Annotated in this window: 110 protein-coding genes and 1 tRNA gene (1 of these 111 only partly in view); 55 read left to right on the top strand and 56 right to left on the bottom strand. The window is 64.6% G+C overall.

Annotated elements, in window-relative coordinates; genetic code table 11:
• Positions 1–108 precede the first annotated feature (108 nt).
• On the bottom strand, positions 109–294 hold the full coding sequence (locus EJ072_RS35970) for a hypothetical protein (protein WP_189343309.1): 186 nt from the start codon (positions 292–294) through the stop codon (positions 109–111).
• 183 nt (positions 295–477) lie between these two features.
• Between EJ072_RS35970 and EJ072_RS15255 the strand changes: the two genes are divergently transcribed.
• A complete protein-coding gene (locus EJ072_RS15255; RefSeq protein ID WP_126080418.1) occupies positions 478–1,701 on the top strand; it encodes an argininosuccinate synthase in 1,224 nt (407 codons plus the stop codon).
• 162 nt (positions 1,702–1,863) lie between these two features.
• Positions 1,864–2,451 carry a hypothetical protein gene (locus tag EJ072_RS15250; protein WP_245467315.1) on the top strand — a complete coding sequence of 196 codons (588 nt, stop codon included), beginning with the start codon at positions 1,864–1,866 and terminating at the stop codon, positions 2,449–2,451.
• 113 nt (positions 2,452–2,564) lie between these two features.
• Here EJ072_RS15250 and EJ072_RS15245 read toward each other — a convergent pair whose 3' ends face one another.
• Positions 2,565–3,362, bottom strand: a complete 798-nt coding sequence (locus EJ072_RS15245; protein WP_126080417.1) for a lytic transglycosylase domain-containing protein — start codon at positions 3,360–3,362, stop codon at positions 2,565–2,567.
• Positions 3,363–3,517: 155 nt separating this feature from the next.
• Between EJ072_RS15245 and EJ072_RS15240 the strand changes: the two genes are divergently transcribed.
• The 7 genes from EJ072_RS15240 to rpsP all read left to right on the top strand — a co-directional run bounded on the left by EJ072_RS15240 (position 3,518) and on the right by rpsP (position 11,173).
• Complete coding sequence (locus EJ072_RS15240) at positions 3,518–4,765, top strand: NAD(P)/FAD-dependent oxidoreductase (protein WP_126080416.1); 1,248 nt, start codon at positions 3,518–3,520, stop codon at positions 4,763–4,765.
• Between the two features lie 73 nt (positions 4,766–4,838).
• Positions 4,839–5,975, top strand: a complete 1,137-nt coding sequence (locus tag EJ072_RS15235; RefSeq protein ID WP_126080415.1) for a putative zinc-binding metallopeptidase — start codon at positions 4,839–4,841, stop codon at positions 5,973–5,975.
• Positions 5,976–6,103: 128 nt separating this feature from the next.
• Positions 6,104–6,709: a DUF1236 domain-containing protein gene (locus tag EJ072_RS15230; RefSeq protein ID WP_126080414.1), complete on the top strand. Its 606-nt coding sequence runs from the start codon at positions 6,104–6,106 to the stop codon at positions 6,707–6,709.
• 404 nt (positions 6,710–7,113) lie between these two features.
• Positions 7,114–8,064, top strand: a complete 951-nt coding sequence (locus tag EJ072_RS15225) for a type II CAAX endopeptidase family protein (RefSeq protein ID WP_126080413.1) — start codon at positions 7,114–7,116, stop codon at positions 8,062–8,064.
• 670 nt (positions 8,065–8,734) lie between these two features.
• On the top strand, positions 8,735–10,324 hold the full coding sequence (gene ffh, locus EJ072_RS15220) for a signal recognition particle protein (RefSeq protein ID WP_126080412.1): 1,590 nt from the start codon (positions 8,735–8,737) through the stop codon (positions 10,322–10,324).
• A gap of 7 nt (positions 10,325–10,331) precedes the next feature.
• Positions 10,332–10,658, top strand: a complete 327-nt coding sequence (locus EJ072_RS15215; RefSeq protein ID WP_073989908.1) for a chorismate mutase — start codon at positions 10,332–10,334, stop codon at positions 10,656–10,658.
• Positions 10,659–10,771: 113 nt separating this feature from the next.
• Positions 10,772–11,173, top strand: a complete 402-nt coding sequence (gene rpsP, locus EJ072_RS15210) for a 30S ribosomal protein S16 (RefSeq protein WP_126063613.1) — start codon at positions 10,772–10,774, stop codon at positions 11,171–11,173.
• An 80-nt stretch (positions 11,174–11,253) separates the two neighbouring features.
• Here the strand turns inward: rpsP and EJ072_RS15205 are convergent, their stop codons facing one another.
• From EJ072_RS15205 to EJ072_RS15195, 3 genes are all read right to left on the bottom strand, one after another.
• Entirely contained in the window at positions 11,254–11,517 is a 264-nt protein-coding gene (locus tag EJ072_RS15205; protein WP_126080411.1) for a YMGG-like glycine zipper-containing protein, read from the bottom strand.
• A 238-nt stretch (positions 11,518–11,755) separates the two neighbouring features.
• A complete protein-coding gene (locus EJ072_RS15200) occupies positions 11,756–12,166 on the bottom strand; it encodes a DoxX family protein (protein ID WP_126080410.1) in 411 nt (136 codons plus the stop codon).
• Positions 12,167–12,490: 324 nt separating this feature from the next.
• Positions 12,491–13,396: a bestrophin family ion channel gene (locus EJ072_RS15195; protein ID WP_126080409.1), complete on the bottom strand. Its 906-nt coding sequence runs from the start codon at positions 13,394–13,396 to the stop codon at positions 12,491–12,493.
• Between the two features lie 156 nt (positions 13,397–13,552).
• Between EJ072_RS15195 and EJ072_RS15190 the strand changes: the two genes are divergently transcribed.
• From EJ072_RS15190 to EJ072_RS15180, 3 genes are all read left to right on the top strand, one after another.
• Entirely contained in the window at positions 13,553–13,960 is a 408-nt protein-coding gene (locus tag EJ072_RS15190; protein ID WP_126080408.1) for an ACT domain-containing protein, read from the top strand.
• A 208-nt stretch (positions 13,961–14,168) separates the two neighbouring features.
• Positions 14,169–14,438 carry a type II toxin-antitoxin system prevent-host-death family antitoxin gene (locus tag EJ072_RS15185; protein ID WP_112128743.1) on the top strand — a complete coding sequence of 90 codons (270 nt, stop codon included), beginning with the start codon at positions 14,169–14,171 and terminating at the stop codon, positions 14,436–14,438.
• A complete protein-coding gene (locus EJ072_RS15180) occupies positions 14,435–14,848 on the top strand; it encodes a hypothetical protein (RefSeq protein ID WP_126080407.1) in 414 nt (137 codons plus the stop codon). Before EJ072_RS15185 ends, EJ072_RS15180 begins: the two co-directional genes overlap by 4 nt.
• Positions 14,849–15,183: 335 nt before the next feature.
• On the opposite strand, the gene EJ072_RS15175 is transcribed toward EJ072_RS15180, so the two are convergent.
• On the bottom strand, positions 15,184–16,218 hold the full coding sequence (locus tag EJ072_RS15175; protein ID WP_126080406.1) for an aspartate-semialdehyde dehydrogenase: 1,035 nt from the start codon (positions 16,216–16,218) through the stop codon (positions 15,184–15,186).
• A gap of 598 nt (positions 16,219–16,816) precedes the next feature.
• Here EJ072_RS15175 and EJ072_RS15165 point away from each other — a divergent pair.
• A complete protein-coding gene (locus tag EJ072_RS15165) occupies positions 16,817–18,694 on the top strand; it encodes a DEAD/DEAH box helicase (protein ID WP_126080404.1) in 1,878 nt (625 codons plus the stop codon).
• A gap of 337 nt (positions 18,695–19,031) precedes the next feature.
• On the opposite strand, the gene EJ072_RS15160 is transcribed toward EJ072_RS15165, so the two are convergent.
• The 6 genes from EJ072_RS15160 to leuD form a co-directional block, all read right to left on the bottom strand.
• Entirely contained in the window at positions 19,032–19,550 is a 519-nt protein-coding gene (locus EJ072_RS15160; RefSeq protein ID WP_126080403.1) for a GNAT family N-acetyltransferase, read from the bottom strand.
• Complete coding sequence (gene leuB / locus EJ072_RS15155; RefSeq protein WP_126080402.1) at positions 19,522–20,625, bottom strand: 3-isopropylmalate dehydrogenase; 1,104 nt, start codon at positions 20,623–20,625, stop codon at positions 19,522–19,524. The genes EJ072_RS15160 and leuB overlap by 29 nt, the downstream gene beginning before the upstream one ends.
• Positions 20,626–20,857: 232 nt before the next feature.
• Positions 20,858–21,208 carry a VOC family protein gene (locus EJ072_RS15150; protein ID WP_126083640.1) on the bottom strand — a complete coding sequence of 117 codons (351 nt, stop codon included), beginning with the start codon at positions 21,206–21,208 and terminating at the stop codon, positions 20,858–20,860.
• A gap of 58 nt (positions 21,209–21,266) precedes the next feature.
• Positions 21,267–21,650 (bottom strand): RidA family protein, encoded by a 384-nt coding sequence (locus EJ072_RS15145; protein ID WP_126080401.1) that lies wholly within the window; start codon positions 21,648–21,650, stop codon positions 21,267–21,269.
• Between the two features lie 122 nt (positions 21,651–21,772).
• Entirely contained in the window at positions 21,773–22,687 is a 915-nt protein-coding gene (locus EJ072_RS15140; RefSeq protein WP_126080400.1) for a hypothetical protein, read from the bottom strand.
• 66 nt (positions 22,688–22,753) lie between these two features.
• Positions 22,754–23,359 carry a 3-isopropylmalate dehydratase small subunit gene (leuD, locus tag EJ072_RS15135; RefSeq protein ID WP_040987979.1) on the bottom strand — a complete coding sequence of 202 codons (606 nt, stop codon included), beginning with the start codon at positions 23,357–23,359 and terminating at the stop codon, positions 22,754–22,756.
• A 131-nt stretch (positions 23,360–23,490) separates the two neighbouring features.
• Here leuD and EJ072_RS15130 point away from each other — a divergent pair, with 131 nt between their 5' ends.
• From EJ072_RS15130 to EJ072_RS15115, 4 genes are all read left to right on the top strand, one after another.
• A complete protein-coding gene (locus tag EJ072_RS15130; protein ID WP_348526833.1) occupies positions 23,491–23,970 on the top strand; it encodes a GNAT family N-acetyltransferase in 480 nt (159 codons plus the stop codon).
• 98 nt (positions 23,971–24,068) lie between these two features.
• Positions 24,069–24,389: a metalloregulator ArsR/SmtB family transcription factor gene (locus EJ072_RS15125; RefSeq protein WP_126080399.1), complete on the top strand. Its 321-nt coding sequence runs from the start codon at positions 24,069–24,071 to the stop codon at positions 24,387–24,389.
• Positions 24,386–24,835 (top strand): SRPBCC family protein, encoded by a 450-nt coding sequence (locus tag EJ072_RS15120; RefSeq protein WP_126080398.1) that lies wholly within the window; start codon positions 24,386–24,388, stop codon positions 24,833–24,835. Before EJ072_RS15125 ends, EJ072_RS15120 begins: the two co-directional genes overlap by 4 nt.
• 43 nt (positions 24,836–24,878) lie before the next feature.
• A complete protein-coding gene (locus EJ072_RS15115; protein WP_126080397.1) occupies positions 24,879–25,358 on the top strand; it encodes an SRPBCC domain-containing protein in 480 nt (159 codons plus the stop codon).
• A gap of 212 nt (positions 25,359–25,570) precedes the next feature.
• On the opposite strand, the gene EJ072_RS15105 is transcribed toward EJ072_RS15115, so the two are convergent.
• The 3 genes from EJ072_RS15105 to EJ072_RS15095 all read right to left on the bottom strand — a co-directional run bounded on the left by EJ072_RS15105 (position 25,571) and on the right by EJ072_RS15095 (position 29,076).
• Entirely contained in the window at positions 25,571–26,737 is a 1,167-nt protein-coding gene (locus EJ072_RS15105) for an FAD-binding oxidoreductase (protein WP_126080396.1), read from the bottom strand.
• Between the two features lie 81 nt (positions 26,738–26,818).
• The gene (locus EJ072_RS15100; protein WP_126080395.1) at positions 26,819–28,390 is read right to left on the bottom strand and encodes a HAMP domain-containing sensor histidine kinase; all 1,572 of its coding nucleotides are present in this window, start codon (positions 28,388–28,390) and stop codon (positions 26,819–26,821) included.
• The gene (locus EJ072_RS15095; RefSeq protein WP_126080394.1) at positions 28,378–29,076 is read right to left on the bottom strand and encodes a response regulator transcription factor; all 699 of its coding nucleotides are present in this window, start codon (positions 29,074–29,076) and stop codon (positions 28,378–28,380) included. Before EJ072_RS15095 ends, EJ072_RS15100 begins: the two co-directional genes overlap by 13 nt.
• A gap of 631 nt (positions 29,077–29,707) precedes the next feature.
• On the opposite strand from EJ072_RS15095, the gene EJ072_RS15090 reads away from it, so the two are divergent.
• Together EJ072_RS15090 and EJ072_RS15085 are read left to right on the top strand one after the other, a co-directional pair.
• Positions 29,708–30,586 carry a CoA ester lyase gene (locus EJ072_RS15090; RefSeq protein ID WP_126080393.1) on the top strand — a complete coding sequence of 293 codons (879 nt, stop codon included), beginning with the start codon at positions 29,708–29,710 and terminating at the stop codon, positions 30,584–30,586.
• Positions 30,587–30,615: 29 nt separating this feature from the next.
• Positions 30,616–30,822 (top strand): DUF1737 domain-containing protein, encoded by a 207-nt coding sequence (locus tag EJ072_RS15085; protein ID WP_095820644.1) that lies wholly within the window; start codon positions 30,616–30,618, stop codon positions 30,820–30,822.
• Positions 30,823–30,975: 153 nt separating this feature from the next.
• Here the strand turns inward: EJ072_RS15085 and EJ072_RS15080 are convergent, their stop codons facing one another.
• Positions 30,976–31,413 (bottom strand): metallopeptidase family protein, encoded by a 438-nt coding sequence (locus tag EJ072_RS15080; RefSeq protein ID WP_126080392.1) that lies wholly within the window; start codon positions 31,411–31,413, stop codon positions 30,976–30,978.
• A gap of 183 nt (positions 31,414–31,596) precedes the next feature.
• Here EJ072_RS15080 and EJ072_RS36770 point away from each other — a divergent pair, with 183 nt between their 5' ends.
• The 3 genes from EJ072_RS36770 to EJ072_RS15065 are packed head-to-tail and all read left to right on the top strand — an operon-like array spanning position 31,597 to position 37,350.
• Positions 31,597–32,589, top strand: a complete 993-nt coding sequence (locus tag EJ072_RS36770) for a hypothetical protein (protein WP_126080391.1) — start codon at positions 31,597–31,599, stop codon at positions 32,587–32,589.
• On the top strand, positions 32,531–34,021 hold the full coding sequence (locus EJ072_RS15070) for a DUF6504 family protein (protein ID WP_126080390.1): 1,491 nt from the start codon (positions 32,531–32,533) through the stop codon (positions 34,019–34,021). Before EJ072_RS36770 ends, EJ072_RS15070 begins: the two co-directional genes overlap by 59 nt.
• Positions 34,018–37,350 carry an error-prone DNA polymerase gene (locus EJ072_RS15065; RefSeq protein ID WP_126080389.1) on the top strand — a complete coding sequence of 1,111 codons (3,333 nt, stop codon included), beginning with the start codon at positions 34,018–34,020 and terminating at the stop codon, positions 37,348–37,350. Before EJ072_RS15070 ends, EJ072_RS15065 begins: the two co-directional genes overlap by 4 nt.
• 299 nt (positions 37,351–37,649) lie before the next feature.
• On the opposite strand, the gene EJ072_RS15060 is transcribed toward EJ072_RS15065, so the two are convergent.
• The 4 genes from EJ072_RS15060 to EJ072_RS15045 form a co-directional block, all read right to left on the bottom strand.
• Positions 37,650–37,898, bottom strand: coding sequence for a Trm112 family protein (locus EJ072_RS15060; RefSeq protein WP_126080388.1), 249 nt, complete (start codon positions 37,896–37,898; stop codon positions 37,650–37,652).
• A gap of 173 nt (positions 37,899–38,071) precedes the next feature.
• Positions 38,072–38,743, bottom strand: a complete 672-nt coding sequence (locus EJ072_RS15055) for an LON peptidase substrate-binding domain-containing protein (RefSeq protein ID WP_126063591.1) — start codon at positions 38,741–38,743, stop codon at positions 38,072–38,074.
• Between the two features lie 334 nt (positions 38,744–39,077).
• Positions 39,078–40,070, bottom strand: a complete 993-nt coding sequence (gene trxA, locus EJ072_RS15050; RefSeq protein WP_126083639.1) for a thioredoxin — start codon at positions 40,068–40,070, stop codon at positions 39,078–39,080.
• 84 nt (positions 40,071–40,154) lie between these two features.
• Positions 40,155–40,655 carry a prolyl-tRNA synthetase associated domain-containing protein gene (locus tag EJ072_RS15045; RefSeq protein WP_126080387.1) on the bottom strand — a complete coding sequence of 167 codons (501 nt, stop codon included), beginning with the start codon at positions 40,653–40,655 and terminating at the stop codon, positions 40,155–40,157.
• A 261-nt stretch (positions 40,656–40,916) separates the two neighbouring features.
• Here EJ072_RS15045 and EJ072_RS15040 point away from each other — a divergent pair.
• The 3 genes from EJ072_RS15040 (at position 40,917) to EJ072_RS15030 (ending at position 42,379) form a co-directional block, all read left to right on the top strand.
• Positions 40,917–40,991 (top strand) — tRNA-Gly (locus EJ072_RS15040).
• 594 nt (positions 40,992–41,585) lie between these two features.
• Entirely contained in the window at positions 41,586–41,783 is a 198-nt protein-coding gene (locus EJ072_RS15035; protein WP_126080386.1) for a hypothetical protein, read from the top strand.
• A 212-nt stretch (positions 41,784–41,995) separates the two neighbouring features.
• The gene (locus EJ072_RS15030) at positions 41,996–42,379 is read left to right on the top strand and encodes a hypothetical protein (protein ID WP_126080385.1); all 384 of its coding nucleotides are present in this window, start codon (positions 41,996–41,998) and stop codon (positions 42,377–42,379) included.
• Between the two features lie 142 nt (positions 42,380–42,521).
• Here the strand turns inward: EJ072_RS15030 and EJ072_RS15025 are convergent, their stop codons facing one another.
• Positions 42,522–42,962: an Lrp/AsnC family transcriptional regulator gene (locus tag EJ072_RS15025; protein WP_042645357.1), complete on the bottom strand. Its 441-nt coding sequence runs from the start codon at positions 42,960–42,962 to the stop codon at positions 42,522–42,524.
• A 131-nt stretch (positions 42,963–43,093) separates the two neighbouring features.
• Between EJ072_RS15025 and rocF the strand changes: the two genes are divergently transcribed.
• Both rocF and EJ072_RS15015 read left to right on the top strand, forming a co-directional pair.
• A complete protein-coding gene (gene rocF / locus EJ072_RS15020) occupies positions 43,094–44,026 on the top strand; it encodes an arginase (RefSeq protein ID WP_126080384.1) in 933 nt (310 codons plus the stop codon).
• A gap of 2 nt (positions 44,027–44,028) precedes the next feature.
• On the top strand, positions 44,029–45,087 hold the full coding sequence (locus EJ072_RS15015; RefSeq protein WP_126080383.1) for an ornithine cyclodeaminase: 1,059 nt from the start codon (positions 44,029–44,031) through the stop codon (positions 45,085–45,087).
• Between the two features lie 189 nt (positions 45,088–45,276).
• Here EJ072_RS15015 and EJ072_RS15010 read toward each other — a convergent pair whose 3' ends face one another.
• The 3 genes from EJ072_RS15010 to EJ072_RS15000 all read right to left on the bottom strand — a co-directional run bounded on the left by EJ072_RS15010 (position 45,277) and on the right by EJ072_RS15000 (position 48,555).
• Positions 45,277–46,278, bottom strand: coding sequence for a substrate-binding domain-containing protein (locus EJ072_RS15010; protein ID WP_126080382.1), 1,002 nt, complete (start codon positions 46,276–46,278; stop codon positions 45,277–45,279).
• A 435-nt stretch (positions 46,279–46,713) separates the two neighbouring features.
• Positions 46,714–47,226 carry a transposase gene (locus EJ072_RS15005; protein ID WP_245467314.1) on the bottom strand — a complete coding sequence of 171 codons (513 nt, stop codon included), beginning with the start codon at positions 47,224–47,226 and terminating at the stop codon, positions 46,714–46,716.
• Positions 47,227–47,535: 309 nt separating this feature from the next.
• Entirely contained in the window at positions 47,536–48,555 is a 1,020-nt protein-coding gene (locus tag EJ072_RS15000) for an LLM class flavin-dependent oxidoreductase (RefSeq protein ID WP_126080380.1), read from the bottom strand.
• Between the two features lie 296 nt (positions 48,556–48,851).
• Between EJ072_RS15000 and EJ072_RS14995 the strand changes: the two genes are divergently transcribed.
• Positions 48,852–49,607, top strand: a complete 756-nt coding sequence (locus tag EJ072_RS14995; RefSeq protein ID WP_126080379.1) for a COG4280 domain-containing protein — start codon at positions 48,852–48,854, stop codon at positions 49,605–49,607.
• Entirely contained in the window at positions 49,604–49,813 is a 210-nt protein-coding gene (locus EJ072_RS14990; RefSeq protein WP_126080378.1) for a hypothetical protein, read from the top strand. The genes EJ072_RS14995 and EJ072_RS14990 overlap by 4 nt, the downstream gene beginning before the upstream one ends.
• Positions 49,814–50,124: 311 nt before the next feature.
• On the opposite strand, the gene EJ072_RS14985 is transcribed toward EJ072_RS14990, so the two are convergent.
• The gene (locus EJ072_RS14985) at positions 50,125–50,751 is read right to left on the bottom strand and encodes an isoprenylcysteine carboxylmethyltransferase family protein (protein WP_126080377.1); all 627 of its coding nucleotides are present in this window, start codon (positions 50,749–50,751) and stop codon (positions 50,125–50,127) included.
• A gap of 222 nt (positions 50,752–50,973) precedes the next feature.
• Here EJ072_RS14985 and EJ072_RS14980 point away from each other — a divergent pair, with 222 nt between their 5' ends.
• The 3 genes from EJ072_RS14980 to EJ072_RS14970 all read left to right on the top strand — a co-directional run bounded on the left by EJ072_RS14980 (position 50,974) and on the right by EJ072_RS14970 (position 54,086).
• Positions 50,974–51,753 carry a hypothetical protein gene (locus tag EJ072_RS14980; protein WP_189343357.1) on the top strand — a complete coding sequence of 260 codons (780 nt, stop codon included), beginning with the start codon at positions 50,974–50,976 and terminating at the stop codon, positions 51,751–51,753.
• Between the two features lie 236 nt (positions 51,754–51,989).
• A complete protein-coding gene (locus EJ072_RS14975; protein ID WP_126063578.1) occupies positions 51,990–52,667 on the top strand; it encodes a winged helix-turn-helix domain-containing protein in 678 nt (225 codons plus the stop codon).
• 45 nt (positions 52,668–52,712) lie between these two features.
• Positions 52,713–54,086 (top strand): HAMP domain-containing sensor histidine kinase, encoded by a 1,374-nt coding sequence (locus EJ072_RS14970; RefSeq protein ID WP_126080375.1) that lies wholly within the window; start codon positions 52,713–52,715, stop codon positions 54,084–54,086.
• A 19-nt stretch (positions 54,087–54,105) separates the two neighbouring features.
• Here the strand turns inward: EJ072_RS14970 and EJ072_RS14965 are convergent, their stop codons facing one another.
• Complete coding sequence (locus EJ072_RS14965) at positions 54,106–54,975, bottom strand: helix-turn-helix domain-containing protein (protein ID WP_126080374.1); 870 nt, start codon at positions 54,973–54,975, stop codon at positions 54,106–54,108.
• A gap of 106 nt (positions 54,976–55,081) precedes the next feature.
• Between EJ072_RS14965 and EJ072_RS14960 the strand changes: the two genes are divergently transcribed.
• Genes EJ072_RS14960 through EJ072_RS14940 form a run of 5 tightly spaced genes read left to right on the top strand, consistent with a single transcriptional unit; the run spans position 55,082 to position 61,277 of the window.
• Positions 55,082–56,350 carry an ABC transporter substrate-binding protein gene (locus EJ072_RS14960; protein WP_126080373.1) on the top strand — a complete coding sequence of 423 codons (1,269 nt, stop codon included), beginning with the start codon at positions 55,082–55,084 and terminating at the stop codon, positions 56,348–56,350.
• 56 nt (positions 56,351–56,406) lie between these two features.
• Complete coding sequence (locus EJ072_RS14955) at positions 56,407–57,267, top strand: sugar ABC transporter permease (protein WP_126080372.1); 861 nt, start codon at positions 56,407–56,409, stop codon at positions 57,265–57,267.
• Positions 57,264–58,100, top strand: a complete 837-nt coding sequence (locus EJ072_RS14950) for a carbohydrate ABC transporter permease (RefSeq protein WP_126080371.1) — start codon at positions 57,264–57,266, stop codon at positions 58,098–58,100. The genes EJ072_RS14955 and EJ072_RS14950 overlap by 4 nt, the downstream gene beginning before the upstream one ends.
• A 12-nt stretch (positions 58,101–58,112) precedes the next feature.
• Complete coding sequence (gene ugpC, locus EJ072_RS14945; RefSeq protein WP_126080370.1) at positions 58,113–59,198, top strand: sn-glycerol-3-phosphate ABC transporter ATP-binding protein UgpC; 1,086 nt, start codon at positions 58,113–58,115, stop codon at positions 59,196–59,198.
• 51 nt (positions 59,199–59,249) lie between these two features.
• Positions 59,250–61,277 carry an aldo/keto reductase gene (locus EJ072_RS14940; protein WP_126080369.1) on the top strand — a complete coding sequence of 676 codons (2,028 nt, stop codon included), beginning with the start codon at positions 59,250–59,252 and terminating at the stop codon, positions 61,275–61,277.
• Between the two features lie 267 nt (positions 61,278–61,544).
• Here the strand turns inward: EJ072_RS14940 and EJ072_RS14935 are convergent, their stop codons facing one another.
• Positions 61,545–61,973, bottom strand: coding sequence for an Lrp/AsnC family transcriptional regulator (locus EJ072_RS14935; RefSeq protein ID WP_126083638.1), 429 nt, complete (start codon positions 61,971–61,973; stop codon positions 61,545–61,547).
• Between the two features lie 83 nt (positions 61,974–62,056).
• Here EJ072_RS14935 and EJ072_RS14930 point away from each other — a divergent pair, with 83 nt between their 5' ends.
• Positions 62,057–63,199, top strand: a complete 1,143-nt coding sequence (locus EJ072_RS14930; RefSeq protein WP_281059388.1) for a saccharopine dehydrogenase family protein — start codon at positions 62,057–62,059, stop codon at positions 63,197–63,199.
• Between the two features lie 128 nt (positions 63,200–63,327).
• On the opposite strand, the gene lpdA is transcribed toward EJ072_RS14930, so the two are convergent.
• The 4 genes from lpdA to EJ072_RS14910 all read right to left on the bottom strand — a co-directional run bounded on the left by lpdA (position 63,328) and on the right by EJ072_RS14910 (position 68,604).
• Complete coding sequence (lpdA, locus tag EJ072_RS14925; protein WP_126080367.1) at positions 63,328–64,725, bottom strand: dihydrolipoyl dehydrogenase; 1,398 nt, start codon at positions 64,723–64,725, stop codon at positions 63,328–63,330.
• A gap of 306 nt (positions 64,726–65,031) precedes the next feature.
• Positions 65,032–66,342, bottom strand: a complete 1,311-nt coding sequence (locus EJ072_RS14920) for a dihydrolipoamide acetyltransferase family protein (protein ID WP_126080366.1) — start codon at positions 66,340–66,342, stop codon at positions 65,032–65,034.
• A gap of 13 nt (positions 66,343–66,355) precedes the next feature.
• On the bottom strand, positions 66,356–67,369 hold the full coding sequence (locus tag EJ072_RS14915) for an alpha-ketoacid dehydrogenase subunit beta (RefSeq protein WP_126080365.1): 1,014 nt from the start codon (positions 67,367–67,369) through the stop codon (positions 66,356–66,358).
• 2 nt (positions 67,370–67,371) lie between these two features.
• On the bottom strand, positions 67,372–68,604 hold the full coding sequence (locus EJ072_RS14910) for a 3-methyl-2-oxobutanoate dehydrogenase (2-methylpropanoyl-transferring) subunit alpha (RefSeq protein ID WP_126080364.1): 1,233 nt from the start codon (positions 68,602–68,604) through the stop codon (positions 67,372–67,374).
• A 546-nt stretch (positions 68,605–69,150) separates the two neighbouring features.
• Here EJ072_RS14910 and holA point away from each other — a divergent pair.
• Positions 69,151–70,194 (top strand): DNA polymerase III subunit delta, encoded by a 1,044-nt coding sequence (gene holA / locus EJ072_RS14905; protein WP_126080363.1) that lies wholly within the window; start codon positions 69,151–69,153, stop codon positions 70,192–70,194.
• Positions 70,195–70,338: 144 nt separating this feature from the next.
• On the opposite strand, the gene EJ072_RS14900 is transcribed toward holA, so the two are convergent.
• From EJ072_RS14900 to mnmE, 7 genes are all read right to left on the bottom strand, one after another.
• Positions 70,339–71,124 (bottom strand): DUF2182 domain-containing protein, encoded by a 786-nt coding sequence (locus tag EJ072_RS14900; protein ID WP_126080362.1) that lies wholly within the window; start codon positions 71,122–71,124, stop codon positions 70,339–70,341.
• A gap of 123 nt (positions 71,125–71,247) precedes the next feature.
• The gene (locus EJ072_RS14895; RefSeq protein WP_126080361.1) at positions 71,248–71,874 is read right to left on the bottom strand and encodes a DUF1326 domain-containing protein; all 627 of its coding nucleotides are present in this window, start codon (positions 71,872–71,874) and stop codon (positions 71,248–71,250) included.
• A gap of 632 nt (positions 71,875–72,506) precedes the next feature.
• Positions 72,507–73,400, bottom strand: coding sequence for a ParB/RepB/Spo0J family partition protein (locus EJ072_RS14890; RefSeq protein ID WP_126080360.1), 894 nt, complete (start codon positions 73,398–73,400; stop codon positions 72,507–72,509).
• A 65-nt stretch (positions 73,401–73,465) separates the two neighbouring features.
• Entirely contained in the window at positions 73,466–74,263 is a 798-nt protein-coding gene (locus EJ072_RS14885) for a ParA family protein (RefSeq protein ID WP_126080359.1), read from the bottom strand.
• Between the two features lie 17 nt (positions 74,264–74,280).
• Positions 74,281–74,922 (bottom strand): 16S rRNA (guanine(527)-N(7))-methyltransferase RsmG, encoded by a 642-nt coding sequence (gene rsmG / locus EJ072_RS14880; RefSeq protein ID WP_126080358.1) that lies wholly within the window; start codon positions 74,920–74,922, stop codon positions 74,281–74,283.
• Positions 74,919–76,793 carry a tRNA uridine-5-carboxymethylaminomethyl(34) synthesis enzyme MnmG gene (mnmG, locus tag EJ072_RS14875; RefSeq protein ID WP_126080357.1) on the bottom strand — a complete coding sequence of 625 codons (1,875 nt, stop codon included), beginning with the start codon at positions 76,791–76,793 and terminating at the stop codon, positions 74,919–74,921. The genes rsmG and mnmG overlap by 4 nt, the downstream gene beginning before the upstream one ends.
• Before the next feature lie 167 nt (positions 76,794–76,960).
• Positions 76,961–78,268 (bottom strand): tRNA uridine-5-carboxymethylaminomethyl(34) synthesis GTPase MnmE, encoded by a 1,308-nt coding sequence (gene mnmE / locus EJ072_RS14870; RefSeq protein WP_126080356.1) that lies wholly within the window; start codon positions 78,266–78,268, stop codon positions 76,961–76,963.
• 120 nt (positions 78,269–78,388) lie between these two features.
• On the opposite strand from mnmE, the gene EJ072_RS14865 reads away from it, so the two are divergent.
• Positions 78,389–80,404, top strand: a complete 2,016-nt coding sequence (locus tag EJ072_RS14865) for a thioredoxin domain-containing protein (RefSeq protein WP_126080355.1) — start codon at positions 78,389–78,391, stop codon at positions 80,402–80,404.
• A gap of 276 nt (positions 80,405–80,680) precedes the next feature.
• Here EJ072_RS14865 and rho read toward each other — a convergent pair whose 3' ends face one another.
• The 3 genes from rho to hemE all read right to left on the bottom strand — a co-directional run bounded on the left by rho (position 80,681) and on the right by hemE (position 83,687).
• Positions 80,681–81,946, bottom strand: a complete 1,266-nt coding sequence (gene rho / locus EJ072_RS14860) for a transcription termination factor Rho (protein ID WP_126080354.1) — start codon at positions 81,944–81,946, stop codon at positions 80,681–80,683.
• 179 nt (positions 81,947–82,125) lie between these two features.
• Positions 82,126–82,662, bottom strand: a complete 537-nt coding sequence (gene hemJ / locus EJ072_RS14855; RefSeq protein WP_126080353.1) for a protoporphyrinogen oxidase HemJ — start codon at positions 82,660–82,662, stop codon at positions 82,126–82,128.
• Positions 82,659–83,687 (bottom strand): uroporphyrinogen decarboxylase, encoded by a 1,029-nt coding sequence (gene hemE, locus EJ072_RS14850; RefSeq protein ID WP_126080352.1) that lies wholly within the window; start codon positions 83,685–83,687, stop codon positions 82,659–82,661. The genes hemJ and hemE overlap by 4 nt, the downstream gene beginning before the upstream one ends.
• 495 nt (positions 83,688–84,182) lie before the next feature.
• Between hemE and EJ072_RS14845 the strand changes: the two genes are divergently transcribed.
• The 5 genes from EJ072_RS14845 to dnaQ all read left to right on the top strand — a co-directional run bounded on the left by EJ072_RS14845 (position 84,183) and on the right by dnaQ (position 88,104).
• Entirely contained in the window at positions 84,183–85,004 is an 822-nt protein-coding gene (locus EJ072_RS14845; RefSeq protein ID WP_126080351.1) for a pyruvate, water dikinase regulatory protein, read from the top strand.
• Between the two features lie 295 nt (positions 85,005–85,299).
• Entirely contained in the window at positions 85,300–85,899 is a 600-nt protein-coding gene (locus EJ072_RS14840) for a Maf-like protein (protein ID WP_126080350.1), read from the top strand.
• Positions 85,892–86,719 carry a shikimate dehydrogenase gene (locus tag EJ072_RS14835; protein WP_126080349.1) on the top strand — a complete coding sequence of 276 codons (828 nt, stop codon included), beginning with the start codon at positions 85,892–85,894 and terminating at the stop codon, positions 86,717–86,719. Before EJ072_RS14840 ends, EJ072_RS14835 begins: the two co-directional genes overlap by 8 nt.
• On the top strand, positions 86,719–87,324 hold the full coding sequence (gene coaE / locus EJ072_RS14830; protein ID WP_126080348.1) for a dephospho-CoA kinase: 606 nt from the start codon (positions 86,719–86,721) through the stop codon (positions 87,322–87,324). Before EJ072_RS14835 ends, coaE begins: the two co-directional genes overlap by 1 nt.
• Before the next feature lie 75 nt (positions 87,325–87,399).
• Positions 87,400–88,104: a DNA polymerase III subunit epsilon gene (gene dnaQ, locus EJ072_RS14825; RefSeq protein WP_126080347.1), complete on the top strand. Its 705-nt coding sequence runs from the start codon at positions 87,400–87,402 to the stop codon at positions 88,102–88,104.
• A gap of 298 nt (positions 88,105–88,402) precedes the next feature.
• On the opposite strand, the gene secB is transcribed toward dnaQ, so the two are convergent.
• Positions 88,403–88,903 (bottom strand): protein-export chaperone SecB, encoded by a 501-nt coding sequence (gene secB / locus EJ072_RS14820; protein ID WP_042645309.1) that lies wholly within the window; start codon positions 88,901–88,903, stop codon positions 88,403–88,405.
• Positions 88,904–89,021: 118 nt separating this feature from the next.
• Positions 89,022–89,516 (bottom strand): FxsA family protein, encoded by a 495-nt coding sequence (locus EJ072_RS14815; RefSeq protein ID WP_126080346.1) that lies wholly within the window; start codon positions 89,514–89,516, stop codon positions 89,022–89,024.
• A gap of 204 nt (positions 89,517–89,720) precedes the next feature.
• Between EJ072_RS14815 and EJ072_RS14810 the strand changes: the two genes are divergently transcribed.
• Genes EJ072_RS14810 through EJ072_RS14795 form a run of 4 tightly spaced genes read left to right on the top strand, consistent with a single transcriptional unit; the run spans position 89,721 to position 92,492 of the window.
• Positions 89,721–90,428: a Tim44/TimA family putative adaptor protein gene (locus tag EJ072_RS14810; RefSeq protein WP_126080345.1), complete on the top strand. Its 708-nt coding sequence runs from the start codon at positions 89,721–89,723 to the stop codon at positions 90,426–90,428.
• A gap of 22 nt (positions 90,429–90,450) precedes the next feature.
• Positions 90,451–91,554 carry a murein transglycosylase A gene (locus EJ072_RS14805; protein ID WP_126080344.1) on the top strand — a complete coding sequence of 368 codons (1,104 nt, stop codon included), beginning with the start codon at positions 90,451–90,453 and terminating at the stop codon, positions 91,552–91,554.
• Positions 91,551–92,075, top strand: coding sequence for a Smr/MutS family protein (locus EJ072_RS14800; protein ID WP_126080343.1), 525 nt, complete (start codon positions 91,551–91,553; stop codon positions 92,073–92,075). Before EJ072_RS14805 ends, EJ072_RS14800 begins: the two co-directional genes overlap by 4 nt.
• Positions 92,076–92,129: 54 nt before the next feature.
• Positions 92,130–92,492: a helix-turn-helix transcriptional regulator gene (locus EJ072_RS14795; protein WP_126080342.1), complete on the top strand. Its 363-nt coding sequence runs from the start codon at positions 92,130–92,132 to the stop codon at positions 92,490–92,492.
• Positions 92,493–92,780: 288 nt separating this feature from the next.
• Here the strand turns inward: EJ072_RS14795 and EJ072_RS14790 are convergent, their stop codons facing one another.
• The 4 genes from EJ072_RS14790 to EJ072_RS14775 form a co-directional block, all read right to left on the bottom strand.
• Positions 92,781–93,029 (bottom strand): hypothetical protein, encoded by a 249-nt coding sequence (locus tag EJ072_RS14790; RefSeq protein ID WP_126080341.1) that lies wholly within the window; start codon positions 93,027–93,029, stop codon positions 92,781–92,783.
• Positions 93,030–93,194: 165 nt separating this feature from the next.
• Positions 93,195–93,812: a transglutaminase-like cysteine peptidase gene (locus tag EJ072_RS14785; protein ID WP_126080340.1), complete on the bottom strand. Its 618-nt coding sequence runs from the start codon at positions 93,810–93,812 to the stop codon at positions 93,195–93,197.
• Between the two features lie 201 nt (positions 93,813–94,013).
• Positions 94,014–95,291, bottom strand: a complete 1,278-nt coding sequence (locus EJ072_RS14780) for a polyhydroxyalkanoate depolymerase (RefSeq protein ID WP_126080339.1) — start codon at positions 95,289–95,291, stop codon at positions 94,014–94,016.
• 282 nt (positions 95,292–95,573) lie between these two features.
• Positions 95,574–95,936 (bottom strand): septal ring lytic transglycosylase RlpA family protein, encoded by a 363-nt coding sequence (locus tag EJ072_RS14775; protein ID WP_126080338.1) that lies wholly within the window; start codon positions 95,934–95,936, stop codon positions 95,574–95,576.
• Positions 95,937–96,245: 309 nt separating this feature from the next.
• Here EJ072_RS14775 and EJ072_RS14770 point away from each other — a divergent pair, with 309 nt between their 5' ends.
• Positions 96,246–96,431 carry a hypothetical protein gene (locus tag EJ072_RS14770; protein ID WP_126080337.1) on the top strand — a complete coding sequence of 62 codons (186 nt, stop codon included), beginning with the start codon at positions 96,246–96,248 and terminating at the stop codon, positions 96,429–96,431.
• Between the two features lie 44 nt (positions 96,432–96,475).
• Here the strand turns inward: EJ072_RS14770 and EJ072_RS14765 are convergent, their stop codons facing one another.
• The 8 genes from EJ072_RS14765 to tauA all read right to left on the bottom strand — a co-directional run bounded on the left by EJ072_RS14765 (position 96,476) and on the right by tauA (position 103,737).
• On the bottom strand, positions 96,476–97,279 hold the full coding sequence (locus EJ072_RS14765) for an ATP-binding cassette domain-containing protein (protein WP_126080336.1): 804 nt from the start codon (positions 97,277–97,279) through the stop codon (positions 96,476–96,478).
• A 7-nt stretch (positions 97,280–97,286) separates the two neighbouring features.
• Positions 97,287–98,066: an ABC transporter permease subunit gene (locus EJ072_RS14760; RefSeq protein ID WP_126080335.1), complete on the bottom strand. Its 780-nt coding sequence runs from the start codon at positions 98,064–98,066 to the stop codon at positions 97,287–97,289.
• Positions 98,063–99,220 carry an FMNH2-dependent alkanesulfonate monooxygenase gene (gene ssuD, locus EJ072_RS14755; RefSeq protein ID WP_126080334.1) on the bottom strand — a complete coding sequence of 386 codons (1,158 nt, stop codon included), beginning with the start codon at positions 99,218–99,220 and terminating at the stop codon, positions 98,063–98,065. Before ssuD ends, EJ072_RS14760 begins: the two co-directional genes overlap by 4 nt.
• 74 nt (positions 99,221–99,294) lie before the next feature.
• Positions 99,295–100,263, bottom strand: a complete 969-nt coding sequence (locus tag EJ072_RS14750) for a sulfonate ABC transporter substrate-binding protein (protein WP_126080333.1) — start codon at positions 100,261–100,263, stop codon at positions 99,295–99,297.
• Between the two features lie 456 nt (positions 100,264–100,719).
• A complete protein-coding gene (locus EJ072_RS14745; RefSeq protein WP_126080332.1) occupies positions 100,720–100,905 on the bottom strand; it encodes a hypothetical protein in 186 nt (61 codons plus the stop codon).
• Positions 100,906–100,927: 22 nt separating this feature from the next.
• On the bottom strand, positions 100,928–101,788 hold the full coding sequence (locus EJ072_RS14740) for an ABC transporter permease subunit (RefSeq protein ID WP_126080331.1): 861 nt from the start codon (positions 101,786–101,788) through the stop codon (positions 100,928–100,930).
• The gene (locus EJ072_RS14735) at positions 101,785–102,558 is read right to left on the bottom strand and encodes a taurine ABC transporter ATP-binding protein (RefSeq protein WP_126080330.1); all 774 of its coding nucleotides are present in this window, start codon (positions 102,556–102,558) and stop codon (positions 101,785–101,787) included. Before EJ072_RS14735 ends, EJ072_RS14740 begins: the two co-directional genes overlap by 4 nt.
• A 162-nt stretch (positions 102,559–102,720) precedes the next feature.
• Entirely contained in the window at positions 102,721–103,737 is a 1,017-nt protein-coding gene (gene tauA / locus EJ072_RS14730; RefSeq protein WP_126080329.1) for a taurine ABC transporter substrate-binding protein, read from the bottom strand.
• A gap of 761 nt (positions 103,738–104,498) precedes the next feature.
• Between tauA and EJ072_RS14725 the strand changes: the two genes are divergently transcribed.
• Complete coding sequence (locus tag EJ072_RS14725) at positions 104,499–105,839, top strand: FAD/NAD(P)-binding protein (protein ID WP_126080328.1); 1,341 nt, start codon at positions 104,499–104,501, stop codon at positions 105,837–105,839.
• Between the two features lie 111 nt (positions 105,840–105,950).
• On the opposite strand, the gene EJ072_RS14720 is transcribed toward EJ072_RS14725, so the two are convergent.
• Positions 105,951–106,238 carry a GIY-YIG nuclease family protein gene (locus tag EJ072_RS14720; protein ID WP_126080327.1) on the bottom strand — a complete coding sequence of 96 codons (288 nt, stop codon included), beginning with the start codon at positions 106,236–106,238 and terminating at the stop codon, positions 105,951–105,953.
• Between the two features lie 465 nt (positions 106,239–106,703).
• On the opposite strand from EJ072_RS14720, the gene EJ072_RS14715 reads away from it, so the two are divergent.
• The 4 genes from EJ072_RS14715 to EJ072_RS14700 form a co-directional block, all read left to right on the top strand.
• A complete protein-coding gene (locus EJ072_RS14715; RefSeq protein WP_126080326.1) occupies positions 106,704–108,137 on the top strand; it encodes a pyridoxal-phosphate dependent enzyme in 1,434 nt (477 codons plus the stop codon).
• Complete coding sequence (locus EJ072_RS14710; RefSeq protein ID WP_126080325.1) at positions 108,134–109,303, top strand: cystathionine gamma-synthase; 1,170 nt, start codon at positions 108,134–108,136, stop codon at positions 109,301–109,303. Before EJ072_RS14715 ends, EJ072_RS14710 begins: the two co-directional genes overlap by 4 nt.
• Before the next feature lie 563 nt (positions 109,304–109,866).
• Positions 109,867–110,586 (top strand): GntR family transcriptional regulator, encoded by a 720-nt coding sequence (locus tag EJ072_RS14705; protein ID WP_126080324.1) that lies wholly within the window; start codon positions 109,867–109,869, stop codon positions 110,584–110,586.
• Positions 110,587–110,714: 128 nt separating this feature from the next.
• On the top strand, positions 110,715–111,195 hold the beginning of the coding sequence (locus EJ072_RS14700) for a D-amino acid dehydrogenase (protein ID WP_126080323.1). 761 nt of this gene lie beyond the right edge of the window; only the first 481 of its 1,242 coding nucleotides appear in the window; the start codon lies at positions 110,715–110,717; its stop codon lies beyond the right edge, outside the window.

Genomic DNA, 111,195 nt, shown 5'->3' with positions numbered 1-111,195 from the left:
GCTTGCCGTCATCCAGCGTGTCGTCGGCTTCCCCGCCAGTCGCAATACGCATGACGTGGACGGCGTCGCCGATCACGTCGCCGGGGCGCTTCTGGCCTCCGGTCGGCTTTAGCTCGGATACTCCAACACGATGACGTAGCCGGATGGCTGGGTTATCGGACCGATGTCGGTGGGTACATCCCGCTCCGGTTGCCAGATCACGTTGATGATCCGGCTTCCCTCTTCGCCTAGGCTGTGGAGAAGCGTCTTCAGACGGTCCACATCGTCCGGGCATGTTTCGACTGCGTATGACATGAAAGCTCCCGCGCTTTGCGGTAAGCATATAGGAGTTCGGCGCATGGCGCGACAGTCGGACGGCTGCGATCCGTAGCCGCTCATATTTCAAACTGAGACACTACCGCATCCTTCGTCTCTTGCGCCGCCTGGAAACCCCATGATACCTCGCCCCCGAAGCTTTTTCCTGCGGAACCGCCAAAAATGTCCAAGTTCAAAAACGTCAAGAAAGTCGTGCTCGCCTATTCCGGTGGCCTCGACACCTCCATCATCCTGAAGTGGCTGCAGACCGAGCTCGGCGCCGAAGTCGTCACCTTCACCGCCGATCTCGGCCAGGGCGGCGAGCTGAAGCCGGCGCGCCGCAAGGCCGAGATGATGGGCATCAAGGACATCCGCATCGTCGACGTGCGCGAGGAGTTCGTCGCCGACTTCGTCTTCCCGATGTTCCGCGCCAACGCCGTCTATGAGGGCACCTATCTGCTCGGCACCTCGATCGCCCGGCCGCTGATCACCAAGCATCTGGTCGAGATCGCCCAGGAGACCGGCGCCGACGCGATTGCCCATGGCGCCACCGGCAAGGGCAACGATCAGGTCCGCTTCGAATTGTCGGCTTTTGCGCTGAACCCGGAGATCAAGGTCATCGCGCCCTGGCGCGAATGGTCGTTCAAGTCGCGCACCGACCTTCTGAACTTCGCCGAACAGCATCAGATCCCGGTGCCGAAGGACAAGCGCGGCGAAGCCCCTTTCTCGGTCGACGCCAACCTTTTGCACTCCTCCTCCGAGGGCAAGGTGCTGGAGGACCCGTGGAGCGAGCCGCCGGAATTTGTCCACCAGCGCACCGTCTCGCCGATGGACGCGCCCGATGCCGTCACCGAGATCGAGATCGAATTCCTCAAGGGCGATCCGGTCGCGCTCAACGGCAAGAAGCTGTCGCCGGCAACCATGCTGGCGGCGCTGAACGACCTCGGCCGCGACAACGGCATCGGCCGGCTCGACCTCGTCGAGAACCGTTTCGTTGGCATGAAGTCGCGCGGCGTCTACGAGACCCCCGGCGGCACCATCCTGATCGCTGCTCACCGGGCGATCGAATCGATCACGCTCGACCGGGGCGCTGCCCACCTCAAGGACGAGTTCATGCCGCGCTATGCCGAGCTCATCTACAACGGCTTCTGGTTCTCGCCCGAGCGCGACATGCTGCAGGCGATGATCGACAAGAGCCAGGAGGATGTCGAAGGCACGGTGCGGCTGAAGCTCTACAAGGGCAATGTCATCGTCACCGGCCGCAAGTCGAAAAAGACACTCTATTCCGATGCGCTGGTCACCTTCGAAGACGACCGTGGCGCCTACGACCAGAAGGACGCGGAAGGCTTTATCCGGCTGAACGGGCTTCGGCTGAGGACGCTGGCCGCGAGAAACCGCAAGCACTGATATTTTGCCGATACGGCAGCGATCAGACGACCCGGCGGAAACGCCGGGTTTTTATTTCAAATATCTAATATAGAAAAGTTCAGACCACTTCAGAGAAATTATCATTTGAACCTTTCCGCCGCTCTAACTAAGTTCGCCAGTGGGATGCGGGGAGTTTTCACAGTGAAAAATAGTATTTATCTTCTGGCTGCGGCAGCGTTGACGTTGATGACGTGCGGGCCCTCGCAAGCAGGCACGAAGCAGGCGCCTGAGGCTAATTTGGACGGGTGCATCTCCGCTGTCCATTTATGGAGCATCACGTTCAAGCACGAAATCGCCTCGTTCATGGGCGTCTCGCAAGAGCGCATGCCGACCCTGTTCTGCCAGCGCCTTGCCGAAGGGATACGCAGCGGCCGGATCGGCTACTCCGACATAAACAGGGTGCAGCTTGATCAACCGACCGAAATCTGGTTGGTCATCAAGGGCAAGTCAAAGGCGGCGGCTGCGGCCACGCCGGCGCCGCGGAACTCTAGATTCCGTACCTGCTCAAATGTTATCACCGGCTCCTTCGAGGTTTCCGCTTCCGAGAAATGCCCCTTAGGCGGCAGCTACTCGCAAGCTGCCGGAGTCCCGACAGTGATCGAGGGTAAGTCAAAGGTGGCTGCTCCAGCGCCGCGGAACTCCAAGTTCCGTACCTGCAGCGGCACTACCGGTACCTTCCAGATTCCCGTTTCCCGGAAATGTCCATTGAGCGGCTACGCGAATGATTGAGAGTTAGGTGATGAGATCGGACCCGGTCGTTCCGGTGGTTGGGTTTTGACCCTTGCTTCGTAACAAAAAAGCCCGGCGCAGGCCGGGCTTTTCGTCGGAATGGAGATATTCCGTCAGTCGGCGTCAATCGCCTCAGCGATGCGGGCGATCGCCTGCTGATAGACGCTTGCCGAATTCCAGCCGGCGATCGCGCCCATATTGGCCTGATAGCTCGCGCCGGCGCGCCAGCCATGGCCCTTGAGGAAGTTGGCGGTGGATGCCAGCGCCGTGTTGCGGTCGCGCAAATTGCCGCTGCCGACGCCATATTTCAGCACGTTTCCGGGCAGGAACTGGGTATGGCCGATCTCGCCATGCATGGCGCCGACCGAGGAGGCGCTGAGCGCGCCGCGATCGACAAGCTTCAGCGCGGCGATGGCATGCGGCTTGAAATAATCCGGGCGACGGCAGTCATAGGCGAGCGTCACGATCGCCGAAACCGTGTTTTGGTTCCCCATCGAGGCGCCGAAACCGGTTTCCATGCCCCAGATGGCGAGCAGCACGCCCGGCGGCACGCCATAGGTGCTCTCGATATTGGCAAACATCGCCGCGTTTGCTTTCTTCAGCGCGCGGCCTCGGGAGATGATCGCGGATGCGCCACGGCGCTGCATGAAGCTTTCCACCGAGCCGCTGAACGCCTTGTGGATCGCCCGGTCGGCGGCGATCGTCCTGGTGGCGTAAGTGGCACCCGCCAGCGCGGACAGGCCCCTCTGGCCGACACCCTCGGCTCTGGCCTCGCCGGCAAAATCCTGTTTCCAGGCGTCAAAGCCGGCGCCGTTCTTGCCACAGCTCGGAGCCGCCTCGGCGCCCGCCGTCAGCGCCAGCGTCGCCACTACCGCCGCCGCAAAAATCCTTCCTTTGGCAAAAAATGCCATCTCGTTCTCCTGAATTGCCTGAATCACGTCCCGGTTGTGAATTTGCCAGCGAAACGCCGGGTTGTCACCGCCTCCGCGGAGCACGTGACACTCGACACTGGCGAAAGAAGGGCAATTTGCCTACGATCGGGCATCAGGTGTGGCGGGCTTGCCTCATGAAGGACGTTGATGTCGTGATCGTTGGCGCCGGTTCCGCGGGACTTGCCGCGGCAACGGTGCTTCGAGCCGCCGGACATTCCTTCCTTCTTCTCGAGGCCATGGACCGCATCGGCGGCCGCGCCTGGACCAGCGACCGCCATTTCGGCGTGCCTTTCGACATCGGCTGCGCCTGGCTGCACGCGGCAGACCGCAATCCGTATTTTCCGGAAGCCAAGGCCGCCGGCTGGACGCTGCATCACCATGACATGAATGTCGACCATCTCTATTATCGCAAGCGCAAGGCGAGCGAGGAGGAGGAGGCCGAGATGAAGGCGGCCGATGCCAAGCTCTTCGAACTGCTCGCCAATCATCAAGTCAAGGACGGCGACGACGACCGGCTGTCGGGGCTGCTTGCCAGGGGCCACGCGCCGCGCGCCGCGGCCACCTTCGCCGGCCCGATGGATTTCGGCGCCGACGAGGACGAGATCTCGATCCGCGACTTCCAGGCAGCCGCCGACCTCGACCCCAACTATTTCAGCAAGGAAGGGTTCGGCGCGCTGGTCGCGCGTTTCGGCTTCGACGTGCCGGTCGAACTGTCGACGCCGGTGCGCAAGATCCTTTGGGATGTGCCGGGAATCGCCTGCGTCACCGACCGCGGCACGGTGCGCGCCAAGGCGGTCATCGTCACCGCTTCGCCCGCCGTGCTCGCCTTCGAGGAGATCGAGTTCTCGCCCGCGCTGCCCGACGCGCATTTCGGTGCCTTCTTCGACCTGCCCATGGGCATGCTGACCAAGCTGCCGGTTGAGATCAAGGGCACGAGGCTCGGCCTTGCGCCTTTCGACGACCTTTTGATCGAGCGCATGGCCAGGCACGACATCTATTTCCTCTGCTTCCCCTTCGATCTCGATCTGATGGTCGGCTTCGTCGGCGGCGACTTTGCCTGGGAAATGTCGGCCGCCGGCGAGGCAGCCGGGGTCGATTTCGTCGTCGACCGCCTGTGCGGCATCTTTGGTGGCGACGTGAGGAAGCATGCCGGCCGCGCCATGATGACGAACTGGGGCGCGGAGCGCTTTGTGCGCGGCGCCTATGCGGCGGCGCGCCCGGGCCGCTCCGAAGCGCGCGCGACGCTGATGCAGCCTATTGCCGAGAAAATCTTCTTCGCTGGCGAGCATGTCGCCGGTCCGCTGATCCAGTCCTGCGGCGGCGCGAGGCTCTCGGGCGAAAGCGTGGCCAGGCAGGTCATTGCCCAGATTGCGGCGAAGTAGCACTGGAACGCCGGACGCCGGCGGGCGTTAGGGGCGAACCCACATCCACGCATGGGTCCCACGGGGTTGATGCATGAAGCTTTTCGACTGTCCAAACTGCGGGCACCGCCTTTATTTCGAGAATGCCCAGTGTCTGAACTGTTCCAGCCTGGTGCTCTACGACCCGGAGCAGGCGAAATTCGTGCTCAGCGGCGAGGGCGGCGTCCTTCCATGTGGCAACGCCGATGAATGCGCGTGCAACTGGCGGGCCGAGAACGGCCGGACCTTCTGCCGCGCCTGCGCTCTCAATCAGGTCATTCCCGACCTTTCCATCGACGGCAACCGCAGGCGCTGGATCCGGGTCGAAGCGGCGAAGAAGCGTGCCGTCTACTCCCTGCTCGCCCTCGGCCTTCCGGTTACGCCCAAGGCCGATGCGGGCGACGAGACCGGTCTGGCCTTCGACTTTCTCGCCGACCCGATCGGCGCCGGTCCAGGCGGGGAACGCATCCTGACCGGCCATGACAACGGATTGATCACGCTCAACGTCGCCGAGGCCGATTCCGCCGAGCGCGAGCGCCGGCGCATCGAGATGGGCGAGAATTACCGCACCTTGCTCGGCCATTTCCGCCATGAACTCGGCCACTATTATTGGGACCGGCTGGTCCGTGACGATCCCGCATATCTTTCGGCTTTCCGCGCGCTCTTCGGCGACGAGCGGACCGATTACGAGCAGGCCTTGCAGGCCTACTACGCCAACGGCGCGCCGCCGGACTGGCAGCAGCGCCACATCTCCGCCTACGCCACGTCCCATCCCTGGGAGGATTGGGCCGAGACCTTCGCGCACCATCTGCACATCACCGACACGCTCGAGATGGTGCATGCGCTGAATCTTCCGCTCGGCCGGCTGGAAACCGTCGGCGACGGCGACCTGCCGCGCGCCGATACCGGCGGACATTTGCAGCCGGCGCCTGGCGATCCAGATCCGGTGCAGGAGCCGTTCGAGAGGATCCTCGCCCGCTGGCTGGTGCTTTCGGAGGCCTCCAATTCGATCAACCGCTGCATGGGACTGCCGGACCTCTACCCCTTCGTGATTTCCGAGGTGTCGGCGCGAAAACTGGCCTTCGTGAACGACCTTCTGACCGGCGCGCGGAAAAAGCCTGGAACAATTCGTGAGCCGGCAGCGGCACTTCAGCCGGAACGCATAGATCCCTGTTTCGTTTCCGAGCCCTAGGGCATGATCCCCAAAAGCGGGAACCGGTTTTCGGAAAGATCATGCTCCGACAAAGGAGCTGGATCAGGATGACGTATCTTTGAAACGTCATCCTGATCCAGGGAGCGTTGAAAACGGAGTTAAAAACGATGAAACGCATGTTGTTTCCGGCGCTTGCCGGTGCGCTGCTCGCCATGTCGGGCGCCGCTTTCGCCGATACCCCCGTCGCGGCCGTGACGGACTTGAATGTCCGCGCCGGGCCGGGTCCGCAATACCCAGTCGTCGGCGTGCTGGCGGCCGGCCAGTCGGCCACGCTTACCGGCTGCATCGAAGGCAGCAAATGGTGCACCATCGCCGAAGCCGGCGGCAAGGGTTGGGTCTATTCCGACTATGTGACGGCCGACTTCGGCGGCAGCCGCGTTGTCGTCACCCGTCGCCCGGCCAATGCCGATATCGCCGTCGTGGCGCCGCCGACCGATGACGTCTACACCAGGGACACCTACACCGGCGCCATCGTCTCCAATGATGACGCCATCGAGTCGATCGGCAGACCGCCGGCCGAGGTTGGAACCTATGTCACCGAGCACCGGGTCGATCCGGTCTATCTCGACGGCGAGGTGGTGACCGGCGCGACGCTGCCCGACACGGTCGAGCTGCGCGAGATCCCCGATTACCGGTATCGCTACGTTTATGTGAACAACCAGCCGGCGCTGGTCGATCCGGGCACGAGGCGTATCGTCTATGTGATGCGCTGATCGCCGGACAGTGATGGGCAACAGCGGCCGCCAGCGATGGCGGCCGCTGTTTGTGCCGGCAGCGGTTGTCGCATCGCGACATAGGTTCGGTATTGGCCGAAGCGCCCAAACTTCGTCATCCACGGGCTGAGCGACGCGAAGCGGCGCGCAGACCCGAGGATCCATTCCGTGACCTCGCGCGAAGAATGAAGACGGTGCAGAAGAGAGGCTGTTCTGCACCGCAACATCGCTCAGATGTAACGGCATGGATCGCGACAGGCAGGCGTCCAGCTCGTCTTCGACCGTGACATCCCCGCCGTGGTGCTTGAAGCGACCCATTCAACCCGGAAAACTGATGGCGTAATCGCACGGTAACCACTGATCGCCATACATCATGCGACCGAAGCCTTCGGCAGGGGAGCCGCGTGACCATCGAGAATGCCGCCTTCGAGGGCTATCGCCGCTCGCCGAACGAAAAGACCACTTTGCTGCGCCTGTTCTTCGGGTCGCCGATCATCATCGCCTTCTGGATGGCGATGACGGCTCTGGTGCTCTTTGCCGGCACCTATATCTACATCGTCTGGCGCCTGCCCGGACCCTCGACCGGGCGGTACATGCAGGATTTCTTGGCCTCGCCCGTCGGCATCTTGAGCGCCCTGACCTCTTTTGCCGGCATCTGGATCGGCTTGTGGGTGGCGATGCGCTTCGTTCACGGCGAGCCGCTGTCCGCGCTGTTCGGCGCCAGCCGCCGCATCGCCGGCGGCGATTTCCTCAAGGGGCTGGTCGCAGTGCTGATCACCTCGCTCTTCTCCGAAGTGCTGCTCTATTGGCTGCAGCCGGAAATCACGCGCGGACCGATCGCCTTTTCGTCCTGGCTGCTCTTCCTGATCCCGATCGTGCTGCTGGCCTTCCTGCAGACCTCGTCGGAGGAAATGCTGTTTCGCGGCTACCTGGTGCGCGGCCTCGCCTATCGCTTCCGGAGCCCGTGGATCTGGGCGCTGCTGCCGGGCCTGCTGTTCACCTCGCTGCACTGGAACTCGGCCTCGACTTTTGCCATCAATGCCTGCGTCCTGGTCTCGATCGGCGCCTTCGCCCTGCTGCTCACGCTGCTTGTCTATGTCACCGGCAATCTCGGCGCTGGTTTCGGTGCCCATCTCGGCAACAACCTCACCGGCTTCCTGCTGATCTCGCACCAGGAGGGCTATAATGGCTTCGCCCTGCTCAACGCCAAGCCGCTCGAAGGCCCCGGCTGGACGAACTGGGACGCCGTGCTGATCGCCGCGATCGGTATCGTCAGCACGCTTTTGACGATGCTTTTGCTTGTGCACCGGCGCTCGCCGCTGCGGGTCGGGGCGAACAGGGAAAGCCTCGGTTGAGCGATCCCAAATCGCGGCGTTTTGGCCTAGTGGCACTGCACAGGGATTTTGACCGATCGGCTCTGTTTCTGTCGGCAGGTGGCATGCTTGGACATTGGCCGAAACGCCCATCGCGATCGTCATTCCAGGGCGGAGCAGGAGCGAAGCTCCGTCGCGAAGACCCTGGAATCCATGCCGTTACCTTCGCCAAGGCGTGCAACGGAGCAGAATTCTGCACCGCGGCTGCGCTTCCAAGTCACGGAATGGATTCTATGGTCTGCGCCGCGTCGCTTCGCTCCTTGCTCCGCCATAGAATGACGAGGTTGGGGCGGCTTCAGCCAATCTCCGGCGTTTGCGCTGATTTCACTGAAATGAACGGAAGATCTTGCACCAAGACAAACGGCAACCTTTCAAAATCCCTGTGCAGTGCCACTAGGTTTAGGCCCAACACTTGACTCCGCGGCCGATTTCCTGTCTAGAGCCGCTGAATTTCCGCGACGAGTTTCTTTCGCGAAAGCCGACCAGGACGCCGAAGCCTCTTTGAGGCAAGAGCTGTAAAGAGATCCTGGAGGCCAACACCCGGCAGCGCGATGCGCCCCCGGGTGCTTTTTGGCTTTGCGCTTTTGCTTGGCGACCCGGCGCGAACGCACTACCTCTCGGGCATCCACAGTGCCAGGGAAAAGGGAAAAGAATGTTTGAATCACTCCAGGAACGCCTTGGTTCGATCCTGAACGGCCTGACCGGTCGCGGCGCGCTGTCCGAGGCGGATGTCTCGGCGGCGCTGCGCGAGGTGCGCCGTGCGCTGCTCGAGGCCGACGTCGCGCTGGAAGTGGTTCGCTCCTTCACCGACAAGGTGCGCGAGAAGGCGGTCGGCGCCGCGGTGCTGAAGTCGATCAAGCCCGGACAGATGGTCGTCAAGATCGTCCATGACGAGCTGGTCGAGATGCTGGGCGCCGAAGGCGTCGCCATCGACCTCAACGCGCCGGCGCCCGTCGTCGTCATGATGGTCGGCCTGCAGGGCTCCGGCAAGACGACGACCTCGGCCAAGATCGCCAAGCGGCTGACCGAGCGCCAGAACAAGAAAGTCCTGATGGCCTCGCTCGACACGCGGCGGCCCGCAGCGCAAGAGCAGCTGCGCCAGCTCGGCGAGCAGACCAAGGTCGCGACGCTGCCGATCATCGCCGGCCAGAGCCCGGTCGACATCGCCAAGCGCGCCGTGCAGGCGGCCAAGCTCGGCGGCCATGACGTGGTCATCCTCGACACCGCCGGCCGCACCCATATCGACGAGCCGCTGATGGTCGAGATGGCCGACATCAAGAAGGTGTCGAGCCCGCACGAGATCCTGCTGGTCGCCGATTCGCTGACCGGCCAGGACGCCGTCAACCTGGCGAAGAGCTTCGACGAGCGCGTCGGCATCACCGGCCTGGTGTTGACCCGCATGGACGGCGACGGCCGCGGCGGCGCCGCGCTCTCGATGCGCGCCGTCACCGGCAAGCCGATCAAGCTCATCGGCACCGGCGAAAAGATGGACGGGCTGGAGGAATTCCATCCCAAGCGCATCGCCGACCGCATCCTCGGCATGGGCGACATCGTCTCGCTCGTCGAGAAGGCTGCCGAGACCATCGACGCCGAGCAGGCGGCGGCGATGGCCAAGAAGATGCAGTCGGGCAAGTTCGACCTGAACGACCTCGCCCAGCAGCTTCAGCAGATGTCGAAGATGGGCGGGATGGGCGGCATCATGGGCATGATGCCAGGCATGGGCAAGATGAAGGACCAGCTCGCCGCCGCCGGCCTCGACGACAAGATGTTCGGCCGCCAGCTCGCCATCATCTCCTCGATGACCAAGGCCGAGCGCGCCAACCCCGATATCCTCAAGCACTCGCGCAAGAAGCGCATCGCCGCCGGCTCCGGCACCGACGCGGCCGAGATCAACAAGCTCTTGAAAATGCATCGCGGCATGGCCGACATGATGAAGGCGATGGGCGGCAAGGGCAAAGGCGGCGGCCTGATGCGCGGCATGATGGGTGGCCTTGCCTCGAAGATGGGGCTTGGCGGCATGATGCCTGGCGGCGGCATGCCCGACCTCTCCAAGATGGACCCGAAGCAGCTGGAGGCTTTGCAGAAGCAGGCGCAGGCCGCCGGCCTCGGCAAGGGCCTGCCGGGCGGCTTGCCCGGTGGACTTCCCGGTGGCGGACTGCCGGGCCTGCCAGGCGGCATGAAGCTTCCGGGTCTCCCCGGCCTGGGCGGTGGCGGGCTCCCTGGCCTCGGTAAGAAGAAGTGAGGAGGCGATGAACGAGGAGAAAGACATGGCCGACGCACGCGCCATCCTGGCCGGCTACCGAGCCTCGATCGACAACATCGACGCCGCCCTCATCCATATGCTGGCCGAACGCTTCCGCTGCACCAAGGCGGTCGGCGTTCTGAAGGCCGAGCATGGCCTGCCGCCGGCCGACCCGGCGCGCGAGCAGCAGCAGATCGCCCGCCTTCGTCAGCTGGCGAAGGATGCTAATCTCGACCCGGATTTCGCGGAGAAGTTCCTGAACTTCGTCGTCCGTGAAGTGATCCGCCACCACGAACAGATCGCCGCTTCCAACGGCGCTGCCAAAGCCGGCTAACCAGTGAATGCCGCCCAAAAGTGCTTAGCGGTTTTGGGATAACGGCATGCACAAACAAAAAGACACTGCCGCAAACCACATCAAACGAAATCAGAGCTTTTAGGAGATAAAGAATGGCACTGAAGATCAGACTGGCCCGTGCGGGCTCGAAGAAGCGTCCTTACTACCACGTCGTCGTTGCCGACGCCCGCTCGCCGCGCGACGGCCGTTTCATCGAGTCGCTGGGTTCCTGGAACCCGCTGCTGCCGAAGGACGGCGAGCGCGTCAAGGTCGACGCCGACCGCGTCAAGCACTGGCTGTCGCACGGCGCCCAGCCGACCGACCGCGTGCTGCGCTTCCTTGACGAAGCCGGCCTTGCCAAGCGCGAAGCCCGCTCGAACCCGAACAAGGCGCTGCCCGGCAAAAAGGCGCAGGAGCGTTCCGCCCTGCTGAAGAAGGCTCAGGAAGATGCGGCCGCTGCCGCCGCCGCGGCGACCGCCGCGCCCGCCGAGGCTGAAGCCGCCACCGCCGAGTAATCACGGCGCCGTTGAAAGGCAAACGCTCCAAGAAAACGGCGGACTCATGCCCGCCGTTTTCCTTTGGTCCGCCTGACGCCTCAATAGCCGGACGGGCAGCGCGCCACATAGACGCGCCCGTAGCGGTCGCGGTAGCGGCACTGGCCGGCCTCGCTGGCGTGGCCGATCAATGCGCCGGCGACGGCGCCGACGGCACCGCCCACAACCGCGCCTTCGACCGGATCGCCGGCCACCGCGGCACCGACCGCCGCGCCGCCCAGGCCGCCGATCGCCGCGCCCTTTTCCGTCTGCGAGCAGGCGCCCAAGGCCATCGTCAGAACCAGAATGGTAATTGCTTTCTTCATTGCTGTTCCTCTCTCAAGCGCCGTCCTCGCCGCCATGCCCTAAACTCACGAACAGCTAAATTGATCCCGGCGATGGTGAAGATTGGCCGGCTACGTGCCGGCCGCGTCAACAGGACCAAGTGCTAACCTGTTGAAATCTCGTGGCCTTAACCGCTCGGCAGGGCGTCTCGGATTGTCGAGCCCGGCCTCGAAATCCTTACCGATGAGGTTATGAGAATGAGCATCGCTTTTGCCCCGGTTATCGCCTGGACGGGATCAGCGCCCGCACTCTTGCGTCGCGCAGATAGAGCCCGCCCCACAGGATAACGCCGAGATAGACCCCGAACAGCGTGTGCGAGAAGAGCGGGTTGCCGATTCGCACATGCGTCGAAATCGCGCCGCCCATATAGGCGGTGAGCAGGATCGCACCGAGCACCGAGGTGCGCGGCAAGGCATAGAGCGCGGTCGAGATCAGCCCGATGACCCCGATCAGCCGTGCGATGTTCGGATCGGCCGGCCAGCCGAGCCCGTTCATCGTCTGCGTGACGATATCGAGCGGCGGCAGCTTGATGACGCCGTCGAAGATCATGAACAGGACGACCACGGCGCTGAGCGCGCGCCCGGCCCACACAGCGCCTTGCGAGGCAGGCGCGGCTTCGGAGATGCTCATGGATGTTCCCTCCTGGGTGCGAATACCGGCTGCTTGCCGGGTTCGATTCAAGGACGGACCATGATGTGGCGATCCTACAAGGGCCGGTTCTTTTGGACGTCGGAGCAACCACACCTTCGTCATCCTAGGGCGAAGCAGGAGCGTAGCTCCGTCGCGGAGCGCGCGGCAGAACAAAATTCTGGACCGCCGGCAACGCCTTGAAGCCACGGCATGGATTCTAGGGTCTGCGCCGCGTCGCTTCGCTCCTTGCTCCGCCCTAGAATGACGAAGAAAGCACAGCGCTTTCGACCATTTCCGAGGGCAGAGTCCTCGTGGGTCGACCTCCTACGAGAAATAGAACTTGTCGGCCGCGATCATCTTCGGCGGTGTCTCGTCCAGCGCCTCGAACACGGAAATCTCACAAACGCGGCAGAGGCCGTCCAGCGCCAAGTCGTTCGCCTCGATGCCGAACGGATCCTCGAGCTCTTCCGACAGCGCATCGAGGCCGAAGAAGGTGTAGGCGATCAGCGCCGTGAACAGCGGCGTCGCCCAGCCCGTGGCCGAGACCAGCCCGAACGGCAGAAGCAGGCAGACGACATAGGCCGTGCGATGCAGCAGAAGCGTGTATGCAAAGGGCAGGGGCGTGCCGGCGATGCGCTCGCAGCCGGCCTGGATGGCGGCGATCGCGGCCAGCCTTTCATCGAGGATGCGGAAGCCGATCGGGTCGAGCGCGCCGGCCTCGCGTCGCGCATTGGCGCGCCGGCCCATGCGGCGGACCATGTCTTCGGCAGGGTTGGCGCGGGCGGCGGCCTTGTCGACCTCGTCGCCGATGAAGGCGCGCGCGTCCTCTATGCTGTCGATCCGGCGCAATTGCCCGCGCAGCAGATGGCAGAAGGCAAGCGCCTCCATCAGCAGCGCGCGCTGCTCGGCGCGGTCGCCGATCAGGCTGGTGGTGGCGCGCGCCAAGTTGCGGATCTCGAAGACCAGCCCGCCCCAGAGCTTACGCGCCTCCCACCAGCGGTCATAGGCGGCGTTGTTGCGGAACGACAGATAGATCGACAGCGTCACTCCGACGAGCCCGAAAGGCGCGATGCTGAAGGCGCTGAGATCGAGCTGGAAGTGCCGTGCCACGAGCAGGATGACCGCCGAGTAGATGGCGAAGCCGAAAATCTGCGGCAGGATGCGCGGCACCACCGAGCCGCGCATGATGAAGAACAATTGCAGGAATGTCGGGCGCGGGCGGACGATCATCGGATGAACCTTTGCAAGCCGTTATGTCTCTACGGCGATAACGAACCCGCGGCTCAGCCGCCAGCGACATCGCCATGTCGTCCAGGCTCAGGACCGTTGACGTTTCGAGCGGGACTGTCGAGAACGTCGCAGAGCGCCAGACGAAGGAATGGAAAGATGAACGGCGAGACGGACCTGCAGAAGCTGCTGGCATCGATGACGCCGCGGCTTTACTCGGATATCTATGTATTCGCCACGTTGGCACCTGGCATGCCGGTTGCGGCGGGGCTCGAGCCCGTCATGCAATTTCGCGAGCGCGAGGGCACGACGATGATCCTGGCCGAAAGCCAGGCAAAGGCGGCCGGCCTTGCCGGAACGTTCCGTTGCCGGATGATCACGCTCGACATCCACTCCTCGCTCCAAGCCGTCGGCTTCCTCGCCGCGATCACCGCGAAGCTGGCGGCCGCCGACATGGGCGTCAATCCGGTCTCGGCCTTCTATCACGATCATCTGTTCGTGCCGGCGGATCGGGCGGAGGAAGCGCTGGCGATATTGGGGCAGCTTGCGGCGGAGAGCGGTGCCTGAGCCACGAGAAGATCGAAGAGCCGGCGCTATCTCATCCACCCTCCCACTCCCCAGGGAAAGGAGCCTAGGTGCGGAAAGCTCACCCCGGCGACTGGCTTGCTCTATCTGGACGTCGATCCTGAAGCCGGCGATGGGGCATTTTTCATCGCTTTGCACAAATGCTGCCAATGCTGTATATGGCGACAATCAGCAATGATAGGAGGTCGCTATGCCCCGTTCAGGTGGTTCCTATTCCACGAGCGAGCTTTCCCGGAAGTCCGGCGACATTATCGCCGAGGCCCTGCGCCGTCCGGTGACGATTACCCAGCGCAACAAACCCCGTCTCGTGCTTCTCAACATCGAGGATTACGCGCGGCTGGTGCGCCAGTCAGATAGCCGCTCTGCCGGTACAATCGAGACCATGTCTGACAGCCTCTTCGCCGATTTCGAGAGCGCGGTCGAAGCCTATGCGCAGGAGGATGAAACGGGGCGGACATGAGCTACGACGACATCCGCACGGCAACGGTCATCCGTTACCCTTACCTCTGGGCGCGCGAAGCCCGCGCCGGCGAGACGGAGGGCCGCAAGGAACGGCCCGTCGCCGTCGGCGTGCGGGTTGTACGAGCGGATGGCGATCTTGTCCTGTTCTTCCCGATCACCACCAAGGAGCCGGAGAAAGCTCGGTTCGCGGTTGAGATCCCCGCCATCGAGAGGCGCCGCGCGGGACTCGACGCCGATCGGCGGTTGTGGATCATCCTCGACGAGTTCAACTCCGATCTCGTCGGCAAGTCCTTCTATCTCGAACCCGAGCCGCCGATCGGACGCTTCAGCAAAGCCTTCTTCCTGCCGCTGCTGCGGGAGTTCATCGTCAGACGCAAGGCCTTCATCGAAGTCATCCGCTTCCGCTAGCCTCGACACAGCCGCGTCCTCCGTGAGCGAGAACAAACGGCCGAAGGCCGAGCCCGCGACTGCGGGCCGCCGGTCGTCCGGCGCCCCCCGCGGAGGCCCAGCCGCGATAGCGGCGGTGCGGGCCGTGAGCGAAAACGACGGCCGAAGGCCGAGCCCGCGACTGCGGGCCGCCGATCATTCGGCGCCCCCGCGGAGGGCCCGCCGCGGCAGCGGCGATACGGCCCGTGAGCGAAACAAACTACCGAAGGCCGAGCCCGCGACTGCGGGCCGCCGGTCGTCCGGCGCCCCCGCGGAGGGCCCGCCGCGGCAGCGGCGATACGGCCCGTGAGCGAGAACTACGCCGCCTTCTTCTTCGGCTGGATCAGGCCGCGCTCGACCAGCAGCTCGGCGATCTGCACGGCGTTGAGCGCCGCGCCCTTGCGCAGATTGTCGGAGACGACCCACATCGACAGGCCGTTGTCGATGGTCGAATCCTCGCGGATGCGCGAGATGAAGGTGGCGTCCTCGCCGGCCGATTCCAGCGGCGTGATGTAGCCGCCGTTCTCGCGCTTATCGAGCACCTGGCATCCCGGCGCTTCGCGCAGGATCTCGCGCGCCTCGTCCGCCGTGATCGGCTTCTCGAACTCGATGTTGACCGCTTCCGAATGGCCGATGAAGACCGGCACGCGCACGCAGGTCGCCGTCAGCTTAATCTTGGGGTCGAGCATCTTCTTGGTCTCGGCCACCATCTTCCACTCTTCCTTGGTGGAGCCGTCATCGAGGAAAACGTCGATTTGCGGGATGACGTTGAAGGCAATGCGCTTGGTGAACTTCTTGACGTCGACCAGGTCGGCGACGAACACCGCGCGGGTCTGCGTGAACAGCTCGTCCATGCCTTCCTTGCCGGCGCCCGACACCGACTGGTAGGTGGCGACGACGACGCGCTTGATGGTGGCGACGTCATGCAGCGGCTTCAGCGCGACGACCAGCTGCGCCGTCGAGCAGTTCGGATTGGCGATGATGTTCTTGCGCGAGAACAGCGAGACCGCGTCCGGGTTCACCTCCGGCACGATCAGCGGCACGTCCGGGTCATAGCGGAAGGCCGACGAATTATCGATGACGACGCAGCCCTGCTTGCCGATCTTGGGAGACCATTCCTTGGAGACGTTGCCGCCGGCCGACATGACGCAGAGGTCGGTGTCGGAAAAATCGTAGGTGTCGAGCGCCTTGACCTTCAGCGTGCGGTCGCCGAAGGACACTTCGGTGCCCTGGCTGCGCCGCGACGCCAGCGCCACCACTTCGCTCACCGGGAAGCCGCGCTCGTCCAGAATGTTGAGCATTTCGCGGCCCACATTGCCCGTGGCGCCGACTACCGCAACCTTGAAACTCATCTGATATCTCCTGTCCCTCTCCGCTTGGTTGTTTGGAGAAAACCCGCCGGCCTGATGCGGGTTTCGTCCCCCGGGCCGGACCCGGGAGAGGGTGGTTAGGCCAAGGGAATCACACCGTTTTGGTGGTGGTTTTCTTGGCCGTAGTTTTGCTGGAACGGACGGACGCGCCGAAGCGCCCGGCCCAATGCGTTACATTGTGGCTGGGGGCATCGAATGCAAGAAGAGCCATCGGAAGGCCGCGCATCGAGGATGATCCCGTTCGACGCGGGCTTTTACGCGGTTTGGTGGAAGAGTCAATCGCCGCAGCGCCTCTCCTTCTCCCCATGTGGGAGAAGGTGGATCGGCGCGTAGCGCCGAGACGGATGAGGGGTGTTCCAGCGGAGTGAGACGCTGGCTTTCCCTGGAGCACCCCTCATCCGTCGCCTTCGGCGACACCTTCTCCCACAAGGGGAGAAGGGAAAGGCGGTGCCGCCTGCTCTGTACAATGCCGTCGCCAAGAAGTAGGAACCCACCAACCGTCCGGCCTTGCGGCGCCTCAACGCCTGCCGGCATCAGTCCATCGATGGGCTAAAGAAGCTTCGAATTCCGAAAGAAGAAAATGTCCAGTTTCGAGATGATCGTTCCTGCGCTGGCAGAAGCGCTGGAAAAGCGCGGTTATTCGGCGCTGACGCCGGTGCAGAAGGCGGTGCTGGAGCCTGAGCTTGGCGAGGCCGACGCGCTGGTATCGGCGCAGACCGGGTCCGGCAAGACTGTCGCCTTCGGCCTTGCCGTGGCGCCGACCCTGCTTGGCGACGCTCAGCGTTTCACCGCTGCCGGCGCGCCGCTGGGCCTGGTGGTGGCGCCGACGCGCGAGCTGGCGCTGCAGGTGCGGCGCGAGCTCGAATGGCTCTATGAGCTGACCGGCGCGCAGATCGCCTCCTGCGTCGGCGGCATGGACATGCGCACCGAGCGGCGCGCGCTGGAGCGCGGCGCTCATATCGTCGTCGGCACGCCCGGCCGACTGCGCGACCACATCACGCGCGGCGCGCTCGACATGTCGGCGCTGAAGGCCGTGGTGCTGGACGAGGCCGACGAGATGCTCGACCTCGGTTTCCGCGAGGACCTCGAATTCATCCTCGACTCAGCACCCGCCGAGCGCCGCACGCTGATGTTTTCGGCCACCGTGCCGCGCTCCATCGCGACGCTTGCGCAGGGCTATCAGCGCGAGGCCGTGCGCATCTCGGCCGGCGGCGAGGAAAAGCAGCATCTCGACATCGAATACCGGGCGCTTTCCGTCGCGCCCGCCGATCGCGAGAACGCCATCATCAATGTGCTGCGCTATTACGAGGCCGCCAATGCGATGGTGTTCTGCAACACTCGCGCGGCGGTGAACCACCTCACCGCGCGCTTCAACAACCGCAATTTCGCCGTCGTGGCGCTGTCCGGCGAGCTCAGCCAGAACGAGCGCAGCCATGCCCTGCAGGCGATGCGCGACGGTCGCGCCAAGGTCTGCATCGCAACGGACGTCGCTGCGCGCGGCATCGACCTGCCCAATCTCGATCTCGTCATCCATGCCGACCTGCCGAGCAATACGGAGACGCTGCTGCATCGCAGCGGCCGTACCGGACGCGCCGGCCGCAAGGGGGTGAGCGCACTGATCGTGCCGGGCAATGCGCGCCGGCGCACCGAGCGGCTGCTCGCCAATGCCGGCCTGACCGCGACCTGGGCAAGCCCGCCCTCGGCCGACGAGGTGCTGCGGCGTGACGACGAGCGCATCCTGGCCGACCCGTCCTTCAGCGAGCCGGTGAAGGACGAGGAGCGCGACTTTGCCGCGGCACTTCTCGAGCGGCACGGCGCTGAGCTGGTGGCTGCTGCCTTCGTGCGGCTTTGCCGCGGCAGCCGGTCGGCGCCGGAAGACCTGATCGACGTCGCGCCGTTTGCGCCGTCAAAGGAGAAGTTCGCGCGCCGGGAAGACGCACCAGCCCGCCGCGACGATTTCGGTGACAGCGTCTGGTTCTCGCTCTCGGTCGGCCGCCGGCAGAATGCCGAGCCGCGCTGGCTGATCCCGATGCTGTGCCGCACCGCCGGCATGTCCAAGCGCGAGATCGGCGCCATCAAGATGCAGCCGGAGGAGACCTTCGTGCAGATCGCCGCCGACTGGGCCGACCGCTTCGTCGCCGCGATCGGCCCCGACCGCAAGCTGCAGGGCAGCATCGCGGTGAGGCGCATCGACGGCACGCCCGACCTGTCGCGCGCCGGCTACCAGCCGCCGAAGCCGGACAAGAAGCCGCATCGCGGCAAGCGGCCTTTCGACCAGGGTGCACCCGGGTTCGAGAAGCGAGCGCCGGACGAGCGGCCCGGTGGCGACGCGAAACCCTGGGCGAAGAAGCCCGGCAAGGCGAAGTTCGAGAAGCCAAAGTTCGATCGGCCAAAGTTCGATGGGCCGAGATCCGGCCAGCCGGAAAAGCGCAAGAAGCAGAAGAAGCGGCCAGCGTAGAATCGCGACGGGAGTTGGGCCAGGGTTTAGCAAAGCAAGTCGGCCGGTCAGCCCGACGCGCGCGGGCCGGCAGCCACTACGCCTCCGTCATTCCAGGGCGAAGCAAGGAGCGAAGCGACGCGCGCAGACCCTGGAATCCATGCCGTGACCTCCAAGCGTCGCGGCGGTGCAGAAAAGCCTTTGTTCTGCACCCCCTTTACCATTCGCGCGACGTCACGGCATGGATCCTCGGGTCTACGCGTCCGCTTCGCTCCCGCTCCGCCCGTGGATGACGAAGTTCGGTCGCTTCGGCTAACCTCCGAGGTTTACCCAGCCTTGGCGCCGATACCCGCCAACGTCAGGTTCCAGCGACCTTGTTCAGCGCGTCGCCCGACAGCCTAAGGAAAACCTTCTGGCCGTGGCGCTCGGCGCCTAGCCGGTCGTAGAAACGCAGCGCGCCCTCGTTCCAGTCTTCCGTGGTGAGATCGATGCGGCCTATGCCTTTGCCGAGGCAATAGCCGGCGAGAAAGCCGACCAGCGCGCGGCCGACGCCCTTGTCGCGGGCGCTGTCGCGCACGAACAGATCCTTCAGGAACATCAGCCTTTCGAGATCGATGCCTGGGTGGGCGATGGCCACCGAGGCGAGGCCGGCGACTTCGCCGCCCGCGAAGGCCAGGGCGAAATGCGGATAGGCCGGGCTCTCGTCGCTGAGCCATTGCCGCGCCGTGGCCGCCGCCCGGCTGTGATCGAGCGGCGTCTGCCGGTAGTGAGCCGCCATCGCGCAGAGCAGGGTGGCGAGCGCTTCGGCATCGTCGACCCTCGCCCAGCGAATGTCGACGGTGCCGGGATCAGCCAAGGAACTTGGCGATGATGGCATCGCCCATCTCGGTGGTGCCGACTTCCTTCATGCCTTCAGACATGATGTCTTTCGTGCGCAGGCCGTCGTCGAGCACGGCGGCGATGGCCGCTTCGAGCTTGTCGGCTTCCGCCACCATGCCGAAGGAATAGCGCAGGCACATGGCGAAGGAGGCGATCATGGCGATCGGGTTGGCGATGCCCTTGCCGGCGATGTCGGGCGCCGAGCCGTGCACCGGCTCGTAGAGCGCCTTGCGCTTCTTGGTCTTGGCATCCGGCGCGCCGAGCGAGGCCGAAGGCAGCATGCCGATCGAGCCGGTCAGCATGGCGGCGATGTCGGACAGCATGTCGCCGAACAGATTGTCGGTGACAATGACATCGAACTGTTTCGGCCAGCGCACCAGCTGCATGCCGCCGGCGTCGGCCAGCATATGGTCAAGCTTGACGTCGGAATAGCGCGCCTTGTGCGTCTGGCTGACCACCTCGTTCCACAGCACGCCCGACTTCATGACGTTGCGCTTTTCCATCGAGGTGACGTGATTGCGGCGGGTGCGCGCGAGCTCGAAGGCGACGCCCGAGATGCGCTCGATCTCGAACGTGTCGTAGACCTGGGTGTCGATGCCGCGCTTCTGGCCGTTGCCGAGATCGATGATCTGCTTGGGCTCGCCGAAATAGACGCCGCCGGTGAGCTCGCGCACGATCAAGATGTCGAGGCCCTCGACCACCTCCTGCTTGAGCGAGGAGGACGCGGCGAGTGCCGGATAGCAGATCGCGGGCCTGAGATTGGCGAACAGCTCCATGTCCTTGCGCAGCCGCAAGAGCCCGGCCTCGGGCCGCACCTCGTAAGGCACTGCATCCCATTTCGGTCCCCCAACGGCGCCGAACAGCACCGCGTCCGCCGCCATCGCCTTGGCCATGTCGGCGTCCGAGATCGCCGCGCCATGCGCGTCGTAGGCGCAGCCGCCGACCAGGCCCTCGTCGGTGGCGAAGCCGCTGCCGAGCTTGTCGTTCATGGCCGCGATCAGCTTCTTCACCTCGGCCATCGCCTCGGGGCCGATGCCGTCGCCGGCGAGCAGGAAGAGATTTTTCGAAGCCATGGAGAACCGTCCCGGGAGAGAAATTGAACCGGCGCCTTGCTAAACGCCAAGCGGGCTGGGCGCAAGGGGACCTCTCGAAGCTTGGTTTCCTCGCCCCCGCAAAGCGGGGGAGAGGTGTCCGCGAAGCGGACGGAGAGGAGCCTTCGTAGGGCGCTCCCCCTCTCCGTCTCGGCTTCGCCGGGCCACCTCTCCCCCATTTCGTGGGGGAGAGGAACCCAAGCTGGAGCAGCGCCTACCGATGCGAAAGAACATTCACCAAACGCCCGAACGGATCGCGCACATAGAAGCGCCGCACGCCCCAGGGCTCGTCGGCCGGGCCGTATTCGACGGCGAACCCGGCCTTCTTCATGCCCGCAAGCGCCGCGTCGACATCATCGACCTCGATCGACAGGTCCGGCACCGGCGTGCCCGACCCGCCCTCGGCCATGAAGCTCACCTGCACCGTCATGGTCTCGGCCGAACCGCAAGTGAGGATCCAGCCCTGGTCCATCAGGACATCAAGGCCGAGCACGTCCTGGTAAAAGCGCTTGGCCGCCGCAATGTCGGGGGTTTCGATATTGGCGACGATGCGCCTGACCTTCACCATGAGCCGCTCCTTTGCTTTGTCTGTCCGGGAGCCCTCCGCATTGCGGCGCAGGCCTCTATGCCGTGCGCCTGAGCGCCGTCACCTCGATCTCGATTTTCATTTCCGGCTTGTTGAGTTGGCACACGATCATCGTCGCCGCCGGACGGATGTCGCCGAACGCCTCGCCGAGGATCGGGAAGACCACGTCAACATAGGCCTGGTCGGTGATGTAGTAATGCGCACGCACCACATCGGCCATGCCGAAGCCGCCATCGGCCAGCGCCGTGGCGATGGTGGCAAGGCAGTTGCGCGTTTGCGCCTCGACCGTCTCGGGCATGGTCATGGTGGCATAGTCATAGCCGGTCGTGCCGGAAACGAAGCACCAGTCGCCCTGCACCACCGCCCGCGAATAGCCGGCGGTTTTCTCGAAGGGGGAACCGGTGGAGATGAGCTTGCGCATGGAAGCCTCGCGTTGGTTGTCTCCACCATTCTGAGATGCGTGGACGACACAGTCGTGAGCCAGACAACGCGATGCTGGCGGGACAGCGCGGCGCGAAGGATCGCTACCCGGCACAAATCGGCCTAATTCCCCGAACCCTGAGCATCCTCATAGGCCTTCTTGATATCCGCCGGCCAGTCCTTGACCGGCGGCCAGGCCTGCGGCTCGCCATTGTCGCCGCGGCGGGCGAAATAGACCTTCTGCTTGGCCGGGTCGACCGCCATGAAGCCGTCATTGCCGCCGCAGTCATGCGGCACGCAGCCGGTGGCGTAGAAGGCGCCTGATGCCGTCTTTTCGGTGCCGCCGCCAACCAGCAGGCTGGTCGCCATGTCGGGCATGTCGTTGCCCAGCAGCGCCTGGCCGGCCTTGTAGACCGCCTCATTGTGGAAGGCGTCGATGATGTTGTCGTATTTTGACGGGTCGACATCCTTCCAGTCGGTGCCGGGCTCCGGCGTGTAGGTCAGGTTGCCGGAGGTCGTCAGCCCTTCCGTGGGCGACCATTGCAGCACCGGCTTGGAATCGCCTGGCAAAAGGTAGGGCACGAAATAGATGGCGCTGTCGGAGACGGCGGCCGGCGGCGCGCCGCATTCGTCCTGCTCGACCGTGGTGGTCTCAATCTCGCCGTCCTTCTTCCAGACGATGACCTTGGCCGGGCCGCATTGATTGCCGCCGTCGCCGACATCGACGAGCGCGACGTTCACGTCGCCGATCTTGACGATCTTGTCGAAGAAGACGTCGTAATTGCTGGCCAGCTGCTTGCCGTCATAGGACAGCACCTTCTCGCCGTCCTGCTCCGGCTGCGTGATGGTGAGCTGCCCGCCCTCGAACGGAATCGGCGCCTGCTTGTCGTCCTCCGACGCAGCCTGGTCGCTGCCCTGGTCGGCCGTGCCTTGATCGGCAGCCGGCTGGTCGGACGCGGCCGGCGCGGTGGTCTGCGCGTGGGTGCCGATCGTGGCGAGAAGGATTGCCACCGAAGCGGCCAGAAGCGAGCGTGTCATGACTGTCCCCTCCACTCAGTCGCCACGAACCCGGCCGCGAACGGCCGGGCCACTACGTTCAGAATGTCAGGCCCAGGGGCGCTGCTCGGCGTTCCGCTTCTCGAAGGATGCGATGGCGCCGGCCTTCTCCATGGTGAGGCCGATGTCGTCCAGGCCGTTCAGCAGACAGTGGCGCTTGAAATCGTCGAGGTCGAATTTGACCACGCCGCCGTCCGGCCCGCGGATTTCCTTGGCTTCCAGGTCGATCGACAGCGTCGCGTTGGAGCCGCGCGAGGCGTCGTCCATCAGTTTGTCAAGGTCTTCCGGGCTGACCGTGATCGGCAGGATGCCATTCTTGAAGCAGTTGTTGTAGAAAATGTCGGCGAAAGAGGTCGAGATCACGCAGCGGATGCCGAAATCGAGCAGCGCCCAGGGCGCATGCTCGCGGCTCGAGCCGCAGCCGAAATTGTCGCCGGCGACCAGGATCTGCGCCTTGCGGTAGGCCGGCTTGTTGAGCACGAAATCCGGGTTCTCCGAACCGTCCTCATTGTAGCGCATCTCGGCGAACAGGCCGGTGCCGAGCCCGGTGCGCTTGATCGTCTTGAGATAATCCTTCGGGATGATCATGTCGGTGTCGACATTGACGATCGGCATTGGCGCGGCGACGCCGGTGAGCTTGGTGAATTTATCCATGGGTACCTGGCCCGTCTTCTTCGTGGCTGCGGGGAATTTGCGGGACGGTTTACACAAAGCCGGCGGCAAATGAAAGGCAACTGTTCGTGCACGGCGCTTGGGCCAATGGCGGGGCATGGCTTGCGGACGGAATGACACCTCAAAATGGCTTCGAAATCCTGGCCGGCTGGTGCAGTCTGCCGCCATGGCCGATCCTTCCAAAGTCCTCTACGCCAGCGAGCCCAGGCTCGATTGTCGCCGAATTCCGCCGCGTGTTGGTCGAATCCGGCCTCGGCGAGACGCGGCCCATCGATGACGAGGCCCGCCTGAAGAGGATGCTCGACAATGCCAACCTAGTGTTGACCGCGCGCCTCGACAAAGAAGGCAAGCCGCTTGTCGGCGTCGCGCGGGGCGTCACCGACTTCTCCTGGGTCTGCTATATTTCCGAGCTCGCTGTGTCCGCCTCGGCGCAAGGGCTCGGCATCGGCAAAGGCCTGATGGACGAGGCGCGCCGCCAGCTCGGCCCTTCGGTCGCCATCAGCCTGATCTCGATGCCCGACGCCGTCGGCTTCTACGAGCGCATCGGCATGACGCGCATGGCCGACGCCTTCTGGTTCTCCCGCAAGCGCTGACGCTCCCGCAGCTGAAGGCGCCAGTCCGCGCAGCCCGGCACCCGATCTTTTTGCGCCTCACCGCTTGACATGCAACCAAATGGTTGCATATTAGAGCCATGAGCATGAATGCCGTCTTTCGCGCTTTGGCCGACCCGACCCGCCGGCAATTGCTGGACAGCCTCCATGCTAGGAACGGGCAGACCCTCAACGCGCTCTGCGAGCACATGGATATGACGCGCCAGGCGGTGACCAAGCATCTGGCGGTTCTCGAGGAGGCGAACCTCGTCACCACCATGCGCCGCGGCCGCGAAAAGGAGCACTACCTCAACCCCGTTCCGATCAACGAGATCGCCGAGCGCTGGATCGGCAAGTTCGAGCGCCATCGGCTCAACGCATTGAGCGACTTGAAGCAACGCCTTGAAAGGGAAGAGCCGTGAGCGAGAACAGCTTTGTCTATGTCACCTATATCCGCACCACGCCTGAAAAGCTTTGGCAGGCGCTGACCGATCCGGAATTCAACCGGCAGTTCTTCCTCTGCTCCCATCAGGAGAGCGACTGGAAGGTCGGCTCGAGCTGGAAGCTGATCTTCCCCGAAGGGCGCGTCGCCGATTCCGGCGAGATCCTGGAGGTCGACCCGCCGAAACGCCTGGTGATCAAATGGCGCAACGAATGGCTGCCGGAGATGAAGGAGGACGGCTACACGCGCTGCACCTTCACCATCGAGCCGGACGGCGAATTGATAAAACTCGCCGTCATCCATGAGGCCGACGGCCCGCACAGGCTGATCGCCAACGTCTCCAAGGGCTGGCCGCTGGTGCTGGCGAGCCTCAAGAGCCTGCTCGAAACCGGCAAGGGTTTCGAGCGCCCGCCGTCGAAGGGCTGAACTTCGTTTCGGACACGAGACAATTTCGCTGGGGGTGCGCGCGATGCTTCAACTATTCTTGCCGCAAGCCATGGCGAACGCCGATACGGTCATGGCCTCGGCCGAGCTTCCCGCCTCGCCGGACGAGGTCATTGCCGCGCTGGTCACCACTGAGGTCGAACGCTGGTGGGGTTCGCCCGAAACCTATCGTATGATCGGATGGAACGCCGATCTTCGCGTCGGCGGAAGCTGGAGCGTCGTCGTGGAAACGGCCGACGGTCGACGGCTCCCTGCGAGCGGCGAGTTTCTGGAAATCGAGATGCCGCGCCGCATCGTGCAGACACGGCGCTACGACTGGGCCCATCCGGCGCTTGGCCGCAAGGAAACGACAGTGGCCTATCTGCTTGAGCCAATCGGCGGCGACACGCGGCTCACCATCTGCCACGGCGGATTCGCGGGTTTTCCGGACGCCGCGGCCGAACATGCCGAAGGCTGGGCGCGCGTGCTTGGGTGGCTGCAGGGGTATTTTCACGCGGCGACATGAAAACAGACGCCGCGATCCTTCGCCCCCTCTCTGCCCTGCCGGGCATCTCCCCCTCAAGGGGGAGATCGGATGTCACGCCGGCTTTCGCCAATCTCCGGCGTTGCAGGAAAAGCGCCGTCGCCGAAACTGCCGATCTCCCCCCATGAGGGGGAGATGTCCGGCAGGACAGAGAGGGGGCCTCGTACCAGCGTCCAAGGAAAGCCGCGAGCGACTCAAATCACATTCAGCTCCCTGAACGCCCTTCCTTCCGCCACCCGCTCATAGCCGAACGCCGTGCAATCCACCGTGCGATACCCGCCATGCATGACAAGCTCCGCGATCGACTTGCCGACCGCCGGCGCCTGCTGCAGGCCGTGGCCGGAAAAACCGTTGGCGAACAGGAAGTTTGCGACCTCCGGATGCGGCCCGATCACCCCGTTCTGGTCGAGCGTATTGTAGTCGTAGTGCCCGACCCAGGCGCGCGTCGGCTTGATCGCCTCGAAAGCCGGGATGCGGGTGGCCAGAACCGGCCAGATCACCTCTTCGAACAGCGGCCAGTTGACCTCAAAGTCCTTGGGGTCGGGCGCGACATCGCCTTCCTCCGGCTCGGCGCCGCCGGTGAGGTAGACCGAGCCTTCCGGCCGCACATAGATGCCGGACGGATCGACCAAGAGCGGCATGTCTGCATATTTCTCGCGCGCCTCGAACACGAAGACGTTGCGCTTGCGCGGCTCGACCGGCAGTTCGAGCCCGGCAAAAGCCGCAACCTTGCCGGCATTCGGCCCGGCGGCGTTGACGACGGTGCCGGCTTCCAGCGTCTCGCCATTGTCCAGCGACACAGCGGTGACGCGGTTGCCCTCGCGCTTGATGCCGGTGGCGGAAGCCGTGATGAAATCGATCTTCCTGTCGCGCAGCGCCTTGCGGAACAGCGTCAACAGCGCATGCGCGTCGAACCAGCCCTCGCCGCTGCGGCCATAGGCGCCGGCGGAAATGCCTTCGACCGACAGCCATGGGAAGCGGCGCGCCAGCTGCCCGGCGTCTTCGAACGCGATATCGGCGCCCTCGGCGACCTGCGTCTCGTGATTGGCCTTGAGGATCGGCAGCCCGGCCTCGCCGGCGAGGATGAGATAGCCGCCTTCGCGAAAGCCGATATCGGCATCGGCGCCGAACGTTTCCTTCAGCCGCCGGAACAGTTTCAGGGTGAACTGCGACAGGCGGATGTTTTCAGGGATGGAGAATTGCTGGCGGATCGAGGCGCAGGACAAGGTCGTCGCCGCATGCGAGAATTGCGGATCGCGCTCGATCAGCGCGATGGAGCCGGTAAAGCCTTCCTCCCGCAAATGATAGGCGACCGAGGACCCGACGATGGCTCCGCCGATGATGACGATGTCGTAGCGCACTTTTTTCTCCGATCAGAGCAATTCCAGGAAAAGTGTGTAGCGGTTTTCCGTACGGAATTGCGTAGCAAGCCACCCCGGTTCTCAGACGACCGGCAGATTGATCTCGAAGCGCGTGCCGCGCTCGGAGTCAACCAGCCTGATCGTGCCATCATGCGCTTTTAGGAGGGCCAGCACGATGCCGAGCCCCACGCCGGTGCCGCCGGTCTCGCGCCGCGTGGTGAAGAACGGCTCGAAGATCTTGGCCCGGTTGGCGGCCGAGATGCCGTCGCCGTCGTCGCCTATCTGGATCGACGCGCGCTCGCCATCGGCCGAGGCATGGATCGCCACCTGCCGGGCGCCGTGCCTCGCCGAATTGTCGATGAGGTTGGCGAGCACGATGCCGAGATTCTCGGCCGAGATGCCGAGCCTGATATCGCCGCCGCCTTCGAGCCGCGTCTCCAGCCTGGCGTCGACAGGCAAGGATGCCAGCGCCGCACGAAGCGTCGTGCTTTCGCCACTCGGCTCCAGGTTTTCGGCGCGCGCCAGGTCGAGCAGCCGGCGCACCAGGAGATTGAGCCGCCCGGCATCGGTGACGATGTTGTTGGAAAAGCGCTTGCGCTCGGCCTCGTCCATCGCGCCGCCGGAATCGCGCAGCAGCTCCGCCGCGCCCTGGATCGCCGTCAGCGGCGATTTCAGCTCATGCGAGACATGGGTGGCGAAGGTCTGGATGGAGTCGGAGCGCGCCTGCAGCTTGGTCGCCATGTCGAGGAAGGCCGTCGACAGCGCCGCCATCTCGCGCGTGCCGTGATGGGCGAGCGGCCTGATCGCGTCGCGATCGCCGGCGGCGATGCGTTTCGTCCGCTCGATCAGCGCATAGATCGGCCGGCTGACGGTGCGGATGAACACCAGCGCGATCAAGAGCGTGCCGCCGAGAATGGCGATGGCCGCCAACGTCACCTTGCCGCGCTCGCCATAGAGATGCTTGACGATGTTGTTCGGCGTCCGCGACAGATAGACCACGCCGGCGACCCTGCCGTCGAGTTCGACCGGCATGGCGACGAAGACTCGCACCCTGGTGCCGCGGCTCACCGAATAAAGCGGTGGCGGCGGCTGGTCGGGGATGCGCAGCCTGAGCTCGCTGGCATAAGCGCCGGAAAGCGCGGTCCGCACCTCCTCGACCCCGCTGAGCGACTGACCGATCTCGTCGCCGCCGGCAATCACCACGCCGCGCGGGTCGAGCAGGCGAAAGCCGGCGAGCGTCGTCTTCTGCGTTTCGTCGAGAATACTGGAGAGCTTTGCGCCGATCGCCGCGAAAGCGGCATCGGCGGCGGCCGGAGCCGCCGCCGGCCGCATCGGCATCACGTCGTCCGAGGCGAGATCGAGGCGTGGCTCGATCGGTTCATAGGGATAGTTGTTGTCCCGCGCCGGATCGGCCGAGATCGGCGAACCCAACCTGTCCTGGGAAATGCCGGCGGCGCGCACCTCCTTTGCATAGACGGCGGCGACGACCGCCCCTTGCGCGATCAGCTCGCCCTCGGTCTGGCGGATCAGCTGGTTCTCATAGAGCCGGAAGAAGAACAGCCCGACCAGCGGCAGGGCCATGACCACGATCAGGATGGCGATGACGACGGTGGCGAGCCGCGGCCGCCACCTTTCCTTGCTCAACCACCGCATCGGCCGAGCCGGAAGCCGACGCCATGCACCGTCGCGATCGCATCGGCGCAGCCGACTGCCGCCAGCTTGGCCCGCACGTTGCGGATGTGGCTGTCGACCGTGCGTTCCGAGACATGGATGTTCGAGGCATAGGCATTGGCCATCACCGCGTCGCGGCCAAGCACGTGAAGCGGGCGGGCGAGGAAGCCTTTCAGGATGGCGAATTCGATCGCCGTCAGGGTGAGCGGCTTGCCGTCGAAGCTCGCCGCATGGCTTGCCGGGACAAGCATGAGCTTGCCATGCGCGAATTCCCGCTCGTCCGCTTCTTCCTCGACCGGCGCCGGACGCGCGCGCCGGAGGATGGCGTTGACGCGGGCGACCAGCTCGCGCGGGCTGAACGGCTTGGTCACATAGTCGTCGCCGCCCATTTCCAGCCCCAGGATGCGGTCGATTTCCTCATCCCGCGCGGACAAAAACAGCACCGGCACGTCGGATCTTTGCCTCAGCCGCCGGCAGACCTCCAGCCCGTCCATCTCCGGCATGCCGATGTCGAGCACGATGAGATCGGGCGCGCGCCGCTCGACCGCCTGGAGCGCTGCCGCGCCGTCGGCGACGGCGGCCGTCTTCATGCCGGCCTTTTCCAGCGCGAAGCAGATGATCTCGCGGATATGCGGGTCGTCGTCGGCGACGAGTATGTTGTGCGGCATCGGTCAATAGTCCGGCGGGTAAGCTTGGGTGACGGCAGGATTAGAGCAATTCCAAGGAAAAGTGCGAAATTGTTTTCGGTCCGGAGCTGTGTCGGGACAAGCCCATGAGACCGCAACGCGCTCGGGCATCCGTGCATGCCTGGACAGAGCCCATGGCATGGTTGGCAAAGAGCCTCATCGCCGGACCCTCCTCGGCGTATCCGCCACATGGCGCGACCTCGGCGGGAAAAGCAGGACGTCCGCCGCGACGCGCAGTCTTTGCGGCGCGACGAGCCACCAGCCTTCGTCGCGGAGCCGGCGCGGCAGGGTCCAGCGGGATGTGTGTGGCTTTTGCATGACGGCCTTGTCGCAGACGGACGCGGTAAGCGCGCGGCGGAATGGAGGAGGTTTTCCGTAAGGATTTGCAGATTTCGTGCAGGCAGGTCGCCCTCTCCCCCTCGAGGGGGAGAGGGCCGCGAAGCGGTCAGAGGGGGTCCTAGCGCGTAAAGGGCCGACCTCATTCTTGCCGCGCAGAACGCCGGCGCTTCACGCGCGGCGACCCCCTCTGTCGCCTGCGGCGACATCTCCTCCTCAAAGGGGGGAGATTAACCTCCGCCTTGCCTCCCACGCCATCACCCGGCATAGATCGGCCATGACCGTCGACACCTACCGCCCGCGCCGCTCCGTGCTTTACATCCCCGCCTCGAACGACAAGGCGCTCGCCAAGATCGGCTCGCTGGCCTGCGATGCCGTCATCTTCGATCTCGAGGACGCCGTCCTGCCTGCTGACAAGGTTCCCGCGCGCGACAAGGTCGCCGGCATTCTCGCCCGGCCCGAAAAACGCTGCGAGATGGTGGTGCGCATCAACGCCTTGGCCAGCGAATGGGGCGCCGACGATCTTCTGGCTGTCGCCAAGGCCGAGCCCGACGGCATTCTCCTGCCCAAGATCGGCACGCCGCGCGACATCCTCGAGGCCGGCGACCTGCTCGACGACAATTCCGTGCCGGACGGCGTGAAACTATGGGCGATGGTCGAGACGCCGAAAGCGCTGCTCAACATCGGCGCCATCGCCGAGCTCGGGCGCGATCCGGCTTCGAGGTTGGCTTGTTTCGTGGCCGGAACGAACGACCTGGTAAAGGCGACCGGCATCCTGGCGACGCCCGACCGGCGCTATCTGATGCCCTGGCTGATGCAGCTGGTGCTGGCGGCGCGGGCCGGCGGCCTCGACGTCATCGATGGCGTCGCCAATGATTTCCGCGACCTCGACGCTTTTGCCCGCGAATGCGCCGAGGGAGCCGCCATGGGCTTTGACGGCAAGTCGCTGATCCACCCGGCCCAGATCGAGCCGGCGAACCGCGCCTTCTCGCCGGCGCCCGAAGTACTTGCCGAGGCCCGTGCGATCCGGGATGCGTTCGCGCGGCCTGAAAATGCCGGCAAGGGGGTCATCGCGCTGGACGGCCGCATGGTCGAGCGGCTGCATCTGACGCAAGCCGAGAAACTTCTGGCGAAGGCCGCGGTCATCGGCGCATGATGCGCCGATACACATGATAGGTTCGAAAAATGAAACTCTACCGCTTCCTGTCCGGTCCGGACGACTCCACCTTCTGCCACAAGGTCACCGCCGCGCTGAACAAGGGCTGGCACCTGTTCGGCTCGCCGACCTATGCCTATGACAAGAAGACCAAGTCGATGCGCTGCGGCCAGGCCGTGGTGAAGGATGTCGAAGGCCAGGAATACACAGCCGACACCAAGCTCAGCGACTGGTAGGGAAGGCGTTTAGAGACTGTTTCGAAATTCGCTCTGGCGAGTCATATGGTGGTGATTTCGAGAACCGGAGCGGAGCGGACATTTGTCCGTGAGCACCGGAAGCGCAGAAAGCGCCGCCAGATGGCCGCCGGAGTAGAATTTCCAAACAGTTTCTCAGCCCGCCGCCGCCTGCTCGGCTGCCTCCTCGATCCGCTCCATGTCGTCATCCGACAGGCCGAAATGGTGGCCGATCTCGTGGATCAGCACATGGGTGACGATGTCGCCCAGCGTCTCCTCGTTCTCGGCCCAATAGTCGAGGATGGCGCGGCGGTAGAGCGTGACGCGGTTCGGTCCTTCGCCGGTCTGCGGGTTCCAGCGCTCGGCGATGCCGCGCCCCTCGAACAGGCCAAGCAGGTCGAAGGGCGTCTCCAGCGACAGGTCGTCCATGATCTCGTCGGTCGGGAATTCGGCGATCTGGATGACGATCTCGCCGGTGAGCTTGCGGAACTCGTCCGGCAGATGGGCATAGGCCTCCAGCGCCATAAGCTCCAGCTCGTCCATCGACGGCGAGAGCTGATCGTGCCAAGTGCGGGTCTTGTAGATGCGGGCCATGAAACGTCCTTTGATCCCGGCATATAGGCTTTCGCGCCGATAGAGGCAAATGAGCCGGCTGGCCATGGGCTTTCAGGGTAAAAGGCGAAGGAATAAATTCCTTCGGACTCTGCTTGACTCTTCCGGGCGCCTCTGGAATCTATAAGAACATAACAGGAACAATTGCTGCCGGAAGTGAACGTCATGGCGATGAGCGCCGTGGCGCGGGACACTGTTTTTGCCCTGCGCCGCCAGATCGCGAAGATCGAGGGAACGCTGCCCGAGCGCCTGCAGGCGCCCTCCGGGAGCGCGCCTGCCCATGCCGGCAGGTCGGACAGGACGATCGTCCGGCGCGGCCTCGCGGTGGCCTCGCCGGGTGCCTTCCTGCATACCGGCATCGAGCGCTTCGACACCGCCCTTGGCGGCGGCCTGCCCAGGGCGGCGCTCAGCGAGATCCATGGGCTGGAGACCCGCGATGCCGGCGCGGTCGCCGGCTTCGCGCTGTCGCTCGTAAGCCTGAGCCTCAAGGAGAAGCAGGGTCTGCCGATCCTCTGGGTCGGCACGTCGGAAATCTTCCACGAGGCCGGCCTGCCCTACGCCAGGGGCCTTCATGCCCTGTTCGGCATCGAGCCGGAACAGTTGCTGTTTTCCGAGGCGCCGAAACTGCTCGACGCGCTGTGGATCGCCGAGGAGGCCGCCCGCATGACGGCCTTCGCCGCGGTCATCCTCGAAATCCGCGGCAGCCCGCGGCTTCTCGACCTCACCGCCACGCGCCGGCTGCACGCCCGCGCCCAGAATGCCGGCCGTCCACTGCTTTTGCTGCGCCAGGCGGGCGAGGCCGATCCAACCGCCGCACCGGTGCGCCTCATCGTCTCGGCGGCGCCTTCGGCAAGCCGCGAGACGGTCGCCGGACCGCTCGCCGGCTCGATCGGCCGCCCTGCTTTCAAGGTCGATATCGGCAAGAGCCGCACGGCCCTGCCCGGACAATTCACACTGGAGTGGAACCCAAATGAGCACGCTTTTGCGGAAAAAACAGAGAATCCTGTCGCTGTGGTTCCCGCATCTCAGCGCGGAGCGGATCCTGCGCCAGCGTCTGGGGCGATCCTGGCGTTCCCGGCCGTCGGATCACCTGCCTCTGGTGATCAGCCATCGCGACAACAACACCCAGCGCATCGCAGCCCTCGACGAGCGGGCTGAGGCGCTGAAGCTGAAACGCGGCATGGGCATTGCCGATGCCCGCGCCATGCACCCTTCGATCGACGTGGTCGAGGCCGACCCGGAAGCCGACCGCCGCCTGCTCGAAGGCCTTGCCGACTGGTGCGACCGCTACACGCCGCTGGTGGCGATCGACGGCGAGGACGGGCTGTTCCTCGACGTCACCGGCTGCACGCATCTGTTCGGCGGCGAGCGCGCCATGCAGGACGAGATCCTCACCCGCTTCTTCCAGCAGGGTTTTGACGTCCGCGCCGGCCTGGCCTCGACGCCGGGCGCCGCCTGGGCGGCGGCGCGCTTCCACGGCAACCGCATCGTGGCCGGCGGCGAGGAAGAGGCGCTGCTTTCGCCCCTGCCCTTGTCGGCGCTGCGCATCGCGCCGGAGACCCGCGCCCTCCTGGAAAGTGTAGGCCTGCGCACCGCCGGCGCGGTGATGGCGGCACCGCGCGCGCCGCTCGCCCGCCGCTTCGGCGCCACTCTGCTTTTGCGCCTCGACCAGGCGCTCGGCCGCCTCGACGAAGCCGTGTCGCCGCGCCTTCCCGTCGCGCCGCTCTCGGTCGAGCGCCATCTTGCCGAGCCGGTCATGCTCACCGACGACATCGAGCGGCTCATAAGCCGGCTTGCCGTCGCCCTGAAGACCGACCTCGAACGGCGCGGCGAAGGCGCAAGGACGCTGGCGCTGCTTCTCTTTCGCGTCGATGGCGCCGTCAGCCGCATCGCCGTCGGCACCTCGCGCCCGATGCGCGAGCCGCGGCTGATCCAAAGACTGTTCCATGAGCGGCTCACCGCGTTGGAGCAGAATATCGACGCCGGCTTCGGCTTCGACCTCGTGCGGCTTTCCGTGCTGTCGGTCGCCGCCTTCGACTTGGTTCAGGGCAACCTCACCGGCGAGGCGGAGGATGATGACGCCGACATCGCGCTGTTCGCCGACCGCGTCCGCGCCCGCCTCGGCGAGGCTGCCGTGCTGAAGCCGGTTGTTGTCGAGAGCCATCTGCCGGAGCGCGCCGTCAAGAGCGTGCCTTTCGCCGAAGCGCCGCAAAGGCGCGCGCCGGCGGCCGGGCGGGCGGCGCCACCCCGAACAGCCCCGCCGATGACCATCTATCCGCCGGAGCGGCCGGTGCGCCTGTTCCGCTCGCCCGAGCCGGTCGAGGTGCCGGCGACCGAGATCCCGGAAGGACCGCCGATGAATTTCCGCTGGCGGCGCGCGCTCTACCGCGTCGCCCGCGCCGAGGGGCCGGAACGCATCGCCGCCGAATGGTGGCGGCAACTGCCCGGCGAGGAAGAGGCGCCGACCCGCGACTATTATCGCATAGAGGACAGCGAGGGACGCCGCTACTGGCTCTACCGCCAGGGTCTCTACGGCAACGCGCCCCAGGCCGCCTCGCCGCGCTGGTATATGCATGGGGTGTTCGCATGAACGCGCTGACCGCCATCCCCTATGCCGAGTTCGGCATAAGCTCGAATTTCTCCTTCCTGCGCGGCGCCTCCAAGCCCGAGGAGCTGGTGGTCACGGCGAAATTCTACGGTTTTTCGTCGATCGGGCTTGCCGACAGGAATACGGTCGCCGGCGTCGTGCGCGCCTGGCAGCAGGCCAAGGTGGAGAAGATGCCTTATCATCCCGGCTGCCGCCTAGTGTTCGGCGATGGCACGCCGGACATCCTCGCCTATCCCCGCGACCGCCAGGGCTGGGGGCATCTGTGCCGCATGCTGACCCAAGCCAATCTGCGCGACGAGACCGAGAAGGGCGCGACATTGCTCGAGCTCGACGACCTGCTCGAATGGGGCGATCGGATGTCGCTGGCGATCCTGCCCAATCTGTCCGGCGGCGCGGGAGGCAATCTGGAATTTATTAGCCGGCTTAAAGATCGCTTCGGCGCGGCGCTCCGATTGGCCGTGGCGCCGGATTATGGCGGCAATGACCGCTTCCGCATCGAGCAGGCAGCGGCGATGGCCGAGCATGCGCGTATCCCGCTGATGGCGACCAACGACGTGCTCTATCATACCGCCGAGCGCCGCCCGCTGCAGGATGTGCTGACCGCGATCCGCCTCAACACGCCGGTCTGCGAGGTCGGGCTGGAGCTGACCGCCAATGCCGAGCGCCATCTGAAGCCGCCGCTGGAGATGGCGCGCCTTTTCCGCCGTCACCCTGAAGCGCTGGCCGAGACGCTGCGCTTCGCCGACGAATTGACCTTCTCGCTCAGCGACCTCGAATACAACTACCCGGACGAGCCGACCGAATCCGGCCTCGGGCCGCAGGCCGAGCTCGAGCGCCTGGCCCGCGAAGGGGCGGTCAGGCGCTATCCGGCCGGCGTTCCCGAATATGTGCTGGAACGCATCGACAGCGAGCTCGCGCTGATCGAGCGGCTGAACTATGCGCGCTACTTCCTGACCGTCCACGACATCGTCAAATTCGCCCGCAGCAAGGACATCCTCTGCCAGGGCCGCGGCTCGGCCGCCAATTCGATCATCTGCTTCTGCATCGGCATCACCGAAGTCGGCCCCGAGCGCATCGACACACTCTTCGAGCGCTTCATCTCGGAGGAGCGCAACGAGCCGCCTGACATCGACGTCGACTTCGAGCATGAGCGGCGCGACGAGGTCATCGCCTATATTTACGACAAATACAGCGCCAAGCGCACGGCGCTTGCGGCCGCCGTCATCAGCTATCGCGGCCGCTCCGCTCTGCGCGAGGTGGCCAAGGCCATGGGCCTGTCGGAGGATGTCCGCAGCGCGCTGTCCAGCACCATCTGGGGCTGGTCGACCTCCGAGCTCGGCGAAAGGGAAGCCAATGCCGGCGGCCTCGACCGCACCGATCCGCTGTCGCGCCAGGTGCTGGAGCGCGCCAACGAGATCATGGGCTTTCCCCGCCATCTTTCCCAGCATGTCGGCGGCTTCGTCATCACCCGCGACCGGCTCGACGAGGTCGTCCCCATCGTCAAGACGGCGATGGAGGAGCGCAAGATGGTCGAGTGGGACAAGGACGATCTCGACGCGGTGAAGATCCTCAAGGTCGACGTGCTGGCGCTCGGCATGCTGACCTGCCTGAAGCGCGCCTTCACCTTGCTCACCGACCATTATCCGGGGGCGCGGGATCCGTTTGGACGGCCTTACGTGCTCGCCACTCTTCCCGAGGAGCATGAGGACGTCTACGCCATGATCCAGAGGGCCGACACGCTCGGCGTCTTCCAGATTGAGTCGCGCGCGCAGATGTCGATGCTGCCGCGTCTCAAGCCGGAAAATTTCTACGATCTCGTCATCGAGGTGGCGATCGTGCGCCCCGGCCCGATCCAGGGCGACATGGTCCACCCCTATCTGCGTCGGCGGCAGGGCAAGGAGGCGGTCCATTACCCCAGCCTGGAGCTCAAGAAGATCCTCGGCAAGACGCTGGGCGTGCCGCTTTTCCAGGAACAGGCGATGAAGATCGCCATCGTCGCCGGCGGCTTCAGGCCGGGCGAGGCCGACGAGCTGCGCCGCGCCATGGCGACCTTCAAGCGCACCGGCACGATCGGCAATTACCGCCAGCGCATGATCGACGGCATGGTCGGCAATGGCTACGACAAGGAGTTCGCCGAGCGCTGCTTCAAGCAGATCGAGGGCTTTGGCGAGTACGGCTTTCCCGAAAGCCACGCCGCCTCCTTCGCGCTCCTGGTCTACGCTTCCTGCTGGTTCAAGACCTTCTACCCGGATGTCTTCTGCGCCGCGATCCTGAACGCGCAGCCGATGGGTTTCTACCAGCCCGCCCAGCTCGTCCGCGACGCGCGCGACCATGGCGTCGAGGTGCGCGAGGTCGACATCAATCATTCCGTCTGGGACTGCACCCTGGAGGCCACCGCCTTCGATCCGTCCCGCATCCTCGAGCGCCACGCCTCGATGCGCGACGTCATCGAGACAGCGCATGCCGTTCGCCTCGGCTTTCGCCAGATCAAGGGCCTGTCGGAGGAGCGCATGGATATATTAGTCGCGCAGCGCGGTAGCGGCTATCGATCGGTCAGGGATGTCTGGCTGCGCTCCGGCCTCGATGTCGGCGAGATCGAAAGACTGGCTGAGGCCGACGCGTTCCGCTCGATCGGCCTGGACCGCCGCGCCGCGCTCTGGGAAGTCCGGGCGCTAGACGGCAGGAGCGCCGCCGAGAAGCTGCCGCTGTTCGACCAGCCGTCGCTTCGCCTGCGCGAGCTGGAGCCGGAAACGAAACTGCCGAAAATGCCGCTCGGCGAGCATGTCGTGCATGACTACCGCTCGCTCGGCCTGTCGCTGAAGGAGCACCCCGTCGCCTTCTTGCGTGAAAGGCTTACCCACGCCGGCATCACCCCCAACGCCCAGCTGCCGTCGGTGCGCGACGGCCGCCGCGTCTCCGTCGCCGGCCTCGTGCTGGTCCGCCAGCGGCCGGGCAAGGGCAACGCCATCTTCCTTACGCTGGAGGACGAAAAATCGATCGCCAACGTCATCATCTGGCCGCGCGTCTTCGACCGCTTCCGCCCGGTGGTGATGGGCGCCCGCTTCATCCGCGTCACCGGCAAGCTGCAGCATGAATCAAACGTCATTCACATCGTCGCCGACAGGATCGAGGATTTGACCTCCTGGCTGAGCGTGCTGCTGGAGTCCGCCAATCGCCCGGTCATCGAGTCCGCCGAACGGCCGGTTGGATCAAAGGCCGACGCAAGCGGTGGCCTGCCGGTCCATCAGAATCTTGAAGCCCTGTCGGGTGCCGCACAACAGGTCATGCCGAAAGGGCGCAATTTTCAGTGAGGCGATTTCCAGCACAACAGGGAACGCGGCGGGAGTGAAAAACGCCTTCGTCATCCTGGGCGAAGCAAGGAGCGAAGCGACGCAGCGCAGACCAGAGGATCCATGCCGTTACCCGCGAGCGCCGCTACGGTGCAGAATTCTGCTCCGTTGCACTTCGTAGCTAGCGTCACGGCATGGATCCCAGGGTCTCCGCGACGCCGCTTCGCGGCTGCTCCGCCCTGGGATGACGACAGGAGGGGTCGTCCTGCCAGCCTCGAAAGTTCGCGGCATTCTTTCGGAAGTGGCGGCGGGGGTGAAATCTACGAAGGCCCGCCGAGCCGCGGCGTTGGCGGCGCCAGCATGTCCTCGGCCGAGATCGTGCGCGCCTCCGAAGGCAGCATGATCGGTATGCCGTCGCGCACCGGATAGGCGAGCTTCGCCACGCGCGAGACCAGCTCGCTGCGCTCCGGATCCCAGGTCAGCGGCCCCTTGGTCAGCGGGCAGGCCAGCAGTTCCAGCAGCTTCGGGTCGACCTCGGCTTTTCGTCCGTCACGTCCGTCCGCTGGCATCGCACTTTTCCATTGTCCAATTCCCCCGGCCCTAAGTGTGTTGAGATTCAGGTCAGGCCGAGTCGAGAACGGTGGATTCCGAGAACCGGAGCGGAGCGTACTTGAAGTACGTGAGCACCGGAAGCGCAGGAAGCCGCCGTTCGCAGGCCGGGCTCACCTGAATATCAATACACTTATTGTAGACTGGACCCAAACTCGTCATCCTCGCGCGCCAGCGTCATCTCGGTGATGGCGATCAGCGTTTCGGCGCGCGTCTTGAGGTCCGGCGCTTCCAGGAGCGCCTGTTTCTCGGCCGGCCCGTAGGGCGCCATCATCGACAGCGCGTTGACCAGCATGCCGTTTTCGGCGCGGCTGACGCTTTCCCAATCGGCCTCGAGGTCGTTGGCCTGCAGATAGGCGCGAAACGCCTTGAGCAGCGCCGGCCGGTCGATCTCGGCGGCGGCCGGGTCCTCCTCGAGATCAGCCAGGAACGGCATGATCTTGCACTGCCGGAACGGCGCCTTCGCCGCGAGCTCCTGCACGATGCGGAACCGGCACACGCCCTGCAGCGAGATCAGGTAGCGGCCGTCGCCCGTCTCGGCCAGCGAGATGATGCGCCCGGCGCAACCGACGCTGCACAGCTCCGGCTCGCCGTCGTCGCGCAATGCGCCGTCGAGGCTCGGCTGTATCATGCCGATCAGCCGCGAGCCGGCCATCGCCTGGTCGATCATCTGCAGATAGCGTGGCTCGAAGATGTTGAGCGGCATGCGGCCGCCGGGCAGCAGCAGCGCGCCGGCGAGCGGAAACACCGGGATTGCCGGCGGCAGATCCTTGGCCAGCCGGTAGAGTGCGTTACCAACGCGCACCGCAACCCTCCCGAAGCAACGCCGGCAAGCGCATCACCCTGCAATCTCCTCTCGCACCCTCTTGATCGGCACAGCCCTTATCTGGCGCTGGCACTCCTCCGCTCAAGCCTGCCGGCCGCGACAGCCGGCAAAAAACTTCAAAGCATGTCTCCCGAAAGTGGGAACGGGATAAACACATGCGTAAAATCAAAACCTAAAGCGCATGGAGCGAATCTGGAAGATCGCGACGCGCTTTGAGCGCTATTCCGGGACAAGTGCGCAGCGGCCTTCGTCCGGAATTGCGTCAGAACAAATACCTAGGGCGTTTCGCGTTTCTGTGAAACGCCAAAATGCTCTACGAGAACAGCAGCGACGACAGCTTGCGGCGCGCCGCCAGCGTTGCCTCGTCGGTCATTCCCCAGGCCTCGAACAACTTCAGCAGCTGCGCCCTGGCACCGTCGTCGTTCCAGCTGCGGTCGGCCTTGACGATCGCCAGCAGATTGTCGGCGGCCGCATTGCGATCGCCGCGCGCGTTCTGGATCATCGCCAGGTCGAAGCGCGCCTGATGGTCTGCCGGGTTGGCGGCGAGCCGGCGCTCGAATTCGGCCGGATTGCCGAGCGCGGCCGCTTCCGCCGCCAGCGTCATCTTGGCGTGCAGCGCCGCCAGCGCCGGCGCGTCCTTCTTGTCCTCGGGCGCCCGGGCAAGCACCGCCTCGGCGCCTTCCGTGTCGCCGGCATCGAACAGGATCTCGCCCAAGCCGGCGATCGCCTCCAGCGTCTCCGGCGCCTGCTCGAGGATCGCGTCATAGATGTCGGCCGCGGTCTGCACGTCGCCGGCCGTGCGCGCCTCGGCGGCAGCGGCCAGCGCGTCGGCGATCTGCGGCGCGCCGCCGCCCTTGCCGCCGACCTTCTGGATGAATTGGTTGATCTGGCTTTCGGGAATGGCGCCCATGAAGCCGTCGACCGGCTGGCCGTCCTTGAAGGCGATGACCGCGGGGATCGACTGGATGCCGAGCTGGCCGGCGATCGAGGGGTGGTCGTCGATGTTCATCTTGACCAGCTTGACCTTGCCGCCGGCTGCCTGCACCGCCTTTTCCAGCTGCGGCGTCAGCTGCTTGCACGGCCCGCACCATGGCGCCCAGAAGTCGACCAGCACCGGCTGGCGCCGCGATTCCTGGATGACGTCGGCGGCGAAAGTCGCGGTGGTGGTGTCCTTGATCAGGTCGGCCGCCGCCGGCGCCTCGCCCAGCGAGACCTTGGGGCGGTCGCCGCCGCCATATTGCACCGTCTGGGCGTACTGGCCGCCATTGCCGCCGAACGCGCCGCTATACGGATTGTTGTCGCTCATCATGTCGCCCTTTCGGTCGCGCTTTCAGGCGCGTCATTGTCGGATTTTGGAACCGCCTTCCATGTGGCGATCAAGCCCTGACTTTCAAGATTGTGAGACTTTCAGGATAACAGGATCGTGGCCGGTTGCCTCGACGAATCTGATCAGATCGGCGGCGGCGATCGAGGTCGTCGCCTCATTGGTCAGCGGGTGGCCGTTGATGACGTCGTGGCTCATCAATTCCTGGTCGAGCACCACCTTGACCTTCCCTTCCCTGTCGTTGATCAGGCCGAAGACGGTGACCGCGCCGGGGATGACGCCGAGCAGCTCCATCAGCATCTCGGGCTTGCTGAACGACACCCGGCTGGCGGCGCCGATCAGGTGATGGATCTGCTTCAGGTCGACGACGGCTTCCTCGCCGACGGTGACGAGGAAATAATTGTCCTTCTTGTCCTTGAGGAACAGGTTCTTGGTGTGGCCGCCGGGAATCTCGCCGCGCAGGCCTTGCGAATCGGCGACGGTGAACAGCGGCGGGTGCCTGACCGTCGAGACGGAAATGCCGAGATCGGCAAGAAATTCGTTGAGCTCGGCTTCGGTCTTCGGCATCGGTCCTCGCGCGATCGAATAGGGCTCATGCCGTTTACGGCCAACAATGCCATCGGGGCAAGGCCGCGGGGCAATTCCGGGAAAGCCGCGCGGAAGCTTTGTGCGCGGATTGGCGATCGCCCCGGTTCCGCGCCGTTTCGACGCTTTCGAAGCGGATCTCGCCGCACGAAGAAATTCCCTCCAAAAAGACCGTCATTTCCCTGTTGCAATCGCCGCGCTCTTCGGCCATATAGGCGCGGCTAGCGGCCCAAGGCCGCGCGAGCGGGTGTAGCTCAGGGGTAGAGCACAACCTTGCCAAGGTTGGGGTCGGGCGTTCGAATCGCCTCACCCGCTCCAGTTTCCTCCACCGAGGATTAAGCAAACGAAAAGCCGCGGACCACCGCGGCTTTTTCGCGTCTGGACCATTTTGATCTTCTTGACCTTCGGAGCGCGCCCGGATTGCCGGGGAAGTGACGACATCTGCCGCCGCAGTTGGCGCTGGTCATCCGGGAAGTATCCGCCGCCCATCAGACTTGGGTCGCATGCCGAAGGGACTGTAGAGCCTCTTTTGCCGGGCGCCTGACAACTATATGTTGAGTGAAAGTGCCGGAACTAAATCCGGCCGGGCATTTTCGCGGGGCGCAGTTCCCGCCAGTCGTTGCGTTGGGGCATACTAGATCAAAGAACGTCGGCCATGAGGTTCACAGCCTTACGGGATCCGTGCGGCCAATGGATGGTATATGACCTGCTTTCGGGTTATCCGGCGCAGGTTGGGGACATATTGTTGCTCGGCCTGAGCCGCGAGGAGGCGGAGCGGCTTGCCGGACAGGCAGATCAATCGGCGCCGCAGCCACTTCGCCGGCATTGCAACCATTTATCGGTATTCTGCCGTTCCGATCCGGAACGATCGGACTCGTCGGAGGTTTAGATGCGCCGACCGAGGGAGCGCCGATGAGGTTCGCAGCGATACAGGACCCGTGTGACGACTGGCTTGTCCATGATCTGGCTCTCGACCTCCCGGCGGAGATGGACGGCCGGGTGCTGATCGGGCTGACGCGTGGCGAAGCCGAGGATCTGGCCGACCAGGCCAATGCGGGAATTGGCGGGCAGGTTGTCGATTCGCCGGTTCCCTTCGCCAGCGTCGCCTGAGAACGCCAGGTCGCGGCACCGCGACTCAACCCCAGATCACATCGGATAACATTTGCGTGCCAACGCATTTCAACGTTGTGCCGGCTTCCATATCTCCTTCCGGGGGCCGAGAACCGCCGGCGGTGAGTGGCCTGCACCGCGACACGACGCGACTGGACGGCCCGTTTTGGAAAGCGGGTTTCCCGCTTCCTCCATCCCGAGGAGATGTCATCATGCGTTCTTTCATCCCAAAGATCATTGCGGCCGCCTCGATCTTCGCGGCCATACCGCTTTCGAGCGCCTATGCCGTGCACCGCCACCATAGAGCGGCGGTCGACACCACAACCACGGCATCGGTGCCGGCGGACCCGGAAGCGAGAGTTGCGACGCAGCAGCTGCTTGGCGTGAAACAAGGTATCCGCGAGGCCAGGCAGGCCGGCAAGATCACACAGGATCAAGCCCGCGACCTGATGCGGCAGGCGGACGCCATCCAGCCCACCCGAGGCCGTTCGGCGATCGGGCAGATCAACGAGTTGGATCAGCGGCTTCAGAATGCCTCCGGCCAAGGGACCTATATCGGCAGCGGCGGCGATGGCGGCTACTATCCGAACGGCTGACGACCCGAGCGCTCCCCCCGCAATGCGGCTGCCGGTGTGATCGAGCCCTGCCGGGCCTCACACCGGGGCCGTCGCGTTCCCACCCAGCCAAGGCGGAGATAACGCCCACGGACCGCCGATCGTCCCGAGACTCATGGACCTGTTATGCCAGCCGCGCCCTTGTCGTCCGCGGCGTCGCCAGCAGCAGGCTGGTCTCGCTGCCCGTGATCCCGGGGATCAGCCTTATCCGGCGCAGCACGGCGTCGAAATCAGTGAGCGAGGCGGTACCGAGCTCCACCACGAGGTCCCAGCGGCCGTTGGTGGTGTGAATGGTGGAAACCTCGGGAAGGCCGCCGAGCGCCCGGATGACGCGGTCGGCGGCATGGCCCTCGATCTCGATCATCATCACGCCGCGTATCCTCTGATCGACCGCGTCGGCGCGCAGCACCACCGTGTAGCCGATGATCTCGCCGGACTTTTCCAGCCGCTCCATGCGCGCCCGAACCGTGGCGCGCGAGACGCCGAGATCGATGGCGAGATCGGAGACGCTGCGCCGCGCATCATGCCGCAGAAGCGTGACCAGTCTTTCGTCGAGCGCGTCCATGATTGCTCATCTTGGTCAAGTTGGATGTGCAGAATGATAGATCATTCTTCTCGAAATGCCAATTTCGCCTGTTCAAACCGCCAGCGCCTGATGATCCAATCAGCCAATCAATCGTAAGGGCTGAAAAAATCATGCGCTGCAGGATCGTCGGCGCGCCGGTGCAGGACGGCGCGGGCAGGATGGGATGCGAGATGGGGCCGAGCGCGCTGCGCACAGCAGGCCTCGTCTCGGTGCTGGCCGAGCTTGGCCATGAGGTCGAGGACTGGGGCGCGGTCGAGAAGGCCGCGGCGCGCCCGGTGGTGCACGGCAACCTCGCGCTGAAGGCGCTGCCGGAGATCTCCGCCTGGACCGCCGCGATCGCCGAAACCGCCTACGCCGCTTCCAGGGATGCCGTGCCGATCTTCCTCGGCGGCGACCATTCGATCTCCGCCGGCACGGTGTCCGGCGTGGCGCGCCGCGCCGCCAAACGCGGCCGGCCGCTCTTCGTGCTGTGGCTCGACGCGCATCCCGATTTCCACACGCTCGACACCACCACCAGCGGCAATCTGCATGGCGTGCCGCTCGCCTATGCCAGCGGGCAGGCCGGTTTTCAGGGCTATTTCCCGGATCTGCCGCAAGCGGTCGACCCGGCCCGCATCTGCGCCATAGGCCTGCGCAGCGTCGATCCAGCCGAGCGCCGCGCGCTCGCTGAAGCCGGCGTCACCGTGCACGACATGCGCGCCATCGACGAGCACGGCATCGCGCCCTTGCTGCGCGCTTTCCTCGCCCGCGTCGAGAAGGAGAACGGGCTCTTGCATGTCAGCCTCGACGTCGACTTCCTCGACCCGTCGATCGCGCCGGCCGTCGGCACCACCGTTCCCGGCGGCGCCACTTTTCGCGAAGCGCATCTGGTGATGGAGATGCTGTCCGACAGCTGCCTCGTCTCCAGCCTCGACCTGGTCGAATTGAACCCGTTCCTCGACGAGCGCGGCCGCACCGCGACCCTGATGGTCGACCTCACCGCCAGCCTGATGGGCCGCCGCATCATGGACCGCCCAACCCGCAGCCATTCCGGGAGCCTCTGAGCATGACCCAGCCTTCGCGCCTCGCCATCGTTCCCTTCGTCAGCGTCGACCGCATGATGAAGCTGGTGCTCGCCATCGGCGTCGAGCGCTTCCTCACCGAGCTCGCCGCCTATATCGAGGAGGATTTCCGGCGCTGGGAGCTGTTCGACAAGACGCCGCGCATCGCCTCGCACAGCCATGACGGCGTCATTGAGCTGATGCCGACCAGCGACGGCAAGATGTACGGCTTCAAATATGTCAACGGCCATCCGAAGAACATGCGCGAGGGCCGCCAGACCGTCACCGCCTTCGGCGTGCTCGCCGATGTCGGCTCCGGCTATCCGATGCTGCTCACCGAAATGACCATCCTGACGGCACTGCGCACCGCCGCCACCTCGGCCGTCGCCGCCAAATACCTGGCCCCAAAGGGCGCGCGCACCATGGCCATCATCGGCAACGGCGCCCAGTCCGAGTTCCAGGCCATCGCCTTCAAGGCGTTGCTCGGCATCGACCGGCTGCGGCTCTACGACATCGATCGTTCGGCGTCCGAAAAATGCGCCCGCAACCTGGCGACCAAGGGTTTTGACATCACCATCTGCGCAACCGGGCAGGACGCGGTGGAAGGTGTCGACATCATCACCACGGTGACCGCCGACAAGCAGTACGCAACCATCCTCACCGACAACATGGTCGGCTCCGGCGTCCACATCAACGCCGTCGGCGGCGACTGCCCCGGCAAGACGGAACTCCATCGCGACATCCTTCTGCGCTCCGACATCTTCGTCGAGTTCCCGCCGCAGACGCGCATCGAGGGCGAGATCCAGCAACTCGACGCCGACCATCCGGTGACCGAGCTGTGGCAGGTGATGACCGGGAAGGCTAAAGGCCGCAAGGCGCCCGAACAGATCACGCTGTTCGATTCCGTCGGCTTCGCCACCGAGGATTTTTCAGCGCTGCGCTACGTCCGCGACCAGCTCCAGGCCACCGGCCTCTATGAGGAACTCGACCTGCTCGCCGACCCGGACGAGCCGCGCGACCTATTCGGCATGCTGGAGAGGGCCGCCATGCAGCCGGCGGCGTAAGGGCTTTTGAACATCTGGAAATCGCGAAGGGCGCTCCCCCTCACCCAGCCTCCGCTTCGCTCGGCTGACCTCTCCCCGAGGGGAGAGGAGATTGCCGACGTTGGCGCCAGCCTCTTCTCCCCAGCGGGGAGAAGGTGGCCGCGCAGCGGCCGGATGAGGGGGCGGCGCCAGCGCTGATGATTGCCAGCGCTACCGACGCAAGGCCGCGCAGCTTTCCCGCTCGACCAGCACCGGCGCCAGCACTTCGCGTCTGGAAGGCGCTTCCGGCTCACCCAGCCTCTCGAGCAGCAGGCTCACCGCGCGCGTGCCGATCTTTTCGACCGGCTGCGCGATCGTCGTCAGCGGCGGCCAGGTGGTGACGGCATAGGGGATGTCGTCGAACCCGACCATCGAGATATCGTCGGGAACCCGCAATCCGCGCGAGCGCAGCGCCGTGACCGCGCCCATCGCCATCAGGTCGTTGCAGGCGAACACCGCCGTGATGTCCGGCGCCTGCGCCATCAGCTGCTCCATCGCCAGGCGCCCGCCGGCGAAATGATAGTCGGAATCTACGACCGACGAGGCCGGCAGCTCGAGGCCCGCCTCGTCGAGCGCGCGCGCGAAACCGCGCAGGCGGGCCGGGCTGGAGCTGGAATCGCGCGGGCCGCCGATGACACCGATCTTTTCATGCCCGAGCCCGGCCAGATATTTGCCGGCGAGATAGCCGCCATGGTCATGGTCGACCAGCACCGAATCGACATTGACCGACTGGATCTCGCGGTCGAGCAGCACAGCCGGCATGCTGGGCAGCAGGCGGGCGAACACCCGCGCATGATCGGACGAGCCGGCGAAGATCAGCCCGTCGATCTGCTTGGCCATCAGCACCGAGAGGTAGCGCTCCTCCTTTGCGGCGTTGCCGTCGGAGTTGCACAGGATAACCGTGTAGCCGGAGAGGAAGCCGGCATCCTCGATCTGCCGAGCGACGCTGGCGAAGAACGGGTTGGAATTGTCGGGCAGCAGCAGGCCGATGGTCTTGGTCTCGCCGCGCCGCAGACTCCGCGCCACCGAGTTCGGGCTGTAGCGCAGCGCCGTGATCGCGGCGCGCACGCGCTCGGCCGTTTCCGGTTCGACATGGCGGGTATGGTTCATCACATGCGAGACCGTTGCGACGGACACCCCGGCATAGCGCGCGACATCGGCAATGGTCGTCATGAGCCCTGGTCCCGGTAGCTTCCGAGAGCGCTTTAGCGTGGAATCGCTAACCCGCTCCATCTTCCTGCGCAATTCCCGGACTGAAAACCGCTACGCACCCTACTGGAATCGATCAGGCGGATCTTCTGCACTTACGCGGGACGCGTCTAGGATTACGGCAGGCACGACGACAAGGTAATTGTCGTTGACGCCAAACCGCCACAGCCGATGCCCGAGCCTTCCGTTCACTCCGCAATCGGTTACGCAACCGATTACGCATAAGGAAGCCGCAGTTTTGGCGAGTGTCAATATCGGGAAGCAGCTGCCGAGGCATCATTTGAAGTGCTGCCTGCGCCTGTGCCTGAGAGGCCGGCGCCGCCCCTCATTGTCCTGCCGTGTCCAGCGGATAGATGGGTAACACTTTGAACCGGATACATAGGTAACAGTTTTCTCTCCCTATGATGCGGTCGCCGCAGCGCCAAGCGGTCGGCTTGGCGCGGCGCTGCGGCGAACCAGTTTCATGTGCTTCTCATCGATGAAGCCGAGCGGATGGGTGTGGAAGCGCATCGTCCACTCGCCATCCTCGGTCTCTTCAATGGCAATCGGTTCGCCGGCCAACGTGGCCGAGACATAGATCTCGGTGCCCCGCCATTTGACCGCGCCGTTCTGGCGCACGCCGCGCACCGCTGCCTCGGTCGGATAATCGGGTTCAGGGGCTGTCTTCGGCATCGGTCGGGTCGAGGGGCGGTAATGCTGTGCCGGGGTGTCCATGCCCAGCGCCTCGTGCGGACGCTCCTCATTGTAGCTGCGCCGGAAGTCCTCGAAGGCCCTGGCTTGAGCCGCTTTGTCAGCCTTCGGTGCATCGGCCATCGGCAGCATGGTCAGATGGAAACGCTCATGGCGCCCGTTCTGCTGCGGCTTGCCTGGCTGGATGCGCTCCAGGGCGATGCCGAGCTTAATGAAGCGCACTGCCAGCGGCGTCAGCCCTGTGACGCCGGCCGACGCAAAGGGTGGGCCATTGTCGCTTCGAATAGCCGGACATTTCTCCCCGTATAGTGACAGGGAGAAAGACGCTGCCGCGAATGGTTTCGCCAATCGCCAGCGCTGCAGAACAAGCACCCGGCCGCTGCCAGCGCCTTCTCCCCGTCACTATACGGGGAGAAGTTCCCGGCAGGGGATGAGGGGCGGCGCTAACGCCGGCGGTTTGGCGCCCGCAGGCCTGTCATAGAGTCAAATGTTGATCATCATCGCCGGCATGATACCACCGCCCAACCGCCGTCACCGCCAGCCCAGCGCCGGCGCGACGTGCTTCAGGATCGACTCGATGACATGGGCGTTGTAGTCGACGCCAAGCTGATTGGGTACGGTGAGCAGCAGCGTGTCGGCCTCGGCGATCGCCTCGTCCTCCCTGAGCTGCTCGACCAGTACGTCCGGTTCGGCGGCATAGGTGCGGCCGAACACGGCGCGCTTCTCGGGCTCGATATAGCCAAAATGGTCCTCGCCCTCGCTGCCGCCGAAATAGGCGCGGTCCATGTCGTTGACGAGGGCAAAGATGCTGCGGCTGACCGAGACGCGCGGCTCCCGCGCGTGGCCGGCTTCCTTCCAGGCGGCGCGATAGGCTCTGATCTGCTTGGCCTGCTGGACATGCAGCGGCTCGCCGCTCTCGTCGAATTTCAGCGTCGAGCTCTGCAGGTTCATGCCGAGCTTGGCCGCCCAGACGGCGGTGGCGTCGGTGGCCGCGCCCCACCAGATGCGATCGCGCAGGCCGGCCGAGAAGGGCTCGAGCCTGAGCAGGCCGGGCGGATTGGGGAACATCGGGCGCGGATTGGGCTGGGCAAAGCCTTCTCCGCGCAACAGGTCGAGGAAGATTTCGGCGTGATTCCGCGCCATGTCGGCGTCGCTCTTGCCCTCTTGCGGCACGTAGCCGAAATAGCGCCAGCCATCGATCACCTGCTCGGGCGAGCCGCGGCTGATGCCCAGCTGCAAGCGCCCGCCGGCGATCAGGTCCGCGGCGCCCGCATCCTCGGCCATGTAAAGCGGGTTCTCGTAGCGCATGTCGATGACGGCGGTGCCGAGCTCGATCCGCTTGGTCTTGGCGCCAGCGGCGGCCAGCAGCGGAAACGGCGAGGCAAGCTGCCGGGCAAAATGGTGGACGCGGTAGTAGGCGCCGTCGGCGCCGAGCTCCTCGGCCGCGACCGCGAGGTCGATCGACTGCAGCAGCGCATCGGCGCCCGAGCGCGTGCCCGATTGCGGCGAGGGCGACCAATGCCCGAAGGACAGAAATCCGATCTTCTTCATGTGCTCCGTTCCTGCTGGAGCGGCTCGTCGGCCGCTCAAATGCCTTGTTGCTCCCGCAGATAGCCAGGGCAGCGCCGCGATACAACGGACACCGAACGGATACAGACCGTCAATGAGTCTTCGAAATGTCCGGTCCCACTCTCGCCTCGGAGCGCGATCAAACCACGGCACATGTGGCGCAGGCCGGTGCCAGCGCGCCGATCGGCCCCTGCGATCACCTCCGGCATTCTCGCCGCCTCTCGTGCGCTGTATCGTTCCCACCAGCCGATGATTCCCCAGCATTGGACAAAAGCTTCATGCATGGCCTGACACCGATACTTTCCACCGTGACGGCCTCTTTCCTGGCGTCCTTCGTCGAGGTCGTCGAAGCCTTCACCATCGTGCTTGCCGTCGGGGTGACGCGCGGCTGGCGCCCCGCGCTGACGGGCGCAGCACTTGCGCTCGCCCTGCTTGCGGCGCTGGTGCTTATTTTCGGCCCGCTGCTGGCGCTCGTCCCCATCGCGGTCCTGCAATTCGTGGTCGGCGTGCTCCTGATCCTGTTCGGCATGCGCTGGCTGCGGAAGGCGATCCTGCGCAGCGTCGGCGTGATCGCGCTGCATGACGAGGAGCAGGCCTTTTCCAAGGAGACCGCGATGTTGCGGCGGCAGGCCGGCGACCGCCGTGCCGACTATCTGGCCGCCGTCGCGTCGTTCAAGGCGGTGCTGCTCGAGGGCGTCGAAGTGGTGTTCATCGTCATTGCCGTCGGCGCCGCGCATGGCCAGACGCTTTATGCCGGCCTTGGCGCGCTGGCGGCCTTCGTGCTGGTGATGCTGATCGGCCTTGCCGTGCACCGGCCCCTGGCGCGCGTGCCCGAGAATTCGCTGAAATTCGTCGTCGGGCTGATGCTGACCAGCTTCGGCGTGTTGTGGACCGGCGAAGGCCTCGGCGCCGAGTGGCCGGGCGCCGACCTCGCTCTGCTCGCCATCTTCGCCGTCACTGCCGCCGCATCCTTCGCCATTATGCGCTGGCTGCGCGGCGCTTACCCGGCGCCTACTACGGGAGTTGCTCGATGATCCGTCTCGTCTTCAAGGAACTCGTCGGCATGTTCGTCGACGACGGCAATCTGGCCCTGCTGGCGCTGATCCTGATCGCGCTCGTCACCGCCGCGGTGAAACTCCTGAGGCTGCCGCCGCTCGTCGGCGGCCTACTGCTTCTCGCCGGCTGTTTGGCAATTATCCTGGAGAGTACGCGCCGCGCCGCGCGCGACAGGGCGCGTTGACCGGCGTTCAATCCGTGAAGCCTCGCAACCGCTGAAGATCGGCGAAGCCCCTCGTCATCCACGGGCGGAGCGACGCGAAGCGGAGCGCAGACCCGAGGATCCATTCCGTGACCTTGGCCAAGGAACGCAGCGGCGCAGAATTCTGCACCGTGGCAACGCCTCGACGTCACGGCATGGATCCTATGGTCTGCGCGCGTCGCTTCGCTCCTTGCTCCGCCATAGGATGACGATCGCGATAGGCGCTTCGGCCAATCTGCAGCCTATGCCGCCTGCCAAGCAAACATAGCCGCCGGTCGTTCCGTGCCGGGCAACTAATAGACCGTAAAAAGCGTCGGCAGGTGGCCGCTGAGGCGGAAATACTCGACCGCCTCGATCACCGGAAACAGAGCCAGGAAATAGAGCCCGTCGCGGAACGTGTTCCTCAGCGCGCCCGTCGAAAACAGCCACTGCGCCTCGTCGCGGTAGAGCAGCGGGTTCGGCCAGAAGGACGGCGTGCGTTCGGCATAGGCCGCGTAAGCCGCGCCGAACTTGCCGGCAAGATACGCGGCCTCCTTGCGCGCGGTGAACCGAAAGACGAGGAAGCTCGCCAGGCCGAGCATCGCGGCCGCCAGCACCGAGCCAAACATCAGCCCGATACCGACCGCGCCGACGGTCGAGAAGAAATAGAGTGGGTTCCGGGTCATCGAGAACGGACCGGACACGATCAGCTCGTCATTCTTCCTGCCGCCGACGAAAAGGATGCTCCACAGCCGGCCCAGGAAGCAGGCCAGCACCATCGCGAAGCCGATCGTCTCCAGCGATTCATGTCCGTTCGATCCTTCGGCCAGCGCCGGTCTGCTGAAGAGAAGCAGGATGACGGCAAGCACGGCTGCCACCTGCACGAAGATCAGGCGCTTGTGCTGGTCGAACGCTTTCGGCGCCGCTTTGAGGGAGGCCATTCTTTCTCACCGCTGCGGCGCCGAGACGGACGCCGGGCTTTCTCTAGCGCTTCCGCCGGGCGATGACGAGACCCGGCGAATGTTTTTGGCCGTCCTTACGAATTTGTAAGGATGCGGACAGGCCGCGGTGAATTTACGCGTCTAGCCTGATTGCCACGGGTTGTCGGCTTGAACAGAGCGCCGACGACCGGCCCTTACAGGATGACAGCCATAGCCATGACCATGACAGCCAACGAATACGGGTTCGAATTGAACCGGGTCCCGGACGTCACCCTCGATTTCTGGCTGATCAAGGTCCTGGCGGTGACCATGGGCGAGACGGCGGCGGACTATCTGGCCGTCAATCTCGGGCTCGGCCTTATCGTCACGTCGCTGATCATGAGCGGCATTCTCATTGTCGCGCTTGTCCTGCAATTCGCGCAGAAGCGTTACGTGCCCTGGGCCTACTGGCTGGCGGTCGTCCTGACCAGCGTCGTCGGCACCCTGGTCACCGACAACCTCGTCGACAATTTCGGCGTGCGGCTGGAGACGACGACCATCATCTTCTCGGTCGCCCTCGCCCTGACCTTCATCGCCTGGTACGCCAGTGAGAAGACCCTGTCGATCCACACCGTCTTCACCACCCGGCGCGAGATCTTCTACTGGCTGGCGATCCTGTTCACCTTCTCGCTCGGCACCGCCGCCGGCGATCTGGTCGCCGAGCGCTTCGACCTTGGCTATCTCGCCACTGGCCTTATCTTTGGCGGCGTCATCGCGGCGATCGCCTTTGGCTATTTCGTCCTCGGCCTGAATGCCATCCTCGCCTTCTGGCTCGCCTATATCCTGACCCGACCGTTCGGCGCCTCCTTCGGCGACCTGCTGGCGCGGCCGGTCGAATATGGCGGCATGGGCTTCGGCACCACTTTCACCAGCCTGACCTTCCTCGGCTCTATCGTGGTCATCGTTCTTTATATGACGCTGAAGAGCCTGATCGACGAGGACGAGCAGGCCCTGCTCGACTGAGCGCGATCCCTGAACCAGCCGTCTCGCAAAAATGTGTAGCGGTCTTCGGTCCCCGAATGCGTAAAGCAGATGGTTGGTGCAATCCGTCCGGAATTGCGCCGAGACGACGAGATGGGGCATGATGCCGCCCGAGAGCCGCTTCACGCGTTTCGGCATCATATCCTGGAGAACCAGCCAGGAAAGAGCCGGCCGGCGCCGCCATGCCGGCGAGGTTGCGGCAAGGACAGCACGGGGCGATGCGACTTCTGCTTGTTGAGGACGATCCGAGAACCGCCGACTATATCGTCCGCGGGCTGACCGAGGCCGGCCATGTCTGCGATCTTTTGCGCGACGGCCATGACGGCCTCTTCGCCGCGACCCGCAACGCCTATGACGTGATCGTCGCCGACCGCATGGTTCCCGGCCTCGACGGCCTGTCGATGATCAAGGCCGTGCGCGCCGCCGGCATCCATACGCCGGCTATCTTCCTCACCTCGATCGGCGGCGTCGACGACCGCGTCGAGGGCCTGGAGGCGGGCGGCGACGACTATCTGGTCAAGCCCTTCGCCTTTTCGGAGCTGCTTGCCCGCATTCATGCGCTTGGCCGCCGGCCGGCGGCGCAGGAGCAGAAGACGGCGCTGCGAGTCGCCGACCTCGAAATGGACCTGATCCAGCGCCGCGTGACCAGACAGGGTCAGCCGATCGACCTGCAGCCGCGCGAGTTCAGCCTGCTTGAGGTGCTGATGCGCGGCGAGGGGCGCGTCATCACCCGCACCATGCTGCTGGAGCGCGTCTGGGATTTTCACTTCGATCCCAAGACCAGCGTCGTCGAGACGCATATCAGCCGGCTGAGGGCCAAGGTCGACAGGCCCTTCGACGTGCCGCTGATCCATACGGTGCGCAACACCGGCTACAGCCTGCATGTTCCGGCCTGATCCCGCATCCGCGATTGCCGGGCGACCAAGCGCCTTCGCGCGCGCATGAGCGATAGGCGCTCCAGCCTGCTGCGCAGCACGCCGTTCAGGCTGGCGCTGACCTTCGCTTTCCTGTTCCTGCTTGCCTTCATCCTGTCCGGCGCGGTCGTCTATCAACTGATGAGTGCCTCGCTCGCCAGGCAGCTCGATCAGTCGATCAAGGAGACCTACTCGCTGATCGCCGCGACCCATGCCGAGAGCGACGAGGAGGATCTCGTCTCCACCGTCAGGGACCATGCCCAGTTCAGCCAGGACAAGGACCAGATCTTTTCCCTCACCGATAAGGCCGGCAACCGCCTCGCCGGCGATTTCACCGCCTCCGGCCTGCCGGATGGGTTTTCCATGTTCGCAGCCGACTTGCCGGGCGTGCCGCCAGGTACCGAATACCGCGCCTATTCGGGCACGGTCGGCGACAACAATTTGACCGTCGCCTTCTCGCTTTCGGAAACCGAGGATCTCGAAAGGATCGTGCTGATGAGCTTCGGCTGGGCTACGCTCGTCATCACCGTTCTGGCGATCGGCGGCGGCGCCGTGCTCGCCTCGCGTGTCCAGCGGCGCCTCGATGGCATCGCCAGCACCATGGTGGACGTCTCGCATGGCCGGCTCGACGCCCGCATCCCGCTGATCGGCAGCGGCGACGACATCGACGCCGTCTCCGCCCAGGTGAATGCCGCGCTCGAGCGCCTGTCGGCCTTGGTAGACGGCATGCGCGAGGTGAGCGCCAACATCGCCCATGACCTCAAGACGCCGCTCAACCGGCTGCAGATGATCCTGGAATCCGCCGCCGACAAGACGGTGTCGGGCGAGGATGTCTCGGCCGAGCTGACCGACGCCCGCGCCGAGAGCCAGCAGATCAACAGCACCTTCGACGCGCTTCTGCGCGTCGCCCAGATCGAGGCCGGCGCCCGCAAGGCGCGCTTCGTCGATCTGGATGTCGGGCCTATCGTCGAGACCATCGGCGACGTCTATGCCGATGTCGCGGAGGATGACGGCAAGTCCCTTTCAACGGGCGTCGTTCCGGATACGAAATGGTATATCCACGGCGACCGGGACCTGCTGATGCAGATGCTCGCCAATCTGGTCGAGAATGCGCTCCGGCATTGCCCGCCGGGGACCGCGATCGGACTTTCAGTGACCAGGGATGGCAGCCACGTCCTTATCCATGTCCGCGACAATGGCCCGGGCATTCCCGCCGAGGAGCGTGAAAAGGTGTTCCGGCGGCTCTACCGCCTGGATGCGAGCCGCACGACGCCGGGCAGCGGCCTGGGTCTCAGCCTTGCCAAGGCTGTGGCCGACTTGCATGGCGCCGTGATAACGCTGGAGGATTGCAAACCGGGTCTCGGCGTCACGGTCAGCTTCCCGGCGGTGAAAGCCGCCTGATTCGGATCCGCTTTGGCAGTCACCGCGCGGCGCCCGCCCGGCGGAAATCGGACGGCGACATGCCGGCAAGCTTGCGGAACGATTTGTTGAAGGCGCTGAGCGAGCCGAAACCGGAGTCCATCGCGACCTTCAGCACATTGGCGTCCTCATGCATCAGAAGTGCCTGCGCATAGCTCAGCCGCAAGAGACTGACATATTCGTTGAGCGTCATGCCGGTCGATTTCTTGAACAGGCTCATGGCGTATTTGGGATGGATATCGGCGGCGCAAGCGATGTTCACGCAGTCGATATCGTAGAGAAAATTCTCGGCGATGAAATCGCACATGCGCCCGACATTGCGTGAGGACTGCTGGTCGAAGGGGCTGCCCGCGCCATGCCCGGCGGCGGTTCCGGGCACCAGCCGGTAGGGCTCGAAACGCACCCGCTCTAGCCGAAGCAGCAGCTCGTTGACGGCATGCTCTGTCCTGGCCGGATCGCCCGAGCGCGCATAATCGTTCCAGCGCTTGAAATTGTCATTGTCGGACTGATCGGTGGCATTGGTCACCAGCGTCGCGCCGGTCATCAGCCGGTGCCTGACATCGGCCGGCAGATGCAGCCTGAAGAAATGCACCAGCGGCAGATGCGCGCCGGCATAGACAGCGTCGTCCGTCAGATCGTCCATCTGGTGCGGCAGGCCGCCCCAGAACAGGCACATCTCGCCGGCCGACAGCGAAATCTCATGCTCGGCCATGCGGTAGTGCACGCTGCCCTGCACGATGAAGTTCACCTCGACCTGGGCGTGCCAATGCGGCTTCAGCATCACCAGCGGATGGTTGTGGAACATCTGCAAGGCCAGCGGCAGGCCTTCGACGCTGCTCGCGCCAGGCTGGTAGAACGGACGCTCGGGCATCTTACTTTCCGCCAACTTCTTATTCCCTCTGTCGGGGACAAGCCTTCCGCGCCGCATAATCTAGCCACGCTCACAGCGAGAGAGCAAATGAAATGGGAGGATTTCAATGCGCACCACACTGACCTGCGCCGCGCTTTTGCTTGCCCTGGGTTCAGGCCCGGCGCTGGCGCAGTCCGGCGAGATCACCATCTGGAGCTGGAACATCGCCGCTTCGTCGCTGAAGTCGACGGTCGAGGGCTTCAACAAGAAATATCCCGACATCAAGGTCACGGTTCAGGACCTCGGCAACCAGCCGACCTATGACAAGTCGATCGCCGGCTGCGCCGCCGGCGGCGTCGGCCTGCCCGACATCGTCACGATCGAGAACGGCGAGGCCGAGAACTACTGGAGCCAGTTCCCGGACTGCTTCGTCGACCTGCACACGCTGGGCTACACCGCCGAAGACCAGAAGAAATTCCCCGACTTCAAGCGCACCGAGCTCGAGATCGGCGACAAGGCCTATGCCATGCCATGGGATTCCGGCCCGGTCGCCGTCTTCTACCGCCGCGACTTCTACGAGAAGGCAGGCGTCGATCCGGCCTCGATCAAGACCTGGGACGATTTCATCGCCGCCGGCAAGAAGATCCAGGCCGCCAATCCCGGCGTGTCGATGACCAATGCCGATTTCAACGGCGACACCGAATTTTTCCGCATGATCTCCAACGAGCAGGGCTGCGCCTATTTCGCCGAGGACGGCCAGTCGATCACCGTGGCCGAGCCGAAATGCGTCGACGCCATGACCAAGGTCAAGGAGATGAAGGACGCCGGCATCGTGTCGTCGGCCGATTGGTCGACCAAGATCACCAACAACACCGCCGGCACCGTCGCCACCCAGGTCTATGGCGGCTGGTATGAAGGCACGATCCGCACCGAATCGCCGAAGGAAAGCGGCAAATGGGGCGTCTATCTGATGCCGAGCCTGACCGCCGATGGCCCGCGCGCCGCCAATCTCGGCGGGTCGTCGCTGGCCATCACATCGGCCTCGAAGAACAAGGAAGCGGCCTACGCCTATCTGAAATACACGCTGGGGACCAACGACGGCCAGATCACCATGCTGAAGGATTTCGGCCTCGTGCCGTCGCTGGTCTCTGCGCTCGACGATCCCTACGTCGCGCAGGGCCAGGAATATTGGGGCGGCCAGGCGGTCTGGAAAGATATCCTCTCCACGCTGCCCAAGGTGGTGCCGAGCCGCGGCACCCAGTTCCAGAGCGACGCCGAGATCATCGTCCGCGCCGTGCAGACCAAATATCTGGCCAACGGCTATCCCGACGCCAAGGCCGCGCTCGACGACGCCGCCAAGCAGATCGCCGCCGCCACCGGCCTGCCGGTGAAGTAAGGCCGCTTTTCCTTCTCCCACAAGTGGAGAAGGGAAAACGAAGAAAGGAGGAAGCCATGCGCACCCAGAACGCCACCGCGTACCGCTTCCTCACGCCTTACCTTTTGATCTTCGCCGTCTTCTGGATCTGGCCGATCATTTCCTCGTTCCTGATCTCCTTCCAGGCGACGCGGACCGTGCCGTGGCGTTTCGCGCCGGCCTTCAACTGGGGCCGCCTGATCGGCGACCCCGCCTTCTACAACGCGCTGAAGAACACACTGCTGATCCTCGTCATCCAGGTGCCGGTGATGATTGCGCTGGCGATCGTCATGGCGGTGCTTCTGAATTCGCCGCTCTTGAAGGCGCGAGGCCTCTATCGCTTCGCCTTCTTCGCCCCGGTCGTGGTCGGCGAGGTCGCCTATTCGGCCGTCTTTCGCCTGATGTTCAGCCTCGATTTCGGCATCGTCAACAAGCTGCTCAACAGCGTCGGCCTGCCCAAAGTCGATTGGTTCTCCAACGTCACGCCGGCCATGGCGCTGATCATGATCGCGGTGACCTGGCGCTGGGCCGGCTACAACGCCATCATCATCCTCGCCGGCCTGCAGTCCATTCCGGAGGACCTCTACGAGGCGGCGACGCTCGACCGCGTCAGCAAGGTGAAGCAGTTCTTCCACATAACCTTGCCGCTCTTGAAGCCCGTCATTGTCTTTTGCGCCGTGCTGTCGATCATCGGCACCATGCAGCTCTTCACCGAGCCGTTCCTGATCACCGAGCGTGGCGGCCCCGGCGGTGGCACCGAAACGCTTGGGCTGCTGCTCTACCGCCAAGGTTTTCGGTCGCTCAATTTCGGTTACGCCTCGGCCGTCGCCTACACCATGGCGGGCCTCGCCATCGCCATCACCTTGGTGCAGCTCTGGCTGATGAGGGAGCCGAAATGATCTCGCGCTCGCAGGCAAGGCTCGGCCGCAGCATCCTGCTGCATCTCTTCCTGACGCCGCTGGCGCTGATCTGGCTGTTCCCGCTGTGGATGATGGTGGTGTTCTCGACCATGCCGGACAACGGCATCTTCAGCCCGGGCATCGAGCTTCTGCCGCATGACGGCTTCATCGACAATTTCAACAATCTGCAGCGCGACACCAATTTCGTCGGCGCCATCGGAATCTCGGTCTCGGTGGCCGTGACCTACACCGTGCTTTCGGTACTGCTCACCTCGATGGCCGGCTGGGCGCTGGCACGTTACGAGTTTCACGGCAAGGGCGCGGTGGTGGCGATCATCTTCGGCACCATCACGCTTCCCTACGCGGTGGTGCTCATCCCGCAATTCATCATGGTGGCCCGCGACTTCGCTTTGGCCAACACCTGGATCGCGCTGATCGTCCCGCCGCTGTTCAATTCACTCGGCGTGCTCTTCATGCGCCAGGCTTTCTCGATGATGCCGGCCGAACTGTTCGACGCGGCGCGCGTCGAAGGCGTCAAGGAATGGCGCATCTTCCTGTTCGTGGCGCTGCCCTTGGCCCGCCCGATGCTGGCGGCGCTGGCGATCATCCTCTTCCTCGCCTCGTGGAACAACTATCTCTGGCCGCTGCTGATCAACAGCCAGCCCGGCGCGATGACCGCGCCGGTGGCGCTCGGCACGCTGATCGGCCTGACCAAGGTTTCCTGGGGCGGCATCATGGCCGGCGCCGTGATGCTGACGGTTCCGATGCTCATCGTCTTCGTGCTGTTGCAGCGTCATTTCATCGCCGGCATCGCCGCCGGCGCGGTCAAATAGGAAAGAAGCGCGATGGCCGCCGTCACCCTTACCAATGTCATAAAACGTTTCGGCTCCTTCGAGGTCGTGCACGGCGCCAACATCGACATCGCCGACGGCGAGTTCGTCGTCTTCGTCGGCCCCTCCGGCTGCGGCAAGTCCACGCTGCTCCGGATGATCGCCGGGCTGGAGGACATCAGCGGCGGCGACATCGCCATCGGCGGCAAGGTGATGAACGATGTCGAGGCGGCCGACCGCGGCATCGCCATGGTGTTCCAATCCTACGCGCTCTACCCGCATATGACGGTCGAGCAGAACCTCTCCTTCGGTCTCCGCATGAACGGCAACCCGAAGGCCGACACCGAACGCCGCGTGAAACGCGCCGCCGAGATCCTGCGCATCGACGAATTGATGCAGCGCCGGCCGAAGCAGCTCTCCGGCGGCCAGCGCCAGCGCGTCGCCATCGGCCGCGCCATCGTGCGCGAGCCGCAGGTTTTTCTCTTCGACGAGCCGCTCTCCAACCTCGACGCCGAGCTCAGGGTGCAGATGCGGGTCGAGATCTCGCGCCTGCACAAGGAGCTCGGCGTCACCATGATCTATGTGACGCACGACCAGACCGAGGCGATGACGCTGGCCGATCGCATCGTCGTGCTGAAGGCCGGCAATGTCGAGCAGATCGGCGCGCCGCTCGACCTCTATGACGATCCAGCCAACCGATTCGTAGCCGGCTTCATCGGCTCGCCAAAGATGAATTTCCTCAGCGCCAAAGTCGTCGATACGTCAAACAGCGCCGCGATCGTCGAGCTCGTCAACCATGGCGGCGCCAGGCTGCGCAAGCCGCTCCGCGATGCTTTTCCCGCCATCGGCGCCGAAATCGTGCTCGGCGTCAGGCCGGAGCATTTCTTCGAGGCCGGCGAGGGCGATTGCGACATTCCGGTCAAGGCCGACGTCGCCGAGCATCTTGGTTCCGTGAGCTATGTCTACGCCAACGCCGGGCCCGAGGAGCTGATCGTCGAGCGCGAGGCCTCGCGCCAGCGCGCCGGCGGCGATCATTTCACCGTTTCGATCAAGGCCGAGCGTTCGCTGCTTTTCGACAAATCAGGCGCGAGGATTCGCTGACTTTCTTCCGCCCGACCCCAAGACGAGGCGGCGACCCATGGAGAATTCGACATGACATCTGGAAAAATCCGCTGGGGCATCCTCGGGCCCGGCAGCATCGCGAAATCCTTTGCCGGCGGTGTGGCGCAGTCGCGCACCGGCGAACTGGTCGCGCTCGGCGCCCGCAACCCTGCCAAGCCGGGCCTAGCCGAGACCTTTCCGGGCGCGCGCATCCTCAACGGCTATGAGGCGCTGCTCGCCGACGGCCAGGTCGACGCCGTCTATATTTCGATCCCGCATCCCGGCCATGCCGAATGGGCGATCAAGGCGGCCGAAGCCGGCAAGCATGTGCTGTGCGAAAAACCGCTGGCGCTCACCGCCTTCGAGGCCGACGCCATGATGCATGCGGCGCGCAAGGCCGGCACTTTCCTTGGCGAAGCCTTCATGTATCGGTTGCACCCGCAGACCCGGCAACTGGTCGAGCTGATCAAGTCGGGCGCAATCGGCGAAGTGCGCATGATCAAGTCGAGTTTTGGTTTCGCCATGCCGGGCTTCATGCCCGAGCACCGGCTCTATGCCAACGACCTCGCTGGCGGCGGCATCCTCGATGTCGGCGGCTATCCTGTCTCGATGGCGCGGCTGATCGCCGGCGCCGCCACGGGCCAGCCCTTTGCCGAACCCGACAAGGTCCTGGGCGCGGCCCATCTCGGCCAATCCGGCGTCGATGAATGGGCTTCCGCCTTGCTGCACTTTGCCGGCGGCATCGTCGCCGAAATCTCCTGCAGCATCTCGCTCGACCAGGACAACATCCTGCGCATTTTCGGCGCAAAGGGCCGGATCGAGGTGCCCGATTTCTGGTTTGCCGGCGGCAACCGCGATGTCGGGCCGGGCCGGATCGAGGTGATCCGGTCCGGGGCGGCTCGCGAGGTGATCAGCCTTAACGAGACGCGTCACCTCTATTCCTTCGAGGTCGATGCCGCGGGCGAAGCAATCCAGGCAGGCAGGCAGGAATTCGCCTGGCCGGGCATGTCCTGGGCCGACAGCCTCGGCACGCTGCGCGTCCTCGACAAGTGGCGCGCCGCCGTCGGTCTCGAATACGAGATCGAAAAGCCGGCTAAGCGCCTCAACACCATATCCGGCCGGCCGCTGCGTACCGACGGCACGGCCATCGGCAAGCGCGTCCTTCCTAGCCTGCCGAAACCCGTCTCGCTTCTGGCGCTCGGCTTCGAGGATTTCCGCAGCTTCTCCTCCGGCTCGATCCTGCTCGACGCCTATTTCGAGGCCGGCGGCAATCTGTTCGACACCGGCTTTGTCTATGGCGGCGGCTACACCGAGACGCTGCTCGGGCAGTGGCTTAAGAATCGCGGCGTGCGCGAAAAATCGGTCATCATAGCCAAGGGTGCGCATTCGCCGCTCTGCTATCCCGATGTCATTGCAAAACAGCTGGCCCAGTCGCTCGACCGGCTGCAGACCGATCATGTCGACATCTATTTCATGCATCGCGACAATCCGGATGTGCCGGTCGGCGAATTCGTCGACGCCATGGACGCCGAGGCCAGGGCCGGCCGCATCCGCGGCCTGTTCGGCGGCTCCAACTGGACGATGGAGCGCATGGACGAGGCGATTGCCTATGCCAAGAAGAACGGCAGGCAGAAGCCCGGCGCGCTCTCCAACAATTTCTCGCTGGCTGAAATGCTGGAGCCGATCTGGGCAGGCTGCGTCACCTCCTCGACCGATGCGTGGAAGGCCTGGCTGGCGGCGCGGCAGATGCCGCACTTCGCCTGGTCGAGCCAGGGCCGCGGCTTCTTCACCGACCGCGCCGGCCGCGACCGGACTGACAATGAGGAGCTGGTGCGGGTCTGGTACTCGGAAAGGAATTTCGCCCGCCGCGACCGCGCCATCGAGCTGGCCCGAAAACTCGGCAAGAGCCCGATCCATATCGCGCTGGCCTACGTGCTGGCGCAGCCCTTCCCGTCGGTCCCGCTGATCGGCCCGCGCACGCTGGACGAGCTGGAGGACAGCCTCAGGGCGCTCGATATCAAGCTGACGCCGGAGGATGTGGCCTGGCTGGACGAGGGTGCGGAACGGAGGAGGGCTTAGGGGGAAAATCAGGGGCGTCGCGTTCCTTCGCCCCCCTCTCTGCTCTGCCGGGCATCTCCCCCCTCAAGGGGGGAGATTGGCAGCTTCAGCGCCGGCGCTCCCTTTGCAACGTTGGCGATTAGCGAAAGCCGGCGCCACATCTGATCTCCCCCCTTGAGGGGGTTGAGGAGCGGTCCGCACAGCGGACGGGAAGCCAATTGCTTGGCTTTCCGAGCGACGAAAGCCGGCAGGACAGAGAGGGGGCCCCGCGCCAGCATCTCAACAGTTTCACCGATCAACCCGGGTCGACAAGATAATCGACGACGAGGTCCGCTCCACCCCATCCATCGCCCCGATCCGGTCGAGCAGCGCGTCGAGGTCGCGGATCGACGGCGCGTCGACGATGACGATCATGTCGAAATTGCCGCTCACCGAATGCACGGTCGTGACCGGCGGCATCGCTTCAAGGCTCCGCACCACCTTGTCGGCGAGTTTCGGCGTGACGGTGAGCAACACATGCGCCTTGACCAGCCCCTGCTCATAGTCGGGCGACAGCCGGACCCCATAGCCGGCGATGATGCCGCGCTGCTCCAGCCGCTCGATGCGGCTCTGCACCGTCGTGCGCGACACGCCGAGCTGGCGCGCGAGCTCGGCGGTCGAGGCCCGAGCGTTGGCGCGCAGCAAAGTGAGCAGGGCCTGTTCGGCTTGAGTGAGCATTTCGACGAAACCTTTCAGCAGATCGTCCAAAGTTCAGCTTCACATTGTCAGATTCCACGCTTCCTTTCGACAGGCAAGCTGCGATGATTCCTGTGACTCGAAATTTGGCAGGGGAATTGATCATGAAGAACATCGTTGTCGTCGGCGCCGGCAAGATCGGCTCGACCATCGCCGAAATGCTGAGCGCCACGGGCGACTACCGCGTCACGTTGGTCGACCGCTCGGCGGCCCAGCTTGCCGCCGCCGAGCTGCCGGCCGGCGTCGCGACGCAGGAGCTCGACATCGCCACCACGGGCGAACTGGAAAAAATCCTTGCCGGCAAGTTCGCCGTGCTGAGCGCAGCCCCCTTCCACCTCACAACCCGCATCGCCGAGGCGGCCGCCGCCGCCGGTGTGCACTATCTCGACCTCACCGAGGACGTCGTCTCGACCCGCCGCGTCAAGGAACTGGCGCGCAGTGTGAAAAACGCCTTCATCCCGCAATGCGGCCTGGCGCCGGGCTTCATCTCGATCGTCGCCAACGACCTCGCCAGCCGCTTCGACACGCTGGAAAGCGTTCGCATGCGCGTCGGCGCGCTGCCGCAATATCCGTCCAATGCGCTGAACTACAACCTTACCTGGAGCACCGACGGCGTCATCAACGAATATTGCGAGCCCTGCGAGGCGATCGTCGAGGGCGAGCTGATCGAAGTGCCTCCGCTGGAGGAGCGCGAGGAATTCTCGCTCGATGGCGTCACCTATGAGGCCTTCAACACCTCGGGCGGGCTCGGCACTCTGGCCGAGACGCTGAAGGACAAGGTGCGCACGCTGAACTACCGCACCATCCGCTATCCCGGCCACGCCGCGATCATGAAGGCGTTGCTCAACGACCTCGGGCTACGCCACCGCCGCGACGTGCTGAAGGACATCTTTGAAAGCGCCCTGCCGGCGACGCTGCAGGATGTGGTCATCGTCTTCGTCACCGTCTCGGGCCGCCGCAACGGCCGCCTGCTGCAGGAGACCTACGCCAACAAGATCTATTCGCACCGCGTCGGCAACATCGTGCGCAGCGCCATCCAGATCACCACCGCGTCGGGCATCTGCGCCGTGCTCGACATGCTGGCCGACGGCTCGCTCCCGGCCAAGGGTTTCGTGCGCCAGGAAGACATCGCCCTCGACGCCTTCCTCGCCAACCGCTTCGGCCGGGCTTATGCCCAGCACGAGATGGTGAGCCGGCTGGCGGGGTGAGTCTCCCACCCTCCCCCTTGTGGGGAGGGTCGGCGCGCAGCGCCGGGGAGGGGGCAGCGCCCTACGAGAACCCCCACCCCGCTCCGCTTCGCGGATCGACCCTCCCCACAAGGGGGAGGGTAAGGAGCTCAAATATGCAGCGCGTGGCCCAGCGCCTTCAGCGCCGCTTCCTGGAAACCTTCGCCTTGCGTCGGATGCGCGTGGATCGTGCCGGCGATATCCTCCAGCCGCGCGCCCATCTCCAGCGCCAGGCCGAAGGCCGCCGACAGTTCGGACACGCCTTGCCCGACCGCCTGAATGCCGAGCACCAGATGATTGTCGGCGCGCGCCACGACCCGCACGAAACCGTCCTCGCCCTGTTTCGTCATCGCCCGGCCGTTGGCGGCGAAGGGGAACTGGCCGATCTTGACCTCGCCGGCGAACGCTTTCGCCTCTTCCGGTGACAGGCCCGCGGTGACCAGCTCCGGATCGGTGAAGCAGATCGCGGGAATGGCGCGCTTGTCCCAGCTTCTCTTGTGGCCGGCGACGATCTCGGCCACCATCTCGCCCTGCGCCATCGCCCGATGCGCCAGCATCGGCTCGCCGGTGACGTCGCCGATGGCAAAGATGCCGCGCATCGAGCTGCGGCACTGGTCGTCGATGCGGATGAATTTTCCCGTCCTGTCGAGGTCGATCTGCTCAAGACCCCACCCCTCGGTGAGCGGCTTGCGCCCGACCGTGACCAAAATCCTGTCGGCAGCGATCTTGGCGCTTTTGCCGTCCGCCGTCTCGGCCAGCAGCGCATCGCCCTTGGTCGACAATCCCTTCGCTTTGGCGCCCGTCATGACCTCGACGCCAAGCTCGCCAAGCCGCTTCAGCACGGGCCGCGTCAGCTCGGCATCATATTGCGCAAGCACGCGCGGCAACGCTTCGACCACCGTGACCTTGGCGCCCATCCTGGCGAAGGCCATGCCGAGCTCGAGCCCGATATAGCCGCCGCCGACGACCGCGAGCTTCTTCGGCACGTCGCTCAGCGCCAGCGCCTCGGTGGACGAAATCACAGGTCCCCCGAAAGGCAGGAACGGCAGCTCGACCGGCGCCGAGCCGTTGGCGATCACCACCGTTTCGGCGCGGATGACCTGCGTGCCGGTCTCGGTTTCGACCTCGACCGTCTTTCCATCGCGGAACGTCGCCCAGCCCTGCACCGTCTTCACCTTGGCCTTCTTCAACAACCCGGCCACGCCGCTGTTGAGCCGGCTAACGATACCGTCCTTCCAGGCGACGGTTCTTGCGAGGTCCAGCGTCGGCGCGGCGACCTTGATGCCGAGCGGATCCTTGCCGGAGGCCATATGCGCGATCTTCTCGAACTCCTCCGCGGCATGGATCAGCGCCTTGGACGGGATGCAGCCGACATTGAGGCAGGTGCCGCCGGGCTTCGCAACTTCGACGATCACCGTATCGACGCCGAGTTGTCCGGCGCGGATGGCGCAGACATAACCGCCCGGACCGGCGCCGATGACCAGCAGCTTGCAGGAGATTTCTTTCATGGGCTTACGCTCTTCTTGATGGCGAACGTCGCGGCGCGCCTCCCCTTCTCCCCTTGTGGGAGAAGGTGGATCGGCGCGCCAGCGCCGAGACGGATGAGGGGTGTTCCAGCGGAGTGAGGCGCTGGCTTTCCCTGGAGACCCCCTCATCCGGCCGCTTCGCGGCCACCTTCTCCCCGAGGGGAGAAGAGGACAGCGGAGTCGCCGGCGACCACCTCTCCCCTCGGGGAGAGGTCGGATTGCCCCGCATTGCCCTTCGCAATTCGGCTGGCAATCCGGGTGAGGGGGTCTTTGCGACCGTGGTCATTTTCAATCCACGAAAATCAGCGCCGGCGTCTCGAGCAGCGCCTTGATGCGCTGCACGAACACCGCGGCATCCCAGCCGTCGATGACGCGGTGGTCGAAGCTGGACGACAGGTTCATCATCTTGCGCGGAATGAACTGGGTGCCGTCCCAGACCGGCCGCACCATGATCTTGTTGACGCCGACGATCGCCACTTCCGGATGGTTGATGACCGGCGTCGTCGCCACGCCGCCCATGGCGCCGAGCGAGGTGATGGTGATGGTCGAGCCGGACAGCTCCTCGCGGCTCGCCGTGCCGGCCTTGGCCGCATCGGCCAGCCGGTTGACTTCCGCAGCGCTGTCCCACAGGTCACGCGCCTCCGCATGTTTCACCACCGGCACTACCAGCCCGTTCGGCGTCTGCGCGGCGATGCCGATATGAATGCCCTCATGCTGGTGTATGATCCCGGCCTCGTCATCGAACAGTGAATTGAGGTTGGGCTGCTCGGCGATCGCCTTGACCATCGCCCGTATCAGGAAGGGCAGCAGCGTCAGCTTCGGGCGATCGGCGCGCTTCTCCTTGTTCAGCGTCGCGCGCAGTTCCTCCAAGGCCGTGACGTCGATCTCCTCGACATAGGTGATGTGCGGGATGCGCGATTTCGCCAGCGACATCTTTTCGGCGATCTTGCGCCTGAGCCCGACGACCTTGATGTCCTCGACGCCGTCCTTGCGCGCAAGGCCGGTGGCGCGCGCAACCTGCGGGCCGCGTGCCACAAACGCGTCAATGTCTTCATGGCTGATGCGCCCGGCCGGACCGCTGCCCGGAACCTGGCGCAGATCGATGCCGGCTTCCTTCGCTCGCAGCCGCACGGCCGGCGAGGCCAGCGGCTTCTCGCCTTCCGCGCGCGGCGCGCCGGAAACGGCAGCAGGGCGCGCGGCCTTCGGCGCTGCGGCTGGCGAAACCTTAGCCGGCGGATCGGCTGGCTTTGGTGCCGCTTTCGGCATGGCCGGTGCCGGCGCTGGTTTTGGCTCGGCCGACGCAGCGGGCGCCTTCTCTTCCGGCACGGCCTGGGCGGCCGCCTTCACATTGCCTTCGCCGGCTACCTTCAGCCGCACGATCGGCGAGCCGATTGCCACCGTGTCGCCGATCTCGGCGCCGAGCCAGAGGATCTCGCCGTCAACCGGTGACGGGATTTCGACGGTTGCCTTGTCGGTCATGACGGCGGCCAGAACCGTGTCCTCGCGCACGAGATCGCCGACCTTGACATGCCACTCGACAAGCTCGGCCTCGGCGACGCCTTCGCCGACATCGGGAAGCTTGATGACGTGCTCACCCATCTCAGGCCTCCCCCTAAGCTTCCAATGTTTCGACGAGCGCGCGCCCGATTCGCGCCGGGCCGGGGAAATAGTCCCATTCCTGCGCGTGCGGATAGGGCGTATCCCAGCCGGCGACGCGCGCCACAGGGGCTTCCAAATGGTAGAAGCAGTTCTCCTGCACCAGCGAGACCAGCTCTGCGCCGAAGCCGGAAGTCAGCGTCGCTTCATGCACGACGACACAGCGTCCGGTCTTCGTCACCGAGGCGACGATCGTATCGAGGTCGAGCGGCAGCAGCGTCCTGAGATCGATCACCTCGGCGTCGATGCCGGTCTCCTCGGCCGCGGCCTGCGCGACATAGACCATCGTGCCATAGGCGAGCACCGTGACCGCCGATCCGGGCCGGCGGATCGCCGCCTTGCCGAGGGGGATCGTGTAGTGGCCCTCGGCAACCTCGCCGAGCTCATGCTTCGACCAGGCCGTCACCGGCTTGTCGTGGTGACCGTCGAACGGCCCGTTATAGAGCCGCTTCGGCTCGAGGAAGATCACCGGGTCGGGATCCTCGATCGCCGCGATCAGCAAGCCCTTGGCGTCATGCGGATTGGACGGCACGATCACCTTCAGGCCGGAGACATGAGTGAACAGCGCTTCCGGGCTCTGGCTGTGCGTCTGGCCGCCGAAGATACCGCCGCCGGTCGGCATACGCACCACGATCGGGCAGGTGAAGTCGCCGTTCGAACGGTACCGCAGCCGCGCTGCCTCCGATACGATCTGGTCGTAGGCCGGATAAACATAGTCGGCAAACTGCACCTCGACACAGGGTTTCAACCCGTAGGCAGCCATGCCGATGGCCGAACCGACGATGCCCGATTCGCTGATCGGGGCGTCGAAGCAGCGGCTCTTGCCGTATTTGGCCTGCAGGCCCTGCGTGGCGCGGAACACGCCGCCGAAGAAGCCGACATCCTCGCCATAGACGATGACTTTGTTGTCGCGGCCCATCGACACGTCCATGGCGTCGCGGATCGCCTCGATCATGGTACGCCTGGGCATGGTCAGACCCCTGCCTGCTGGCGCTGGCGCCTGAGATGCGGAGGCATCTCGGCATAGACGCCCTCGAACATGTCGCGGGTTGACGGCTTGCCGCCGGCATGCAGCGTGCCGTGGCCCTCGGCCTCCTTCTGCGCTGCGATCACCGTTTCGAGGATCTCGGCCTCCGCCTGGGTATGGCGATCCTCGGACCAGACGCCCTTCTGGATGAGGTGGTTCTTCAGCCGGATAACCGGATCGCCGAGCGGCCAGGCGTCGGACTCGGCTTTCGGCCGGTAGGCCGACGGATCGTCGGACGTCGAATGCGCACCGACGCGGTAGGTGACATATTCGACCAGTGTCGGTCCGAGATTGGCGCGCGCCCGTTCGACCGCCCATTTCGCCACGGCGTGCACGGCGAGGTAGTCGTTGCCGTCGACGCGCAGCGAAGGAATGCCGAAGCCGAGGCCGCGCGCGGCGAACGTGCCGGAGCCACCGCGGGCGATACCCTGGAAGGTCGAGATCGCCCACTGATTGTTGACGACATTGAGCACGACAGGAGCCTTGTAGGTCGAGGCGAAAACCAGCGCCGCGTGAAAATCGGACTCCGCCGTCGAGCCGTCGCCTATCCAGGCGGCGGCAATGCGCGAATCGTTGGAGATCGCCGAGGCCATCGCCCAGCCGACCGCCTGGATATATTGCGTCGCCAGATTGCCCGAGATCGAGAAGAAACCGTGCTCCTTAGAGGAGTACATGACCGGCAGCTGGCGACCCTTCAGCGGATCGGCCTCGTTGGAATAGATCTGGTTCATCATCGAAACCATCGGATAGCCGTCGGCGATGAGAAGACCTGCTTGCCGATAGGTCGGGAAATTCATGTCGCCCGGCTGAAGCGCCTTGCGGAATGCGCAGCTCACCGCTTCCTCGCCAAGATGCTGCATGTAGAAGGAGGTCTTGCCCTGGCGCTGCGCCATCTGCATGCGCGCGTCGAAGGTCCGAAGCGTCATCATATGGCGCAGGCCTTCGAGCAATTCCTTATCGCTGAGCAGCCCCGCCCATGGCCCGACGGCCTCGCCGGCGCGGTTCAGCACGCGGATGATGGAGAAAGCCATGTCGCGGATGGTGCGCGGATCGACGTCGATCTCGGGACGCGGCACCGAGCCGGCCTTGGGAATGGTCACATTGGAGAAATCGGGCGTGCCGCCAGGCCGCACCTCTGGCTCGGGCACATGAAAGCGCAACATTCCAGCATCGGCCATGAGCTCACATCCTCCAATGTTGCCGGTGCGATCTTTGCACATCCGCGCCGCCAGACCAGTGCCAATTCGCCGGGTCTGGGCGGGGCCTTCCTCCCCGGCGCCGGCCCCGGCAAGCCGATGCGGCGCGCAGGCTCAAGATGCAGATATGGCGACGAAATTTCTTGTCTATGTTTTCGCGCCCCGCGCAATTTGGCGGAAGTTTGCGGGGCGATTGGAGCCAGAAAAGGTAATTGGGATATGCGCAGCGGCCGAAGCAGCCAATCTCCCCCCTCGTGGGGGAGATGCCCGGCAGGGCAGAGGGGGGCGTGACAGAACGCTATCTTGCGGTCGTCATTCTAGGGCGGAGCAAGGAGCGGAGCGACGCGCGCAGACCCGAGAATCCATGCCGTTACGCCAAGGCGTTGCCGCGGTTACAGAATATTCTGCACCGTTGTGCTCCGCGGTAGAAGTCACGGCATGGATTCTCGGGTCGAGCCCGAGAATGACGAAGAGAGGCCCGCCGCTTCTCCGTTCACTCCGTCCCCGCCTCATGCTAACTCACCCCGCATGGCACAGAAGAAAGGATACGAGGTCGATTCGTGGCTGGCGAGGCCCGATCCCTCCATGGGAATCGTCCTGCTTTACGGTCCCGACCGCGGCCTTGTCGCCGAGCGCGCGAAGACCTTCGCGGCGAAGACCGGACTGCCGCTCGATGATCCGTTCTCGGTGGTCAAGCTCGACGGCGCGGAGGTGGACCGCGACGAGGGCCGGCTGCTCGACGAGGCTCGCACCGTGCCGATGTTTTCCGACCGGCGGCTGCTTTGGGTGCGCAACGCCAGCGGCCAGAAGGCGCTGGCCGACGACATCAAGGCGCTGACCACCGAGCCCGCCCGCGACGCCGTCATTCTGATCGAGGCGGGCGACCTGAAGAAGGGCACGGGCCTCAGGGCTATCGTCGAGGCCGCCGGCAACGCCATCGCCTTGCCCTGCTATGCCGATGAAGCCCGCGACCTGGATTCGGTGATCGACGACGAATTGCGCAAGGCCGGCATGTCGATGACATTGGACGCGAGGCAGGCGCTGCGACGCAATCTCGGCGGCGACCGCCTCGCCTCGCGCGGCGAGATCGAGAAGCTGGTTCTTTACGCGCACGGCCGCAAGGAGATCGGCATCGAGGACATCAACGCGCTGTCAGGCGACGTCTCCGGCGCTTCCTTCGATGCCGCGGTCGATGCCATGCTGGACGGCAAGGTCGGCGATTTCGACATCGCCTTCACCCGTCACTGCCAGTCCGGCGGCCATCCGTTCCTGGTGCTGTCCTCGGCGATGCGGCAATTGCAGGCGATCCAGGTGATGCGCGGCCAGATGGAGAGCGGCGGCCGCAACGCCGCCTCGGTCGTTGCCGGCGCCCGTCCGCCCGTCTTCTTCTCGCGCCGCAAGCTGGTGGAAAAGACGCTGGAGCGCTGGAACGTCGAGGCGCTCGGTCGGGCGCTCAGCCGGCTGCAGACGGCCGTGCTGCAGACGCGCAAGCGGCCGGACCTGTCGGAGGCCTTGGCCAGGCAGGCGCTGCTCGGCATCGCGATCGAAAGCGCGAGATTGGGGCAGAGGTAGGCGATTAGCCGATCTCCCGCTTGTGGGGGAAATGTCCGACAGGACAGAGGGGGGCGCTGTCCCGCCAGCGTATCAGCCAACCGCAGCGGCACTCACGGCGTTTATGATGACGTCAGACTATCTTTGCCAGAGAGCCGCCTTCAGTCAGTTCATCGTCATCGTGTCCATCGGCTGGAAAGTTGGCAGCGCCTGCGGAAGGATCAGCACCGCCGCGCCATAAAGAAGCAGGGCCACGCCCGACACCTTCGCAATCCGCTCTCCATACGGGAATGTTTTCTCCGCAAAGACCAGCAGCGTGACCACGGCCATTGCGGCGAGGTTCATGATCCCGAGCGGAAACAGAGCGAGAAACAACAGCCAGCAGCAGCCCAGGCAAAAGAGCCCATGCCGCAGGCCCATGCGCACCGCGCCTAACCGCCCATCGCGCCATGAGGTCAGGATGAAACCGATCGGTGAGCGGCATTTGGCGAGGCACAGGTCTTTCAACAGCGAGAGCTGATAGGCGCCCGCCAACATCAGCAGCGCGCCGTCGATCCGCGCGTCCGTCGCTGCGGACAATCCCACACGCCCGGCAAGCATCTCCGCGCCCGCCGCGCCGGCAAAAGCCAAAACGCCCGTCGCCGCCCAGACCAGCATGTAGCCGGCTACGAACACCCAGGTCGACACAAAGGCCTGGCCACGGCCCCGCTTGCCTCTCTGCACCTGGTGAAAGGTCAGAATCATCGGCGCCGCCGCCGGAAACATCATGGCGATCATCATGATCAGCCAGACGGTAAGAAACAGCGCGGCCGTCATGCCCATGCTGGGAGAGTCCATGCGCATGTCGGCATCCATGCCCATCTGATGCCAGGCAAGCAGCGCCCACCACGCCGCCGCGGCCGCGGCGATCAGCAACGCGAGTATGATGTTTCGCTGCAGGGTCAGCGGCATGAGCGGGCCGTTCTGCTGCCAGGCGCCAGAGCAATTCCAGGAAAAGTGTGAGCGGTTTTCCGCCCGGAATTGCGTAAAAACAAAGGATAGCGGATCGCCGTTTCCGTGAAACGGTGAAACGCTCTAGAGCTGGCCGGACCAGTTGATCGGCGCGTAATGCCCGTTGCAGCGGGAATTGTCCCAGCTCATGCCATGGTCGCTGAAGGTGCTGCCTGCGCCCCCCATCGCCAGACCGAGCCAGTCGGGATTGACGGGATGGCCGGTAGCCGCCCACATCTCGCCGTCCTCGCGCATGGTCGGCAACGGTTCGACGGCCAGCTCAGCCACCCCGGCAATCGCCGCCGACCGCTTCTTGCCGTCGATCTTGTAGTCGATCGGCACCTTCTTGGCTCCGAGGTTGGTGCTGATCATCGGCGCGAAGGCAGCCATCGGACCACCCGCGGCGCCGGTGAAGATCGCGCCCAGCGCTTCCGTCTGCTGGTCATCGGCCCGACCGTCGATATAGGCGGCGGCCGTCCAATTGCCTTCCGCCATCGGGCCTGGCGTGTGCGCAACCATCGCGACGTTGAGCCCGTCCAGTCGAACGTCGCCGTAATTGCCCTTGTCGATGTGAAAGACCAGACCGACGTCGCAAACGCCTTTGGTCGGCTTCGACGTCAGCTGCGCGTTGGTGGACATCAGACAGGGACACACGACATCGCAGCTGCAATTTTCAAAATAGCTTCCGGACAATTGCCAACTGACCGCCATTTGCACCTCCCGTTTGCGTCAGGCGCGTCGGCATATCGCTTTGGCGAGCAGTGCCGTTTCACGATGTCGGAACGGCAGGTAGCCCTCGCCGCGAATGATCGGCACGCCAGGGCATAGTTAAGTTCGAGCTAATAGAGGGTACGCCGTTGCCTTGGGGTGTCAAGCCAAGCGGCAGGCAATGCGAGCTTCAGCCCAGATATCAACCACGTCCGTGATTGGCGAAAGCCGAGGCGGTGACTGATCTCCCCCCTCGTGGGGGAGATGTCCGGCAGGACAGAGGGGCGCTGTCCCGCCAGCGTATCGGCTTTTGGCGTCGACCTCCCAAGAATCCTGGCCTTGGCGGAGGCGCATTGGCACTGAATTCTGTCGACGCTACAATGATTTAATGTCAATCCATGTCGTTCGGTCGTTGTTGCGCTCATGAGATGATGGCGTTCCTTCGCGCCCCCCTCTGCCCTGCCGGGCATCTCCCCCACAATGGGGGAGATCAGCTGTCCCCGCCGCCTTGGCCAGCCAAAACAAAAAAGGGCCGGCGCATCGCCAGCCCACTATTGTTATCACCGATATATCAGTCGTATCCAACCTTAAGGCAAAATCTCAAATCACGGCAAATACCGTTGCGCCGCAGCCGCCTACCGTTCGTCCTTCAGCCGTCGGCACAACTCGTCGAGCTGCTCCAGCGAGCGGTAATCGACGCGCAGCGTGCCGCCCTTGCCCTTGTGCTCGATGCTCACGATCATGCCGATCGTGTCGGTCATCAGCTTCTCCAGCGCCAGCGTGTCGGGATCCTTTTCGGGCGCGCTTGTCGCGGACTTCGCCTTGGCCGGTGTCGGACCGGCGGGCGTCTGCGCCAGCGCTTCGGCCTGGCGCACCGAAAGCCCCTCCTTGACGATGCGCTTGGCAAGCCCGGCGGGATCCTCGGCAGTCACCAGCGTACGTGCATGGCCGGCGGACAGATCACCGTCGACCAGCATCGAGTGGATCACGGGAGGCAGCTTCAGCAGACGCAGCGTGTTGGCGACATGGCTGCGGCTCTTGCCGATCACCTGGCCGAGATCGGCCTGGGTATAGCCATGCTCGTCGATGAGCTGCTGATAGCCTTGCGCCTCCTCGACAGGATTGAGGTCGGCGCGCTGCACGTTCTCGATGATCGCCAGCTCCAGCGCCGTGCGATCGTTGACGTCGCGCACGATGACCGGGATTTCGGTGAGCCCGGCGCGCTGCGCCGCCCGCCAGCGCCGCTCGCCGGCGATGATCTCGTAGCGGCCGGGCTGAGAGGGCGAGGGGCGCGCCACCACCGGCTGCACCACGCCATGCTCGCGAATCGACTGGGCAAGGTCGGTGAGCTCGGCATCGCCGAAATGCCGGCGCGGGTTCTTCGGGTTCGGGCTGACGAATTCGATCGGCACCTTGCCGTCAGCCGCCACCGTCGCACTCGGCTTTTCCCGCGCCGCCGGACGGTCGATTTCGCCGATAAGCGCAGCGAGGCCACGGCCCAGTCTTTTTCTCGATTGGTCTTCGGTCATTATAATGTCCAGATCGTTTCGGAATCGAATCGGCTGATTAACCACCGCCGCTAGGCCGCTACGGCTCAGGCGGCGCGCAGCTTGCGCTCACGGCGGATCACCTCGGAGGCGAGCTGCAGATAAGCCTGGCTGCCGGAGCATTTCAGGTCATAGAGGATCGCCGGCTTGCCATAGGACGGCGCTTCGGAGACCCGCACATTGCGCGGGATGATCGTCTCATAGACCTTGTCGCCCATATGGGTGCGTACATCCTGCACCACTTGGTTGGCGAGGTTGTTGCGCCCGTCATACATGGTGAGCACGATCCCCTGGATGGTCAGGTCCGGATTGATCGTGCCGCGCACCTGCTCGACCGTTTCCAGCAACTGGCTGAGACCCTCCAGCGCGAAGAACTCACATTGCAGCGGCACGAGAACGGAATCGGCTGCCGCCATTGAATTCAAAGTCAAAAGATTGAGCGAGGGCGGACAATCGATCAGCACATAGCCGAACGGCGCCGAACGCTCTGCCGCGGCGCGCAGAGCATTGCGGAGCCTGAGCACACGGTCGGGCGCCGAGGCGATCTCCATCTCGATGCCGAGCAGGTCGAGCGTGGAGGGCACGATCGACAGGCCGGGCACCGCCGTCGGCACGGCGGCCGCTTCCAGCTCGAGCTCGCCGGTCAGCACATCATAGGACGAGACGGTCCGATCCTTGCGGTCGATGCCGAGCCCGGTGCTGGCATTGCCCTGCGGATCGAGATCGACGATCAGCACGCGCTCGCCGATCGCGGCCAGGGCCGTCGCCAGATTGATGGCCGTCGTTGTCTTGCCGACGCCGCCCTTCTGGTTGGCAACAGTGATGATACGCGGTGCTTTGCTCATGGGCCTATGCCAGTAATTCATTGCTGTTTCGCCGGACGCAAGTCGCTGATTTCGAGGATGACGCCATGGGGGTCGGTCATGCTCGAATGTTCTACCAGATCGAAGGTCCAGCGGTGAGTGCTTTCTTCCACTTCGGCCCGGTAATCCCGGCCTTTATGGAAAAGCGCGCGCGCCCCTTTAATCAGCCAGGGTGCTGCCAGATCGAGCAGGTCCGGGAGCGCCGCCAGCGCCCGCGCCGTGACGATTTCCGGTGCGGAAACAAGCGCATAGCTGTCGTCGATGCGCTTCGCCAGAACCCGCGCCGGCAAATCGAACTGTCCGACGACCGATTGCAGGAACGACGCCTTCTTGCGGTTGCTCTCGACAAGATCGATCGATGCGCCGGGACGTCCTTTGAGCAGGAAGCCGAGCACCAATCCGGGAAACCCACCGCCTGAGCCAAGATCGACCCAGCGCGTTGCGGCGGGCGCGATTCGCGCAAGCTGGGCACTGTCCAGAATATGCCGGCGCCAGATATCGTCCAGCGTCGATGGTGCCGCCAGATTAATGCTGCGGTTCCATTTCAGGAACAGCTGTTCGAAAGCCCGAAGCCGCTCGAATGTTTCACGTGAAACCGGACCCGCTGCCTTCTGCAGGTCCGCCCAGGCATCCGCGCTCACGCCACGGACCTTCGCGCGCCAAGCTCGGCATTGCGGACGTGCGCGACAATGATGGCAAGCGCCGCCGGCGTCATGCCTTCCATCCGTTGCGCGTCGGCAATCGAACGCGGCTGGCGCGTCTTCATCTTCTGCTTCAGCTCGTTCGACAGGCCCGGCACATCCGAGAAGTCGATGCCCTCAGGGATGAGCCGCGATTCCTCATGCCTGATCTGTGCAACATCCGCCTGCTGGCGATCGAGGTAAACCGAATATTTCGCTTCCGTTTCAAGCCGCTCGGCCGTCTTGGCGTCAAGCGCGGCAAAGCGCGGTTCGACGCCGGCGAGCCAGGCCATGTCGACGCCCGGATGCGCCAAGAGGTCGTAAGCCGAGCGGCGCACGCCGTCTTTGTTGATCTCCAGCCCGATCCGCGCCGCCTCTTTCGGCGTCCAGGCCACCGACTTCGCCAAGACACGGGCTTCGTCGAGCTTCCGGACAATCCCGCCGAAGCGCTGCAGCCGTTCCGACGACGCGATGCCGAGCTTTTCACCCAGCGGCGTCAGCCGCTCGTCTGCATTGTCGGCGCGCAGCGAAAGCCGGAACTCGGCACGCGAGGTGAACATCCGATAGGGCTCTGCGATACCGCGGCTGGTGAGGTCATCGACCATCACGCCGATATAGGCTTCGGTTCGGCTGAGCACGAATTCGTCACCGCCGGCGGCCTTGCGCGCCGCGTTGATGCCGGCGAGCAGGCCTTGCGCGCCGGCTTCTTCATAACCGGTGGTGCCGTTGATCTGCCCGGCAAGGAACAGGCCAGTGACGCGCATCGTCTCTAGCGTAGCCTTCAGCTCGCGCGGGTCGACATGGTCGTATTCGATCGCATAGCCCGGCTGCAGCATCGTCGCCTTCTCCAGCCCGGGAATGGTCTTCAGGATCTCGAGCTGAACGTCCTCCGGCAGCGAGGTCGAAATGCCGTTCGGATAGACGGTGTCGTCATCGAGACCTTCCGGCTCCAGGAAGATCTGATGGCCCTCGCGGTCACCGAACTTGACGATCTTATCCTCGATCGACGGGCAATAGCGCGGGCCGACGCCTTCGATCGAGCCGGAATACATGGCCGAGCGGCCGAGATTGGCGCGGATCAGCTCATGCGTTGCCGGCATGGTGCGGGTGATGCCGCAATGGATCTGCGGGTTGGCGATAGCGTCCGTCATCAGTGAGAACGGCACCGGATCTTCGTCTGCGGCCTGGCTTTCCAGCGAGGCCCAGTCGATGGTGCGGCCGTCGAGGCGAGGGGGCGTTCCGGTCTTCAGGCGCCCGAGCTGGAAACCCGCGCGCGCCATCGTCGCCGACAGGCCGTGGCTCGCTTGCTCGTTCATGCGGCCGGCGACGATCTTCTTCTCGCCGATATGGATCAGGCCGCGCAGAAAGGTGCCGGTGGTCAGCACCACGGCGCCGCAAGCCAACCGGCGGTCACCCGAAATCTGAACGGCAGCGATTCGACCGTCCGTGATTTCGAAGTCGAGAGCCTCGCCTTCGATCACGTCGAGATTGTTCTGCTGCCGAATCGCTTCCTGCATCGCCAGCCGATAGAGCTTGCGGTCGGCCTGGGTGCGCGGGCCGCGCACGGCCGGCCCCTTGCGGCGATTGAGCAGGCGGAACTGGATGCCGGCGGCGTCGGCGATGCGGCCCATCAACCCATCCATGGCGTCGATCTCGCGCACGAGATGGCCCTTGCCGAGACCTCCGATCGCGGGATTGCAGGACATGACGCCGATCGTATCGAAGCGAAGCGTCACCAGCGCGGTCCTGGCGCCGGCGCGCGCGGCAGCACTCGCCGCCTCGCATCCGGCATGGCCGCCGCCCACCACCACCACATCATAGTGATCGGTCATTTTTCCAAAAATCCGCTTTCAGAGATGGACAGACACATGTCCCTGCCACCTCGCGCTGTCAAGGAGGAAGACCGGACCCGTTTCACGTGAAACATTAATCCGGCCCAATTGCGTAGCGTTTCACGTGAGTCACTGCCGGACAGAGGCCGCTCCGTGTTTCACGTGAATCATTTACCAATGCAGAACTGCGAAAAGATGACGTCGAGCAGATCCTCTACATCGACGGCACCGACGATCCGCCCGAGGCGCTCCGCCGCCAACCGCAATTCCTCGGCGCGCAGCTCCTGGCTGTGCCCTGACAGCGCCGCCCTCAGGAAATCCATCGCCTCTTGCAGCAGCTCGACATGCCGCATTCTGGAGGGCAGGACGTCACCGGCCTCGCCAACCGCGGCGGCGGCGCGGCTTCCGATCTCACCGAGAAGGCGCCCCAGTCCGCTGCCGTCCCTGGAAGAAATCACCAGGTCGTAGGCACCGGCGCCGACATCGGCGACGTCCGACTTCGTGCCGATTCTCAGCAACGGAGCCCCAGCCGAGACTTCCCCGACAGGCGCCGGATTGGCCATATCCTCCAACAGCAGAACAAGATCCGCCACATCAGCTTTGGCCCGTGCTCTTTCGATGCCGATCGCTTCCACCTTGCCCACGGCGTCGCGCAGCCCGGCGGTATCGACAAGCCGCACCTTCAGCCCGTTGAGGTCCATGACGACCTCGAGCAGATCGCGGGTCGTGCCAGGCTCGTCAGTGACGATCGCCGCTTCACGCCGCGCCAAGGCGTTGAACAGGGAGGATTTGCCGGCATTCGGCGCGCCGAGGATCACGACCTCAAAACCGTCACGGATGATCTCCGCGGCCTTGAACCCCTCGACGTGCCATTCGATCTCGCCGATCATCGCTGTCACGTCTGACCAGATCGCCTCCGAAACGGAGCCAGGCACATCCTCCTCGTCGGCGAAGTCGATCTCCGCCTCGATCATCGCACGCGCGTGGATCAGCCGGCGCCGCCAGCTCAAATAGAGTTCACTCTGCGCGCCTTCCGCATTGCTGAGGGCGAACCGGCGCTGCGCCTCGGTTTCTGCATTGACCAGGTCGGCCAGGGCCTCCGTCTCGACCAGATCCAGCCTGCCGTTGAGAAAGGCACGCCTGGTGAACTCCCCGGGCTCGGCATGCCTGACGCCTTCGAAGCCGGTGATCGTCTCCAGCATCTTGGCGGCGACCGCGCGGCTGCCATGCACCTGGAACTCGGCGACATCCTCGCCGGTGAAGCTGCCGGGGCCCGGAAAGAACAGCACGAGCCCGTGGTCGATCGTCGAGCCATCCGCCGCCCTGATCGTCCGTAAATTGGTAAACCGATCCTTAACCGGCCCGGCGATCGTTTCGACCACGAATCGAGTCTTCGGCCCGGAAATGCGGATAACCGCGATGCCCGCGGGCAGGCGGCCGCTGGACAGCGCGACGATCGAATCCTTCGAAGCCATTGGCGAAACCATTTGCCGTACCTGCCGAACCGCCTAGATTAAAAGGTAGAGCGTGTCGGCCGCTTCACCTTTCGGCATCACGCTCTGACCTCTGCCTCAAACCACGCCGAGCCGCCCATCGTGACCTTGCCCGCGCGAAACCTGCTTGCCGAAGAAGCCAGCCCCTATCTGCGGCAGCACAGCGACAATCCCGTCCATTGGCGCGGCTGGTCGCCGGCCGCCCTTGCCGAAGCCAGGGAACTCGGCCGGCCGATCCTGCTCTCCATCGGCTACGCCGCCTGCCATTGGTGCCATGTCATGGCGCATGAAAGCTTCGAGAACGACGCCGTCGCGGCCGTCATGAACCGGCTCTACGTGAATATCAAGGTCGATCGCGAGGAGCGGCCGGACATCGACCAGATCTACATGGCTGCGCTCCATGCCATGGGCGAGCAGGGCGGCTGGCCGCTCACCATGTTCCTGACGCCCGACGGCAAGCCGTTCTGGGGCGGAACCTATTTTCCGCGCGAGGCGCGTTACGGGCGGCCGGGCTTCATCCAGGTGCTGGAAGCGGTCGACAAGGCTTGGCGGGAAAAGCAGCAGAGCCTCGCCGAAGGCGCCGACGGGCTGACCGCCCATGTCGAATCCCGGCTTGCCGGGACAAACGGCAAGGCGGTGCTCGACCGCGATACGCTCGCCGATCTCGCCGGCCGCATCGACGGCATGATCGACCACGATCTCGGCGGCTTGAAGGGCGCGCCCAAATTCCCGAATGCGCCCTTTATGCATACGCTTTGGCTGTCCTGGCTGCGCGACGGCCAGGTGGACCACCGCGATGCCGTGCTCACCAGTCTCGAAAAGATGCTTGCCGGCGGCATCTACGATCATGTCGGCGGCGGTCTCAGCCGCTATTCCACCGACGCCGAATGGCTGGTGCCGCATTTCGAAAAAATGCTCTATGACAATGCCCAGCTCATCCGCCTGTGCAACTGGGCCTATGCCGCCACCGGAAAAGACTTGTTCCGGCTGCGAATCGAAGAGACCGTCGCCTGGCTGCTGCGCGAGATGCGTGTCGAAGGCGGCGCCTTCGCCGCCAGCCTCGACGCCGACAGCGACGGCGAGGAGGGGCTCTTTTACACGTGGAGCCGCGACGAGATCGAGGCCGCGCTGGGCGACGACGCCCCGACTTTCTTTCAGTATTTCGAGCTGGCCGCACCGCATGGCTGGGAAGGCAAGCCGATCGTCCGCCAAAGCGAAATGCAGCAAAGCAAAGGCATTGCCGACTCCGCCAATCTTGCGCCTTTGAAAGCGAAGCTGCTGGCTTTCCGCGAACAGCGGGTCAGGCCGGGCCGCGACGGCAAGGTGCTCACCGACTGGAACGGTCTGATGATCGCAGCACTCGCCGAAGCCGGCCGCTCCCTTGGCAGGCGCGACTGGATCGATGCCGCGGCAAAAGCCTTCACCCATATTGTCGAGGCCAGCCAGGACGACCGGCTGCCGCATTCCATGCTCGGCGCGAAGAAGCTTTTCCCGGCACTGTCTAGCGATTACGCAGCCATGACCAACGCCGCGATTGCACTCTTCGAGGCGACCAGCGATCCAACCTATTCGGACCGCGCCAGGCTGTTCATCGGCGAACTCGATCGCTGGCACCTGGATGCGGAAAAGACCGGCTACTGGCTGACGGCTTCGGACAGCGGCGACGTCCCGATCCGCATCCGCGGCGATGTCGACGAAGCAATTCCCTCGGCCACCAGCCAGATCATCGAAGCGCTGGTTCGGTTGTCTTCGCTCACCGGCGACTTCGAACTCTGGGGAAGGGCCTGGGCGACCGCCGAGCACGCCATGGGCCGCGCATCCCAACAGGCTTACGGCCAGGCCGGCATCGTCAATGCCTGTGCCCTGGCGCTCGAGCCGCTGAAGCTTGTCATCATAGATGAGCCAGGGTCTTCAAGCCTTGTTCCGGTTCCGAATCGGAATCCCGACCCGCGCCGGGTCGACATCGTCGTGCCGATCGGTACGGAAGCGAATCGCCCGCTCCTGCCGGGCGGCGTGCTGCCGCCGACGGAGAAGCCAGGCGGCTGGTTCTGCAGCGGGCAGATGTGCCTGCCGGTGGTGACGGATGCGCAGGAGTTGGAGAAGTTGCTGAGGCGATAGCGCCCTTCTCCTTCTCCCCTTGTGGGGTGAGAGGCGGTCCGCGCAGCGGACGAAAAGCCAATTGATTGGCTTTTCGAGCTTCGAACGCCCTGAGCCTGCGAAGGGCCGGGCGGTGGATCGGCGCGCAGCGCCGAGACAGATGAGGGGTGTTCCAGCTGAGTGAGACGCTGGCGGATTCCGACTGGATAAGCGGCTGCGTCAAGCTGGAGCACCCCTCATCCGGCCGCTTCGCGGCCACCTCTCCCACAAGGGGAGAAGGGGGACCGCAGTCCCCAATCACGTATTCATCGAATCGAAGAAGTCCGCGTTGGTCTTGGTCTGCTTGAGCTTGTCGATCAGGAACTCGATCGCGTCGGTCGTGCCCATCGGCGCTAGGATGCGGCGCAGCACGAAGATCTTCTGCAGGTCCGATCGCGGCACCAGCAGGTCTTCCTTGCGGGTACCAGACTTGAGGATGTCGATCGCCGGATAGATGCGCTTGTCGGCCACCTTGCGGTCGAGCTGGATTTCGCAGTTGCCGGTGCCCTTGAACTCTTCGAAGATGACTTCGTCCATGCGGCTGCCGGTGTCGATCAGCGCGGTGGCGATAATGGTCAGCGAACCGCCTTCTTCGATATTGCGGGCCGCACCAAAGAAACGCTTCGGGCGTTGCAGCGCGTTGGCGTCGACACCGCCGGTTAGCACCTTGCCGGATGACGGCACGACCGTGTTGTAGGCGCGGCCGAGGCGGGTGATCGAATCGAGCAGGATGACGACGTCGCGACCATGCTCAACCAGGCGCTTGGCCTTCTCGATCACCATTTCGGCGACCTGCACGTGACGCGCGGCTGGCTCGTCGAAGGTCGAGGAGATGACCTCGCCCTTCACCGAGCGTTGCATGTCGGTCACTTCTTCAGGACGCTCGTCGATCAAAAGCACGATCAGGTAGCATTCCGGATGATTGGCGGTGATCGAATGCGCGATGTTCTGCAACAGCACCGTCTTACCGGTGCGCGGCTGCGCGTTGATCAGCGCGCGCTGGCCCTTGCCGATCGGCGCCACCAGGTCAATCACGCGCGGCGAGATGTCCTTGGTGGGGGGAGTGTCGACCTCCATCTTCAGCCGCGAGGTCGGGTAGAGCGGCGTCAGATTGTCGAAGTGTATCTTGTGCCGGATTTTTTCCGGATCGTCGAAATTGATGGTGTTGACCTTGAGCAGCGCGAAATAGCGCTCGCCCTCTTTCGGGCTGCGGATCGGTCCTTCGACCGTGTCGCCGGTCTTGAGCGAGAAGCGCCGGATCTGCGACGGCGAGATATAGATGTCGTCGGGGCCGGGCAGGTAGTTTGCGTTGGCCGAGCGCAGGAAGCCGAAGCCGTCCTGCAGCACCTCCACCACGCCATCACCGATGATCTCGATGTCCTGCGCGGCGAGCTTCTTCAGGATCGCGAACATCAGCTCCTGCTTGCGCATGACGCTGGCGTTCTCCACCTCGAGCGTTTCGGCGTAAGCGATCAGCTCCGGCGGCTTCTTGTTCTTGAACTCTGCGAGTTTCATTTCTTGCATTAGATAGACTCTGGGTAGGCTTTGGGGAGAAAAATCGGCTGAATACGACAAATGCCGGGCGCGGCCGAAAGCGAGTAAAGGGGGCGGCGCATGACGGGAAGGAAGACCCGTCTTTTATCGTCGGTCGCCCGAAAGAGCAAGCCGCCTTTTGCTGGGCTTCTTCTGGTTTTGGGGGGAGCCTAGAACGGCTTCACGACGACCAGGATGACGATGACGATCATCAGCAATGTGGGGATCTCGTTGACGATCCGCCAGTGCCTGGCCGGCTTTTCGTTCTTGTCCTCGGCGAATTTCCTGACCGCGCCGGCGAGATAGCCATGCAGACCCGACAGGATGAGCACCAGCGCGATCTTGGTGTGCAGCCAGCCGCCCTGGAAGCCGAAGCCTTTCCAGGCCAGCCAAAGGCCGAACACCCAGGTCACGATCATCGCCGGATTGATGATCCCCCTGAGCAGACGGCGCTCCATCACCTTGAAGGTCTCGGACTGCACCGAGCCTTTTTCGGCATCGACATGATAGACGAACAGCCGCGGCAGATAGAGCATGCCCGCCATCCAGGCGATCACCGCGATCACATGAATGGCCTTCGCCCAGAGATAGAAGCCGTCGCCAGCCACCAAATAGAGAAGGGCCGTCGCCGCCACGAGAACGACAATGCCGATCACCATGCGCTTCATCGCCTGGCCGGTGGTGTTCTCGTTGCTCACATTGCTCATCGGTGGCTCCTCACCATTTTCACCATCGCTTCGACATGGGCGACCGGCGTTTCCGGCGTGATGCCATGGCCGAGATTGAAGATCAGCGGCCCGCCGCCCAGTGTCCTCAGGATCGACTCGACGCCATCGGCCAGCGCCTTGCCGCCGGCGACCAGCCGCAGCGGATCGAGATTGCCCTGCACCGCGCCTTCGCGCTGCAGCTCCTTCGCCATGGACAAAGGCACGGTCCAGTCGAGGCCGAGACCGGCAATGCCGGTCTTCTTCCTGTAGTCGCGATAGCGTTCGCCGGCGCCCTTCGGAAAACCGATCACCGGCACGTCGGGATGAACCGCCTCCACCTGCCGCACGATCTCGGCCACCGGCTCGACGCAGAAAGCCTCGAAGGAGGGCTCGTCCAGCACGCCCGACCAGGAATCGAAAATCTGCACCGCATCGGCGCCGGCTTCGATCTGGCGGATGAGATAGGCAGCCGAATGATCGGCCAGTGTCTTCAAGAGCCTCGCGAAGGCCTCGGGCTCGCGATAGGCGAACAGCCGCGCCGGGCCCTGGTCGGGCGTCCCATGCCCGGCGATCATATAGGTCGCCACCGTCCATGGCGCGCCGCAGAAGCCGAGCAGCGTCGTCTCGTTGGGCAATTTCGCGCGCAGCCGGCGCACGGTCTCGTAGACCGGCTCAAGATTCACGTGAAACACATCGCCGTTCAGCGCCGCAATCTCGGCCGCCGAGATCGGCTTCAGGACCGGCCCGCGGCCTTCCTCGAAACGAACATCCCTTCCCAAGGCGTTGGGCACAACGAGAATGTCGGAGAACAGGATCGAGGCGTCGAAGCCGAAGCGTTCGATCGGCTGCAGCGTCACCTCGACGGCAAGGTCCGGATCATAGCAGAGATCGAGGAAGGATCCGGCCCGTTTCCTGGTCTTGCGATACTCCGGAAGATAGCGGCCTGCCTGGCGCATCATCCAGAGCGGCGGCGGTGAAACCGTCTCGCCCTTGAGGACGTCGAGCACGATCCGTTTCCCAGCCATCCAGCGCCCGCCTCTCTCTACAGCGCCGCGCGTCCTAAGACGCGCAAAGGACCCTGTAGCACTTTCATCTAGCGCATGATCCTTTCCGAACCTCCGGTTCGGGGTCATGCGCGGTCTCTTAAATCAAATATCTATTTTAAAAGAGTCTTCTGATTCTAAGAGTCTGTTGGTTGTGATGATTGCGACCTGTCCAGCCTGCGGCTCGAAAAGGCCAGTCAGCATATTGTCGCGTACTTGTTTTCGCAAACTGGAGGGATCTGGGGACAAGGACGATTCAGGCTTTCGAGTCAAACGCTTGGCCGGTCCGCTCCGATGTTCGGGTTGTGGATGAAATCGGCCCGGAAAAGTTGATCCCCAGTTTTGTCCCCAGCGCCGCGACAAAGCCTACAGCTGGTCGAATTGTGGACAAGCGGCCATCTGATACAGTCGCTTCCCTACCCAAGGCCCGCACATCCGGCCTTGTCCACAATTGCCCACAGCCTGGACCCATCCCTTGTGAACAAACCTCAGAGCTTCTTCCATCTGCACCTGATCTCCGACGCCACCGGCGAGACGCTGCTGGCCGCTGGCCGCGCTGCGTCCGCGCAGTACAAGGACGCGCGCGCCATCGAACATATCTATCCGCTGATCCGAACCGAGAAGCAGGTCGCCAAGGTCTTCGATGACATCGAGGAGGAGCCCGGCATCATCCTCTACACCGTGGTCGATCAGAAGCTCGCGCGCTCGATCGACGAGCGCTGCGCGGCCATGGGCCTGCCTTGCGTCTCGGTGCTGGAGCCGGTGCTCGCCGTCTTCCAATCCTATCTCGGCACGCCGGCCGGTCGCCGCGTCGGCGCCCAGCACGTGCTCGACGCCGAATATTTTCGCCGCATCGACGCGTTGAACTTCACCATGGAGCATGATGACGGCCAGCTGCCGGCCAATATGGACGATGCCGATATCGTGCTGATCGGCATCTCGCGCACCTCGAAGACGCCGACCTCGATCTATCTCGCCAATCGCGGCATCAAGACAGCCAACATCCCGATCGTGCTCGGCGTGCCGCTGCCCGAGAGCCTGATCTCCGCCAAGACGCCGCTGATCGTCGGGCTGATCGCGACGGCCGAGCGTATCTCGCATGTGAGGCAGAACCGCATCCTCGGCAACAGCGCCGCCTTCGTGCCGACCGACTATGTCGATCGCGCCGCCATCAACGAGGAGCTCGCGTATGCGCGTCAGCTCTGCACGAAGCATGGCTGGCCGATGATCGATGTCAGCCGCCGCTCCATCGAGGAAACGGCGGCGGCAATCGTTGCCCTGCGGGGCAAGACGCGGTAACGGAGATTGGCCGAGACGCCGGCTGCTTCGTCATCCTAGGGCGGAGCAAGGAGCGCAGCGACGCGGCGTAGACCCTAGGATCCATGCCATGACGTCGAAGTATTGCAACGGTGTAGAATTCTGCTCCGCTGCGCCCCTCGGCTGAGGTTACGGCATGGATCTTAGGGTCTTCGCAACGGAGCTTCGCTCCTGCTTCGCCCTAGGATGACGAAGTTCGTAGGGCCTTGGCCATTCTCCAAAGTTTGTGCTGGACCGCCGGACAAACGATGGGTCAACAGCGTCAGGGAACTAGTGCATGTCCGAAAAGATCATCCTCGCCTCCGGCAGCCCGTTCCGAAAGACCATGCTCGTCAATGCCGGCCTCGACATCGAGGCGGTGCCGGCAAATGTCGACGAGCGCGCCCTCGAGGCTCCGCTGAAAGACAGCGGCGTCTCGCCGGAAGACGTCGCCTCGATCCTGGCCGAGGCCAAGGCGACTGAGGTCAGTGAGCGGAGGCCCGGCTCCCTGGTGCTCGGCTGTGACCAGACGCTGTCGCTGGGCGACGAGGTCTTTCACAAGCCGGCCGACATGGAAGGCGCTCGCCGCCACCTGCTCGCGCTCTCGGGCAAGACGCATCAGCTGAACAGCGCGGCCGTGCTTTGCCGCGACGGCGAAGTGCTGTGGCGTCATGTCGGCATTGCCAACCTCACCATGCGCAAGCTCGACCCCGCCTTCATCGGCCGGCATCTGGCGCGCGTCGGCGCCAAGGCCCTGGGGAGCGTCGGCGCCTATCAGGTGGAGGGCGAAGGCATCCAGCTGTTCGAGAAGATCGAGGGTGACTATTTCACCATCGTCGGCCTGCCGTTGCTGCCGGTCCTGAAGGAGCTGCGCGCGCTGGGAGCCATCGATGGCTGAGAAAAAGGCCTTCGTTACCGGACATCCGATCGCCCATTCGCGCTCGCCGAAGATCCACGGCTATTGGCTCAATAAATACGGCATCGACGGCAGCTACCAGGCGATCGACGTCGCGCCGGCGGATTTCACCGATTTCCTCAAATCTCTCGGCGAGAACAGCTACCGCGGCGGCAATGTCACCATTCCGCACAAGGAAGCCGCCTTCGCCGGCGTCGCGCGCCGCGACCGTGCGGCCGATGAAATCGGCGCGGTCAACACGCTGTGGTTCGAGGACGACGTTCTCTGGGGCGGCAATACGGACGGCTACGGCTTTGCCGCCAATCTTGACCAGTATGCGCCTGGATGGGCAGTCAATGGGCCGGCCGTGGTACTGGGCGCCGGCGGCGCCTCCCGCGCCGTCATCCACGCGCTGAAAGAGCGTGGCATCAAGGACATCCGCATCGTCAATCGGACGCTGGCGAGAGCCGAGGAACTCAGCCGCCAATTTGGCCCTGGCGTCTCGGCGCATGGGGCAGTCGGCGAGTTGCTTGCCGATGCCGGCCTGCTCGTCAACACCACGGCGCTCGGCATGCATGGCAACGAAACCCTCGCCGCCGATCCGGCCGGCTTGCCGGACCACGCCATCGTCACCGACATCGTCTATGTGCCGTTGGAAACGCCTTTGCTTGCCGCCGCCAGGGCGCGGCGGTTGAAGACGGTCGACGGGCTCGGCATGCTGCTGCACCAGGCAGTGCCCGGCTTCGAACGCTGGTTCGGCCGCAAACCCGAAGTTACGCCCGAATTGCGGCGCATGATCGTCGCCGACATCGAGGGCCATTGATGATCGTGCTCGGCCTCACCGGATCGATCGGCATGGGCAAGTCAGCGACGGCGAAGATGTTCGCCGCGGCCGGCGTGCCAGTGCATGATTCGGACGAGACGGTGCATCGCCTCTATGCCGGCAAGGCAGCGCCTTTGGTCGAGGCGGCCTTCCCGGGCACGACCGAGGCAGGCGTGGTCGACCGCGTGAAGCTGGCGAGCCAAGTGCTCGGCGATCCCGCCACGCTGAAGAAGCTCGAGTCGATCATCCACCCGCTGGTGCGCGCCGATGCCGATGCGTTTCTGGCGAGGCATCGCGCCGCCGGCGCGCCGCTCGCCGTGCTCGACATCCCGCTTCTGTTCGAGACCGGCGGCCGCAACCGCATCGACAAGGTCGTGGTCGTCACCGCTTCGCCCGAGATCCAGCGTGAACGCGTGCTGGCGAGGCCTGGCATGAGCGAGGAGAAGTTTTTGTCGATCCTCGCCAAGCAGGTGCCCGATGCCGAGAAACGCCGCCAGGCCGACTTCATCATCGACACCGGAAATGGCTTCGAGGCGGCGCGGAGGGCGGTTGACGCCGTCATCGGCGAATTGACGGGGGATAAGTCCGGCCGGGATGGTTCCTGACGTCCGCTGACGGCAGTCCCCATTGCCATTTTGTTCTGGTTTGTGATTCTGCTCCTTGGAGCGGATTGATTCGAAATGCGTGAGATCATCTTCGATACGGAAACCACCGGCCTCGATTTGCGCGAAGACCGCATCATCGAGCTCGGCGGCGTCGAGCTGGTCAACCGTTTCCCGACCGGCCGCACCTTCCACAAATTCATCAACCCGCAGGGCCGCGCCATCCACGCCGAGGCCCAGGCCGTGCACGGCATCAGCGCCGCTGACCTGGTCGGCAAGCCGACCTTCGCCGAAATCGTCGATGAGTGGCTGGCCTTCACCGACGGCGCCAAGCTGATCGCCCACAACGCCACCTTCGACCTCGGCTTCCTCAACCTCGAATACAGCCGGCTCGACCATCCGGCCATCGATCCCGGCCGCATCATCGACACCCTCGCTTTGGCGCGCCGCAAGCATCCGATGGGCCCGAACTCGCTCGATGCGCTCTGCCGCCGCTACGGCATCGACAACACGCGCCGCACCAAGCACGGCGCGCTGCTCGACTCCGAATTGCTGGCCGAGGTCTATATCGAGCTCATCGGCGGCAAGCAGGCGGCGCTGGTGCTGGAAACCGTGTCTATGCAGATGAACGGCGCCGGCGAGGTGGCCGATATCGACATCTCCATCGGCGCGCGGCCCATTGCCCTGCCGCCGCGCTTGAACGAAGCGGACCGCGCCGCGCATGCCGGGCTGGTTTCGACGCTCGGCGAAAAGGCGCTGTGGCTGAAAGTGGCGGTGGGCTGAGCGGGCGCTTGTGGCGCTGATCCGCGCGATTGGCCGAATCCCTCCGTGACGTGGTCATACTCGGGCTTGACCCGAGTATCCATGCCGTGACCGCCGCCGTAGGGTGCAACGGTGCAGAATTCTATAACCGTGGCAACGCCTTAGCGTCACGGCATGGATTCTAGGGTCTGCGCGCGTCGCTTCGCTCCTTGCTCCGCCCTAGAATGACGACCGTCCGGAGGTTTTCGCCAATCTCCGGCATCTCCAACAAAAAAGCCCGGCACGAAGCCGGGCTCTTCAATCGCCAAAGCGAATCTTCTCAGCTCACCTGGACCTTGCTAGCGGCCTGGTCCTCGGCGATGCGCTGCTGGAACATCTGGGCGAAATCGATCGGGTCGAGCATCAGCGGCGGAAAGCCGCCATTGCGGGTGGCGTCGGAGATGATCTGGCGGGCGAAGGGGAACAGGAGCCGCGGGCATTCGATGAACAGGATCGGCAGCATGTGCTCCTGCGGGAAGCCCGAGATGGCGAAGACGCCGCCATAGACCAGCTCGACATTGAACAGCACTTCCTGGTCGAAGGAGGCCTTGGCGTTCAAGGTCAGGTTGACGTCGAACTGCTTGTCCGAAAGCGGATTGGCGTTGACGTTGACGTTGATGGCGATGCCTGGGGCCTTGTCGCGGCCGCGCAGCGAGTTCGGCGCGCCGGGGCTTTCGAAGGAAAGATCCTTCACATACTGGGCAAGCACATTGAGCGAGGGCTGGTTCTGGGTGCCGTTGCCGTTGGCGGCGCCGGTCGCCGCGTCATCGTTGCTGGCCATGAGCCTTTAAGTCCTTCTGCCTGGGCAGCATTGCTGACCGGATTGAAATCGCGGGTTCGCTACCATGGCCCGCCGGACAAAACAAGTTTTGCCGCTTTATCGGGCAAAGGCCCTGGGACTAATCGTTTTTCAGCCGCCGCCACGGCGAATTGTGGTCCGGACGGTTCGGATAATCGTCGCGCGAATAGTCGCTGTCGTCCAGATCGATGACGGTCTCGCGCCGGCGCGCCGAAAAGCCGCTCGAGAAGCTGGTCGCCATGACGATGCGGCTCTTGAGCAGGCGCCAGGCGAAGTCGCGCACCGGCGGCAGCAGCAGGAGAATGGCGAAGATATCGGTGATGAAGCCAGGGATGATCAAAAGGATCGCCGCCAGCACGATCATCGCGCCATGGACGAGCTGCCGGCTGGGATCATGCCCGGCATCCATCTCGGCCCGCACCCGCGTCATGACGCCGAAACCCTGGTGCCTGAGCAGCAGGCTGCCGGCGACGCTGGACAGGATGACCAGCCCGACCGTCGCCAAGGCGCCGATCTCGCGGCCGACGACCACGAAGCCGGCGATCTCCAGCAGCGGCAGCAGGAGCAGGAACAGCGGGATGAAGGAAATGCGCAAAGTCTCGACCGATCGCTTTCTTCTTTTGGGCGCTCGCGGACAATCGCCGCTGGCCTTGGCGCCTTTAGATAGGTATGGCTGCCTTTGATTTGAATGATTGCGCCTGCCGTTCTATATGCTTTGAGTGTTGAACGCTATGCGACCGCGGTCCCCGAGGGGGGTCACGCCGGTCGGGCAAGAACAGGGTTCGAGTTGGCGGAAAATATGGGTTTCTTCGACTTCGGCACGATTTTCTTTCTGATTGCGGCGGTTGTGATCTTTTTCCAGCTGCGCAACGTGCTCGGACGTCGCACCGGCAACGAGCGCCCGCCCTTCGATCCCTATTCGGCGAGCCGCACGCGCGAGGCCGATGCGGCGCAGAAGCCGGAAAATGTCGTGTCGCTGCCACGCAAGCGCGCACCGGGCGAATCCTCAGCCGAGACCTATGCCGCGATCGACGCCTTCGCCAAGCCGGACACCGATCTCAACAAAGGCCTGCGCACGATCAAGGACAACGATCCGTCCTTCGAACCCAAAACCTTCGTCGACGGCGCCAAGATGGCCTATGAGATGATCGTCATGGCCTATGCCGACGGCGACCGTAAGACGCTGAAGAATCTCCTGTCGCGCGAAGTCTATGACGGGTTCGTCGCCGCCATCGGCGAGCGCGAGGCGAAGTCAGAGAAGATCCAGTCCTCCTTCGTCGGCATCGACAAAGCCGACATCGTCGCCGCGGAGATGAAGGGCTCCGAAGCGCATATCACGCTGCGCGTCGTTTCCGAGCTGATCTCGGCGACCCGCGACAAGGCCGGCGCCGTCATCGACGGCGATCCGGAAACGGTGGCCGAGGTCAAGGATGTCTGGACCTTCGCCCGCGACACACGCTCGCGCGACCCGAACTGGAAGCTCGTCGCCACCGAAGAAGAAGATTGAGATCAAGCGGCGGGGCTCGGTCGTGCCGCTCTCTCCCATATTCAACGAAAAATCTTTTGATGACCTGCCCGGCTGGGGCGAGGACGACCATGCTGCGGCTTTCGCGGCCTTTCGCCGCTCGGCCCTTCATGCACCCGTAAAACCCTATCGCACCGGCTCGCTCGGGGTCGATTTCAATGCCTTTGCCGAGGCCTATGCTGAGGCCCGCGCCGTTTCGGCGCCGAATCGGTCCGAGGCGCGGTCCTTCTTCGAGCGGCATTTCGTGCCGATGCTGGTGAGCGCCGAAAACGGCTCGGGCCTCGTCACCGGCTTCTACGAGCCGGAGGTCGAGGCGTCGCCGGTCAGGACGGAGCGGTTCGTAGTGCCACTGCTGTCCCGCCCCGCCGATCTGATCGACATCGACGACGGCAACCGGCCGGCCGGCATGGATCCTTATCTGGCCTTCGCCCGTCGGACGGATAATGCTCCGGTCGAATATTTCGACCGCGGCGAAATCGAGCGCGGTGCGCTCTTAGGCCAAAATCTCGAGATTGCCTGGCTCGCCGAAAAGGTCGATGCCTTCTTCATCCATGTGCAGGGCGCAGCTAGGCTGAAGATGACCGACGGCAGGCTCGCCCGCGTCACCTATGCCGCGAAATCAGGACAGCGCTTCATTGGCCCGGGCAAGATTCTGAGCGAGCTCGGCGAGATCCCGCTGGAAAAGGTGACGATGCAGTCGATCCGCGCCTGGTTCGAGGCGCATCCTAGCCGCGTCGACGAGATCCTCTGGCAGAACCGCTCCTACATCTTCTTCCGCGAGGCTGCAGTCGACGATGCCGCGCTTGGGCCGATCGCCGCCGCCAAGGTGCCGCTGACGCCGGGGCGCTCGGTCGCGGTCGATCGCCTGCTGCACACATTCGGCACGCCCTTCTATATCGACGCGCCGACGCTCACCGCCTTCGATGAAAAACCGTTCCGGCGGCTGATGATCGCGCAGGACACCGGCTCGGCCATCACCGGGCCGGCGCGCGGCGACCTCTTCGCCGGCTCGGGCGACGCCGCTGGCGAGATCGCCGGCGTGGTCCGCAATGCGGCCGATTTCTATGCGTTGGTTCCGCGTGGGCTTCTGAATGGAGCGACCCGGTGAGCCGCCGCGACGACCATCTCAGCGACGACGACCGCATCCTGTGGAACCTGGTGGCGCGTTCGGCCCGGCCGTTGAAACGCAAGGCCGCGGTCGAGATTCCCGAAATTATCGAGCCCAAGCCGACGCCGGCCGCCGCTTCCGTCAACGGTGTCCCGCCCGTCGCGGCAAAACCGAAGACGCCGCATGTCTCGCATTCGCTCGATGACCAGACGCTGCACAAGCTGAAAAAAGGCCGGCTGCCGATCGAAGGCCGCGTCGACCTGCACGGCATGACGCAGGACGAGGCCTATTCGCTGCTGCTCGCCTTCCTGCATCGGGCGCATGCCGGCGGCATCCGCTATGTTCTGATCATCACCGGCAAGGGGTCGTCCTCGGGCGGCGACGGCATCCTGCGCCGCGCCGTGCCGGCCTGGCTGTCGACCCCGGCCTTCCGCCATCTCGTCTCCAGCCACGATCACGCCGCCCGCAACCATGGCGGCTCGGGCGCGCTCTATGTGCGGCTGCGGCGGACGCGCCCATGAGGAGCTCGCAATGAGCGGCTCGGCAATGAGGGGCCTGGTGATGAGCAGGTCGACATGACTCCGTTCGGCGAGAAGCTCAGGGCGCTGCGCGCCGAGCGCGGCGTCAGCCAGAAGGCGATGGCCGAGGCGATCGGCGTCAGCGCCGCCTATCTGTCGGCGCTCGAGCACGGCCGCCGCGGCGCGCCGACCTGGACGCTGATCCAGAAGATCATCGGCTATTTCAATATCATCTGGGACGATGCCGAGGACCTCGCCCGCCTTGCCGAAAGCTCGCACCCGAGGGTCAGGATCGACACGTCCGGCCTGTCGCCGGCGGCCACTGAACTGGCCAATCTTTTGGCCGAAAGCATCGAGAGGCTGGATGAGGAGCAGCTGCGGAAGATCACGGCATCGGTCCGGGCCGCGTTGCGCAGATAGTTTGCCCGTATGACAACGGGTGGGGTTAGCCGAAGCGCCCGAGGTTCGTCATCCACGGGCGGAGCGGGAGCGAAGCGGACGCGTAGACCCGAGGATCCATTCCGTGACCTCGCGCGAAGGGCGAAGGCGGCGCAAAACAGAGGCCGTTCTGCACCGCCGTGACGCTCATAGGTAACGGAATGGATCCTCGGGTCTGCGCTGCGTCGCTTCGCTCCTTGCTGCGCCCGTGGATGACGAACTCGCGGGAGGCTAGGTGTACTACGCCGCCGGCAACCCTCACGCCTAAGATCAGAACTTGCCGGCGCTGCCACCGTTGGTGCTGCCCCGACCGCCCTTGCCTTCATGACCCTGATGATCACGGCCGCCATTGCCGCCGCCCAGGCAGTTCGCGGAACCGACGCTGCAGCAGCGGCCGCTCCACAGGTCGTTGAGGTTGGTCGCGGCGCAGCTTTTGTAGGTCTGGTCCGCCAGGGCCGATCCGGTCAGGGCCGAAACCGCGACGGCGGCAAGAAGGGTGTTGCGCAGGAAAGAAGTCATTTGAGTTCTCCATGGTTGGATTTGCCATTCACGGCTGTGTGTCGCCGGCCAAATGGGTATGGTTCATGGAGTTGTGCGATTTTTTCGGAGGGCCACCGCCTTCGTCATCCACGGGCGGAGCGGGAGCGAAGCGGACGAAACCGAGGGTGGTGCGCCTAGCTCCGCCTACTGCACCGAGCCGACCAGCACCGCCTGGCCGTCGCGGATCGAGACCCAGCGTCCGGTGTTGTCGATCGCCTGGCGCTTGAGGAAGCGGTAGCCGGTCGCGTCCCAGGTTTTGACCTTGTCGGTCAGATTGTCGAGTACGTAGTCGCCCTTGTCGGTGCGCACCGTCAGCACCGAATGGCCTTCGCCATCAGGCTTGCGCACGACGGTGATCAGGAGGTCGGCGAGCGACATGCCCATGCGATAAAGCTGGCGGCGCTTTTCCAGCACATAGTCCTCGCAATCGCCATAGCCGTCATCCGGATAGGCCCAGACTTCATCCTTGCCGTAGTGATCGAGATCGCTCAACGGCTTGACGGCGGCGTTGACCTTGGCGCTGACGCTGACCAGCTTGCGCCACAGGACGTCCGTCATCCTGGCCGGCTCGAGATCGGCCGGATGGATGTTGCATTCGTTCGGACGCGCCTTGCAGAAATCATAGTGCCCGATCGGCTGCGAGGTCAGGCCGCCTGTGGTCATTGCGCCCGCCGCCCAGGCGGGTACCGCCCAGTGAGCCGAAATCGCCAGCCCTGCGACTGAACACAAACGCAGAATCCGCGTCATCGCTGAGGAAGTCATTGCCCCCGCCGCCCTGTTCTTTATTAACGAAACGTTAAAGGCGATTTACAGTCCGTGTCAATTAGAGACCGCGGCCAGTTTGACGGCATGGTTACCTGGACGATCCCGTAGCGGCACTTTCGCAACAGAGACACCGTCGCAACACCAGCGGCCGCCGTCTGGCGGCGGAACGGAAGTTCGCTCTGGCGCGGTCCGCGGCGTTCAGCCTTTCGCGGAACGGACCAGTTTGGGCCTCGTCGCCACACGCTGCTGGCGGCCATAGCTGGAAATGAAGTCGGCGATGCGCGGCACGATCTCGGAGCGGAAGCGCGAGCCGTTGAAGACGCCGTAATGGCCGACGGCCGGCTGCACGTAATGGACATGCTTGTCGGCGGGAATGTTGACGCACAGATCATGCGCGGCCTGGGTCTGGCCGAGCCCGGAAATGTCGTCGTTCTCGCCCTCGATGGTGAGCAGCGCGACGTTGCGGATCGCTGCGCAGTCGACCGTCTCGCCGCGATGCGTCATCTCGCCCTTCGGTAAAGCGTGGCGCACGAACACGGTGTCGACCGTCTGCAGGTAGAATTCCGCCGTCAGGTCCATCACCGCCAGATATTCGTCATAGAAGTCGCGGTGCTTTTCGGCGCTGTCCCCGTCATGCTTCACAAGGTGCATGAAGAAGTCCTTGTGGGCGATGATGTGGCGATCGAGATTCATGCTCATGAAACCGGAGAGCTGCAGGAAGCCCGGATAGACCACGCGCCCGAAGCCCGGCACCGGCCAGGGCGCCTGCATGATGACATTGTCGCGGAACCAGTCGATGCCCTTTTCCTTGGCCAGGAGATTGACCGCGGTGGGGTTGCGGCGCGTGTCGACCGGCCCGCCCATCAGCGTCATGGTGGAGGGCACGAAGGGATCGCCGCGCCTGTCCATCAGCGCCACCGCCGCCAGCACCGGCACCGAAGGCTGGCAGACGGCCATCACATGGGTGTCGGGGCCGAGCGCATGGAACATCTCGATGACGTAGTCGATATAGTCGTCGAGATCGAAGCTGCCTTGCGCCACCGGCACCATGCGGGCGTCGACCCAGTCGGTGATGTGGACGTCGGCGTGCGGAAGCATCGCCTCGACCGTGCCGCGCAGCAGCGTCGCGTAGTGGCCCGACATCGGTGCCACGATCAAAAGCTTCGGGTCAGGCTTGCGCCCCGCGGGCAGCGCGCGCTCGAAGCGCACCAGATTGCAGAACGGCTTCGACCAGACCGTCTTTTCGGTGACGTCGACGCTCTTCCAGTCGACCACGGTCTTGTCCAGGCCGAATTGCGGCTTGCCGTAGCGGCGGGTGGTGCGTTCGAACAGCTCGGCGGTCGCCGCGACCGAGCGGCCTAAGGGGGTGTGGGAGATCGGGTTGAGCGGGTTGGAGTAGAAGAGCCGCACCGCGTCGGCATACAAGCGCGCGGGCTGCAGCGCCGCATGGTTCATTTCGTAGAGCTGGTAGAACATCGAGAACCCCGTTGCCGTCCGTCGACCAAAGGACGACGAACAGCGCCGAGCCTTGAATGTCTCCCGGCGAGGTTAACAAGATATTGTTGCGATGCAATACGTCATTTTGTCTGACGAATGCTTCTTTGGTTCAACCTGTTGGAAATCAGGCTTGAGCGGCGAGTCGGCTCACTGTGCGGTGCCGAAATGTGAAGGATATGTGTCCGGCCTCTCTTACCGGAGACCGGCCATGATCGCCGGACCGCAGCGGTCGCCTTGGATCATGGTCCGATAATGGAGAGATCAGACGCGCGCCATGCAGACGGCGGTGTGGCCCGAACCGATGAAGCCCAGCTGTCCGGCGGCGCCGCGGGACAGATCCAGCACGCGGCCCTTCACGAACGGACCGCGATCGTTGATGCGCACGACGACGCTGCGGCCGTTGTTCTTGTTGGTGACCCTGAGCTTGGTGCCGAAAGGCAGCGTGCGGTGGGCGGCAGTCAGTGCCGAGGGGTTCATGCGTTCCCCTGAGGCGGTTCTGGAATGCAGCGCATACCAGGAAGCGCGGCCGCATTGCGCGGCGGCGGAGGAGGCGGACGAGGCGCCAGCCATCAGGCCAGCCGCGATCGTTACCGCGACAAGCGCGGTCTGGTTGGTTCTCTTCATCCTTTGGGGGTGGCTCCGTTGATCGAATAGCCCCGCCTAAGTGCCGAATGAGGCGGGAAATGCGGCAGCCTTCTGGCGGTTCCATGGCGAAGGCACACGTTTGGAGTCGCCGCGAAACAGTTTGTCATGAGATTCCTGGAGCCCGAGAGGCGTATTCTTGATGAATATCGGACCACTCTCCGGGACGTTCCGGACAAGATCGGTCCTCAAGATTGGAAGTACAGAGGAGCCGGACTATTCCGATTCCTACGAGTCTTTTGTTGCGTCCCTGTCACCGCTCGAAATGGACTTCCGGAGAGGATCCAGCCGATGCGATTGATCAGGTCTGTGCTGACGCTGATTGTGCTGGGCGTGGGCGCGCTATGGTCGCTGCAGGGGCTCGGCCTGGTCGGCGGCAGCTTCATGACCGGCCAGACGCGATGGCTCTATATCGGCCTCGTCACCATGCTGGCCGGCATCGTCGGACTGCGCTGGGCGAGCCAGTCGCGCGTTTGATCTTACGATGATTTCGTGATTTGGGACCACGGCCGGCGCCGCGCTCAAGCCCGGTTGAACAGGTGATCCAGGATGGTGCCCTCGATATGGGCAAGCTCCGCCGAACCGTGCCGGCGGGGCCGGGCCACAGGCACGTCGAGGTCGAGGGCGATCCTGCCGGCGCCGATCACCACGACGCGGTCGGCGAGCGCGACGGCTTCGCCGACGTCGTGCGTCACCAGCACGGCGGTGAACTTCTGGTCGAGCCAAATCCGTTCCAGAAGCTGCTGCATCTCGATGCGGGTCAGGGCGTCCAGCGCGCCGAGCGGCTCGTCCAGCGCCAGGATCTGCGGCTGGCCGACCAGGGCGCGGGCAAGCGCGACGCGCTGCTTTTGACCGCCCGACAGCACCGAGGGCCACTCGTCGGCGCGGTCGGCGAGCCCGACCTCCTCCAGCATGGCAAGCGCCCGCTGCCTGGCTTCGGTGCCACCGGCGATGCCGGTCAGCCCGATCTCGACATTCTTCACCACGCTCGCCCAGGGCAGCAGCCGCGGCTCCTGGAACATGAAGCGCGTGCGGCTGTGACCCTCCTCGGCCGCGCCAAAGGTCAGCGAGCCGCTGCTCGGGCGGTCGAGGCCGGCCAGCAGCCGAAGCAGCGTGCTCTTGCCGCAGCCGCTTTTGCCGATGATGGCCAGGAACTGCCCGGCACGCACGTCGAGGCTGATGCCGTCGAGCACGATCTTGTCGCCGAAGCGTTTCCCCACCTCCTTGAAGGCGAAGGCCCGGCGGCCCTCGACCGAGCCGATCGTCCGGGCTTGCGCCGGCGTGGCGACGAGGGAGCGTGCTGCGGTGAGGGTGGCGGCTGGCATCTTGTTCTCACCCTTTCTGGAAGGCCGGATGCCAGCCGAGCGACAGGCGCTCGAGCAGGCGGGCCAGGCTGTCGGCGAGCTTGCCGAGCAGCGCGTAGATCAGGATCGACAGCACCACGACGTCGATCAGCAGGAACTCGCGTGCCTGCATGGCCATGTAGCCGAGTCCGGAGCTGGCCGAAATCGTTTCGGCGACGATCAGGGTCAGCCACATGATGCCCAGCGCATAGCGCAGGCCGACGAAGATCGAAGGCAGCGCGCCGGGCAGGATCACCCGGAAGAACAAGGCGCGCCGGTCGAGCCCGTAGACCCGGCCCATCTCGACCAGCTGCGGATCGACGCTCTGGATGCCGAGCAGCGTGTTGACATAGATCGGGAAGAAGACGCCGAGCGCCACCAGGAAAAGTTTTGCTTCCTCGTCGATGCCGAACCACAGGATAACCAGCGGGATCAGCGCCAGATGTGGGATGTTGCGGATCATCTGCAGCGTCGTGTCGGTCAGGCCGCGGCTCAGCGCCGACAATCCGTTGGCGAGGCCGAGCGCGAAGCCGATCGAGCCGCCTATGGCGAAGCCGGACAGCGCCCGCAGGGTGGAGACGCCGATGTTGCGGATCAGCTCGCCTGACAAGGTCAGCCGCCAGAAGGCCTCGGCCACCGCGCTCGGCGCCGGCAGCACATTGGCCGGGATCAGGCCCGCGCGCGCCGCGGCTTCCCAGCCGGCGATGATTGCCGCCGGCAGCAGCCAGCCGGCCACGCCGTTGCGGGCAAGGCGCGTGGCCAGGCTCATGACGCCGCCTGCAGGCGGTTGGCGCCGTGGAAGCCGACCGAGAATTCGTTGGCGATATCCTTGTGCGCCCGTTGCCGCTGCGTGCCCAGGCCGAGCCTCGGGAACAACAGCTCGGCGACGCGATAGGCCTCCTCGAGATGCGGGTAGCCGGAGCCGATGATGGTGTCGATGCCGATCGCCTGGTATTCGCCGATGCGCTCGACGATCTGCTCCGGCGTGCCGACCAGCGCGGTGCCGGCGCCGCCGCGCACCAGGCCGACGCCGGCCCAAAGGTTCGGCGACACGACAAGCCGGTCGCGCCGGCCGCCATGCAGTTCGGCCATGCGCCGCTGCCCGACCGAATCCATCTCCTTGAGGAAACGCGCCTGCGCATTCTCGATCTGCGCGTCGGTGACGTGGCTGATCAGCCGCTCGGCGGCGCGCCAGGCCTCGTCCTCGGTCTCGCGCACGATGAAATGCAGCCTGATGCCGAAGCGCAGCTTGCGGCCGCGCCGCTCCGCTTTTTCACGCGCCGAAGCGATCTTTGCGGCAACCTGCGCCGGCGGCTCGCCCCAGGTGAGATACATGTCGACGAGGTCTGCCGCGAGCTCCTGGCCGGCGTCGGAGGAGCCGCCGAAATAGAGCGGCGGCCGCTCCTGCAGCGGCAGGAGGTCCAGGCGGCCGTTCTCGACGCGATAATATCTGCCTTCGAAATTCACCCGCTCGCCCGAGACCAGCCCGCGCCAGATGGTGAGGAATTCCTGCGCCTGCGCATAGCGCTCGTCATGCGGCAGGAACACGCCGTCGCCGGCAAGCTCGGTCGGGTTGCCGCCGACCACGACATTGAGCAGCAGGCGGCCGTTGCTCAGCCGGTCGAGCGCCGCGGTCTGGCGCGCCGCGAAGGTCGGCAGCGTCACGCCGGGTCGCAGCGCAACGAGGAACTTCAGCCTTTCCGTCAGCGTCGCGAGCCCGGTGGCGGTGATCCAGGAATCCTCGCAATTCTGCCCGGTGGGCAAAAGCACGCCGGGGAAGCCCAGCCGGTCGACCGCCTGCGCGATCTCCTTGAAATAGCCGAACTCGGGCGGCCGCTGCTGCTTCTCGGTACCGAGATAGGAGCCGTCGCCATGCGTCGGGATGAACCAGAAGAAATCGAGCGGGCTGGCTGAAGCGGTCATGGCTGAACCCTGGGAGAAGGCAGGAGAAAATACGACGGCGCCGGGCGTTCGCCGCCCGGCGCCGTGGACGAAAATCAGTTGCCCGGCGCGGTCCAGACGGCGTCGGATATCCGCACCGCTTTCGGGATCAGCCCGAGCTTGAAGAAGCGGTCGGCGGTCGCCTGCTGGCCGGCGACGATCTCGGCGGTGATCGGATAAATGCCGAACTTGGTGCGATTGGCGGCGATCGTCTGCGCGTCGAGCGGCACGCCGGTCACCTCATGCAGCGCCTCGGCCACCTTGTCGCGGTTCTGGTCCGCCCACTTCGCCGCGTCGCCGAGCGCGGCGATCGTCGTCGAGACGAAATCCGGATGCGCCTTCGCGAAATCCTTGTTGGCGAGGAAATAGGTGTTGACCTGGAGCACGTCGATGGAGCGGGCAAGCACCCGCGGCTGGTAGCGCGTTTCAGCGATGGCGAAGAACGGATCCCACACCGCCCATGCATCGATCTGGTCGCTGGCGAAGGCGGCCGCCGCATCGGCGGGGCTGAGGTAGACGGGCGTGACTTGGTCGAAGGGGATGCCGGCTTTCTCCAGGGCGGCAACGACCAGATTGTGCGCGCTGGTGCCCTTGCCGACGCCGATGCGCTTGCCCTTGAGGTCGGCCAACGACTGGATCGGCGAGGCCGGCTTGACGAAGATCGCCTCGCCCTCGCCATTGGAGGGCAGCGCCGCCGCATAGACGATGTTGGCGCCGGCCGACTGGCCGAAGATCGGCGGCGCGTCGCCGGTCCAGCCGACATCGATGGCGCCGACATTCAAGGCTTCCACCAGCGGCGGGCCGGCAGTGAACTCGACCCACTTCACCGTCACGCCCTTGTCGGCCAGCGCCTTTTCGATGATCTGCTGCTGCCGGGCGATCACCGGCAGGCCGGTCTTCTGGTAGCCGATGTTGAACGCCTTGAGGTCCTGCGCGGCGGCGAAGGATGTCGTCCCAAAGGATGCGGCAAAGGCCGCCGCTGTAAGCAGGCCGACGCCGAATGCGCGTCTCGTCAGATTGAACATGACCCTCTCCTTCGTTGGTCCCGAACTGCCGGGCGATTGGAATAAGGTCAGGCTAGGTAAATCTATAAAGCTAGTAGAGAAACGATCTTGCGAGTTCGGCGGATTTCATGGAATTATTTTCTGCGCGTAACCCTGGGTGTCGTCATCCTAGTTGAGACCGCACAGGGATTTTGATCGGTCGGCCCTGTTTGCGTTGGCGGGCGGCATGCGTTGGAGATTGGCCGAAACCCCCATCGCGATCCATGCCGTTACCTTCGCCACGGCGTGCAACGGAGCAGAATTCTGCACCGTGGCGGCGCTTCCAAGTCACGGCATGGATTCTATGGTCTGCGCCGCGTCGCTTCGCTCCTTGCTCCGCCATAGAATGACGAGGTTGGGAGGGCGGCTTCAACCAATCGACGCGGCGCAGACATTAGGATGACGAAGTCGCCAGCGCTGGCGTCCCCCACTTCCCGATCATTGCGACCAGTACTGCCAGGCCCAGTAGAAGCTCTCGTCGCGCGGCGGCAGGCGATCGCGGTCGCCGGCAAGCAGCACCGGCGTCGGCGAATTCGGTTCGTCTGCCTGCTGTTTGTCGCTCGGCGGCAGACGCAACAGCCATGTGCCGACATGCGCAAACAGCACTGCGGTGGAATGGGTCATCGTCCTTCTCCTTCGCTTGAGCTCATTCCCGTCCCGCCCAGGGCACCAGCACCCGCTCGATCCGGCGGATGACGAATTCGAGCGCAAAAGCGATGATCGCGATCACCAGTATGCCCATCACCACCACGTCGGTGACCAGGAATTGCGCCGCCGACTGGATCATGAAGCCGAGCCCCCGCGTCGCCGCGACCAGCTCGGCTGCGACCAGCGTCGACCAACCGGCGCCGAGCGCGATGCGCAGGCCGGTGAGGATTGAAGGCAGGGCGCTGGGCAGGATCACGTGGCGGATGACCTGGGCGCGCGTGGCGCCGAGCGACCGCGCCGCGTCGACGCGCTCGCGCGAAACGCCGCGCACGCCGGCGGCGGTCGACAGCGCCACCGGCGCCAGCATGGCGATGGCGATCACCAGGATCTTCGACGGCTCGCCGATGCCGAACCAGATGATGATCAGCGGCAGATAGGCGAGCGGCGGAATCGGACGCAGGAATTCGAGCAGCGGGTCGAACACGCCGCGCCCGATCCGGCTGATGCCGATGGCGAGGCCGACCGGCACGCCGACGAGGATGGCCGCGATCAGCGCCGCAAACACACGCCAGAGCGACGCGAGGATGTGCTGGAGCAATGTGGCATCGACGAAACCGTCGCGGACAACGATGACGAACTTTGCCCAGACCGCGGCGGGCGAGGGCAGGAAAACCGGCGACACCAGCTGCAGCGAGGACGCCGCCGTCCAGGCAGCGAGCAGCACGAGGATGGTGATCGCGCTGACCAGCCTGGCCGATACGACCGTCCTTTTCGGTCGCGGCCGCGACCATGGCACGGAAAGCCCGTCGGTCTCGCCGGCCTTCGCGGCGGGCCTTTCGCTGTAAGTGCTCACGCTCATGCCGCCTCTCCTTCGAAGATCGAGTCGGTCAGATCCGCGCGGGCCGCGGCGAAGCCGGGATCGGCCTTGATCGCGCGGATCGGCTCGCCGGCGGCGTAGCGGCGGCCGAAATTCGTTTCGAAAGTCCGCACCACGTGCCCTGGACCGGGCGCCAACACGACGATGCGGGTCGCCAGCACCAGCGCCTCCTCGATGCCGTGCGTCACCATCAGCACGCCGACTTGGGCCGCTGCCCACAGGTCGAGCAGCGTCGTCTGCATGCGCTCACGCGTCAGCGCGTCGAGCGCGCCGAGCGGTTCGTCGAGCAGAAGGAATTCGGGTTCTGCGGCCAAGGCTCGGGCAAGGCCGACGCGCTGGCGCATGCCGCCGGAAAGCTCCCAGATCCGCTTGTCGCCGGCGTCGGCGAGCTTGACCAGCGACAGCAATTCGTCGGCGCGGCGTGCTCTGCTATCGGCCGGGACGCCGCGCAGCCTAAGCGCGAAGGCCACATTTTCCCGCGCCGTCAGCCAGGGGAACAGCGCATCGTTCTGGAACACCACGGCACGATCGGAGCCGGGCCCGGTGATCGGCCGGCCGTCCACCGTGGCCAGGCCGCCCGCGGGCTCGACCAGGCCGGCGGCGACGTTGAGCAGCGAAGTCTTGCCGCAGCCGGAACGGCCGACCAGCACGACGAAATCGCCCTTCGCAATGTCGAGCGAAACCCGCTCGACCGCCGGCACCAGTTGGCCGTCATAATGGACGCTGATCTTGTCGAGGGTGAGATGCGTCATGCGGGCCTCTGCTGGATCAGGTGTTGGATCCTGGGGCCTGCCCCAAAGCCGCGCCTCGTAAGCGGCTTCGGGACAGGCAAGCGCAAGGCCAGGGAAGGAGGCCGCGCTTCCGAACAATCCCCGGAAAGGCGGTCATCCTTCCGGGAATCGCATGGAGAAGGCTCAGTTCGAGGCGAGCGCCTCGCTGGCATATTTCGCCGTCACATATTTCGAATAGTCGGGCAGCACGGCGTCGACCTTGCCCTGCTCCTTGAGGAAGGCGGACGCCGCCGCGACGGCCTTGACGGTTGCGCCGCCGAGGAACTTGTCCGAAGCCTGTTCTTCAAGCGACGGGAAGACATAGCCCTTGAGCAGCTCCGGCACCTCTTCCAGCTTGGCGCCGGTGAGCTTGGCGATCTTGCCGGCTTCCGGCGATGACACCGACCAGGCCTCCGGCTTGGCGAGGAACTTGGCATAGGCTTCGCCGGTCACCTTGACGAAGTCGCGCACGGCTTCGGGGTGCTTTTCGGCGAAATCGGTGCGCACGATCCAGGCGTCGAAGGTCGGCGCGCCCCAGGCGGCTACCTGCGAAGAGTCCAGCACCACCTTGCCGGACGTCTTCACCTGGCCGAGCGCCGGGTCCCAGACATAGGCCGCGTCGATGTCGCCGCGCGCGAAGGCGGCGGCGATCTCCGGCGGCCTCAGATTGAGGATCTGCACCGACTTCGGATCGACATTCTCATGCTTCAGCGCCGCGAGCAGGCTGTAATGCGTGGTCGAGACGAACGGCACGGCGACCTTCTTGCCGGCCAGATCCGCGACCTTCTCGATGCCGGAGCCGTTGCGGGCGACCAGCGCCTCCGACGGACCGATCAGCCCGACGACGAAGATGGTCTGGATCGGTAGCTCGCGGCTGGCGGCCGCGGCCAGCGGGCTAGAGCCGACATAGCCGATATCGACCGAGCCGGAGGCGATCGCGGCGATGACGTCGGCGCCGGAATCGAACTTGCGCCAGTCGATCGCCGCCTTGGTCGCCTTTTCATAGGCGCCGTCCGCCTGCGGCACTTTCGAAGGCTCGACCACCGTCTGGTAGCCGATGGTGATCTTGAGATCCTCGGCGCTGGCAGGGCCGAGCAGGGCGGCGCCGGCAAGAGCGGCGGCCGACGAAAGCAACAGATCGCGTCGTGAAAGGATTGACATTGAAAGGCTCCATAAACCCCTGAAAACTGGATTGCCTTTCTATCGTCCGTTAATTCTATCAGGTTTGTAGAGTTAAATCCTTCCAACGAAGGGCGCTTTGTTGGAAAAGTGTCGCCGGGTAACGGCGGAACGGGCGCAAAGGAACGGTCGCGGGGTTGGTGCGGGTGGACGCGGCGCCAGCCGCGCTCTTCGGTGCCCCCGGGTGGTTAGCAAAGCCCTCCTTCCAGTCGTCATTCTAGGGCGGAGCAAGGAGCGAAGCGACGCGCGCAGACCCTAGAATCCATGCCGTGAAATAGAAGAGATGCTGCGGTGCAGACCTATCTTTCGGCGGGGGTAGATAAGGGTTCTATTCTCTACCGTTGCACCTCTCGCGAAGGTAACGGCTAGGGTCTACGCGCCGCTTCGCGTCGCTCCGCCCTAGAATGACGAAGTCGTTGGGTTGGCGCTCCCTTTCAAAGATACCAAAGCGGACTCTCCGGGCTAGAATGACGACAGCGGATGCGGCGCCCTTCCACAATCGCGGCAGTCTGAACGAAAATCCTCCTGTCACCGGATTTCAGCAAATCCATGCTTCAAATCGCCGGCGAATTGGAACCATCATTTCGTGCCCAGCCCTCTTAGTATAGTAATCTTATCAACATTGGGAGTGAGAGAACGATGCGCAACCTTCTGAAAACCGTTCCGGCGATCGTTCGTGGCCTGCGGCCGAGGCCGCCCGCGGCGCTCGCCGCGCGCTGATCGCCCCGTTTCGGCTCGCAACCATGGTTGGACGCGGCAACTCCATCATCATTGTCGGCGGCGGCGCCAGCGGCGTGGTGCTGGCCGCGCATTTGCTGATGTCGTCAAACTCTGATCTGCGCGTCACGCTGATCGAGAAGCGTCCGCATTTCGGCCAGGGCATGGCCTATTCCACTTTGCTGTCGGCGCATGTGCTCAACGTCAAAGCCTCCGGGATGAGCGCCTATGCCGACGACCCCACCCATTTCGCGCGCTGGGTGCTTGAGCGCGGCTTCGCCAAACCCGACCAGGGGCCATTCTATGCGCCGCGCAGTCTCTATGCCCGTTACCTGAGGGAGCTGCTCGACGATCTGGTGGAACGTGAGCGCGAGACCGGCCGGTTGCGGCTGATTGCCGAGGAGAGCCTGTCGATCTCGCCGACGTCGGCTGGTGTCGAGGTGGTGCTCGCCAACGGCACCAGCGTCGTTGGCCATCTGGCCGTGCTTGCCACCGGCCATGACGAGCAGCCCGGCGCCTTCCAGGGCCACGCCATCCGCATGGGCACGGAGGCCGACACCGCGCTCGATCCGCAAGCCGGTGTCCTGCTGCTCGGCACGGGCCTCAGCATGGTCGACGCCTTCCTGTCGCTGGAACAGCGCGGCCATCGCGGCCCGATCGTCGCGGTATCGCGGCGCGGCCTGCTGCCGTCGCCGCATCGCAAGGGCAACCCGATCAAGCTCGACATCGCCGACATCCCACTCGGCACGGAGCTTTCCTATTTCGTCGGCTGGTTCCGCAACCTGATCCGCGAGACCCAGAAGGCCGGCGGCGACTGGCGCGACGTGGTCGATGGGTTGCGGCCCTTCAACCAGACGATCTGGCAGAACTGGCCGTCCTCCGCCAAGCGCCGCTTCGTCGAGCACACCAAGGCCTGGTGGGACATCCACCGCCACCGCATGGCGCCGGAAGTCTACCAGCGCGTCACCGAGGCGGTCAGTTCGGGCCGCATCCGCCTCGTCGCCGGCAGGATCGTGAATGTCGAGGCGAACGGCGGCTTCACCGTAAAAATCCAGCCGCGCGGCACGCAGGATATCGAGACCCTGCAGGTCGCCCGCCTTTATGATTGCATGGGCATCGCCCGCGACATTTCGAGGACCTCTAACGGCCTCGTGCGCGCGCTGATCGAGCGTGGCGTGGCGCGGCCGGATCCGCTGCGCCTCGGGCTCGACGTCACCGCGAAATGCGAGCTGATCGCGGCCGACGGCACGGTGTCGTCGAAGCTGCTCGCCGTCGGCCCGCTGACGCGCGGCACCTTCTTCGAGATCGACGCCATTCCCGACATCCGCGTGCAGTGCGCGAAGCTGAGCAAGCAGCTGCTGGGGTGAGGCGCTCGCTGCAATCGGTCGTCATTCTAGGGCGGAGCAAGGAGCGAAGCGACGCGCGCAGACCCTAGAATCCATGCCGTGACGATTGAGAGCCTCCACGGCGCAGAACGTTCACCAGCCAATTCCGCGAAAGAGCTCGAACCACTCGGGATTAGTCGTCTCGATCAAATCAATCTTCCACTGCCGTGGCCAGCGCTTCAATGACGTCTCACGCTGAACTGCATCGGCGATGTCGAAGTATTCCTCGTACCAGACCAGACGCTGCACGCCGTAGCGGCTGGTGAAGCTGGAGCCTTGGCCAGTCTTGTGCTCGGGCATGCGACGAGCAAGGTCATTGGTGACACCGATATAGATCGTGCCGCCTTTCTGGCTCGCGGTCATGTAGACGTAGCCGGTCATCTGGTGATCTTAGTTGGTGCAGTTATCGGCGGCTATTCTGGACCGCTGCATTCTGCGGCCGAGGTCACGGCATGGATTCTAGGGTCTGCGCGCGTCGCTTCGCTCCTTGCTCCGCCCTAGAATGACGAAGGATAGGTTGCCCGTCACACCAAGAAACCTCTCTATCGCCTTGACGACATCCCAGAGACTCGCGCGGCTATGCCCACAAGGAAGATGCCCAATGGGCCAGAGGGGTGTGAAAAAACTCGACGCTGATGATCGATTTCCAATCAACCTTCTCCAAAGCGCCCTCCGTGAAATTCCATTCCCCGACTCGCCGCCGGATTGGCACGATCTATCTTCTTTCCGGATGAAAAGGGCTGGAAAAGACAGGGCGCGCGATCCGCCAAGCCGGAATGGATTCCGGCGGCTTGATGCGCGAGATTGCCGACATCCGCCTCGAACTGCTTCGATGGAGCACTCAAGATGAGCGAGCAGACAAAAGCGCCCGGCGGCGCGGACACAAACCTGTCGAGGCTTCGCCCGCCTTACGCTTCGGTGCTCGACCTGATCGGCCAGACGCCGATCGTCGAGCTGACCAAATTCGACACCGGCAAATGCCGGCTGTTCATCAAGCTCGAAAGCCAGAATCCCGGCGGCTCGATCAAGGACCGCATCGCGCTGTCGATGATCGCCGCCGCCGAGAAGGCGGGCAAGTTGAGGCGCGGCGGCACGATCGTCGAGGCCACTGCCGGCAACACCGGCCTCGGCCTTGCCCAGGTCGGCATTCCGAAAGGCTACCGCATCATCCTGGTCGTGCCCGACAAGATGTCGCGCGAGAAGATCCAGCATCTGCGCGCGCTCGGCGCCGAGGTGCGCATGACGCGCTCCGATGTCGGCAAGGGCCACCCCGAATATTACCAGGACATGGCCGAGAAGATCGCTTCCGAGCTGCCCGGCGCGTTCTATGCCAACCAGTTCGCCAACCCGGCCAATCCGCTGGCGCATGAGACGACGACCGGCCCGGAAATCTTTTGGCAGCTCGACGGCGATGTCGACGCGGTGGTGGTCGGTGTCGGCTCCGGCGGCACGCTCACTGGCCTTGGCCGCTTTTTCGCGAAACATTCACCGAAGACCGAGATGGTGCTCGCAGATCCGGTCGGCTCCGTGCTGGCGCCGCTGATCAAGACCGGCAAGATGGAGGAGGCGGGCAGCTGGACGGTCGAGGGCATCGGCGAGGATTTCGTGCCGCCCAATGCCGATCTCTCGCTGGTGAAAAAGGCCTATTCCATCCCCGACAAGCAGAGCATGCTGGCGGTGCGCGATCTCTTGTCCAAGGAAGGCATCCTCGCTGGTTCGTCCTCGGGCACGCTGTTGTCGGCCGCACTTCGCTATTGCCGCGAGCAGACGGTGCCCAAGCGCGTCGTGACCTTCGTCTGCGACAGCGGCAACAAGTACCTGTCGAAAGTCTTCGACGATTTCTGGCTGGCAGAGCAGGGCCTTGCCGAGCAGGAGCAGCATGGCGACTTGCGCGACCTCGTCATGCGCTCGCACCGCACAGGCGACACCGTCTGGGTCGGCCCGGAGGAAAGCCTGCTCAACGCCTATGGCCGCATGCGCCGTTCCGATGTCTCGCAACTGCCGGTGCTGGATGAGGGCAGGCTGGTCGGCATCGTCGACGAAAGCGATATCCTGGCCAAGGTCGACGGCCCCTATGACGGCCGCTGGGATCGCTTCAACGGCCCGGTGCGCTCCGCCATGACGTCGAACCTGCACACGCTGCAGGCCAACCAGACGCTGGACGCGCTGCTGCCTGTCTTCGACCGCAACGAGGTCGCCATCGTCTTCGATGGCGAGGAGTTCATCGGCCTGATAACCCGTATCGACCTGATCAACCATCTGAGGCGCCGCGCAAAATGACTTCAAACGGCAAGAACCGCCTGGCCTTTTCCACCCGCACCATCCATGGCGGCCAGAGCCACGACCCGACGACCGGCGCGGTGATGGTGCCGATCTACGCCACCTCCACCTACGGCCAGCAATCGCCCGGCGTGCACAAGGGCTTTGAGTATGCCCGCAGCCAGAATCCGACGCGCTTCGCCTTCGAGCGCGCGGTCGCCGACCTTGAAAGCGGCACGAAAGCCTTCGCCTTCGCCTCCGGCCTAGCGGCGATCTCGACGGTGCTGGAGCTGCTCGATTCCGGCGCCCATATCGTCGCCACCGACGACATCTATGGCGGCTCGTTCCGGCTGATGGAGCGGGTGCGCAAACGTTCCGCGGGCTTGCAGGTCAGCTTCGCCGATTTCACCGACCTGGCCGCGGTCGAAGCCGCGATCCGGCCGGACACGAAGCTGCTCTGGGTCGAGACGCCGACCAACCCGCTGCTGCGCATCGTCGACCTCGAAGCTCTCGCGGCGCTTGCAAAGCGTAAGGGTCTGCTTACCGTTGCCGACAATACTTTTTGCAGCCCCTATATCCAGCGCCCGCTGGAGCTCGGCATCGACATCGTCGTGCATTCAACGACGAAATATTTGAACGGCCATTCCGACATGGTCGGCGGCGTGGCGGTCGTCGGCGACAACAAGGAACTCGCCGACCAGCTGAAATTCCTGCAGAACGCCATCGGCGCCATCTCCGGCCCCTTCGACAGTTTTTTGGCCCTGCGCGGCATCAAGACTTTGGCGCTGAGGATGGAGCGCCACTCGGCCAATGGCCTGAAAATAGCGCAATGGCTGGAAACGCGAAAAAATGTCCGCCGGGTCATCTATCCAGGCCTCGCCAGCCACCCGCAGCATTCCATCGCCGTCCAGCAGATGCACGCCTTCGGCGGTATGATCTCGGTCGACCTCGACCGCGACCTGGCGGGAACGAAACGCTTCCTCGAACGCACCCAGCTTTTCACGCTGGCCGAAAGCCTGGGCGGCGTCGAAAGCCTGATCGAGCACCCGGCGCTGATGACGCATGGCTCGATCCCGGCGGAGAAACGCGGCGCCATCGGGATTACCGATTCGCTGGTGCGGCTCTCCTGCGGCATCGAGGACGGCGATGATCTGGTCGCCGATCTGGAGCAGGCGCTGGCGCACTAGTTCCTCAACACGGTGATTTTGAAAGATTGCAGGTTTCACGGGCAAGGCTATCAACGTCCGTTGGGATAGTCAGCGCAAACGCTGGCGATGAGCTGGAGGCTTCTAAACCTCGTCATTCTAGGGCGGAGCAAGGAGCGAAGCGACGCGCGCAGACCCTAGAATCCATTCCGTTACCTGGACCGAAGTGTGCAACGGTGCAGAATTTCTGGATCGCCGCGGCGCTTCCAAGTCATGGCATGGATCCTCGGGTCTGCGCGCGTCGCTTCGCTCCTTGCTCCGCCCGTGGATGACGATCGCGATAGATGTCCAGTCAGTCGCCAAGGCCGGGGATCTGCCATCGCGCTCTAACCAGGTCAAAACTTGTGTTGAGGAACTAGAGCAATTCCAGGAAAAAGTGTGAGCCGCCTTCGCCGTAGCCTTCCGCCCGGGAATTGCGACAAACAAAGAGCGCTTCGCCGTTTCCATGAGACGGTGAAACGCAGCGCAACTGAGTGCACTTTGCGATTTCAGAACGTATCATAGAAGCGCCCGCCGATTGGCCGGCGGCGCCGGGATAGGACCTGATGACACAAGGACGCGGCAGTGGCGAAAAATCGGCGGCTACGCGTGCCGTCCGCGCGGCCGACAGCGTCGAGCGTGTCTATGCCCGGATCAAGGACTTCGCGATCGACTATCGTTTCCGGCCGGGCGAGCGGATCAACGAGGTCGAGCTCGCCGCCGAGCTGGCGGTCAGCCGCACGCCGGTGCGCGCCGCGCTCAATCGGCTGGAGCGCGATGGTTTTGTCACCTCCGTGCCGAACAAGGGCTTTTTCGCCCGCGAGCTGACGCCGGAGGCGGTGCGCGATCTCTACGAGCTTCGCGCGGCGATCGAGCGTGCCGCCTTCGTGCTTGCCTGCGAGCGGGCGAGCGATGCCGAGATCGAGGCGGCAGCCGGGACCTGGACAAGACACAGCAACCCGGAAGACGAGGGCTCATGGGCGAAGATTGCCGTCGCCGACGAGAGCTTCCACATGGGCCTGACGCGATTGTCGAAGAATGCGCAGATGATAAGCGCGCTTGAGGGTCTCTGCTCGCGTATCCGCTTCTTCAGATGCATCGACCTGGAGTCTTCGTCGCGTCGCGACCGCACCTATCGGGAGCATGACGCGATCATTCGCGCCCTGCGCCGCCGCGACGCCGCGGGCGGAGCGAGCCTGCTCGAAAAACACATCACGCTGAGCTCTGAGCACGCCATCGAAGTGGCCGCGCGCGGCTTGGCGCGGCTTTTCCCGGAGACGGCGTAGAGCTTTCGCCGAAAACCTCAACGCCACGATCCGCCGGCATCTCAAAAAGACGGCCATTTGCAGGCTGCCCCTTGCGGATCTCGCGATAGATTCTAAAGTGTACTCACTTTGCGATCTCCGGAGGCGTGATGCGCGTGATCGTGTTGGGTGGCGGCGTGGTCGGCGTCACCACCGCTTACCAGCTGCAGAAGGACGGGCACGAGGTCGTCATCCTCGAGCGCCAGCAACAGGTCGCGGCCGAGACAAGCTGGGGCAATGCCGGCATGATCGCGCCGGGGCATTCCTTCGTCTGGTCCTCGCCCAGGGCGCCGATGATCCTGCTGAAATCGCTGGTGCTGAAGGATCAGGCGCTGCGCTTCAGGCTTTCGGCCGATCCGAGGCTCTACAGCTGGTCGTGGCTGTTCCTGATGGAATGCACGGCCGAGAAGGCCAGGCGCAACACGCTGCTCAAGCACCGGCTCGCCGTCTATTCGCAATCGGTGCTGCAAGAAGTGGTCGCCGACGAGGCGATCGACTACGACCGCAACGATCGCGGCATCCTCTATTTCTATCGCAGCCAGCAGGCGCTCGACAAAGGCGTCGAGCATATGCGGCTGCTGGAATCCGACG

This window comes from Mesorhizobium sp. M2A.F.Ca.ET.046.03.2.1, assembly GCF_003952425.1.
GTDB lineage: Bacteria > Pseudomonadota > Alphaproteobacteria > Rhizobiales > Rhizobiaceae > Mesorhizobium.
The sequence above is the reverse complement of the archived record's forward strand: the minus strand, read 5'-3'. Positions and strand labels throughout refer to the sequence as shown.

Coding starts and splice junctions, on each gene's coding strand:
- ffh (WP_126080412.1), top strand. CDS start 8,735: ATGTTTGAATCACTCCAGGAACGCCTTGGTTCGATCCTGAACGGCCTG.
- EJ072_RS14960 (WP_126080373.1), top strand. CDS start 55,082: ATGCGCACCACACTGACCTGCGCCGCGCTTTTGCTTGCCCTGGGTTCA.
- EJ072_RS15045 (WP_126080387.1), bottom strand. CDS start 40,655: ATGCCGAAGACCGAAGCCGAGCTCAACGAATTTCTTGCCGATCTCGGC.
- rho (WP_126080354.1), bottom strand. CDS start 81,946: ATGCAAGAAATGAAACTCGCAGAGTTCAAGAACAAGAAGCCGCCGGAG.
- EJ072_RS14940 (WP_126080369.1), top strand. CDS start 59,250: ATGACATCTGGAAAAATCCGCTGGGGCATCCTCGGGCCCGGCAGCATC.
- EJ072_RS14950 (WP_126080371.1), top strand. CDS start 57,264: ATGATCTCGCGCTCGCAGGCAAGGCTCGGCCGCAGCATCCTGCTGCAT.
- holA (WP_126080363.1), top strand. CDS start 69,151: ATGGCACAGAAGAAAGGATACGAGGTCGATTCGTGGCTGGCGAGGCCC.
- EJ072_RS14710 (WP_126080325.1), top strand. CDS start 108,134: ATGACTTCAAACGGCAAGAACCGCCTGGCCTTTTCCACCCGCACCATC.
- EJ072_RS14975 (WP_126063578.1), top strand. CDS start 51,990: ATGCGACTTCTGCTTGTTGAGGACGATCCGAGAACCGCCGACTATATC.
- coaE (WP_126080348.1), top strand. CDS start 86,719: ATGATCGTGCTCGGCCTCACCGGATCGATCGGCATGGGCAAGTCAGCG.
- trxA (WP_126083639.1), bottom strand. CDS start 40,070: ATGAGCGACAACAATCCGTATAGCGGCGCGTTCGGCGGCAATGGCGGC.
- EJ072_RS15035 (WP_126080386.1), top strand. CDS start 41,586: ATGAGGTTCGCAGCGATACAGGACCCGTGTGACGACTGGCTTGTCCAT.
- EJ072_RS15240 (WP_126080416.1), top strand. CDS start 3,518: ATGAAGGACGTTGATGTCGTGATCGTTGGCGCCGGTTCCGCGGGACTT.
- dnaQ (WP_126080347.1), top strand. CDS start 87,400: ATGCGTGAGATCATCTTCGATACGGAAACCACCGGCCTCGATTTGCGC.
- hemJ (WP_126080353.1), bottom strand. CDS start 82,662: ATGAGCAATGTGAGCAACGAGAACACCACCGGCCAGGCGATGAAGCGC.
- mnmG (WP_126080357.1), bottom strand. CDS start 76,793: ATGACCGATCACTATGATGTGGTGGTGGTGGGCGGCGGCCATGCCGGA.
- ssuD (WP_126080334.1), bottom strand. CDS start 99,220: ATGACCGCTTCAGCCAGCCCGCTCGATTTCTTCTGGTTCATCCCGACG.
- EJ072_RS14985 (WP_126080377.1), bottom strand. CDS start 50,751: ATGGCCTCCCTCAAAGCGGCGCCGAAAGCGTTCGACCAGCACAAGCGC.
- ugpC (WP_126080370.1), top strand. CDS start 58,113: ATGGCCGCCGTCACCCTTACCAATGTCATAAAACGTTTCGGCTCCTTC.
- EJ072_RS14735 (WP_126080330.1), bottom strand. CDS start 102,558: ATGACGCATCTCACCCTCGACAAGATCAGCGTCCATTATGACGGCCAA.
- EJ072_RS14990 (WP_126080378.1), top strand. CDS start 49,604: ATGATCCGTCTCGTCTTCAAGGAACTCGTCGGCATGTTCGTCGACGAC.
- EJ072_RS15065 (WP_126080389.1), top strand. CDS start 34,018: ATGAACGCGCTGACCGCCATCCCCTATGCCGAGTTCGGCATAAGCTCG.
- rocF (WP_126080384.1), top strand. CDS start 43,094: ATGCGCTGCAGGATCGTCGGCGCGCCGGTGCAGGACGGCGCGGGCAGG.
- EJ072_RS15200 (WP_126080410.1), bottom strand. CDS start 12,166: ATGAGCATCTCCGAAGCCGCGCCTGCCTCGCAAGGCGCTGTGTGGGCC.
- EJ072_RS14750 (WP_126080333.1), bottom strand. CDS start 100,263: ATGTTCAATCTGACGAGACGCGCATTCGGCGTCGGCCTGCTTACAGCG.
- EJ072_RS15230 (WP_126080414.1), top strand. CDS start 6,104: ATGAAACGCATGTTGTTTCCGGCGCTTGCCGGTGCGCTGCTCGCCATG.
- EJ072_RS14770 (WP_126080337.1), top strand. CDS start 96,246: ATGCGATTGATCAGGTCTGTGCTGACGCTGATTGTGCTGGGCGTGGGC.
- EJ072_RS15010 (WP_126080382.1), bottom strand. CDS start 46,278: ATGACGACCATTGCCGATGTCGCGCGCTATGCCGGGGTGTCCGTCGCA.
- EJ072_RS36770 (WP_126080391.1), top strand. CDS start 31,597: ATGGCGATGAGCGCCGTGGCGCGGGACACTGTTTTTGCCCTGCGCCGC.
- EJ072_RS14765 (WP_126080336.1), bottom strand. CDS start 97,279: ATGCCAGCCGCCACCCTCACCGCAGCACGCTCCCTCGTCGCCACGCCG.
- EJ072_RS15030 (WP_126080385.1), top strand. CDS start 41,996: ATGCGTTCTTTCATCCCAAAGATCATTGCGGCCGCCTCGATCTTCGCG.
- leuB (WP_126080402.1), bottom strand. CDS start 20,625: ATGGCTTCGAAAAATCTCTTCCTGCTCGCCGGCGACGGCATCGGCCCC.
- EJ072_RS15000 (WP_126080380.1), bottom strand. CDS start 48,555: ATGAAGAAGATCGGATTTCTGTCCTTCGGGCATTGGTCGCCCTCGCCG.
- EJ072_RS15245 (WP_126080417.1), bottom strand. CDS start 3,362: ATGGCATTTTTTGCCAAAGGAAGGATTTTTGCGGCGGCGGTAGTGGCG.
- EJ072_RS14725 (WP_126080328.1), top strand. CDS start 104,499: ATGGTTGGACGCGGCAACTCCATCATCATTGTCGGCGGCGGCGCCAGC.
- EJ072_RS15140 (WP_126080400.1), bottom strand. CDS start 22,687: ATGACACGCTCGCTTCTGGCCGCTTCGGTGGCAATCCTTCTCGCCACG.
- tauA (WP_126080329.1), bottom strand. CDS start 103,737: ATGTCAATCCTTTCACGACGCGATCTGTTGCTTTCGTCGGCCGCCGCT.
- EJ072_RS14890 (WP_126080360.1), bottom strand. CDS start 73,400: ATGACCGAAGACCAATCGAGAAAAAGACTGGGCCGTGGCCTCGCTGCG.
- EJ072_RS15130 (WP_348526833.1), top strand. CDS start 23,491: ATGACACCTCAAAATGGCTTCGAAATCCTGGCCGGCTGGTGCAGTCTG.
- EJ072_RS14795 (WP_126080342.1), top strand. CDS start 92,130: ATGACTCCGTTCGGCGAGAAGCTCAGGGCGCTGCGCGCCGAGCGCGGC.
- EJ072_RS14935 (WP_126083638.1), bottom strand. CDS start 61,973: ATGCTCACTCAAGCCGAACAGGCCCTGCTCACTTTGCTGCGCGCCAAC.
- secB (WP_042645309.1), bottom strand. CDS start 88,903: ATGGCCAGCAACGATGACGCGGCGACCGGCGCCGCCAACGGCAACGGC.
- EJ072_RS15160 (WP_126080403.1), bottom strand. CDS start 19,550: ATGCCATCATCGCCAAGTTCCTTGGCTGATCCCGGCACCGTCGACATT.
- EJ072_RS14930 (WP_281059388.1), top strand. CDS start 62,057: ATGATTCCTGTGACTCGAAATTTGGCAGGGGAATTGATCATGAAGAAC.
- EJ072_RS14885 (WP_126080359.1), bottom strand. CDS start 74,263: ATGAGCAAAGCACCGCGTATCATCACTGTTGCCAACCAGAAGGGCGGC.
- EJ072_RS15185 (WP_112128743.1), top strand. CDS start 14,169: ATGCCCCGTTCAGGTGGTTCCTATTCCACGAGCGAGCTTTCCCGGAAG.
- EJ072_RS14715 (WP_126080326.1), top strand. CDS start 106,704: ATGAGCGAGCAGACAAAAGCGCCCGGCGGCGCGGACACAAACCTGTCG.
- leuD (WP_040987979.1), bottom strand. CDS start 23,359: ATGGATAAATTCACCAAGCTCACCGGCGTCGCCGCGCCAATGCCGATC.
- EJ072_RS15215 (WP_073989908.1), top strand. CDS start 10,332: ATGAACGAGGAGAAAGACATGGCCGACGCACGCGCCATCCTGGCCGGC.
- EJ072_RS14785 (WP_126080340.1), bottom strand. CDS start 93,812: ATGACTTCCTCAGCGATGACGCGGATTCTGCGTTTGTGTTCAGTCGCA.
- EJ072_RS14900 (WP_126080362.1), bottom strand. CDS start 71,124: ATGCCGCTGACCCTGCAGCGAAACATCATACTCGCGTTGCTGATCGCC.
- EJ072_RS15100 (WP_126080395.1), bottom strand. CDS start 28,390: ATGCGGTGGTTGAGCAAGGAAAGGTGGCGGCCGCGGCTCGCCACCGTC.
- EJ072_RS14740 (WP_126080331.1), bottom strand. CDS start 101,788: ATGAGCGTGAGCACTTACAGCGAAAGGCCCGCCGCGAAGGCCGGCGAG.
- EJ072_RS15095 (WP_126080394.1), bottom strand. CDS start 29,076: ATGCCGCACAACATACTCGTCGCCGACGACGACCCGCATATCCGCGAG.
- EJ072_RS14835 (WP_126080349.1), top strand. CDS start 85,892: ATGGCTGAGAAAAAGGCCTTCGTTACCGGACATCCGATCGCCCATTCG.
- EJ072_RS14995 (WP_126080379.1), top strand. CDS start 48,852: ATGCATGGCCTGACACCGATACTTTCCACCGTGACGGCCTCTTTCCTG.
- EJ072_RS15190 (WP_126080408.1), top strand. CDS start 13,553: ATGAACGGCGAGACGGACCTGCAGAAGCTGCTGGCATCGATGACGCCG.
- EJ072_RS14895 (WP_126080361.1), bottom strand. CDS start 71,874: ATGGCGGTCAGTTGGCAATTGTCCGGAAGCTATTTTGAAAATTGCAGC.
- EJ072_RS15165 (WP_126080404.1), top strand. CDS start 16,817: ATGTCCAGTTTCGAGATGATCGTTCCTGCGCTGGCAGAAGCGCTGGAA.
- EJ072_RS14915 (WP_126080365.1), bottom strand. CDS start 67,369: ATGCCCAGGCGTACCATGATCGAGGCGATCCGCGACGCCATGGACGTG.
- EJ072_RS15015 (WP_126080383.1), top strand. CDS start 44,029: ATGACCCAGCCTTCGCGCCTCGCCATCGTTCCCTTCGTCAGCGTCGAC.
- rpsP (WP_126063613.1), top strand. CDS start 10,772: ATGGCACTGAAGATCAGACTGGCCCGTGCGGGCTCGAAGAAGCGTCCT.
- EJ072_RS14970 (WP_126080375.1), top strand. CDS start 52,713: ATGAGCGATAGGCGCTCCAGCCTGCTGCGCAGCACGCCGTTCAGGCTG.
- EJ072_RS15255 (WP_126080418.1), top strand. CDS start 478: ATGTCCAAGTTCAAAAACGTCAAGAAAGTCGTGCTCGCCTATTCCGGT.
- EJ072_RS14810 (WP_126080345.1), top strand. CDS start 89,721: ATGGGTTTCTTCGACTTCGGCACGATTTTCTTTCTGATTGCGGCGGTT.
- EJ072_RS15080 (WP_126080392.1), bottom strand. CDS start 31,413: ATGGCCCGCATCTACAAGACCCGCACTTGGCACGATCAGCTCTCGCCG.
- EJ072_RS15180 (WP_126080407.1), top strand. CDS start 14,435: ATGAGCTACGACGACATCCGCACGGCAACGGTCATCCGTTACCCTTAC.
- EJ072_RS15205 (WP_126080411.1), bottom strand. CDS start 11,517: ATGAAGAAAGCAATTACCATTCTGGTTCTGACGATGGCCTTGGGCGCC.
- EJ072_RS15145 (WP_126080401.1), bottom strand. CDS start 21,650: ATGCGCAAGCTCATCTCCACCGGTTCCCCCTTCGAGAAAACCGCCGGC.
- EJ072_RS14920 (WP_126080366.1), bottom strand. CDS start 66,342: ATGGGTGAGCACGTCATCAAGCTTCCCGATGTCGGCGAAGGCGTCGCC.
- EJ072_RS15175 (WP_126080406.1), bottom strand. CDS start 16,218: ATGAGTTTCAAGGTTGCGGTAGTCGGCGCCACGGGCAATGTGGGCCGC.
- lpdA (WP_126080367.1), bottom strand. CDS start 64,725: ATGAAAGAAATCTCCTGCAAGCTGCTGGTCATCGGCGCCGGTCCGGGC.
- EJ072_RS14780 (WP_126080339.1), bottom strand. CDS start 95,291: ATGTTCTACCAGCTCTACGAAATGAACCATGCGGCGCTGCAGCCCGCG.
- EJ072_RS15115 (WP_126080397.1), top strand. CDS start 24,879: ATGCTTCAACTATTCTTGCCGCAAGCCATGGCGAACGCCGATACGGTC.
- EJ072_RS15235 (WP_126080415.1), top strand. CDS start 4,839: ATGAAGCTTTTCGACTGTCCAAACTGCGGGCACCGCCTTTATTTCGAG.
- EJ072_RS15025 (WP_042645357.1), bottom strand. CDS start 42,962: ATGGACGCGCTCGACGAAAGACTGGTCACGCTTCTGCGGCATGATGCG.
- EJ072_RS14840 (WP_126080350.1), top strand. CDS start 85,300: ATGTCCGAAAAGATCATCCTCGCCTCCGGCAGCCCGTTCCGAAAGACC.
- EJ072_RS15195 (WP_126080409.1), bottom strand. CDS start 13,396: ATGATCGTCCGCCCGCGCCCGACATTCCTGCAATTGTTCTTCATCATG.
- EJ072_RS14980 (WP_189343357.1), top strand. CDS start 50,974: ATGACAGCCAACGAATACGGGTTCGAATTGAACCGGGTCCCGGACGTC.
- hemE (WP_126080352.1), bottom strand. CDS start 83,687: ATGGCTGGGAAACGGATCGTGCTCGACGTCCTCAAGGGCGAGACGGTT.
- EJ072_RS14775 (WP_126080338.1), bottom strand. CDS start 95,936: ATGAAGAGAACCAACCAGACCGCGCTTGTCGCGGTAACGATCGCGGCT.
- EJ072_RS15090 (WP_126080393.1), top strand. CDS start 29,708: ATGACCGTCGACACCTACCGCCCGCGCCGCTCCGTGCTTTACATCCCC.
- EJ072_RS14955 (WP_126080372.1), top strand. CDS start 56,407: ATGCGCACCCAGAACGCCACCGCGTACCGCTTCCTCACGCCTTACCTT.
- mnmE (WP_126080356.1), bottom strand. CDS start 78,268: ATGGCTTCGAAGGATTCGATCGTCGCGCTGTCCAGCGGCCGCCTGCCC.
- EJ072_RS14790 (WP_126080341.1), bottom strand. CDS start 93,029: ATGACTTCTTTCCTGCGCAACACCCTTCTTGCCGCCGTCGCGGTTTCG.
- EJ072_RS35970 (WP_189343309.1), bottom strand. CDS start 294: ATGTCATACGCAGTCGAAACATGCCCGGACGATGTGGACCGTCTGAAG.
- EJ072_RS14760 (WP_126080335.1), bottom strand. CDS start 98,066: ATGAGCCTGGCCACGCGCCTTGCCCGCAACGGCGTGGCCGGCTGGCTG.
- EJ072_RS14705 (WP_126080324.1), top strand. CDS start 109,867: ATGACACAAGGACGCGGCAGTGGCGAAAAATCGGCGGCTACGCGTGCC.
- EJ072_RS15060 (WP_126080388.1), bottom strand. CDS start 37,898: ATGCCAGCGGACGGACGTGACGGACGAAAAGCCGAGGTCGACCCGAAG.
- EJ072_RS14910 (WP_126080364.1), bottom strand. CDS start 68,604: ATGGCCGATGCTGGAATGTTGCGCTTTCATGTGCCCGAGCCAGAGGTG.
- EJ072_RS15085 (WP_095820644.1), top strand. CDS start 30,616: ATGAAACTCTACCGCTTCCTGTCCGGTCCGGACGACTCCACCTTCTGC.
- EJ072_RS14745 (WP_126080332.1), bottom strand. CDS start 100,905: ATGACCCATTCCACCGCAGTGCTGTTTGCGCATGTCGGCACATGGCTG.
- EJ072_RS14965 (WP_126080374.1), bottom strand. CDS start 54,975: ATGCCCGAGCGTCCGTTCTACCAGCCTGGCGCGAGCAGCGTCGAAGGC.
- EJ072_RS14720 (WP_126080327.1), bottom strand. CDS start 106,238: ATGACCGGCTACGTCTACATGACCGCGAGCCAGAAAGGCGGCACGATC.
- EJ072_RS15125 (WP_126080399.1), top strand. CDS start 24,069: ATGAGCATGAATGCCGTCTTTCGCGCTTTGGCCGACCCGACCCGCCGG.